This window comes from Caulobacter sp. Root1455 (genome assembly GCF_001426905.1).
Taxonomy (GTDB): Bacteria; Pseudomonadota; Alphaproteobacteria; order Caulobacterales; family Caulobacteraceae; genus Caulobacter.
This window is the reverse complement of sequence record NZ_LMFQ01000023.1, coordinates 54,405-166,542: the sequence shown is the minus strand read 5'-3', so window position 1 is coordinate 166,542 and position 112,138 is coordinate 54,405. Positions and strand designations below refer to the sequence as shown.

General features: G+C 68.6%; 104 protein-coding genes, 1 tRNA gene and 1 pseudogene (2 of these 106 only partly in view). 47 read left to right on the top strand and 59 right to left on the bottom strand.

The features are described 5' to 3' along the window. On the top strand, positions 1–498 hold the 3' portion of the coding sequence (locus ASD21_RS16555; protein ID WP_056443633.1) for a Gfo/Idh/MocA family protein. It extends 600 nt beyond the left edge of the window; the window shows 498 of its 1,098 coding nt (coding positions 601–1,098); its start codon lies off the left edge, out of view; its stop codon occupies positions 496–498. 90 nt (positions 499–588) lie between these two features. Here ASD21_RS16555 and ASD21_RS24045 read toward each other — a convergent pair whose 3' ends face one another. From ASD21_RS24045 to ftsY, 4 genes are all read right to left on the bottom strand, one after another. Next, positions 589–699, bottom strand: a complete 111-nt coding sequence (locus ASD21_RS24045) for a hypothetical protein (protein ID WP_018061233.1) — start codon at positions 697–699, stop codon at positions 589–591. Between the two features lie 202 nt (positions 700–901). Then, complete coding sequence (locus ASD21_RS16550) at positions 902–1,489, bottom strand: MarR family winged helix-turn-helix transcriptional regulator (protein WP_056443631.1); 588 nt, start codon at positions 1,487–1,489, stop codon at positions 902–904. A 92-nt stretch (positions 1,490–1,581) separates the two neighbouring features. Beyond that, positions 1,582–2,208, bottom strand: a complete 627-nt coding sequence (locus ASD21_RS16545) for a septation protein IspZ (RefSeq protein ID WP_056443628.1) — start codon at positions 2,206–2,208, stop codon at positions 1,582–1,584. Positions 2,209–2,210: 2 nt separating this feature from the next. Further along, on the bottom strand, positions 2,211–3,155 hold the full coding sequence (gene ftsY / locus ASD21_RS16540) for a signal recognition particle-docking protein FtsY (RefSeq protein WP_056443627.1): 945 nt from the start codon (positions 3,153–3,155) through the stop codon (positions 2,211–2,213). A 116-nt stretch (positions 3,156–3,271) separates the two neighbouring features. Between ftsY and ASD21_RS16535 the strand changes: the two genes are divergently transcribed. After that, complete coding sequence (locus ASD21_RS16535; RefSeq protein ID WP_056443626.1) at positions 3,272–3,910, top strand: trimeric intracellular cation channel family protein; 639 nt, start codon at positions 3,272–3,274, stop codon at positions 3,908–3,910. On the opposite strand, the gene ASD21_RS16530 is transcribed toward ASD21_RS16535, so the two are convergent. The 5 genes from ASD21_RS16530 to dapF are packed head-to-tail and all read right to left on the bottom strand — an operon-like array spanning position 3,898 to position 8,477. After that, positions 3,898–4,353, bottom strand: a complete 456-nt coding sequence (locus tag ASD21_RS16530) for a GFA family protein (protein ID WP_056443623.1) — start codon at positions 4,351–4,353, stop codon at positions 3,898–3,900. The genes ASD21_RS16535 and ASD21_RS16530 overlap by 13 nt on opposite strands. A gap of 8 nt (positions 4,354–4,361) precedes the next feature. Next, positions 4,362–5,441 carry an endonuclease/exonuclease/phosphatase family protein gene (locus ASD21_RS16525; RefSeq protein ID WP_056443621.1) on the bottom strand — a complete coding sequence of 360 codons (1,080 nt, stop codon included), beginning with the start codon at positions 5,439–5,441 and terminating at the stop codon, positions 4,362–4,364. Beyond that, positions 5,438–6,784, bottom strand: coding sequence for a tRNA (N(6)-L-threonylcarbamoyladenosine(37)-C(2))-methylthiotransferase MtaB (gene mtaB / locus ASD21_RS16520; RefSeq protein WP_056443619.1), 1,347 nt, complete (start codon positions 6,782–6,784; stop codon positions 5,438–5,440). The genes ASD21_RS16525 and mtaB overlap by 4 nt, the downstream gene beginning before the upstream one ends. After that, entirely contained in the window at positions 6,781–7,710 is a 930-nt protein-coding gene (locus tag ASD21_RS16515) for an SDR family NAD(P)-dependent oxidoreductase (protein ID WP_156398408.1), read from the bottom strand. Before ASD21_RS16515 ends, mtaB begins: the two co-directional genes overlap by 4 nt. Continuing rightward, complete coding sequence (gene dapF / locus ASD21_RS16510) at positions 7,623–8,477, bottom strand: diaminopimelate epimerase (RefSeq protein ID WP_056443615.1); 855 nt, start codon at positions 8,475–8,477, stop codon at positions 7,623–7,625. Before dapF ends, ASD21_RS16515 begins: the two co-directional genes overlap by 88 nt. Positions 8,478–9,322: 845 nt before the next feature. On the opposite strand from dapF, the gene ASD21_RS16505 reads away from it, so the two are divergent. The 4 genes from ASD21_RS16505 to ASD21_RS16490 all read left to right on the top strand — a co-directional run bounded on the left by ASD21_RS16505 (position 9,323) and on the right by ASD21_RS16490 (position 13,940). Beyond that, positions 9,323–9,580 carry a hypothetical protein gene (locus tag ASD21_RS16505; protein WP_056443613.1) on the top strand — a complete coding sequence of 86 codons (258 nt, stop codon included), beginning with the start codon at positions 9,323–9,325 and terminating at the stop codon, positions 9,578–9,580. Between the two features lie 115 nt (positions 9,581–9,695). After that, positions 9,696–10,493, top strand: a complete 798-nt coding sequence (locus tag ASD21_RS16500) for a potassium channel family protein (RefSeq protein ID WP_056443609.1) — start codon at positions 9,696–9,698, stop codon at positions 10,491–10,493. A 96-nt stretch (positions 10,494–10,589) separates the two neighbouring features. Beyond that, a complete protein-coding gene (locus ASD21_RS16495) occupies positions 10,590–12,743 on the top strand; it encodes a prolyl oligopeptidase family serine peptidase (protein ID WP_056443606.1) in 2,154 nt (717 codons plus the stop codon). Between the two features lie 114 nt (positions 12,744–12,857). Beyond that, entirely contained in the window at positions 12,858–13,940 is a 1,083-nt protein-coding gene (locus ASD21_RS16490) for a GNAT family N-acetyltransferase (protein WP_056443603.1), read from the top strand. A 16-nt stretch (positions 13,941–13,956) separates the two neighbouring features. On the opposite strand, the gene ASD21_RS24845 is transcribed toward ASD21_RS16490, so the two are convergent. The 4 genes from ASD21_RS24845 to ASD21_RS16470 form a co-directional block, all read right to left on the bottom strand. After that, a complete protein-coding gene (locus tag ASD21_RS24845; protein WP_235524904.1) occupies positions 13,957–14,097 on the bottom strand; it encodes a hypothetical protein in 141 nt (46 codons plus the stop codon). Positions 14,098–14,253: 156 nt separating this feature from the next. Continuing rightward, positions 14,254–14,592 carry a DUF2218 domain-containing protein gene (locus tag ASD21_RS16480; RefSeq protein WP_056443596.1) on the bottom strand — a complete coding sequence of 113 codons (339 nt, stop codon included), beginning with the start codon at positions 14,590–14,592 and terminating at the stop codon, positions 14,254–14,256. Between the two features lie 4 nt (positions 14,593–14,596). After that, positions 14,597–15,169 carry a PadR family transcriptional regulator gene (locus tag ASD21_RS16475; RefSeq protein ID WP_056443594.1) on the bottom strand — a complete coding sequence of 191 codons (573 nt, stop codon included), beginning with the start codon at positions 15,167–15,169 and terminating at the stop codon, positions 14,597–14,599. A 143-nt stretch (positions 15,170–15,312) separates the two neighbouring features. Beyond that, complete coding sequence (locus tag ASD21_RS16470) at positions 15,313–17,448, bottom strand: M3 family metallopeptidase (protein ID WP_056443591.1); 2,136 nt, start codon at positions 17,446–17,448, stop codon at positions 15,313–15,315. A gap of 229 nt (positions 17,449–17,677) precedes the next feature. Between ASD21_RS16470 and ASD21_RS16465 the strand changes: the two genes are divergently transcribed. Both ASD21_RS16465 and ASD21_RS16460 read left to right on the top strand, forming a co-directional pair. After that, the gene (locus ASD21_RS16465; RefSeq protein WP_056443588.1) at positions 17,678–18,529 is read left to right on the top strand and encodes a glutamate racemase; all 852 of its coding nucleotides are present in this window, start codon (positions 17,678–17,680) and stop codon (positions 18,527–18,529) included. Between the two features lie 214 nt (positions 18,530–18,743). After that, positions 18,744–19,271 carry an SRPBCC family protein gene (locus tag ASD21_RS16460; protein ID WP_056443584.1) on the top strand — a complete coding sequence of 176 codons (528 nt, stop codon included), beginning with the start codon at positions 18,744–18,746 and terminating at the stop codon, positions 19,269–19,271. 196 nt (positions 19,272–19,467) lie between these two features. Here the strand turns inward: ASD21_RS16460 and ASD21_RS16455 are convergent, their stop codons facing one another. Next, entirely contained in the window at positions 19,468–21,138 is a 1,671-nt protein-coding gene (locus ASD21_RS16455; protein WP_056443581.1) for a hypothetical protein, read from the bottom strand. 294 nt (positions 21,139–21,432) lie between these two features. On the opposite strand from ASD21_RS16455, the gene ASD21_RS16450 reads away from it, so the two are divergent. Continuing rightward, a complete protein-coding gene (locus tag ASD21_RS16450; protein ID WP_200941448.1) occupies positions 21,433–22,314 on the top strand; it encodes a bestrophin-like domain in 882 nt (293 codons plus the stop codon). 3 nt (positions 22,315–22,317) lie between these two features. On the opposite strand, the gene ASD21_RS16445 is transcribed toward ASD21_RS16450, so the two are convergent. From ASD21_RS16445 to ahpC, 3 genes are all read right to left on the bottom strand, one after another. Then, a complete protein-coding gene (locus ASD21_RS16445; RefSeq protein ID WP_056443578.1) occupies positions 22,318–23,700 on the bottom strand; it encodes a hypothetical protein in 1,383 nt (460 codons plus the stop codon). Positions 23,701–23,967: 267 nt separating this feature from the next. Then, on the bottom strand, positions 23,968–25,569 hold the full coding sequence (gene ahpF / locus ASD21_RS16440) for an alkyl hydroperoxide reductase subunit F (RefSeq protein WP_056443577.1): 1,602 nt from the start codon (positions 25,567–25,569) through the stop codon (positions 23,968–23,970). Positions 25,570–25,683: 114 nt separating this feature from the next. Continuing rightward, positions 25,684–26,247, bottom strand: coding sequence for an alkyl hydroperoxide reductase subunit C (ahpC, locus tag ASD21_RS16435; protein ID WP_056444167.1), 564 nt, complete (start codon positions 26,245–26,247; stop codon positions 25,684–25,686). Between the two features lie 182 nt (positions 26,248–26,429). Between ahpC and ASD21_RS16430 the strand changes: the two genes are divergently transcribed. The 9 genes from ASD21_RS16430 (at position 26,430) to ASD21_RS16390 (ending at position 35,296) form a co-directional block, all read left to right on the top strand. Further along, positions 26,430–27,377 carry a hydrogen peroxide-inducible genes activator gene (locus ASD21_RS16430; protein WP_056443574.1) on the top strand — a complete coding sequence of 316 codons (948 nt, stop codon included), beginning with the start codon at positions 26,430–26,432 and terminating at the stop codon, positions 27,375–27,377. Positions 27,378–27,398: 21 nt separating this feature from the next. Beyond that, positions 27,399–28,385 carry a TraB/GumN family protein gene (locus tag ASD21_RS16425; protein ID WP_056443570.1) on the top strand — a complete coding sequence of 329 codons (987 nt, stop codon included), beginning with the start codon at positions 27,399–27,401 and terminating at the stop codon, positions 28,383–28,385. Between the two features lie 208 nt (positions 28,386–28,593). After that, positions 28,594–29,061, top strand: coding sequence for a hypothetical protein (locus ASD21_RS16420; RefSeq protein WP_056443567.1), 468 nt, complete (start codon positions 28,594–28,596; stop codon positions 29,059–29,061). Positions 29,062–29,098: 37 nt separating this feature from the next. Continuing rightward, a complete protein-coding gene (locus tag ASD21_RS16415) occupies positions 29,099–31,246 on the top strand; it encodes a M10 family metallopeptidase C-terminal domain-containing protein (RefSeq protein ID WP_056443564.1) in 2,148 nt (715 codons plus the stop codon). 75 nt (positions 31,247–31,321) lie between these two features. Then, positions 31,322–31,714, top strand: coding sequence for a VOC family protein (locus ASD21_RS16410; protein ID WP_056443561.1), 393 nt, complete (start codon positions 31,322–31,324; stop codon positions 31,712–31,714). A gap of 246 nt (positions 31,715–31,960) precedes the next feature. After that, complete coding sequence (ffh, locus tag ASD21_RS16405) at positions 31,961–33,496, top strand: signal recognition particle protein (RefSeq protein ID WP_056443558.1); 1,536 nt, start codon at positions 31,961–31,963, stop codon at positions 33,494–33,496. A gap of 24 nt (positions 33,497–33,520) precedes the next feature. Next, a complete protein-coding gene (gene rpsP, locus ASD21_RS16400; protein WP_056443555.1) occupies positions 33,521–34,084 on the top strand; it encodes a 30S ribosomal protein S16 in 564 nt (187 codons plus the stop codon). A gap of 65 nt (positions 34,085–34,149) precedes the next feature. Continuing rightward, a complete protein-coding gene (gene rimM / locus ASD21_RS16395; protein WP_056443554.1) occupies positions 34,150–34,719 on the top strand; it encodes a ribosome maturation factor RimM in 570 nt (189 codons plus the stop codon). Positions 34,720–34,729: 10 nt separating this feature from the next. Beyond that, positions 34,730–35,296 carry an NUDIX hydrolase gene (locus tag ASD21_RS16390; RefSeq protein ID WP_056443553.1) on the top strand — a complete coding sequence of 189 codons (567 nt, stop codon included), beginning with the start codon at positions 34,730–34,732 and terminating at the stop codon, positions 35,294–35,296. A gap of 17 nt (positions 35,297–35,313) precedes the next feature. On the opposite strand, the gene ASD21_RS16385 is transcribed toward ASD21_RS16390, so the two are convergent. Beyond that, the gene (locus tag ASD21_RS16385) at positions 35,314–36,168 is read right to left on the bottom strand and encodes an acyl-CoA thioesterase (RefSeq protein ID WP_056443552.1); all 855 of its coding nucleotides are present in this window, start codon (positions 36,166–36,168) and stop codon (positions 35,314–35,316) included. A 78-nt stretch (positions 36,169–36,246) separates the two neighbouring features. On the opposite strand from ASD21_RS16385, the gene ASD21_RS16380 reads away from it, so the two are divergent. Continuing rightward, positions 36,247–37,164: a histone deacetylase family protein gene (locus ASD21_RS16380; RefSeq protein ID WP_056443549.1), complete on the top strand. Its 918-nt coding sequence runs from the start codon at positions 36,247–36,249 to the stop codon at positions 37,162–37,164. Between the two features lie 345 nt (positions 37,165–37,509). Here the strand turns inward: ASD21_RS16380 and ASD21_RS16375 are convergent, their stop codons facing one another. Then, on the bottom strand, positions 37,510–37,929 hold the full coding sequence (locus ASD21_RS16375; RefSeq protein WP_056443546.1) for a PaaI family thioesterase: 420 nt from the start codon (positions 37,927–37,929) through the stop codon (positions 37,510–37,512). Continuing rightward, positions 37,926–38,423 (bottom strand): PaaI family thioesterase, encoded by a 498-nt coding sequence (locus ASD21_RS16370; RefSeq protein ID WP_082554828.1) that lies wholly within the window; start codon positions 38,421–38,423, stop codon positions 37,926–37,928. The genes ASD21_RS16375 and ASD21_RS16370 overlap by 4 nt, the downstream gene beginning before the upstream one ends. A gap of 53 nt (positions 38,424–38,476) precedes the next feature. Between ASD21_RS16370 and ASD21_RS16365 the strand changes: the two genes are divergently transcribed. Further along, positions 38,477–39,484 carry a ligase-associated DNA damage response exonuclease gene (locus ASD21_RS16365; protein ID WP_156390522.1) on the top strand — a complete coding sequence of 336 codons (1,008 nt, stop codon included), beginning with the start codon at positions 38,477–38,479 and terminating at the stop codon, positions 39,482–39,484. A gap of 22 nt (positions 39,485–39,506) precedes the next feature. Here the strand turns inward: ASD21_RS16365 and ASD21_RS16360 are convergent, their stop codons facing one another. Genes ASD21_RS16360 through ASD21_RS16350 form a run of 3 tightly spaced genes read right to left on the bottom strand, consistent with a single transcriptional unit; the run spans position 39,507 to position 40,842 of the window. Further along, complete coding sequence (locus ASD21_RS16360; RefSeq protein ID WP_056443537.1) at positions 39,507–40,079, bottom strand: hypothetical protein; 573 nt, start codon at positions 40,077–40,079, stop codon at positions 39,507–39,509. Further along, positions 40,076–40,381, bottom strand: a complete 306-nt coding sequence (locus ASD21_RS16355; RefSeq protein ID WP_082554812.1) for a PadR family transcriptional regulator — start codon at positions 40,379–40,381, stop codon at positions 40,076–40,078. The genes ASD21_RS16360 and ASD21_RS16355 overlap by 4 nt, the downstream gene beginning before the upstream one ends. A 50-nt stretch (positions 40,382–40,431) precedes the next feature. Then, the gene (locus tag ASD21_RS16350; RefSeq protein ID WP_056444161.1) at positions 40,432–40,842 is read right to left on the bottom strand and encodes a PaaI family thioesterase; all 411 of its coding nucleotides are present in this window, start codon (positions 40,840–40,842) and stop codon (positions 40,432–40,434) included. Between the two features lie 132 nt (positions 40,843–40,974). On the opposite strand from ASD21_RS16350, the gene ASD21_RS16345 reads away from it, so the two are divergent. Together ASD21_RS16345 and ASD21_RS16340 are read left to right on the top strand one after the other, a co-directional pair. Continuing rightward, positions 40,975–41,697, top strand: a complete 723-nt coding sequence (locus ASD21_RS16345; protein ID WP_056443534.1) for a hypothetical protein — start codon at positions 40,975–40,977, stop codon at positions 41,695–41,697. Between the two features lie 39 nt (positions 41,698–41,736). Next, entirely contained in the window at positions 41,737–43,347 is a 1,611-nt protein-coding gene (locus tag ASD21_RS16340) for a cisplatin damage response ATP-dependent DNA ligase (protein ID WP_056443531.1), read from the top strand. A 125-nt stretch (positions 43,348–43,472) separates the two neighbouring features. On the opposite strand, the gene ASD21_RS16335 is transcribed toward ASD21_RS16340, so the two are convergent. The 4 genes from ASD21_RS16335 to ASD21_RS16320 form a co-directional block, all read right to left on the bottom strand. Then, positions 43,473–44,699 (bottom strand): multidrug effflux MFS transporter, encoded by a 1,227-nt coding sequence (locus tag ASD21_RS16335; protein ID WP_056444158.1) that lies wholly within the window; start codon positions 44,697–44,699, stop codon positions 43,473–43,475. Positions 44,700–44,856: 157 nt separating this feature from the next. Beyond that, a complete protein-coding gene (locus ASD21_RS16330) occupies positions 44,857–45,735 on the bottom strand; it encodes a hypothetical protein (protein ID WP_056443527.1) in 879 nt (292 codons plus the stop codon). Continuing rightward, entirely contained in the window at positions 45,735–46,484 is a 750-nt protein-coding gene (locus tag ASD21_RS16325) for a hypothetical protein (RefSeq protein WP_056443524.1), read from the bottom strand. Before ASD21_RS16325 ends, ASD21_RS16330 begins: the two co-directional genes overlap by 1 nt. A gap of 62 nt (positions 46,485–46,546) precedes the next feature. Continuing rightward, entirely contained in the window at positions 46,547–47,707 is a 1,161-nt protein-coding gene (locus ASD21_RS16320) for a DegT/DnrJ/EryC1/StrS family aminotransferase (protein ID WP_056443521.1), read from the bottom strand. 146 nt (positions 47,708–47,853) lie between these two features. Between ASD21_RS16320 and ASD21_RS16315 the strand changes: the two genes are divergently transcribed. Continuing rightward, positions 47,854–48,837 (top strand): mechanosensitive ion channel family protein, encoded by a 984-nt coding sequence (locus ASD21_RS16315; RefSeq protein ID WP_056443511.1) that lies wholly within the window; start codon positions 47,854–47,856, stop codon positions 48,835–48,837. Here the strand turns inward: ASD21_RS16315 and ASD21_RS16310 are convergent. The 5 genes from ASD21_RS16310 to ASD21_RS16290 all read right to left on the bottom strand — a co-directional run bounded on the left by ASD21_RS16310 (position 48,767) and on the right by ASD21_RS16290 (position 53,284). After that, positions 48,767–49,945 (bottom strand): trans-sulfuration enzyme family protein, encoded by a 1,179-nt coding sequence (locus tag ASD21_RS16310; protein ID WP_056443508.1) that lies wholly within the window; start codon positions 49,943–49,945, stop codon positions 48,767–48,769. The two genes, ASD21_RS16315 and ASD21_RS16310, sit on opposite strands and share 71 nt — an antisense overlap. Positions 49,946–50,072: 127 nt before the next feature. Next, positions 50,073–51,473: a pyridoxal-phosphate dependent enzyme gene (locus ASD21_RS16305; RefSeq protein WP_056443504.1), complete on the bottom strand. Its 1,401-nt coding sequence runs from the start codon at positions 51,471–51,473 to the stop codon at positions 50,073–50,075. A 90-nt stretch (positions 51,474–51,563) separates the two neighbouring features. After that, positions 51,564–51,797 carry a hypothetical protein gene (locus ASD21_RS16300; RefSeq protein ID WP_056443501.1) on the bottom strand — a complete coding sequence of 78 codons (234 nt, stop codon included), beginning with the start codon at positions 51,795–51,797 and terminating at the stop codon, positions 51,564–51,566. A gap of 131 nt (positions 51,798–51,928) precedes the next feature. Next, positions 51,929–52,582 (bottom strand): fructose-6-phosphate aldolase, encoded by a 654-nt coding sequence (gene fsa / locus ASD21_RS16295; protein ID WP_056443498.1) that lies wholly within the window; start codon positions 52,580–52,582, stop codon positions 51,929–51,931. Positions 52,583–52,747: 165 nt separating this feature from the next. Then, positions 52,748–53,284, bottom strand: coding sequence for a D-glycero-alpha-D-manno-heptose-1,7-bisphosphate 7-phosphatase (locus tag ASD21_RS16290; protein WP_056443496.1), 537 nt, complete (start codon positions 53,282–53,284; stop codon positions 52,748–52,750). A gap of 153 nt (positions 53,285–53,437) precedes the next feature. On the opposite strand from ASD21_RS16290, the gene ASD21_RS16285 reads away from it, so the two are divergent. Further along, positions 53,438–54,595 (top strand): AGE family epimerase/isomerase, encoded by a 1,158-nt coding sequence (locus ASD21_RS16285; protein WP_056443493.1) that lies wholly within the window; start codon positions 53,438–53,440, stop codon positions 54,593–54,595. On the opposite strand, the gene ASD21_RS16280 is transcribed toward ASD21_RS16285, so the two are convergent. Then, on the bottom strand, positions 54,579–55,895 hold the full coding sequence (locus ASD21_RS16280) for a mannose-1-phosphate guanylyltransferase/mannose-6-phosphate isomerase (protein WP_056443490.1): 1,317 nt from the start codon (positions 55,893–55,895) through the stop codon (positions 54,579–54,581). The genes ASD21_RS16285 and ASD21_RS16280 overlap by 17 nt on opposite strands. 94 nt (positions 55,896–55,989) lie before the next feature. Beyond that, positions 55,990–58,026, bottom strand: coding sequence for an NAD(+) synthase (locus tag ASD21_RS16275; protein ID WP_056443487.1), 2,037 nt, complete (start codon positions 58,024–58,026; stop codon positions 55,990–55,992). A 134-nt stretch (positions 58,027–58,160) separates the two neighbouring features. Here ASD21_RS16275 and ASD21_RS16270 point away from each other — a divergent pair, with 134 nt between their 5' ends. Further along, positions 58,161–59,210, top strand: coding sequence for a transglutaminase-like domain-containing protein (locus tag ASD21_RS16270; protein WP_056443484.1), 1,050 nt, complete (start codon positions 58,161–58,163; stop codon positions 59,208–59,210). Between the two features lie 22 nt (positions 59,211–59,232). Here the strand turns inward: ASD21_RS16270 and ASD21_RS16265 are convergent, their stop codons facing one another. Genes ASD21_RS16265 through ASD21_RS16255 form a run of 3 tightly spaced genes read right to left on the bottom strand, consistent with a single transcriptional unit; the run spans position 59,233 to position 61,925 of the window. Further along, complete coding sequence (locus tag ASD21_RS16265) at positions 59,233–59,982, bottom strand: hypothetical protein (RefSeq protein ID WP_056443481.1); 750 nt, start codon at positions 59,980–59,982, stop codon at positions 59,233–59,235. After that, positions 59,979–60,899 (bottom strand): hypothetical protein, encoded by a 921-nt coding sequence (locus ASD21_RS16260; RefSeq protein WP_056443477.1) that lies wholly within the window; start codon positions 60,897–60,899, stop codon positions 59,979–59,981. Before ASD21_RS16260 ends, ASD21_RS16265 begins: the two co-directional genes overlap by 4 nt. Before the next feature lie 24 nt (positions 60,900–60,923). Beyond that, entirely contained in the window at positions 60,924–61,925 is a 1,002-nt protein-coding gene (locus ASD21_RS16255) for a glycosyltransferase (protein ID WP_056443474.1), read from the bottom strand. A gap of 344 nt (positions 61,926–62,269) precedes the next feature. On the opposite strand from ASD21_RS16255, the gene ASD21_RS16250 reads away from it, so the two are divergent. The 3 genes from ASD21_RS16250 to ASD21_RS16240 are packed head-to-tail and all read left to right on the top strand — an operon-like array spanning position 62,270 to position 66,087. Further along, on the top strand, positions 62,270–63,667 hold the full coding sequence (locus tag ASD21_RS16250) for a glycosyltransferase (RefSeq protein ID WP_162250246.1): 1,398 nt from the start codon (positions 62,270–62,272) through the stop codon (positions 63,665–63,667). After that, the gene (locus tag ASD21_RS16245; RefSeq protein WP_056443469.1) at positions 63,664–64,419 is read left to right on the top strand and encodes a class I SAM-dependent methyltransferase; all 756 of its coding nucleotides are present in this window, start codon (positions 63,664–63,666) and stop codon (positions 64,417–64,419) included. The genes ASD21_RS16250 and ASD21_RS16245 overlap by 4 nt, the downstream gene beginning before the upstream one ends. A 33-nt stretch (positions 64,420–64,452) precedes the next feature. Continuing rightward, positions 64,453–66,087 carry a hypothetical protein gene (locus ASD21_RS16240; RefSeq protein WP_156398407.1) on the top strand — a complete coding sequence of 545 codons (1,635 nt, stop codon included), beginning with the start codon at positions 64,453–64,455 and terminating at the stop codon, positions 66,085–66,087. On the opposite strand, the gene ASD21_RS16235 is transcribed toward ASD21_RS16240, so the two are convergent. From ASD21_RS16235 to ASD21_RS25145, 6 genes are all read right to left on the bottom strand, one after another. Beyond that, on the bottom strand, positions 66,080–66,961 hold the full coding sequence (locus ASD21_RS16235; RefSeq protein ID WP_156398406.1) for a DUF6270 domain-containing protein: 882 nt from the start codon (positions 66,959–66,961) through the stop codon (positions 66,080–66,082). The genes ASD21_RS16240 and ASD21_RS16235 overlap by 8 nt on opposite strands. A 102-nt stretch (positions 66,962–67,063) precedes the next feature. Further along, positions 67,064–67,381 carry a hypothetical protein gene (locus tag ASD21_RS16230; RefSeq protein WP_056443460.1) on the bottom strand — a complete coding sequence of 106 codons (318 nt, stop codon included), beginning with the start codon at positions 67,379–67,381 and terminating at the stop codon, positions 67,064–67,066. Between the two features lie 56 nt (positions 67,382–67,437). Next, entirely contained in the window at positions 67,438–68,367 is a 930-nt protein-coding gene (locus ASD21_RS16225; protein ID WP_056443458.1) for a Gfo/Idh/MocA family protein, read from the bottom strand. A gap of 25 nt (positions 68,368–68,392) precedes the next feature. After that, positions 68,393–69,148, bottom strand: a complete 756-nt coding sequence (locus tag ASD21_RS16220) for an ABC transporter ATP-binding protein (RefSeq protein ID WP_056443455.1) — start codon at positions 69,146–69,148, stop codon at positions 68,393–68,395. 3 nt (positions 69,149–69,151) lie between these two features. Beyond that, positions 69,152–69,943, bottom strand: a complete 792-nt coding sequence (locus ASD21_RS16215) for an ABC transporter permease (RefSeq protein ID WP_162250245.1) — start codon at positions 69,941–69,943, stop codon at positions 69,152–69,154. A 67-nt stretch (positions 69,944–70,010) separates the two neighbouring features. Continuing rightward, positions 70,011–70,607 carry an acyltransferase gene (locus ASD21_RS25145; RefSeq protein ID WP_056443448.1) on the bottom strand — a complete coding sequence of 199 codons (597 nt, stop codon included), beginning with the start codon at positions 70,605–70,607 and terminating at the stop codon, positions 70,011–70,013. 120 nt (positions 70,608–70,727) lie between these two features. Here ASD21_RS25145 and wecB point away from each other — a divergent pair, with 120 nt between their 5' ends. After that, on the top strand, positions 70,728–71,789 hold the full coding sequence (gene wecB, locus ASD21_RS16205; RefSeq protein ID WP_056443445.1) for a non-hydrolyzing UDP-N-acetylglucosamine 2-epimerase: 1,062 nt from the start codon (positions 70,728–70,730) through the stop codon (positions 71,787–71,789). A 39-nt stretch (positions 71,790–71,828) separates the two neighbouring features. On the opposite strand, the gene asnB (ASD21_RS16200) is transcribed toward wecB, so the two are convergent. Further along, entirely contained in the window at positions 71,829–73,748 is a 1,920-nt protein-coding gene (gene asnB / locus ASD21_RS16200; protein WP_082554808.1) for an asparagine synthase (glutamine-hydrolyzing), read from the bottom strand. 181 nt (positions 73,749–73,929) lie between these two features. Between asnB (ASD21_RS16200) and ASD21_RS16195 the strand changes: the two genes are divergently transcribed. From ASD21_RS16195 to ASD21_RS16185, 3 genes are read left to right on the top strand one after another with little or no spacing between them, the layout of a single operon-like run. Continuing rightward, positions 73,930–74,895, top strand: a complete 966-nt coding sequence (locus ASD21_RS16195; protein ID WP_162250244.1) for a Gfo/Idh/MocA family protein — start codon at positions 73,930–73,932, stop codon at positions 74,893–74,895. A gap of 44 nt (positions 74,896–74,939) precedes the next feature. Continuing rightward, positions 74,940–76,124 carry a DegT/DnrJ/EryC1/StrS family aminotransferase gene (locus ASD21_RS16190; RefSeq protein WP_056443440.1) on the top strand — a complete coding sequence of 395 codons (1,185 nt, stop codon included), beginning with the start codon at positions 74,940–74,942 and terminating at the stop codon, positions 76,122–76,124. Continuing rightward, positions 76,121–77,500: a nucleotide sugar dehydrogenase gene (locus ASD21_RS16185; protein WP_082554806.1), complete on the top strand. Its 1,380-nt coding sequence runs from the start codon at positions 76,121–76,123 to the stop codon at positions 77,498–77,500. The genes ASD21_RS16190 and ASD21_RS16185 overlap by 4 nt, the downstream gene beginning before the upstream one ends. 9 nt (positions 77,501–77,509) lie before the next feature. Here ASD21_RS16185 and ASD21_RS16180 read toward each other — a convergent pair whose 3' ends face one another. Further along, positions 77,510–78,748 carry a glycosyltransferase gene (locus ASD21_RS16180; protein WP_156398405.1) on the bottom strand — a complete coding sequence of 413 codons (1,239 nt, stop codon included), beginning with the start codon at positions 78,746–78,748 and terminating at the stop codon, positions 77,510–77,512. Positions 78,749–78,831: 83 nt separating this feature from the next. Here ASD21_RS16180 and asnB (ASD21_RS16175) point away from each other — a divergent pair, with 83 nt between their 5' ends. After that, positions 78,832–80,709 carry an asparagine synthase (glutamine-hydrolyzing) gene (asnB, locus tag ASD21_RS16175; protein WP_056443435.1) on the top strand — a complete coding sequence of 626 codons (1,878 nt, stop codon included), beginning with the start codon at positions 78,832–78,834 and terminating at the stop codon, positions 80,707–80,709. On the opposite strand, the gene ASD21_RS16170 is transcribed toward asnB (ASD21_RS16175), so the two are convergent. Together ASD21_RS16170 and ASD21_RS16165 are read right to left on the bottom strand one after the other, a co-directional pair. Next, positions 80,699–81,850, bottom strand: coding sequence for a glycosyltransferase (locus ASD21_RS16170; RefSeq protein WP_056443432.1), 1,152 nt, complete (start codon positions 81,848–81,850; stop codon positions 80,699–80,701). The two genes, asnB (ASD21_RS16175) and ASD21_RS16170, sit on opposite strands and share 11 nt — an antisense overlap. 22 nt (positions 81,851–81,872) lie before the next feature. Further along, the gene (locus ASD21_RS16165) at positions 81,873–82,436 is read right to left on the bottom strand and encodes an acyltransferase (protein WP_056443429.1); all 564 of its coding nucleotides are present in this window, start codon (positions 82,434–82,436) and stop codon (positions 81,873–81,875) included. 197 nt (positions 82,437–82,633) lie between these two features. On the opposite strand from ASD21_RS16165, the gene tkt reads away from it, so the two are divergent. Continuing rightward, on the top strand, positions 82,634–84,595 hold the full coding sequence (tkt, locus tag ASD21_RS16160; RefSeq protein WP_056444152.1) for a transketolase: 1,962 nt from the start codon (positions 82,634–82,636) through the stop codon (positions 84,593–84,595). Continuing rightward, on the top strand, positions 84,592–85,800 hold the full coding sequence (locus ASD21_RS16155) for a threonine ammonia-lyase (protein ID WP_056443418.1): 1,209 nt from the start codon (positions 84,592–84,594) through the stop codon (positions 85,798–85,800). The genes tkt and ASD21_RS16155 overlap by 4 nt, the downstream gene beginning before the upstream one ends. A 174-nt stretch (positions 85,801–85,974) precedes the next feature. On the opposite strand, the gene ASD21_RS16150 is transcribed toward ASD21_RS16155, so the two are convergent. Next, positions 85,975–86,841: a UTP--glucose-1-phosphate uridylyltransferase gene (locus ASD21_RS16150; RefSeq protein WP_056443415.1), complete on the bottom strand. Its 867-nt coding sequence runs from the start codon at positions 86,839–86,841 to the stop codon at positions 85,975–85,977. Positions 86,842–87,036: 195 nt separating this feature from the next. Here ASD21_RS16150 and ASD21_RS16145 point away from each other — a divergent pair, with 195 nt between their 5' ends. Then, the gene (locus ASD21_RS16145) at positions 87,037–87,570 is read left to right on the top strand and encodes an FKBP-type peptidyl-prolyl cis-trans isomerase (RefSeq protein WP_056443412.1); all 534 of its coding nucleotides are present in this window, start codon (positions 87,037–87,039) and stop codon (positions 87,568–87,570) included. Between the two features lie 172 nt (positions 87,571–87,742). Here the strand turns inward: ASD21_RS16145 and ASD21_RS16140 are convergent, their stop codons facing one another. Continuing rightward, positions 87,743–88,375, bottom strand: coding sequence for a glutathione S-transferase N-terminal domain-containing protein (locus tag ASD21_RS16140; protein WP_056443409.1), 633 nt, complete (start codon positions 88,373–88,375; stop codon positions 87,743–87,745). A 100-nt stretch (positions 88,376–88,475) separates the two neighbouring features. Here ASD21_RS16140 and argE point away from each other — a divergent pair, with 100 nt between their 5' ends. Then, positions 88,476–89,669 (top strand): acetylornithine deacetylase, encoded by a 1,194-nt coding sequence (gene argE, locus ASD21_RS16135; protein ID WP_056443406.1) that lies wholly within the window; start codon positions 88,476–88,478, stop codon positions 89,667–89,669. On the opposite strand, the gene ASD21_RS16130 is transcribed toward argE, so the two are convergent. Continuing rightward, positions 89,632–90,669, bottom strand: coding sequence for a glycosyltransferase family 2 protein (locus ASD21_RS16130; RefSeq protein ID WP_056443403.1), 1,038 nt, complete (start codon positions 90,667–90,669; stop codon positions 89,632–89,634). The genes argE and ASD21_RS16130 overlap by 38 nt on opposite strands. A gap of 32 nt (positions 90,670–90,701) precedes the next feature. On the opposite strand from ASD21_RS16130, the gene rfbC reads away from it, so the two are divergent. From rfbC to rfbA, 5 genes are all read left to right on the top strand, one after another. Next, a complete protein-coding gene (gene rfbC, locus ASD21_RS16125; RefSeq protein ID WP_056443399.1) occupies positions 90,702–91,274 on the top strand; it encodes a dTDP-4-dehydrorhamnose 3,5-epimerase in 573 nt (190 codons plus the stop codon). Continuing rightward, positions 91,271–92,140, top strand: coding sequence for an alpha/beta fold hydrolase (locus tag ASD21_RS16120; RefSeq protein WP_056443396.1), 870 nt, complete (start codon positions 91,271–91,273; stop codon positions 92,138–92,140). Before rfbC ends, ASD21_RS16120 begins: the two co-directional genes overlap by 4 nt. A gap of 71 nt (positions 92,141–92,211) precedes the next feature. Continuing rightward, a complete protein-coding gene (gene rfbB, locus ASD21_RS16115) occupies positions 92,212–93,273 on the top strand; it encodes a dTDP-glucose 4,6-dehydratase (RefSeq protein ID WP_056443392.1) in 1,062 nt (353 codons plus the stop codon). Between the two features lie 5 nt (positions 93,274–93,278). After that, positions 93,279–94,169: a dTDP-4-dehydrorhamnose reductase gene (rfbD, locus tag ASD21_RS24040; RefSeq protein WP_056443390.1), complete on the top strand. Its 891-nt coding sequence runs from the start codon at positions 93,279–93,281 to the stop codon at positions 94,167–94,169. 6 nt (positions 94,170–94,175) lie between these two features. Beyond that, complete coding sequence (rfbA, locus tag ASD21_RS24035; protein ID WP_056443387.1) at positions 94,176–95,042, top strand: glucose-1-phosphate thymidylyltransferase RfbA; 867 nt, start codon at positions 94,176–94,178, stop codon at positions 95,040–95,042. Here rfbA and queG read toward each other — a convergent pair. The 6 genes and pseudogenes from queG to ASD21_RS16080 form a co-directional block, all read right to left on the bottom strand. Continuing rightward, complete coding sequence (gene queG, locus ASD21_RS16100) at positions 95,039–96,172, bottom strand: tRNA epoxyqueuosine(34) reductase QueG (RefSeq protein ID WP_056443384.1); 1,134 nt, start codon at positions 96,170–96,172, stop codon at positions 95,039–95,041. The two genes, rfbA and queG, sit on opposite strands and share 4 nt — an antisense overlap. After that, positions 96,136–96,261: pseudogene (locus tag ASD21_RS25140) on the bottom strand (hypothetical protein); the annotation flags it as partial. The pseudogene ASD21_RS25140 and the gene queG, both read right to left, overlap by 37 nt. A 55-nt stretch (positions 96,262–96,316) precedes the next feature. Continuing rightward, complete coding sequence (gene fzlA, locus ASD21_RS16095; RefSeq protein WP_056444149.1) at positions 96,317–97,003, bottom strand: FtsZ-binding protein FzlA; 687 nt, start codon at positions 97,001–97,003, stop codon at positions 96,317–96,319. Between the two features lie 138 nt (positions 97,004–97,141). Beyond that, positions 97,142–98,599, bottom strand: coding sequence for a D-glycero-beta-D-manno-heptose-7-phosphate kinase (rfaE1, locus tag ASD21_RS16090; RefSeq protein WP_056443381.1), 1,458 nt, complete (start codon positions 98,597–98,599; stop codon positions 97,142–97,144). Positions 98,600–98,679: 80 nt separating this feature from the next. Further along, positions 98,680–99,618, bottom strand: a complete 939-nt coding sequence (locus ASD21_RS16085) for a cation diffusion facilitator family transporter (protein ID WP_056443377.1) — start codon at positions 99,616–99,618, stop codon at positions 98,680–98,682. Positions 99,619–99,809: 191 nt separating this feature from the next. Then, positions 99,810–100,946, bottom strand: coding sequence for a citrate synthase/methylcitrate synthase (locus tag ASD21_RS16080; RefSeq protein WP_056443374.1), 1,137 nt, complete (start codon positions 100,944–100,946; stop codon positions 99,810–99,812). 78 nt (positions 100,947–101,024) lie between these two features. Here ASD21_RS16080 and ASD21_RS16075 point away from each other — a divergent pair, with 78 nt between their 5' ends. Then, positions 101,025–102,173 carry a citrate synthase gene (locus ASD21_RS16075; RefSeq protein WP_056443371.1) on the top strand — a complete coding sequence of 383 codons (1,149 nt, stop codon included), beginning with the start codon at positions 101,025–101,027 and terminating at the stop codon, positions 102,171–102,173. Positions 102,174–102,202: 29 nt separating this feature from the next. On the opposite strand, the gene gltB is transcribed toward ASD21_RS16075, so the two are convergent. Together gltB and ASD21_RS16065 are read right to left on the bottom strand one after the other, a co-directional pair. Beyond that, positions 102,203–106,732 carry a glutamate synthase large subunit gene (gene gltB / locus ASD21_RS16070; protein ID WP_056443369.1) on the bottom strand — a complete coding sequence of 1,510 codons (4,530 nt, stop codon included), beginning with the start codon at positions 106,730–106,732 and terminating at the stop codon, positions 102,203–102,205. Between the two features lie 128 nt (positions 106,733–106,860). After that, the gene (locus tag ASD21_RS16065) at positions 106,861–108,309 is read right to left on the bottom strand and encodes an NAD(P)-dependent oxidoreductase (RefSeq protein WP_056443366.1); all 1,449 of its coding nucleotides are present in this window, start codon (positions 108,307–108,309) and stop codon (positions 106,861–106,863) included. Between the two features lie 247 nt (positions 108,310–108,556). Between ASD21_RS16065 and ASD21_RS16060 the strand changes: the two genes are divergently transcribed. Next, positions 108,557–109,366: an undecaprenyl-diphosphate phosphatase gene (locus tag ASD21_RS16060; RefSeq protein ID WP_056444147.1), complete on the top strand. Its 810-nt coding sequence runs from the start codon at positions 108,557–108,559 to the stop codon at positions 109,364–109,366. A 150-nt stretch (positions 109,367–109,516) separates the two neighbouring features. Here the strand turns inward: ASD21_RS16060 and ASD21_RS16055 are convergent, their stop codons facing one another. Continuing rightward, positions 109,517–110,473, bottom strand: a complete 957-nt coding sequence (locus ASD21_RS16055) for a complex I NDUFA9 subunit family protein (RefSeq protein ID WP_056443363.1) — start codon at positions 110,471–110,473, stop codon at positions 109,517–109,519. 144 nt (positions 110,474–110,617) lie between these two features. Here ASD21_RS16055 and ASD21_RS16050 point away from each other — a divergent pair. From ASD21_RS16050 to lptC, 3 genes are all read left to right on the top strand, one after another. Next, a tRNA-Leu gene (locus ASD21_RS16050) sits at positions 110,618–110,704 on the top strand. A gap of 269 nt (positions 110,705–110,973) precedes the next feature. Beyond that, a complete protein-coding gene (locus tag ASD21_RS16045) occupies positions 110,974–111,591 on the top strand; it encodes a ribonuclease D (RefSeq protein WP_056443361.1) in 618 nt (205 codons plus the stop codon). A gap of 10 nt (positions 111,592–111,601) precedes the next feature. Beyond that, positions 111,602–112,138: the 5' portion of an LPS export ABC transporter periplasmic protein LptC gene (gene lptC, locus ASD21_RS16040; RefSeq protein WP_056443359.1), read on the top strand. It continues 132 nt past the right edge of the window; 537 of the gene's 669 nt are visible here — the first part of the coding sequence; its start codon is at positions 111,602–111,604; its stop codon lies off the right edge, out of view.

Here is a 112,138-nt window from a genome sequence, read left to right as displayed (position 1 = left end):
GCGATGGCGGGCGGCGGGTCGCTGATGGACATGGGCGTCTACAGCCTGCAAGCGGCGCGGTACATGACCGGCGAGGAGCCGGTCTCGGTTATGGCGCGCGAGTCCACGGACCGCGGCGATCCCCGGTTCGCCGAGGTGGAGGACATGATCGAGTGGCTGCTGAAGTTTCCGTCCGGCGCGATCGCCAGCTGCCTGTCGACCTATAGCGCCAACCAGAACCATGTCCTGCTGATGGGCGACAAGGGACGGATCGAGCTTGAGCCCGCCACCCGCTACGACGGCAACCGCCTGTGGACCGGCAAGGACGGCCGCGCGGAGGAAATCTCGCCGCCGCCCGGTCCGGCCAAGACCCAGTTCGCCGGCCAGCTGGATCACCTGGCCGATTGCATTCAAGCCGACCGCTCGCCGATCGTTTCGGGAGAAGAGGGCTTGCGCGACATGCGGATCATCGAGGCGATCTACGGGTCGGCGCGCGAGGGAAGAACGGTCAAGCTATAGCGGGCGGCCGCACGGCCGACTCTGGGCCATCGTCATGCCCAAGGGCCGGCCGTACCACCGCGGATGCGGAATTGCGCCGGAAGCCGGCGTCTACTTCTTCCCGGGCGTGACGATGAACGGCGAGACCGAGGCCGGGGCCGTCTTCTTGTCCGCCTTGGGTTTGCGGACTTCCTTGTTGGACTTCTTCTGACCCTTGGCCATGGCGGCTCCTGCCTGGACGCTCGCGCGCCGGGGAGATCCAGCGGGCCGAGCCGCCCTTTCGGCGTGGGTCAAGTCTAGAGCTTCAGCGCGTCGAGACCTACGGATTTCGGGCGGCGCGGCCCACACCTCTCACACTCGTCTCCCCGGTCTGAACAACAGGGCCCGGGATGACGGGTGAAAATGGGATGGAGGAAGTCGCCCCCTAGGCCGCCTTCTTGGCCGCCTTTTCCTTCTTGGGCTTCTTGTCCTTCTTGCCGTGGGCCGGCTTCTCGGCCTTGGGGGCCTTGAGCTTCTTGGCCTTGGCCTCGGGCTCGGCGTGGACGTCGGTGACGGCCATGTCGGCCAACAGCTCCAGGAAGCCCTCGCGCTTGCTGGGCTTGAGCAGGGCCAGGATGCGGGCGTCGGCCATGGCCACCTTGGGCCGGCTCTCCGCCAGCACGGCGGCGCCGGCGGGGGTCAGGTTGACGGTGTTGGCGCGGGCGTCCTGGTCGGAGCGGTGGCGCTCCAGGTGGCCCTTGGTGATCATCCGGGCGACCATGTCGGCCAGAGTGGAGCGGTCGATGCCGGTGGCGCGGACCAGGCCCGTCTGGGTGACGCCCTCGTTCTCGGCCACCGCCGCCAGGACCGCGAACTGGCGCTGGGTGATCCCGCCCGATCCGCTTTCCTCGGCGTAGATGTCCAGGGCAAGCTGCAGGACCCGGTGCAGGAGATGACTGGGCGAACGGGCCAACGCCCCGCCGTGATCAGCCCCGTGGACGGCCTTGCCGTCCTTGTCCTTGGTCTTGGCCATGGTCCGTCGTCCCTCGTTTCCGCCGACGGACCTTTATGTACCACGGTTACGCGTCGTTTTGACGACAGATGGTCCGTGGGCTGTCGGTTGGCCTAGAATCCCGCGTCCGGCGGCTCGGGGGTCTTGGCCTCGTCGCCCTTGGCGATGTGCTTCATCATGAAGGGCACCTGGCTCAGCGAGAACAGCAGGGCCAGGGGCAGCAGGCCGATGCGGAACTTCACCCACATGTCGGTGGTCTGGGTCAGGCGGACCAGTTCGTTGGCGACGGCGGCGAAGGCGAAATAGCCGCCGTAGCGCAGGGTCAGGGTCCGCCAGGCCGCGTCGGGCAGATGCACGGCCTCGCCCATCAGGGCCTTGAGCGGCGCGCGGCCGGTGAGCACCCCGCCGATCATGAAGACCGCCAGGGCGGCGTTGACCACCGTGACCTTGACCTTCACGAACACGTCGCTGTGGAACACCAGGCCCAGGGTCCCGAAGATCAGGGCCATGACGCCGGAAAACAGCGGCAACAGCGCCACCCGGCGCTCGACCACATAGCCCAGCACCAGGGCCAGGGCCGAGGCGGCGACCAGCACCCAGGTGGCGGTCTGGAAATTCTTGGTGGCGAAGAACGCGACCCCGAAGGCGACCGGCGCGCCGTAGTCGATGGCGGTGCGCACCCAGGCGGCGTTCTTCTTGATCGCTTCGGAGGGGGCGGCTTCGGGAGGCGTGTCGGTCATGGTCAGTCTTCCAGGCCCACCAGAGAACGCGAGAAGGCCCGCGCGTCGAACGGCTGCAGATCATCGACGCCCTCGCCGACGCCGATCAGCTTGATCGGGCTGTCGGAGGCGCGGGCCACCGGCACCAGCACCCCGCCGCGCGCGGTGCCGTCCAGCTTGGTCATCACAATCCCGGACACCCCGACCTGGTTGCCGAAGATCTTTTCCTGGGCCAGGGCGTTGCGGCCGACCGTGGCGTCCAGCACCAGCAGGGTCTCGTGCGGGGCGTCGGGATCGACCTTCTTGAGCACGCGGATGATCTTCAGCAGCTCGTCCATCAGCCCCTGCTTGTTCTGCAGGCGGCCGGCGGTGTCGATCAGCACCACGTCGTGGCCTTCCAGCTTGGCGCGCTCGACGGCCTCGTAGGCCAGGGCGGCGGCGTCGGCGCCGGGCGGGCGGCTCATGAAGTCGGCCCCGGCCCGGTCGGCCCAGATCTTCAGCTGCTCGACGGCGGCGGCGCGGAAGGTGTCGCCGGCGGCGATCAGCACCTTGGCCTTGTGGTTGAGCGTCAGGTCCGAGGCGATCTTGCCCAGGGTGGTGGTCTTGCCCGAACCGTTGACGCCGATGAACAGCACCACATAGGGCTTGGGTCCCGACAGCGGGTCGAACACGCCCTCGCGGTCGGACAGCTCGGCGGCGACCAGCTCGGCCAGGGCCTCCTTGACCTCGGTCTCGGTCGACGACTTGCCGAACCGCGCCTTGCCGAAGGCGTCGGTGATGCGCGCGGCGATCTGGGGACCCAGATCCGCCTCGATCAGCATCTCCTCCAGCTGGTCCAGCTGCTCCTGGTCCAGCGGCTTCTTGGTGAAGGCGCCGGTGACCTGCTCGGTCATCGCCTGGGACGACCGGGCCAGGCCCGACGTCAGGCGCTGGAACCAGCCTTTTTTCTGCTCGGGCTTTTCGCTCATGGCGTTCCTTTAGAGCGTGGCAGCTGAAAGTGTGAGCGGTTTCAGCGCTCGCCACGCTCCAATTTTATAGAGATGGAGCCTGAGACAGGCTCTATCGGACGTGGCATGAAACGCCAATGGACGCGCTTTCGACCACCCTATTCTGGCTGGATTACGCCGCCGTCGCCGTGTTCGGCGCGACCGGCGCGCTGGCCGCCGCCCACCGCAAGCACGACATCATCACCTTCGGCTTCTTCGCGGCCATCACCGGGGTGGGCGGCGGGACGCTGCGCGACCTGCTGATCGACGCGCCGGTGTTCTGGATCCAGCGCCCCGGCTACGTCATGGTCTGTCTGCTGGCGGCCGTCGCCGTCTGGCTGCTGGGCAAGCGCGGCTGGCGGTTCCGGGCCCTGCTGTGGCTGGACGCCCTGGGCATGGCCGCCTACGCCGTGGTCGGCACGGCCAAGGCCCTGAACCTGGGCGTCCATCCGTTCACGGCGGTGATGATGGGCGTGCTGACCACCGCGTTCGGCGGGGTGATCCGCGACGTCCTGGCCGGTGAGCCGAACCTGCTGCTGCGCCGCGAGATCTACATCACCGCGGCCCTATTGGGCGCGGGGGTGTTCGCCGGACTGACCACTCTGTTCCATGTCGGCTTCTGGCCGGCCGGGATCGCCGGCTTCACGGCCGCCTTCGGCCTGCGGGCCTGCGCGCTGAAGTTCGGCTGGAGCCTGCCGGGATTCGCGGGCGGCGAGGAAGCGGATCAGGTGTCGTGATCGGGATGCTGGCGACTGACCACCGCGTCTGACGGCCCGATCGGCGGGCGCACGGGCATGTCGGCCAGGTGGTCCATCCAGGCGGGACGGCCCTCGACGGCCAGCTGCACCACCGGCTCGACCCGCGACGGGTCGTCGAAGGCGAACACCGCCAGGTCGATCTGGTCGGCGCTCCATTCGAAGGAGAGGGGCGTGCCGCAGGCGGCGCAGAAGCCCCGCCGGACGGCGTCCGAGCTCTGGAAACGCGACGGCGCGCCGCGCGTCCAGGTCAGGTCGGCGACGTTGACGGTGACCAGTGCTCCGAACGGCCCGGCGAAGGCCTTCTGGCACATGCGGCAATGGCAGATCGAGGCGCGGCCGACCTCGCCCTCGACCCGGAAACGCACCGCGCCGCATTGGCAGCCGCCGGTCAGGGCGCCAGTCGAATTGGGCGTCTCGGACATCGGAGACCTCAGTGCTTGGGGGGCGGAAACGACAAGATCGGAACCGGCGTCAGGCGGAAGGTCACTTCGTAGGCGTCGTGGTCGGACAGCACCGGACCGCCGGTGGCCGAGCCGTCGAACCGGGCCTCGACCTGGATCGGCCGGATCGCCACCTGGTCGCCCTGTTTGAAACCGATCAGGTCCTGGGTGTCCAGCCACGGCGCGTCGCCGTCGGCCGAGATCCTGGCGTCGCAGCTGTCGGGCGTCTGGAAGCAGACCTGGCTGACCACCTCGAACGGATAGCGCTGCATCACGTAGTCGTAGCGGTCGGGCGCGTGCATGACGTTGAAGTCGCCGCCGACGATCAGCGGCGCGCCGGGCGTGCGGTCGGTGCCCATGAACCGGCCCAGCTCGGCGGCCTGCAGGTGGTGGGCGATGCGGTTGCGATTGCGCGGCACGCCCGAGGCGCCCTTGGAATTGAGGTGGGTGTCGGCGATCTCGACCGGGACGGGCAGGCCGGGAACCTCGAGGCTGACCAGCATCACCCCCTTGTTGGCCAGGCAGTCCAGGCCCGCGCAATAGTGGTAGGCGTGCGACTTGACCCAGTTGATCGGGTGGTTGCTCAGCACCCACAGGCCGCTGGAGCCCCACTTGCCCCAGCCCTCGCCCTTGCGGCGGTATTTCACCCGCTTGTAGCGCGGCTTGTCCTCGCGGGTCAGCTGGCTGCCGTCGCGCTGCTTCTTGCGCGGCCCCTTGGCGACATAGGGATAGCCGCTGAGCTCGATCAGGTCGTCGACCTCGCCGCTGAAACCTTCCTGCAACAGGACGACATCGGGCTCGAGGCCCTTTTCGCGCAGGCCGGCCAGCTGGCGGCCGATGGCCCTGAGCTTGGAGCCGCGACCCGCCCGCACCGGCCAGGGCAGGCCCTCGACATTGTAGGTCATCACGCTGAGCTCGACCGGCCGCATCGGGCCGATCGGATGGAAGGCGGCGGGCGGGGTGTCCTCGGTCTGGGGCTCCCGCGGGGGCGGCGCGTCTTGCGCGAGGGCCGCTTCCCCGGTCAGCAGGATGGCGGCGAAAACGGCCGTCAGGACGCGACGATCGATCATTCCTGGACGGCGAGCTCCGCGATCACCCGCGCGCCGTCGTGACCCACCACCCGGAAGGCGGCGATCTCGCCCTGCGGGGCGACGCCCCCCAAGGCGGGATCGAAGGCGATTTCGGTGAAGTCCTCGGCCCGGGCCACGCCCTCGCGTTCGATCAGGCCCGACAGGACGCGGCCGACCTGGCGCTGGAGGTGTCGCTCGAGCCCAGCCTGGCCCGCCTCCCGCAAGCGGCGGGCTCGGTCCTTGATCACAGGGCCTTTCACCGGCGGCATCCGCGCGGCCGGCGTGCCGGGGCGGGCGCTGTAGGGGAAGACGTGCAGGAACGCCAGACCCGCCTCCTCGACCAGCTTCAAGGTGTTGGCGAAGGCTTCCTCGGTCTCGGTGGGGAAGCCGGCGATCAGATCGGCGCCGAAGGCGGTGTCGGGACGCACGCGGCGGACCTCGGACACCAGCTTCAGGGCGTCGGCCCGGCTGTGGCGGCGCTTCATGCGCTTGAGGATCAGGTCGTCGCCGGCCTGCAGGCTCAGATGCAGGTAGGGCATCAGCCGCGGCTCGGTCTCGAGCAGCTTGAACAGGTCCGGATCGATCTCGGCGGCGTCGATCGACGACAGGCGCAGGCGCGGCAGGTCGGGGACCAGCTTCAGGATCCGGGCGACCAGTTGGCCCAGGGTCGGCTGGCCGGGCAGGTCCGTGCCCCACGACGTCACGTCGACGCCGGTCAGCACCACCTCGCGATAGCCCTCGGCCGACAGGCGGCGGACCTGTTCGACGACCTCGCCGGCCGGAGCCGAGCGCGAATTGCCCCGCCCATAGGGGATGATGCAGAAGGTGCAGCGGTGATCGCAGCCGTTCTGGACCTCGACATAGGCCCGGGCGCGGTCCTTGAGGCCGGCGATCAGGTGACCGGCGGTCTCCTTGATCGACATGATGTCGTTGACCCGCACGCGGGTGGAGGTGTCGAGCAGGGCGCCCGGGGCGGCCTTCTCGGCGTTGCCCAGCACCAGGTCGACTTCCGGCATGGCGGCGAAGGCGGCGGGGTCGATCTGGGCGGCGCAGCCGGTGACGATCAGCCGGGCGTCCGGCCGCTCGCGGCGGGCCTTGCGGATCGCCTGGCGGGCCTGGCGCACGGCCTCGTTGGTCACCGCGCAGGTGTTGAACACCACCGCGTCGGCCAGGCCGTCGGCCGACGCGCGAGCCCGGATGGCCTCGGACTCATAGGCGTTCAGCCGGCAGCCGAAGGTGACCACGTCGACGCCGTCCGGACCGGACACGGTCGTCGCCGGTCCGCCCTCTTCGCCGACCGCGGGCGCGGGCTTCGGCGGCCGGGAGATCAGGGTGTAGGTCACGGCGCTTCGACGAACGCCGCGAAGGCGTCCTTCCAGTCAGGGTGCCAGCGCGACAGGGCCGGACGGTTCTCGATGAGGTCGCCCATGGCCCAGGCCATGCGCTTTTCGTCCAGCGAACGCGGCACGTCGTTGTCGGGGCACAGGATGTAGAAATCGCCGCGCGCGATGCTGTCCAGCATGAACTGGACGGTCTGCTGCGGCGTCCAGGCGGCGGCCGGCTTGTCGCGGCCGCGCCGGGTCATGCCGGTATGGACGAAGCCCGGGATCAGCAGGCGGGCGTCGACCTGGCAGTCGACCGTCTCGCGCAGGGTGTGGGCGAGCCCTTCCGTCAAGGCCTTCACCGCCGACTTCGACACGTTGTAGGCGGTGTTGCCCGGCGGCTGGGTGATCCCTTGCTTGGAGCCGGTGTTGATGATCAGGCCGGGACGGCCGCTGGCGGCCATCTCCTCGCCCATCACCTGGACGCCGTTGATCACGCCCCAAAGATTGACGTCGAGCACGCGCTTCCACGGGTCCTCGCCCGAAAAGACGTCGCCCCCGCCGCCGACCCCGGCGTTGTTCATCAGCACGTCGATCGCGCCGAACCTGTCGACGGCGGCGTCGCGCAGGGCCTGGACGGCGGCGCGGTCGGCGACGTCGGTCTCCACGGCCAGGGCCTTGTCGCCGATGGCGTCGGCCGCCTTCTTCAGGGCCCGGCCCATAATGTCGGCCAGGACCACGTTCATGCCGAGGTCCGCGAAGGCTTGCGCGGCGGCCAGGCCGATGCCGTCGGCCGCGCCGGTGATCACGGCCGTCTTGCCGGGCCCGATCGCCGGATGAATGGGGGCGGGGTGGATCGTCATGCGACCGCGAGCTCCGGCAACTTGCCGACGAACTCCATGGTCACCGGGCCGGTCATGATCACGTGGCTGTCGCTGGCCCGCCATTCGATGGTCAGGACGCCGCTCTCGAACTCGACCTTGGCGACGCGGTTGGTCAGGCCGCGACGCACGGCGGCGACCTGGGCCGCGCAGGCGCCGGTGCCGCAGGCGGCGGTCAGGCCCGCGCCGCGTTCCCAGACCTTCAGCTTGATATGGTCGCGCGCCGCGATGTGGGCGAAGCCGACATTGACGCCTTCGGGGAACAGCGGGTGATGCTCGACCAGGCTGCCCGTGCCGCGCGCGAAGTCGTCGCTGACCGGGGCGTCGACAAAGAACACCACGTGCGGATTGCCCATCGAGACGCAGCCGGGGGTGTGGACCAGCGGCGCGTCGATCGGGCCGACCTGCAGCTCGACGCCGACGGTGTCCATCTCTTCCGCCAGCGGAATCTGGTCCCAGGCCAGACCGGGCCGGCCCATGTCGACGGTCACCAGCTTGTCGCCGGCCATCTGGCCCGTCAGGCGGCCGGCCACGGTGTCGAAGGCCACGGCGGTCTTGCCCGACGACTGCATCAGCAGCCAGGCCACGCAGCGCGTGCCGTTGCCGCAGGCCCCGGTCTCCTCGCCGTCCGAATTCCAGAACCGCACATAGGCGCTGGCGCCCTCGGCGCGCGGCGGGTCGATGGCGATCACCTGGTCGCAGCCGATTCCGCCCTCGCCCCGTTTCGCGATCGCCCGGATCTCGTCCGGGGTCGGATTGAAGGGCTGGGTCAGGGTCTCGATCACGACGAAGTCGTTGCCGAGGCCGTTCATCTTGAGAAAGGTGCGGCTCATGGTGCGGGCTATATAGTGGAAAACCGCGCCGGAGTCAGAGGTCGGCCACAGCGGCGGCGTTTTGGTCGCGGCTTTTCGGGCGCCGCCCCTGGGGACATGCACTCACGGCGGAGCGCCGGCCAGGTTCGCGGGGCGTTTGAGATGAGTGCGTGTCCCCCAAGTCAGCCGTGGGCTTGCCGGAGGGGCTGGGGGCAACCGTGGGGACACGCACTCGCCCTGGCCGTCTGGACAAGATTTCACAGGCCTTGCCGTGAGAGCATGTCCCCGGCGGGGATCCAGCTGCCTCCATCCCCGCGAATTCGGCAAAGAAGTTCAACAACTTCAACGCTCTGAAAAAAAGCAGCGTCACCGACGCGCCAGTGTTCAAACCCCCCGCACAATAAACCCGTCTCCATCGCGGAGGAGGGCGCTTGGTACCGACCCGAAGCGGCGATGGAGGTGGAACCGAGCGGGGCCGCCTGGGCCTGGCGATCGGATCGCGGCGGACGGCGGGGCTCAGAAGGCTCCAAGGTCCGGCGGGGACGATGGCCGGACAGGCGGGTCGACGGGGCCGGGAGGTTCAAACCGGCCTGTTCCAGGATCTGTCGGAGTCGCTGACGGCCCCTTCCGGGCGACTTTGATCCTGCCCGTCCGAGGGGGAACGTCGACCGGGATGAAACAGGCCCTCAGTCGCCGTCCCTTGAGAAGAACGGTTCCGCGGAGCGGTCTGTCCACGCCGAAACGCAAACACAACACTCACGGTCTCCGGGCCTGGCCCGGCCGCTCCGCGCCTCCTCACCCACTCGTCGCGAAAGCCCGAGGTCGGACAGTCGTGTCCGCCGCCAACCCTCCATGAGGAGACTGTCATGCCCAAGTCCAAGCCGCCCCGTCGTCGCAAGATCCGTCGAGGCAACGAGCTTCGCGTGTTGATGCTCGAGGGCGTCCGGGCCGCGTTGGCGCTGAACGACGCCACGTTGGCCAAGATCGACGAGGTTCTCAGCCGAACGCCGTCAGGTCCCCAGAGGACCCAGTTGCTGGCGCTTCGGGCGGAGATGAAGTCGCATCGGCCCGGCCTGCTGGAAAGCCGCGCCGACGCCATGACGCCGTGGTTCTTTGAATCTTAGGTCATCGACGCGCGCGGGCCCGGCTCGAATATCGAAAGGAGACAAAGATCAACCCGCATGGGTCTCGATCCTGTATCCTGTCGTTCTATGGGCGAACCCAATGCGTCGCCGTGGGATGGTCCGTTTGACAGCCGAAAACACCGACGGCCTGCGCCTCCGAGCCCGTCTCCGCGCCCTCTACCATGGCGCCTCGCCCACCGCGGTGCGGTTCCGCTATGGCGTCATCGTCATCGATCTGGCGATCATCGCCTTCTTCGTCGCCGCGCCGCTGATGCGCCGTCACGGCCTGACCTTCTACGCGATCGACTATCTCGTGGCGGCCTTCCTCGCGCTGGACCTGGCGGCCCGGGCCATCGCCCACGGCGAGATCAAGACCTGGCTCAAGAAGCCCATCACCTGGGTCGACCTGTTCGTGCTGGCCACCCTGCTGTTCCCGGCCTGGCTGTTCAATTTCGGCTTCCTGCGGGTGGTGCGGCTGTGGACCCTGATCCACAGCGAGTTCTTCTGGCGCACGATCGGCCGGCGCTACGACGACACCCGGGTCGAGCAGATCACCCGCGCGGCCTCCACCCTGGTGACCTTCGTCTTCGTGGTCACCGGCTTCGTCTATTCCAGCTTCGCCGGGCGGCACGAAGGCATCGGCGGCTATGTCGACGCCCTCTATTTCACCGTCACCAGCCTGACCACCACCGGCTACGGCGACGTCACCCTGCCCGGCGCCTGGGGCAAGCTGCTGTCGATCGCGGTGATGCTGGGCGGAGTGTCGCTGTTCATCGGCCTGATCCAGTCGATCCTGCGGCCGCACAAGGTGACCTTCCCCTGTCCGTGCTGCGGCCTGCGCCGGCACGATCCCGACGCCGTGCACTGCAAGGCCTGCGGTCAGGTGCTGAACATCCCCAACGACGGCGACTGAGTCCTCTGGCGCGGGACATCTTTTGCGATACGGTCCGGGTCGAAGGCGCCGCTTTCCGAAGCCGCCGCCCTGTCACGACAGCCGCCGGATCCCCAGATGCGCAGACTGCTCCTCGCCCTCCTCGCCTCCACGAGCCTCATGACCACAGCCGCACAAGCCGCCGATCCCGTCCCCGCCGACACTGAAGCCCGCACGCCGCTGGCCGACCTGGGCAAGGACGATCCCTACAAGTGGATGGAGGAGATCGAGGGCGAGCGGCCGCTGGCCTGGGCCAAGGCGCAGAACACCCGCAGCCTGGCCGTGCTGCAGGGCGACAGCCGCTATGCCGGCCTGGAAAGCCAGGCCCTGGCCATCCTCAACGCCAAGGACCGCGTGCCGGGCGTGTCGTTCGCCGGCGACGGTTCGTTGCGCAACTTCTGGCAGGACGCCGAGCACGTGCGCGGCGTCTGGCGCCAGACGACGCTGGAGAGCTACCGCACCGCCGAACCCCAGTGGGAGACGATCCTCGACATCGACGCCCTGTCCAAGGCCGAGAACGCCAACTGGGTGTTCAAGGGCGCCGGCTGTCTGGCGCCTGACGACACCCGCTGCCTGGTCTCGCTGTCGAACGGCGGCAAGGACGCCATGGTCGTCCGCGAGTTCGACACCACCACCCGGACCTTCGTCGATCCCGCCAAAGGGGGCGGCTTCGTGCTGCCGGAGGGCAAGCAGAGCGTCGGCTGGCTCGACCGCGACACCCTGCTGGTCGCCCGCGAATGGGAGCCGGGCCAGGTGACCAAGTCGGGCTACGCCTATGTGGTCAAGGCCTGGAAGCGCGGAACGCCCCTGGCCTCGGCCAAGGAGGTGTTCCGGGGCACGCCGGACGACGTCTCGGCCTCGGCCTACACGCTGCTCGACGCCGACGGCAAGGTGGTGGCCACCCTGGTCAACCGCGCGGTCAGCTTCTTCGAGGCCGAGACCTATCTGCTGACCGACAAGGGCGCGGCGAAGCTGCCCCTGCCGCTGAAGAGCTCGGTGCAGGGCTATGTCGCCGGCCAGATGATCATGACCCTGGAGCAGGACTGGCCCGAACGCGGCTTCAAGACCGGCGACCTGATCAGCTTCGACCTGGCCGCCTTCAAGGCCGATCCGGCCAAGGCCGCCGCGACCCTGGTTCTGCGCCCGACCGCCAAGCAGTCGGTGGAAACGGTCACCACCACCCGCGACAGGCTGGTGGTCGGCCTGCTGGACAATGTCACCGGCGGGGCCCTGGTCTACAGGCACGGACCCGGGGGCTGGACCAGCCAGAAGCTGGCCCTGCCGACCAACTCGACGATCGGCCTGGGCTCGGCCTCGCAGAGGGACGACCGACTGTTCCTCAGCGTCACCGGCTATCTGACGCCCTCGACCTACTGGCTGGCCGACGCGGCCTCGCTGCAGCTGGAGCAGGTCAAGGCCTCGCCCGCCCGCTTCGACGCCTCCGCCCACGTGGTCGAGCAGTTCGAGGCGACCAGCACCGATGGGACCAGGATCCCCTATTTCGTGGTGCGGCCCAGGGGCGTGAAGTACGACGGGACGGCCCCGACCCTGCTCTACGCCTATGGCGGCTTCCAGGCCTCGATGACCCCGGCCTATTCGGGGGTCATGGGCAAGCTGTGGCTGGAGCGCGGCGGGACCTATGTGGTGGCCAACATCCGCGGCGGCGGCGAGTTCGGCCCGGCCTGGCACAACGCCGGCCTCAGGGAGAACCGCCAGAAGGTCTATGACGACTTCTTCGCCGTCTCCCAGGACCTGATCACCCGCAAGATCACCTCGCCGCGCCGCCTGGGGATCATGGGCGGCAGCAACGGCGGCCTGCTGATGGGCGTGGCCCTGACCCAAAGGCCCGAGCTCTACAACGCCGTCGTCGTGCAGGTGCCGCTGTTCGACATGATCCGCTACACCCAGATCGGGGCCGGCGCCTCGTGGGTGGGCGAATACGGCGACCCGGCCATCCCGTCCGAACGGGCGGTGATCGCCAAATACGACCCCTATTCCAACCTCAAGGCGGGCCAGAACTATCCCGAGGTGTTCATCGAGACCTCGACCAAGGACGACCGCGTCCATCCGGCCCACGCCCGCAAGGCGGCGGCGCGGCTGGAGGAACTGGGCTATCCGGTGCTGTATTACGAGAACATCGACGGCGGCCACGCGGCCAGCGCCAACCTGGCCGAGACCGCCCGCCGCCAGGCGCTGGAATACATCTATCTGTCGAAGAAGCTGATGGACTGACCGGGGGCCCGGAGAACCCTGTCTTCCGGGCCGTAAACCCTAGTTCAATCTCTGCCCGTCATGATGGCGTCGATTGTCCGGCCGCTCTTCCGGCCGAGCCGGATCGAGGTTGCCTTGAAGATCGACGTCTTCCCCGCCCTGGAGCTGCCCGCGGAGGTCCACGCGGCCTGGTCGGCCGTCCAGGCCGGCGAGACGCGCCTCGACAGCCCGTTCCTGTCGCCGCTGTGGGCCCAGGCGGTCGCCCGCGCCCAGGGGCCGGCCGGCGGCGTGCGAATCGCGGTCCAGCGCGACCCGGCCGGCGACCCGGCGGCGTTCCTGGCCGTGCGCAAGCGCGGCTCGACCGCCATGCCGGTTGGCGCGCCGATGAGCGACTACCAGGCCCTGGTGACCCGCGACGGCTTCCAGGCCGACCCGCGCGCCATGCTCCAGGCCCTGGGCGTTTCGCGCTACGATTTCTGCCACATGCTGGCCGAGGATCCGGCCTTCCAGGGCCACGCCCGCGGCCGGGACGTGTCCTGGGTGGTCGAGGTCGCCGACGGCTACGCCGCCTATGAGGCCGAGCGCAAGGCGGCCGGGATCGGCGCGCTGAAGGACATCGACAAGAAGCGCCGCAAGGTCGAGCGCGAGGTCGGGCCCGCCCGCTTCACGGCCCTGTCGGCGTCCCGCGCCGACTACGAACAGCTGATCGCCTGGAAACGCGCCCAGCTGGCCGCCACCGGCCAGACCGACCTGTTCAAGACCGCCTGGGTCATGCGGCTGATGGACGAGCTGCTGGAGACCCGCGACCCGGCGTTCGGCGGCGGGCTCTACACCCTGCACCTGGGCGACGACCTGGCGGCCGTGCATTTCCACCTGCGGGGCGGCGCCACGATCCATGGCTGGCTGATCGCCCACGACCCGAGGTTCGAGCGCTACTCGCCGGGCCTGCTGCTGTTCCAGGACATCCTCAGGAGCCTGGACGCCGGACCCTACAGGCGCCTCGATCTTGGGGCCGGCGACTATCGCTTCAAGCGCGAGCTGTCGAACCGGCAGCAGGGCGTGATGTTCGGGTTCCTGGGCGCGCCGTCGGTCTCGACCCTGGCCCGCACCGCGGTCTACGGCCTGCGCGAGGTCGCCGAGGCCCTGCCGCTGGGGCCGGTCTCGGCCCTGCCGGGCAAGGCGATGCGGCGGATCGACGTCCTGCGCGGGCTGCGCTGAGTCAGACGGTTCGACCTTAAGAGGCGCGCGCGATCAACGCGATCACGCAGCTCCAGAGCATGAGATTGACGGCGGAAATAAACAGAAGCCAGCCCAGACGACCCTGACGGCCGTCGTGCCGCCCGCGATACGCATCCCCGCGAACCACATGACCCATGGTTTCCTCCAAAGCTCTCTGGTGGAGCTTGAATCGGATGAAACTCCCGTTCCCGAGTAGGCGCAAGCAAGTTTGATCGACTGTCCCACGACAATCCCGAAAATGTGACGATACTCCAGCTGGGCCGTGACGGGCATGACCCGGAGCCGGTCGGCTCTAGGGCGAAACGCCGTTGATCCGCAGGGCCGGCGGATCGATGCGGCCGGCCTCCCAGGCGCGCGTCCAGGCCAGGCATTTGACCGGTTCCCGGAAGGCGAAGCGCAGCAGGTGATCGGCGACGACGTCCTCCAGTCGGGCCAGGCCCTCCAGGTCGGCGGCCTCGATCGTGACGTCGAGACCCTCCAGATCGGCCATCATGCTGCAGGTCCCGAGCGGCAGTGGGATCAGGGCCGAGATGTCGTCGTACGACACCTCGAACCTGTGGCCCCAGTGCTTGGCCAGCTGAGTCATGTAGCGCGCGGCCTTGTCGGTGGTCAGGCGGGCATGGCTCTGCATGAGGCTAGACCCCTTCGATGGCGGCGGCCGCGTCGTCCATGACCTTGGCGATCGCCGAGACCTGTTCGGGCGTGAGCGAGCCGGAGGTCAGCTTCAGGCGCAGGGCGGTCTTGAGGTTCTCGCGGGCCCGCATGATCTGAGGCGAGAAGGCCGCGCTCTGGGCGGCGGCTTCGGCCATGCGGGTGAACAGGCCGTGGACCGGCTGGCTGTTGCTTTCCAGGAAGGCCCGGCCCTCGTCGGTGATCGTGTAGAGCTTCTTGCCGCCGCCGGCGTCGGCCGCGGTGACGTAGCCCAGCTCTTCCAGCAGGGTCAGGGTCGGATAGATCACGCCCGGACTGGGGGTGTAGGCGCCGCCGGCGGCGGTCTCGACGGCCTTGATCAGCTCGTAGCCGTGGCTGGGCTTGTCGGCGATCAGCTTCAGCACGACCAGACGCAGATCGCCGTGATCGAAGAACCGGCCCATGCGGCCGCCGCGGCGATGATGGCCCTCGTGGCCGTGGAAGCCGAACGGGTGGCGGCCGAAGGGCGCGCCGTGATGACCGCCGTGGCGGCCGTGGTGGGGATGACGTCCAAACATGTAGGTTTTAGATCCTGTTTCGTTATATCGAAAATACAGATATATCGGATTGGCGGAACGTCAAGAGTGTTTTTCGATATATCTAAAACCGACCTAAAAGAAAGGCGCGCGCCGCATCGACGCGCGCCTTCTTCGAACCCGCCCTAGGCGCCCGGCGGAACCGGGAAGCCGCGGTTGCGCATCAGCGCCCCTATCTTCACGTCGCGGCCGCGGAAGCGGCGGAAGGCCTCGCCCGCGTCGATCGTATTGCCCACGCTCATGATGTCGTCGTGCAGGCGCTTGGCCACGGCCTTGTCATAGAAGCCGCCGGGCGCCTCCTCGAAGGCCTCCGCGGCGTCGGCGGTCAGGGTGTCGGCCCAGATGTAGTCGTAGTAGCCGGCCGAATAGCCGTCGCCCGAGAAGATGTGCCCGAACTGGGTGGGCCGATGGCGCATGACGATCTCGGACGGCAGGCCGATCTCGGCCATGGCCGATTTCTCGAAGGCCGCCGGGTCGATGGCCTGGCCCTTGGCGGCCAGGTGGATCTTCATGTCGTAGATCGCCGAGGCCAGGTATTCGACCGTCGAGAAGCCCTGGTTGAAGGTCTTGGCCTTCTCGATCTTGGCCACCAGCTCGTCGGGGATCGGCTTGCCGGTCTGGTAGTGGACGGCGAACTGGCTCAGCACCGGCTTGGTCGGCAGCCAGTGCTCGTTCAGCTGGCTGGGGAACTCGACGAAGTCACGGGCCACATTGGTGCCGGCCAGGCCGGGATAGTTCACGTCCGAGTTCAGGCCGTGGAGGGCGTGGCCGAACTCGTGGAACATAGTGACGGCGTCGTCCCACGAGATCAGCACCGGCTCGCCGGGCTTGCCCTTCACGAAGTTGCAGTTGTTGGAGACGATCGGGGTGACCACGCCCTTGAACTTCTCCTGGGTGCGGTACTCGCTCATCCAGGCGCCCGACTGCTTGCCGGCCCGGGCATAGGGATCGAAGTACCACAGGCCCACGCGCTGCCCGCCCCTGGTCACCTCCCAGACGCGCACGTCCGGATGGCAGACCGGCACGTCGGCGATCTGGGTGAAGGTGAAGCCGTAGAGCTGGCCCGCCGCCCAGTGGATGGCCTCGCGCAGCTTCTCCAGCTGCAGGTAGGGTTTGACCACGTTCTGGTCGAGGTCGTAGCGCGCCTTGCGCACCTTCTCGGCGTAGTGGCGGTAGTCCCAGGGGGCGATCTTGAAGGTCGCGCCTTCCGCGTCGGCCACCTTCTGCATGTCGGCCACTTCCTCGTGGACCCGGGCCACGGCCGGCTTCCAGACCTGCATCATCAGGTCCATGGCCGCGTCCGGGGTCTTGGACATCTGGTCGGCCGTGATCCAGTGGGCGTAGGTTTCGAAGCCCAGCAGCTGGGCCTTCTCGGCCCGCAGCTTGAGGATCTCGGTGATCACCGCCTTGTTGTCGCGGGCGTCGTTGTTGTCGCCGCGCGACACCCACATCCGCCAGCCCTTCTCGCGCAGGTCGCGGCGGTCGGAATAGACCAGGAACGGCTCCATCGACGAGCGGGTGTTGGTGATCAGCCACTTGCCCTTCAGGCCCTTTTCCTCGGCGGCGGCGGCCGCCCCGGCCTTCACCGAGTCCGGCAGGCCCGTCAGGTCGGCCTCGGCCAGCTCCAGGGTGTAGCTCTCCTCGTCGGCCAGCTCGTTCTGGCTGAACCTGGTGTAGAGGCTGGCCAGGGCCTGGTTGATCTGGCCCAGACGAGCCTTCTTGGCGGCGTCCAGCGCCGCGCCCTGACGGGCGAAATAGTTGTAGACCACCCAGGCCAGGCGCTTCTGCTCGGGCGTCAGGTTCGAGGTTTCGCGGGCGTCGTAGACGGCCTTGATGCGAGCGAACAGCTGCTCGTTCTGGACGATCTCGTCGCCGAACGCCGCCAGCTTCGGCGTGGTCTCGGCCTCGACCTTCTGCATGGCCGCGTCGTTCATCGTCGAGGTGAACACCCCGAACAACGCGCCCACCCGGTTCATGGCGCGACCGGAATCCTGGTAGGCCGCCATCACGCCCTCGAAGGTCGGAGCCGAGCGCTTGGCGGTCAGGGCGAACAGTTCCCGGCGCTGCTCGGCCATGGCCGTCTCGAACGCCGAGGCGAACAGCTCGGGCTTGACCTTGTCCAGCGGCGGCAGGCCGCCGTGCGGACCCGTCCAGGAGGCCAGAAGGGGATTGGGTGAAGCGGCGGCGGGGGTGGCGGCTTTGGCGATCATGGGCATCAGGGCGGTCGCGCTGGCGGCGGCGAGGAAGGAACGACGCTTCACGGGCGGGTCTCCGGAAAAAGGGAGCTGAACCCTAGAGCGCCGCGCGGCTGGTCGTTAAGCGCTTTCGCGCGGAATTCGTGCCGCCAGCCATGAATTCGACGACAGAAACGCTCGCACGGCGCATTCGGCCGGGGCCGGTTCGTGCGCGACAGGCGCCTGCACGGGATCTGCGTCAGAATCTCAAGCCGGCCGCGTGGACGACCGGGCGGCGGCGGGGTAAGCCAAACGCATGTCCATCGGCGTCTTCGACTCCGGCGTGGGCGGCCTCACGGTCCACCGCGCCCTCGTGAACCGTCTGCCCCAGGCGGACTTCATCTATCTCGCCGACCAGGCCAACGCCCCCTATGGCGGCCGGCCGGGCGAGGAGATCGTCGACCTGACCCGGGCCGGCTGCGAGCGCCTGTTCGACGCCGGCGCCAGCCTGGTGGTCCTGGCCTGCAACACCGCCTCGGCCATCGCGCTGCGTCGCCTGCAGCAGACCTGGCTGCCGGGTTATCGCAGGCAGCTGGGCCGGCCGATCAACGTGCTGGGCATCATCGTGCCGACCATCGAGGCGGCCACCGGCCTGCCCTGGGAGCACGAGGCCGAGCGGCGCGGCGACAAGGTCGAGCAGCTCGATGTCCTCGGCGTCTTCTCGACGCAGGGCACGACCAATTCGCGCGTCTACGAGATCGAGATCGACAAGCGCAAGCAGGACATCGCGGTGTTCTCGCAGGCCTGCCCGGACCTGGTGCCGATGATCGAGGCCGACGCCGGGGCCGTGGACCTGGCCAAGGCCGTCGAGGGTTATGTCCAGGCGCTGAAGACCCGCATCGGCCGCTATCCCGACCGGGCGGTGCTGGGCTGCACCCACTACGAGATCATCGCCGACATCTTCCGCGCCGCCCTGCCGGCCGGCACGCCGGTCATCCACCAGCCGGCCTCGACCGCCGACGCCCTGGAGCTTTATCTGCAGCGCCATCCGGAGCTCGACCCCGGGACCGGCGGCTCGCGCCAGTTCCTGACCACCGGCGCGCCGGGCCCCCAGAACGGCCTGGTGGAGAGCTTCTGGGGCGGCCCGCTGCGGTTCGAGGCGGCTTAGGGCGGCTAGCTTCAAGCGGCTTGGAGGCGACTACTTGCCCCCTACGGGTCGCTTCGCGACCGTCTTCCCCCACAGGGGGAAGAGGACGCTCTGCGTCGGAGCCTCCGCCCCCTATGGGGGCGGACAGACCGCGTAGCGGTCAGGTGGGGGCAAGCGTGGACTTGACGCGAGCGTGGCCTGCATCACCCTTCTCCCTACCGGAGGGCCTCACCCCATGAAACACCTGCTGATCGCCGTCGCGCTCGCCCTCACCGCCACCACGGCCCATGCCGAGGTCGTCGACGCCCAGCCGGGCGGCTTCGAGGTCAAGCGCACGGCGGTGCTGAACGCCCCGGCCGACAGGGTCTACGCCGCCCTCGCCCAGCCCTCGCAATGGTGGAGCAAGGACCACACCTGGTCGGGCTCCTCGGCCGGCCTGTCCCTGGCCCCGATGGCCGGCGGCTGTTTCTGCGAGAAGCTGCCGAACGGCGGCTCGGTGATGCACATGACCGTGGTCTACGCCCAGCCCGGTCGGGGCCTGCGGCTGTTCGGCGCCCTGGGGCCGCTGCAGATGTCCGGCGCCGCCGGCCACCTGGGTTGGACCCTGTCGGAGACGGACGGCAAGACCACCCTGACCCAGACCTACGACGTCGGCGGCTACATGAAGGGCGGGCTCGACAAGATCGCCCCGGCTGTTGATCAGGTCCTGAGCGAGCAGTTCGACCGCCTGACGGCCTATGTCGAAACGGGCAAGGCGCCGTAGGGGCGATCGATCTTCAAGCCAAGTGCATGGTCCTCGTCCTTCGACAAAGCTCAGGATGAGGACCATTGTGCGGGCCGTGCGATAGAAAACCTCATCCTGAGCTTGTCGAAGGACGAGGTTTTCGCTTTCGAAGCCGAACCTCGATCAGCCCTAGCGAACGCCGTAATCCCGGGCGCAAGGCCCGGGATGCTTGGAACTACTTCTCCCAGCTGGCCTTCTGGCTCATCAGCCAGGAGAAGTCCGCCGTCAGCTGGCCTGACTGGTTCCCCTTGCCGGTCTTGGGATCGTACGACGTCCAGACCCCAGCCGACGAATGGCAGCCCATGCAGCTTTCCGTCTGGAAGGTCAGGGTGTTGATCCCCGGCGTCACCGGCTTGCCTTGGTTGTTGAGCACCGAGTTCCAGACCGGCGGCTGGGCGGAGCCCGAGGCGGGACAGTCCTGGCCGTTGGGCAGCTCCTCGCCGTTGCACGCCACCTGGTTGCCCTTCTGGAAGTAGGTTTCCATGGTGACGTTGGTCAGGAACACCGGGGTGGGATTGCCGCCCGGCTTGTTGACGATCGCGTTGGGCAGCCCGCCGTTCCACGGGGCGGGCGGCGCCGTCGGATCGGTCGGCCATTGGGTGTCGATCAGCTGATAGTACTGCCAGACCGAGCCCTGGGCCTTCAGGGCCGCCTGGGCCTGACGGTTCAGGGCGACCTTGTCGCCCGGGATGGGGATGCCGCGCCAGGCCTGGGTCGGGATGCGCGGATAGACGCCCTTGACCTTCTGCGGCAGTTGGTCGACCGCGCAGATCGGGCAGTTGGGATCGACGAACGACGGGTTCAGCTTGGGATGGGCGACCGCGTCGACATCCAGGTTGTCGACCTGCTCGAAGGTGGACCAGATCCACTGCGGCGAGGTCGTGCTCTTATGGCCGATGTGCATGCCGACCAGGCCGACCGTCACCTTGCGCTCCAGCTGCTTGCCGTCCGGTCCCTGATCGATGACCACGGCCGGGCTGGTGTAGAAGCGGCTGAAGTCGTCCTTGCCGGACTTGAGGATCCGCCAAGCGAACTTCAGTTCGAACGAACCGCTCCAGTCCTTGCCCGGCGCGCCCACCGGCATGGCCACCTTGCCGCCGGCCTTGGCGAACGCGACCTGGCCATTGATGTTGTAGAGGCTGTTGTCGCAGAGATAGCCGACCTCGTTGGGGTCGATCATGATCTCGTAATAAACGAACTCGCCGTTCTGATCGATCATCGGGCCCGAGAAGGCCTGCTGGATGTCGTCCAGGTCGCCGAGATTGGCCGCGTTCAGTTCGCCCACCGCCGACAGCACGCCCAGGAACCGGGTCGCGCGCGGGTCGGCGTTGGCGGTGGCCTGGGCCGAGAACGGCGCCAGCCCCTTGCTGACCGGCTTGGCCAGGTCGCCTCGGAACAGCGTCAAGGTCCGGGCCTTGGGCGACACGCGGCAGGCGGCCGGCCGCTCTCCGTCGGTCTGGAAGATCGCGCTGGAATTATGCCACAGCGTCCAGTGCGGCTGGCCGAACCGGGTGTCGGTCAGCTTGGGCGCGGCCTGGCCCTGGCTGTTGGTCGGCCAGTTCAGCGCCAGGAACATCTGCCAGGAATAGAGGTCGAACTCGCGCTGGACCTCGGAAAACTTCTGGGCCTTCTCCAGCTGGGTCTTCAGCGTGATGTCGACGTCGCCCGGCAGCTGGGGCGTCAGCTTGGGGGCGAAATTGGGGAAGGCGGCCAGATAGGCCGGCTTGGCCGGCGGCGCGGCGTTGATCGCCTTGGCCGCGAACAGCCCGCCGCCGCCCGCCAGACACACCAGGGTCGCGGCCAGCGTCCGCCAGCCGATCTTCCGCGCTGTTTTCGAGATTTTCATCACGCCCTCCGCCGAGTTTCGACCAGGGTCCGCGCAAGGCTGCGCCATGCGCCGTGGGCCCGAGCTTCGCCACAGGCTGATCACTCGTAGGGAGAGTCGTCAATATATAAACGCTATAGTAGATGAGCCCGGTCCTGCACGGGGATCGAAAATCCGGACGAAGAACCAGCCGCACCCGGGATTCGCCCCATGGCGGATCGCGGTCGCGCGTCGAAAGATCGCCCCGAGATTTCGATCCGGCGAGAGGTCCAGGATGGATAGCGGACGACAGGCCGACCCCAAGGCGTTCGCGCGATGACCGGCGGCTTCGCCACCTGGCTGGAGACCACGCCCGCCTGGCTGATCGGCCTGATCCTGCTGGCGGCCATGTTCGCGGCCTCGCTGCTCGGCGAATGGCTGAGCCGGCGCACGGGCAAGACCAAGGGCGAAGGCGGGGACGACGGCGGGAAGGAAGGCTACATCGTCTCGGCCACCCTGGGGCTGCTGGCCCTGCTGATGGGCTTCACCTTTTCGCTGGCCGTCGACCGTTTCGAGTCGCGGCGGATGCTGGTGCTCGAAGAAGCCAACGCCATCGGCACCACCTATCTGCGCACCCAGATGCTGGAGCCGGTCGATCGGGCCCGGATCAGCCGGATGCTCGTCGACTACACCGACAATCGGATCACCCTGGCCAAGGCGCCGCCCGACCAGGTCCCGACGCTGCTGGCCAGGAACGACCAGATGCTGACCGACCTGTGGACCGCGACCCTGGCCGCCTGGCCCTCGATCAAGGGCCTGGATTTCTCCAGCTCGTACCTGGACACCATGAACACCATGATCGACCTGGACTCCGCGCGGAAGGCCGCCCGGCTGGCCCGGGTGCCCAGCACGGTGTTCTTCGTGTTGTTCGTCTATGTGGTCACCTCGGCCGGCGTGCTGGGCTATGCCGGCGCGAACAAGGAAGGGCGCGGCGCGACCGCTTTCCTGTTCCTGCTGCTGACGATCTCGCTGCTGCTGACGCTGGACATCGACCGGCCCAGGACCGGCCGGGTCACGGAAAGCCAGGCGCCCATGGAGCGGCTGAGGGCCACCATGGCGACCCAGCCGCCGGAAGTGTTCGACAGGATGTCGGCCCCGAAGGCCGCGCCGACCCCCGCCGCTCCGCCCAAGGGCGCAACGACGGGGCCGGGTCGATAGGCCTTAGCCGGCGGCCTGGACGTCGTCGCTGGTGGCGCCCAGCAGGGCCATCTGCAGGCGCGAGCGGTCGCGGCGGGCCGATTCCAGGGCGCCTTCGGCCAGGGCGGCCTCCGAGCGGATCCGTTCGATCTCGGTCTGCATCTCGGTGACCTTTTCGTCGTGAGCGCGGCGGGTCTCGTCTTCCGAGGCCTGCAGGGCCTCGAAGCGGGTGCGCAGCTGGGCGGCGCGTTCCTCGGCGCGCTTGAGCGCCTTCTCGTGGGCCACGACCGTCTTGGCCAGCTGGTCGGCGCGCTCGATCGCCGCGGCGCGGGCGGTGTCGACGCCGGCATGTCGGCCGCGCAGGTCCTCGACCTCGTCCTCGAGGTTGCGGACCCGTTCCAGGGCGCGCTCCAGGGCGACGTTGAGATCGCCGGCCCGGCGCTCGACGGCCTGCTGCTGGGCGCTGCTTTCGTTGAGGCGGGCCGAGATCTGGGCGTTCATCTCTTCCAGCTTGTCGGCGCGGCCGGTGGCGGTCTCCAGGCGGGTCTGCAGGGCCAGCACCTCGGCGCGGCCGGACTCGACCTGGGCTTCGAGGCCGCGGATCGTGCGGGCGCTGTCGGCCTGGACGGTGGTCAGGGCGTTGTCGGCGGCCAGGACGCGGGCGCGCTCGGTGGCGATCTGGGCTTCCAGCTCGGTCTCGACGCGCGACAGGCGGGCGATGTCGGCGCCGGCCTGCTCCAGGCGCTTCTTCAGGGTGCCCAGCTCCTCGACCTGCAGGGCCGATTGCTGCTTGGCGGCGGCCAGGGCGGCCTCGGACTCGCCGCGACGGGCGTCGATGTCCTGGGTCTGGAAGCGCAGGGTCTCGACGTCCTGGGTCAGGTGCTCGGCGCGGGCGGTGGCGTCGCGCAGCGCGGCCTCCAGGCCGCCGACCTTGAGCTCGGACTGCTGCAGGCCGTTGCGCAGGCGGTCGATCTCCAGGGCGCCGTCCTCGAGGGCGACGTCCAGGGACTGGCGCCGGGCGTCGGATTCGGTCAGGGCGGCGTCGGCGGTCGCCAGCTTGGCGGACAGCTCGCGTTCCTCGGCCTGGGCGGCGGCCAGCTGGCGCGAAGCCTGTTCGAAATTGGCGCGCAGGGAGATCAGCTCGGCGTGCTCGGCGCGACGGGCCTCGAACTCCTCGGCGACCGGGCCGCGGATTTCGGAGAGCAGGGGCTCGATGGCCCGCAGGTGCTCGACCACGCGGCTGATGCTGTCCAGCCCGCCGTGGATGGTCTCATAGCGGACGCCGATGGCCTGGGTGGCCTCGACCAGGCGGTCGCTGTCCGCTTCGAGACGATCGTTCTCGGCGGCCAGCATCACGGGTTTGACGCCGCCTTTGGTGTTGCGATCGCCCTTCGACAGCAGCCTCATCTTGCCCACCCTTTACGATTCCCGGGACGACGCCCATCGCGCCGATTCGGTCGTGCCGACCCGCAGAATCATTTTGCCCATTCGTTAACAAGATAGCCCGGCCCCGAGATTGCTGTCGAGGTCAAGATCGCGCATTCGGCGAGAGGCGCATTGACGCATCGCCAGAAACACGAAAGCCGCCGCGACGGCCCGGAAAGGGCGGCCCCGGCGGCTCCATGGCGATTCGTTCCGCCCCCGGGCCCGCCCGGAGGCTTCAAGCCTGGAACGTCAGGCGGCCTCCTGCTCGGCGGGAACGTCCGGCTCCAGGCGGATCATGTAGTCGAAGGCCGACAGAGCCGCCTTCGAACCCTCGCCCATGGCGATGATGATCTGCTTGTAGGGCGTGGTCGTGGCGTCGCCGGCGGCGAACACGCCGGGCAGCGAGGTCTCGCCGCGATGGTCGACCTCGATCTCGCCGCGCGGGGAGAGCGCCACGCCCGCATCCTTCAGCCATTCGGTGTTGGGCACCAGGCCGATCTGCACGAACACGCCTTCCAGGTCGACCTGGTGGACCTGGTCGTGGTTGCGGTCCTTGTAGGTCAGGCCGGTGACCTTGTTTCCGTCGCCCAGGACCTGGGTGGTCAGGGCCGAGGTGACGATGCGGACGTTCGGCAGGCTGGCCAGCTTGCGCTGCAGCACCGCGTCGGCGCGAAGCTGGCTGTCGAACTCGATCAGGGTCACGTGGGCCACGAGGCCGGCCAGGTCGATGGCCGCCTCGACGCCGCTGTTGCCGCCGCCGATCACCGCCACGCGCTTGCCCTTGAACAGCGGGCCGTCGCAGTGCGGGCAATAGGCCACGCCCTTGTTCTTGTACTCGGCCTCGCCGGGCACGTTGATGTTCCGCCAGCGGGCGCCGGTGGCCAGGATCACGCTGCGTGACTTCAGGCTGGCGCCGTTCTCGAGCTTGACCTCGATCAGGCCGCCCGGAGTCTGGGCGGGGACCAGGCCCACGGCCTTCTGCAGGTTCATGATGTCGACGTCGTAGTCCTTGACGTGCTGCTCGAGATTGGCGGCCAGGCGCGGACCCTCGGTGTGCGACACCGAGATGAAGTTCTCGATGGCCATGGTGTCCAGCACCTGGCCGCCGAAGCGCTCGGCCGCCACGCCGGTGCGGATGCCCTTGCGGGCGGCGTAGATCGCCGCGGCGGCGCCGGCGGGGCCCCCACCGACAACAAGAACGTCGAAGGCGTCCTTGGCCTTGATCTTCTCGGCCTCGCGGGCCGCGACGCCGGTGTCCAGCTTGGCCAGGATCTGCTCCAGGCCCATGCGGCCCTGGCCGAACGGCTGGCCGTTCAGCAGGACGGTCGGCACGGCCATGACCTGGCGTTCCTCGACTTCCTGCTGAAACAGCGCGCCGTCGATGGCGACGTGGGTGATGTTGGGGTTCAGGGCCGCCATGGTGTTGAGCGCCTGGACCACGTCCGGGCAGTTCTGGCAGCTCTGCGAGAAATAGGTCTCGAAGCGGAACTCGCCCTCCAGGGCGCGGACCTGGTCCAGGACCTCGGCGTCGAACTTCGGCGGGTGGCCGCCGACGTGCAGCAGGGCCAGCACCAGCGAGGTGAACTCGTGGCCCAGGGGCAGGCCGGCGAAGCGGACGCCAACCTTGTCCTGGGGGGCGTCCTTACTGGCGCGTTCGATGGCGAAGGACGGGGTGCGGGCATCGGCGCGACGCGACAGGCTGACCTTGTCCGAGGCGGCGACGATGTCTTCCAGCAGGTCCAGCATCTCGCGGGACTTGGGGCCGTCGTCGAGGGCGGCGACCAGCTCGATCGGCTGACGCAGATGGCCCAGATAGGCCTTCAGTTGATCCTTCAGACCGGCGTCCAGCATGACGTGCTCCTGGTTTGCCGCCCAGGGGGAGGAGGCGGCGACGTGAATTCGAAGAAGGGGTGCGTCGCCGCCCGTCCGCGGGCTGGCGGAGGGGCGGCGACGCGGGCCGGAACCTTAGATCTTGCCGACCAGGTCCAGCGACGGCTTCAGGGTGGCTTCGCCCTCTTCCCACTTGGCGGGGCAGACTTCGCCCGGGTGGGCGGCGACGTACTGGGCGGCCTTGACCTTGCGCAGCAGCTCCAGGGCGTCGCGGCCGATGCCGCCGGCGGTGATCTCGACGATCTGGATCTTGCCTTCCGGGTCGATCACGAAGGTGCCGCGATCGGCCAGGCCGGCTTCCTCGATCATCACGCCGAAGTTGCGGGTGATCGTGCCGGTCGGGTCGCCGACCATGGTGTATTCGATCTTGCGCACGGCGTCGGAGGTGTCGTGCCAGGCCTTGTGGGCGAAGTGGGTGTCGGTCGACACCGAGTAGATCTCGACGCCCAGCTTGCGGAACTCGCCGTAGTTGTCGGCCAGGTCTTCCAGTTCGGTCGGGCAGACGAACGTGAAGTCGGCCGGGTAGAAGAACACGACGGACCAATTGCCCTTCAGATCGGCTTCGCTGATCGTGATGAACTTGCCGCCCTTGAGGGCCTGGGCGGTGAAGGGTTTGATCTCGGTGTTGATCAAGGACATGAAGTTCTCCTGCAGGAATTGCAAAGGCCTTGTAGGCAACGAAAACCGATAGGGCCAATCGATTGTTTCATGCTTGTCGATAGGGTGTCTCTATGCGCGGCGATGGGTCGTTTTCGCAGGTGCAGCAAAGATATCGTCGATTGTCTTTTGATTTCCGATAGATCGCGCCTATTTACAGGTCGATGCTCCCCACCCTGCGCCAGCTGCAATATCTGAAGCTCCTGTCCGAGCACGGCTCGTTCAGCCGCGCGGCCGAGGCCTGCCACGTCACCCAGCCGACCCTGTCTGCCGGAATCCAGGAGCTGGAGAAGATCCTGGGCGCGCCGGTCGTCGATCGGGCCCGCTCGGGCGTGATCCTGACGGCCGCCGGCCAGGAGGCCGTGCGCCGGGCCGAGGCGATCCTGGCCCAGGCCGAGGACCTGGTGCAGGCCGCGCGCGGGGCGGGCCAGCCGCTGGCGGGCCGGTTCCGCCTGGGCGTGATCCCGACCGTCGCGCCCTATCTGCTGCCCCGCGCCCTGCCGGCCCTGCGCGCGCAGTTCCCCAAGCTGAAGCTCTATCTGCGCGAGGACCTGACCCATAGGCTGATCGCCGCCCTGAAGTCCGGCGCCCTGGACGCGGCCCTGATCGCCCTGCCCTACGACATGACCGGCCTGGACTGGGCCCATGTCGAGGACGACGAGCTGTTGGCCGCCGCCCCGGCCAACCACCGCATGGCGGCCTTCGAACGGGTCGATCCCGAAAGCCTGCGCGGCGACGACATGATCCTGCTCGAGGACGGCCACTGCCTGCGCGACCACGCCCTGGCCGCCTGCGGGCTGGAGCCGCCGCGCGGCGGTCCCGGCGAGGAGGAGAGCTTCGCGGCCACCTCCCTGCCCACCCTGGTGCAGATGATCGGGTCGGGGCTGGGCGTGTCGTTCCTGCCGTCGATGGCGGTCGCGGCGGGCCTGGCCGAGAACGCGCCGGTCACCATCCGGCCGCTGAACACCGACCATTCCAGCCGCGAGATCGTCGTGGCCTGGCGGGCGGGCTCCAGCCGGAGCGCCGAGGGGCGGCTGTTGGCCCAGACCCTGCGCGACCTGCCGCCCGCCGCGCTTTCGCCACGGCATTCCGATACCCATCTGCCTCACTGAACTCACGAGACGGGGACGCCCATGGTTCGAGTCCTATCGGCGCTGATCGGCGGAACGGTCCTGACGTTCGCCGCGGGCCTGGCCTGGGCCCAGACCCCGCCGCCCCAGTCCGTCGAGCTGTTCCCGCAGGATCCCGGCAGCGCCGTGGTCGAGGAGCTGCTGGTGGTCGCCCGGCCGCCCGGTCCGGCCCTGTGGCTGGTCGAGAAGGGCGGCGCCAAGCTTTATGTCGTCGGATCCGCCCCGCCGCTGCCGCATCAGCTGAAGTGGGACAGCCCGCGCCTGAACCGGGCCATGGACCAGGCCAGCCTGGTGCTGGTTCCGCCCGAGGCCTCGGTCGGGCCTCTGCAGATCACCAAGTTCTTCCTGACCGGCGGCGGCGGCGTGCGCCAACCGTTCGGCAAGAAGCTGGAGAACCGCCTGCCCCCCGACCTGCTGGCCCGGTTCGTCAGCGCCCGCGAGCGGGCGCAGCGCACCGCCGTGCCTTACAAGGACTGGAAGCCGGCCGTGGCGGGCTTCATCCTGCTGTCGGACTTCCGTCAGGCGGCCGGGCTGTCCGAGGCCAAGCCGGTCAGCACCATCGAACGCATGGCCAAGGCCAAGGGCGTCAAGGTCAAGGCGATGAGCCAGTACCGCCTAGGCCCCATTCTCGCCAGCGCCGGCAAGCTGTCGGACGAGGCCAATCTGGCCTGCCTGAACGACGCCCTGACTGAACTGGAATTCGAAGGCTCCCACCCGACCAGCATCGGGACCGACTGGGCCAACGGCGATCTGGCCAGCGTGCGGGCCCGCTATTCGGCCTCGGCGGCCCAGCGCTGCGTGATGCGCGCCCCCGGCGGCGCCGGCCTGCTGGCCCAGCAGATCGGCCAGTCGGCCGACGCCCTGAACGAGGCCCTGACCCGCCCTGGCGTGACCGTCGCCGTCGTCGACCTGGCCTTCCTGCTGCCCGCCAACGGCGTGCTCGACCGTCTCAAAACCTCGGGCGCGACCATCACCTCGCCGGCCAACTGAGCTCGCGTTCGGTCGACTTTGCGACACACATAGGTTTTGTAAGCTTCACAATACACGTTACACTTGCATACCGCTGATTTCCTCGCGAAGGTGCTCGGGTCGAAGACGCCCGATACCGACCAGCAACGGGAAATCCATGTCGCTAATCCGACAATTCATGGCATGGGCCTGCGCCCTTTCCCCGATCGGGGCCATGACTTGCGGGGCGATGCTTTATGGCGCTCCAGCGACGGCCTCGACCCCGGTCCTGGCCTGGGAGGGCGCCAGGCGTCTGGGCGTCCAGTGCCTGGTCGATCCCGATCGGCTGCCTGACCGCCGCCGGCTCCAGGCCGCGCTCTGTAACCGCGTCGTGGCCCTGGCCGCCGACAAGGCGCCGATCCCGGTCGTCCTGCTGGCGCCGGGCGACCCCGGTCTGATCGCCGCCGACACCGCCGTCCTGCTGTTCCACGCCAATGTCCAGTCGGGCGGCAAAGCCACGGGCGGTCCTTTGCTGGTCTTCAGCCTGCGCGCCTTCCGCGCCACGGCCGCGCCGTCCGAGCTGTTCGGCGCCGCGCCGCGCGCGACCGCCCTGCCCCCAGGCCTGCCTTCGGGCGGCGGCCCCACCGCGCAATTCGACGCGGCCCTGAACGCCGCGCTCGCCGAAACCCTGCCGTGGCGATCACGGCCGGCCCCCTGACCTCACACGGAACAACCTCAAGAAACGGGAAGAACCGATGCGCCTTCACGACGAAAACCTGGACCAGGACCTCCATCGCGAAACCAGCTTCCCGGTGTTCCAGGGACCGACGAACGCGGTCGCCCCCGCGCTGGACGTCTCGGTCGAGCCGGTCGACGCCTCGGTCGACGGCCAGGGCGGCGAGATCCGCGGCAAGCCGGTGTTCACGATCGAACAGGTGGTCGAGCAGCTCAATCGCGGCGGCGCGGGCTGGACGCCGGGCAACATCGACCACGCCGTGCCGCGCGACGGCGATGTCTCGGTTCTGAACTTCGGCTTCCACACCGCCGAGAGCATGTTCGCCGAGCCTTATGTCTATGAGGAGGATGGGGAGCTCTACGGCCGCACCGAATATTTCGGCTTCGCGCCGTTCACCGAAGCCCAGAAGGCCGCCGCGCGCGAGGCCATGGCCAGCTGGGACGACCTGATCGCCCCGACCTTGGTCGAGAGCGCCCCCGAGGTGGCCGACATCACCTTCGCCAACTACACCAACCGGCCCGGCACCCAGGCCTACGCCTACCTGCCGTACGACTACACGCCCGACAACGCCGACCTGATCGCCGGCGACATCTGGGTCAGCGCCAACCAGCCCAGCAACTTCCAGCTGGACGAGGGCCTCTACGGCATCCACACCCTGACCCACGAGAGCGGCCACGCCCTGGGGCTGGAACATCCCGGCGACTACAACGCCGCCCCCGGGGTCAGCATCACCTACGCCGCCAACGCCGAATATTATCAGGACAGCCGCGCCTACAGCATCATGTCCTACTTCGCCGGCTCCGAGACCGGCGCGCGGCACTTCGACTTCAACATCTCGACCACGGTCTACGCCTCCACGCCCCTGGTGCACGACATCGCCGCCATCCAGGCGATCTACGGCGCCGACATGACCACCCGCACGGGGGACACGACCTACGGCTTCAACAGCAACGCCGGGCGCGATTCCTACGACTTCACCAAGACCCCGGCCCCGGTCATGGCCATCTGGGACGCCGGCGGGATCGACACCCTGGACGCCTCGGGCTACGCGACCGACCAGATCATCGACCTGACCCCCGGCTCGCTGAGCAGCATCGGCGGGGTGACCTACGACACCGCCCCGTCGTTCGAGCAGGTCAACGCCAACCGGGCGGCGGCCGGCTACGCCCCGGTGCCCTTGGCGACCTACAACTCCAACATGGCCGTGCTGGCCGCCAACCCGGTGGTCGGCCGGCTGATCGACAACGTGGCCATCGCCTATGGCGCGACGGTCGAGAACGGGGTGGGCGGCAGCGGCTCGGACCGCCTGATCGGCAACACCGCGGCCAACACCCTGACCGGCAACGCGGGCAACGACACGCTGGAGGGCCGCGACGGCGCCGACATCCTGATCGGCGGGCTGGGGAACGACATCCTCGACGGCGGAACGGGCGTCGACAAGATGACCGGCGGGACCGGCGACGACCGCTACGTGGTCGACAACTGGCGCGACACGGTGACCGAGCTGGCCGGCGGCGGGACCGACACCGTCTGGAGCTCGATCAGCTACAACCTCTCCACCAACCTGGAGAACCTGAAGCTGACCGGCGACGCCGCGCTCGGCGCGGGCAACGCCTCGGCCAATGTCATCGAGGGCAACGACGCCTTCAACCTGCTGAGCGGCGAGGCCGGGAACGACAGCCTGTTCGGAGCCGGCGGCAATGACATCCTGCTGGGCGGGGCGGGCAACGACCGGCTGAACGGCGGGTCGGGCTTCGACATCCTGGTCGGCGGGGCCGGCGCCGACGTCTTCGTCTACGATAGCGCCTCGTTCGACGACCCCTCTCTCGAAAATGGGGATCTGTCGATCGACTTCATCAGCGATTTCAGCCGCGGCGACCTGTTCGACTTCAGCGCCCTGGACGGCAACGCCGCCCTCGACGGCGACCAGGCCTTCTCGCTGGTGTCGCACTGGACGTCCAGCGGGGTCGGGCAGCTGATGGTCAGCACCTATTCGAACGTGCTGAAGGCCGTCGGAGCCCTGGGCGGCGTGGACCTGGGCGCCTATGGCTGGGGCCTTGGCGGCCGGGTTTCGATCGTCTGGGGCGACATCGACGGCGACGGCGTGTCGGACTTCGGTGTTCTGGTCGCCGACAACTCGGTGTCGACCAGCGGCTGGCTGCTCTGATCCGCCGCCGGCCTTGTCTCCGGCGCGGGCGATGAATACCTCGGGCGGGAACGCTTCCCGTCCGAGGATTTCGTCATGCGCCTGCTCGGCATCGACCACGTGGTGATCCGCGCCCGCGACCCGGTCGCCATGGAGCGGTTCTATGTCGACGTCCTGGGCTGCGCGGTCGAGCGCCGGCAGGACAATGTCGGCCTCGTCCAGCTGCGGGCCGGCGCCCAGCTGATCGACCTGGTCGACGTCGCCGGCCGCCTGGGCCGGACGGGCGGCGCCGCGCCGGGCGCCGAGGCCCACAACATGGACCACCTGTGCCTGCGGGTGGTCGACTTCGACGTCGACGAGGTTCGCGCCCACCTGGAGGCCCACGGCCTGGCGATCGGCGACATCGGCGAGCGCTACGGCTCGACCGGCGAGGCGACCTCGCTCTATCTGTCCGACCCCGAGGGCAACGGACTGGAGCTGCGGGGCTGAGCGTTTTGACTCCCCGCCCCCTTTCGTGCATAAGCGCGCGCTTCCGGCGCTTCATCAGCAGCGCCTCCACCGTCACGACCCCGGCCTGTTAGCGCAGGATCCATCCGGACGAGGACGGCGAGGACCCCCATCGACGTGATCGTCCATGGGGGCTGATCGCGTTTGGACGCTGGCTGTTCTCCGAACAGACAGCAACGAAGAGTTGGAGCGTGGCGTCACGCTCCGGTGTTTTGACGTGGGTTCCGCATGTTCGACGGCCTTACAGAGCGACTTTCAGGGGTGTTCGACCGCCTCGGCGGCCGCGGCGTGCTGTCCGAGAAGGACGTCGACGAGGCGCTGCGCGAGGTCCGCGTCGCCCTGCTGGAAGCCGACGTCGCCCTGCCGGTGGTCAAGGACTTCATCAGCAAGGCCAAGGAAGCCGCTTCGGGCGAAGCCGTCATCCGCTCGGTCAAGCCGGCCGACCAGGTGGTCAAGATCGTCTATGACGGCCTGGTCGACATGCTGGGCGGCGAGGTCCCCACCGGCCTGAACCTGGCCCTGAACCCGCCGTCGGTGATCCTGATGGCCGGCCTGCAGGGCTCGGGCAAGACCACCACCACCGGCAAGCTGGCCCTGCGACTGAGCAAGATCGAGCGCAAGAAGGTGCTGGTCGCCTCGCTCGACACCCGCCGTCCGGCCGCCATGGAACAGCTGGCCATGCTGGCCAAGCAGGTCGAGGTCGAGAGCCTGCCGATCGTCGCCGGCCAGAGCGCCGCCGACATCGCCAAGCGCGCCCTGACCGCCGCCAAGCTGGGCGGCTACGACGTCCTGATCCTCGACACCGCCGGCCGCACCACGCTGGACGAGGCGATGATGAGCGAGGCGGCGGAAATCGCCCGCATCGCCCAGCCGTCCGAGACCCTCCTGGTCGCCGACAGCCTGACCGGCCAGGACGCCGTGCGCACGGCCAAGGCCTTCCACGAGCGCCTGCCGCTGACCGGCCTGATCCTGACCCGCGCCGACGGCGACGGCCGAGGCGGCGCCGCGCTGTCGATGCGCCACGTCACCGGCCTGCCGATCAAGTTCCTCGGCGCCGGCGAGAAGATCGACGCCCTGGACGTGTTCGACGCCCGCCGCGTGGCCGGCCGGATCCTCGGGCAAGGCGACGTCGTCGCCCTGGTCGAGAAGGCCGCGCAGGACCTCGACGTGGCCGAAGCCGAGCGCATGGCCAAGAAGCTGGCCAAGGGCCAGTTCGACCTCAACGACCTGGCCGCCCAGCTGAACCAGATGCAGAAGATGGGCGGCATGCAGGGCATCATGGGCCTGCTGCCGGGCGTCCAGAAGGTCAAGAAGCAGATCGCCGAGAGCGGCGTCGACGACAGCGTCTTCCGCCGCCAGCAGGCGATCATCGGCTCGATGACCAAGCTGGAGCGCAAGAAGCCCGACATCCTGGCCGCCTCGCGCAAGCGCCGCATCGCGGCCGGGGCCGGCGTCGACGTCGCCGAGGTCAACCGCCTGCTCAAGCAGCACCGCCAGATGGCCGACATGTTCAAGGCCATGAGCAAGGACGGCGGCAAGGGCATGGCCCGCATGGCCCAGATGATGGGCGGCGGCGACATGTCCCGGCTCAAAGCGATGGGCGGCGGCAAGATGGCCGCGCCTGATCAGAATTCCGCGGGGGGCCTTGGCGGCCTTCCGGGGCTCCCCGGTCTTCCGGGATCCGGGGGCGGCGGCGACGCCAAGCCCAACCTTCTATCCGGTTTGGGCGGCCTGCCCCCCGGTTTCAACCCGTTCAAGAAATAGAACTTTAGACCAAGGACTAAGACTATGCTGAAGATCCGTCTCGCCCGTGGCGGCGCCAAGAAGCGTCCCTACTACTCGATCGTCGTCGCCGACAGCCACTCGCCCCGCGACGGCCGCTTCATCGAGAAGGTCGGCACCTACAACCCGCTGCTCAAGAAGGACGACGCCGCGCGCGTGACCCTGAAGGTCGAGTCCATCCAGGGCTGGCTCGCCAAGGGCGCCCAGCCGACCGACCGCGTCGCCCGCTTCCTGGCCGCCCAGGGCCTGGTCCAATGGACCCACGGCAACAACCCCGAGAAGGCCAAGCCGGGCAAGAAGGCCCAAGAGCGTGACGCCGAGCGCGTCCAGCGCGACGCCGACCGCGCCGCCGCCGAAGTCCAAGCCAAGGAAGACGCCAAGGCCGCCGCCGAAGCCGCTGCTGAAGCCGCCGCCGCCGCGGCCGCCGAAGCCGCCGCCGCTCCGGCTCCGGAACCGGAAGTCGTTGCTGAAGAAGCCGCCGCTGAAGAGGCCCCAGCCGCCGAAGCCGCCGCCGAAGAGGCTCCGGCCGCTGAAGAAGCCCCGGCTTCGGAAGAAACCACCGAAGGCTAAGGCCTTCGAAAAGCGCCGCCGCCGGGGTCCGCCTGGCGGCGGCGTTTTCTTTGCGCGATACCTTCATGACCCAGTCGCCCCCGCAGAACCTGATCCTGGTCGGCCGCGTCGCCGGCGGCTTCGGCGTGCGTGGCGAGGTGCGGATCGCGACCTACACCGAAGATCCGCTGACCCTGACCCGGTTCAAGGCGCTGACCCGCCAGGACGGCTCGCCCGCCCTGACCCTGACCACCGCCCGGGTGGTCAAGGACGGCGTCGTCGCCCGCTGCGTCGGGATCGAGACCAAGGAAGCCGCCGACGCCCTGCGCGGCCTGCGTCTCTACGTCCCGCGCGCGGCCCTGCCCGAGCCCGAGGAAGACGAATTCTACCTGGCCGACCTGATCGGCCTGACCGTGCGCCACGTGGCGACCAACGACCTGATCGGCAAGATCAAGAGCGTCCAGAACTTCGGCGCCGACGATCTGCTCGAGATCACCCCCGCCCTGGGCGGCCAGACCTGGTACCTGCCCTTCACGCGCGCCGCCGTGCCCGAGGTGAAGATCGCCGAGGGCCTGGTCCTGGCCGATCCGCCGGTGATGGTGGGCGAGCCGGAAGGCCCTGTCGAAGAGCCCGACGAAGGCGAAGATCAGATCTAGGAGCTCGGCCATGGCGTCGGACGGCAAATGGCGGGTGACGGCTTCGCGCTACATCCACAAGGACCGCTGGATCGCCCTGCGCGCCGACGACTGCCTGACCGACGACGGCGTGCCGGTCGCGCCCTATTACGTGCTGGAATATCCGGACTGGGTCGAGGTCGTGGCCCTGGACACCGAGGACAACGTGCTTCTGGTGCGGCAGTACCGGCACGCCATGGGCGGGTTCACGATCGAGCTGCCGGCCGGCGGCATGGATCCAGGCGACACCGATCCCTGCGTCACCGGAGCCCGCGAACTGCTGGAGGAGACCGGCTGCGTCGGCGTCCTCAGCTATGTGGGCGAGGCCCGCCCCAACGCCGGCACCCATACCAACCGCGTCCACACCCTGCTGGCGCGTGACGTGGTCCGGGCGGCCGACCCCAAGGATGACCCGGCCGAGCGCATCGAGCACTTCTGGGTCCCCGCCGCCGAGGCGGTGCGCATGGCCCTGGCCGGCGAGATGGTGGTGGCCATGCACGTGGGCTCGCTGCTGCGCGGCCTGACCCAGGCCGGGGTGGCGACGGTCGCGGTTCGCTGACGAACCGCGACCCGAAGCTACTTCCGAACCCGCATCAGGCATTCCTGGGCCACCGAGGCCACCAGCTTGCCGTCCCGGGTGAACATCTGGCCGCGCACCAGGCCGCGGCCCTGCGAGGCCGACGGGCTGTCCTGCGAGAACAGGGTCCAGTCGTTGAAGTTGAACGGGTGGTGGAACCACATGGCGTGGTCGAGGCTGGCGGCCTGCAGGCCGGGCGTCGTCCAGATCAGGCCGTGCGGGCGCAGGGCGCTTTCCATGAAGGCCATGTCCGAGGCGTAGGCCAGGGCGCACTGCTGCAGGCGGACGTCGTCGCCGATCGGCGCCTTGGCCCGCATCCACACCTGCTTGGTCGACGACTTGGGCGTCGGCTTGGTCGGGTGCTGGGGATCGACCCAGCGCAGGTCCACCGGCCGCGGGAAGTCGGCCAGCTTGATGAAGCGCGGATGCAGTTCGTCGCCCAGCGAGCGCAGATAGTCGCCCTCGGTCGGCAGGCTTTCGGGGTCCGGCGCGTCGGGCATCTGGCTCTGGTGCTCCAGCCCCTCCTCGGGGGTCTGGAACGAGGCGGCCAGGTTGAAGATCTGCTCGCCGTGCTGGATCGCCGCCACCCGGCGGGTGGTGAAGGTGCCGCCGTCGCGGGCCCGCTCGACCTCGTAGAGGACCGGGGCGTTCACGTCGCCGGGGCGGATGAAATAGGCGTGCAGCGAATGGCAGATGCGGTCGGGCACGGTGCGATAGGCCGCGGTCAGGGCCTGGGCGATCACCAGCCCGCCGAAGATTCTGGGGAAGCCGTCATTGGGGCTGACGCCCCGGAACAGGTTCACCTCGATCGTTTCGAGGGCGAGGATTTCGGCGAGGTTCTCGGGCGTGCGCATGGGGGTTGGTTAGGCGCGCAAGCCGGACGGGGCAAGTGCGTGGTTGCACCAAATCCTCGCCATCCCCATCGTCGAGCGATGGTCCCGTCCTTCCCGCCGATCATCCACCACCCCGCCTTCCGCGCCGAGATTCCGCCGGGCCACCGCTTCCCCATGGACAAGTTCGCGCGGCTGGCGGCGGTGCTGCAGGCCGAGGGCGTAGCGGGTCCGGCCGGCTTCGTGCGGCCCGAGCCGATCGATCTGGAGAGCCTGCTGTTGGTCCATGACGCGGCCTATGTGCGCGGGGTGATCGACCTGACTTTGCCGGCCGACGTGGCCCGGCGGGTCGGCCTGCCCAATACGGAGTCGGTGGCGATCCGGGCCCGGGCGGCGGTCGGTGGCACCCTGGCGGCGGCGCGTCTGGCGTTGGAACACGGGATCGCCTGCAACACCGCCGGCGGCAGCCACCACGCCCAGGCCGACACGGGCGCGGGCTTCTGCGTGTTCAACGACGTGGCGGTGGCGGCGCGGCGGCTGTTGGCGGAGGGCAAGGTCGGCCAGGTGCTGGTCGTCGACCTCGACGTCCACCAGGGCGACGGCACCGCGAGGATCTTCGAGAACGATCCCAGCGTCTTCACCTTCTCGATGCACGCCGAGAAGAACTTCCCGGCCCGCAAGGCGGCCAGCGACCTGGACGTCGACCTGCCGGACGGCACGGGCGACGAGGCTTATCTGGGAAGGTTGGGAGAGATCCTGCCGGACCTGCTGGCGCGCGTGGCGCCGGACCTGGTGTTCTTCAACGCCGGGGTCGATCCGCACGCGGACGACAAGCTGGGGCGTCTGAGTCTGAGCGACGAGGGGCTCGCGCGGCGCGAGGCGTTCGTCCTGGGCTCATGTCTGGAAAGGGGGGTCCCCGTGGCCGGGGTGATCGGCGGCGGATACGACGCCGACATCGATCGGTTGGCGCATCGTCACGCCCTTCTCCACCGGGCGGCCCGCGAGGCCCTGAAGGCCTGAGGGGTCGCGCTCCGGTGGAGCTACGCGGCGATCACTTAGAAGCTCGAGACGAGCGAGCCGGCGATCACGACGAGGGGCAGCATGGCCAGAACGATGCTGGCGAAACCGGAAAAAGCGCTGTTCGAGAAGGTCATTGTCTTGGTTCCCTGAGTGTCCGGCGCGACGACCGCGTCCGGTGATCAGGGGTATAGGCCCGCGGGATGGTGAACACCCGTTACCTTTGCTTCATGAAGCGTTTTTAAGAAACGTTGACGCCGGTAATCGGCATTACAGAGGTGTAATGTTGTCGATTCATACCGTTGCAATGGAAACTTTTACCTTTGAGACCATTGTTCGTCGTCCGGATCAGTCCTCCGCGGAGGTCAACAGGAAATGGCCGCGCAAGGCGGCGATGGGGGCGGCGCGCTGTTCCTGCCAGGCCTCGACATGGACATTGGCGATCCGCCGGCCGACCTTCTTGATCTGGGCGCGGGCGAAGGTGGTCAGCGGCCGGCCCGTGCGCAGATATTCGATCGAGACGTCGATGGTCCGGGGCTGGCGCTTGAGCGGCTCGGCCACCGACAACTGGGCCAGGGCCGTCATCTCCATGAAGGCGCCCAGCACCCCGCCGTGGATGGCCGGCAGCATCGGATTGCCGACGATGTGATCGGAGAACGGCAGGATGGCGGTCATCTCGTCGCCGGCCAGCTCGGCGCGCATGCCGATGAACTTGGCGTAGGGGATCGAGCCCAGCACGGCGATCAGGCGGGTGTCGGCGTCGCTCATGCGGCGTCTCCCTTTTCGCCTGACTTGGACCTAGGCGGCTTGAAGTTGGCGCCGGGCTTCTTGCCGGCGCTGGAGTCGAGCATGAAGGCGGCCTGGGCGGCGGCGACGGGGTCGTCGGGGTCGTCCTCGTAGGCCACGGCGCGCACGAAGGCCACCGAGCGGGTGACCTTGTAGCAATGGGCGCGGGCCAGCACGTCGCGGCCCGGCTGGGCCGGCCGCATGTAGTCGATGCGCAGGTCGAGGGTGGCGATCGAGGTCCATTCGCTGAGCGCGGCGTGCACCGCCTGGCCGCTGGCGTGGTCCAGCAAGGTGGTCACGACTCCGCCGGCGATCACCCCGGTCTCGGGGTCGCCGACGATCTCGGGCCGGTACGGGACCTTGAGGATGGCGACGGCGTCACCGATCTCCAGCGTCTGGAAGCCCAGGGCCCGGGCCTGAGGACTGCCCTCGTTCATGGTGTTGGCGATCAGCCGATGCTGTTCGCCGGCGCTCAAATCGGTGCTCATGGGATAGGTTTATAGCCGCGCGCGTTGCCATATCCATCGTGATGAAGCCTCAGGACCTGATCTGCCCGAAGCCCGACGGGCTGTATTGCCCGCCCGGGGACTTCTACATCGACCCCGTCCGCCCGGTGGACCGGGCGGTGATCACCCATGGCCACGCCGACCACGCCCGGGCCGGTCATGGCGTCGTGGCCGCCACCCCCGAGACCCTGGCGATCATGGCCGAGCGCTACGGCGAGGATTTCGCCGGCCGCCGCCAGCCGCTGACCTATGGCCAGAGCTTCACCCACAACGGCGTCGAGGTCTCCCTGGTCCCGGCCGGCCACGTGCTGGGCTCGGCCCAGGCCGTGGTGCGCTGGAAGGGCATGACCATCGTCGTCTCCGGCGACTACAAGCGCCGGCGCGACCCCACCTGCCCGGCCTTCGAGCCCGTGCCCTGCGACGTGTTCGTGACCGAGGCGACCTTCGGCCTGCCGGTGTTCCGCCATCCCGACGACAAGGGCGAGATCGCCGCCCTGCTGAAATCGGTCGAGCAGTTTCCCGAGCGCTCGCACATCGTCGGGGCCTACGCCCTGGGCAAGGCCCAGCGGGTGATCAGCCTGCTGCGCGAGGCCGGCTGGGACAGGACCATCCACGTGCACGGGGCCATGGAGCGGCTGAACCGGCTCTACGAGCGCCACGGCGTCGCGCTGGGCCCGCTGGCTCCGGCCACGACGGGAACCAAGAAGGACTTCGAGGGCGCGATCATCGTCGCCCCGCCCTCGGCCCTGGCCGACCGCTGGTCGCGGCGCTTCCCCGACCCGGTCGACTGCTTCGCCAGCGGCTGGATGCGGGTGCGGGCCCGGGCCCGCCAGCGCGGGGTCGAACTGCCGCTGATCATCTCCGACCACGCCGACTGGGACGAGCTGACCGCCACCCTCGACGAGCTGCGCCCCGGCGAGGTGTGGATCACCCACGGACGGGAGGAGGCGCTGGAACGCTGGTGCGAGCTGGAAGGCATTCCAGCGCGGGCGCTGCGGCTGGTGGGCTATGACGAGGAGGAGGGGGAGTAGGGGCGCGCCTCCTGGGCGGACATCAGCGCCAAGACCTGGCCTTCGCGGCGTTCGCCCAACCCGCGACCAAAAGCGCCGCGAGCAACGCCGGCCAGCCATTTTCGGCGACGAACAGCGCCATGGCCGGGGCGAGGCCCACCGCCTTCTCCAGCGTGCCGGCGGACGCCATGACGTCGATGATGAACCTGGGCAAACCGCCGAAGCCGGATGACGTGACGATCAGGACGGCGCTCAGCAACACGCGTCGCGGGAAGACTAGGCCTACGCCCAGTGTAGCCCCGACGATCGCCACCTGCTGAGCCACCGTGACCCAAGCCAGGTCGAGCGGCGGCGGCGTCAGCCACCACCAGACGAGGTAGCCGATCGTGCTGGCGGCGCTGGCGAGGACGGCGGCGGCCGCATAGGGCAGCTCCGCCCAAAGTCGCCACCCCGTCGCCGCGGCCAGGCACCCGCCGGCCCAGCTCAGGGCGGCGCCAGGCGAGCCGATCTCGCCAAGCTCGCCAACCATGGCGGCCAGCCATTCAGACCGCTCTCGCGGAGCGATCCAGCCCGCCGTCCGCATCAAGGCTCGAGCGACAAGAAGGGGAACGCTCATCCGGGAACCACCTTCAGGTCTTTGAGTGTCGAAAGCGACCTCGCGTCGCGGAGCGCGGTCTTGCCCCGCGCGGTGATGCGATAGGCGTGTCGTGGCGGGCGGCCGGCCTTCTCCGGCTCCAGCCACCGGCTCTCGAGCAGCCCTCGATCCGCCAGACGCACCAGGATCGGGTAGAGGCTTCCGGACTTGAGTCCGCTGGCCCGGGACAGCTCGAGCCCATAGAGCCAGTGCTCCGGATTGTCGGCCAGCAGGCCGAGGACCGCCGTCGTCTGCGGCGAAAGCTGTCGATTGCGCGTGACCATGTCATAATTCTACCTATGTAGACTTATCCGTCAAGCGGTCAAAAGCGCGCTCACACCACCTTGAACGTCGCCCGGGCCCGCGCCACCGGCTTGTCGTCGGCGCGCACGGTGGCCTCGGCGTAGCACAGGCTCTTGCCAGGCTTGATGAAGTCGGTGTCGAAGGCCAGCCATTGGCCGATCTGGGCGGCGGCGATGTAGTCCAGTCCCAGCGAGACGGTGATCAGACCTTTGCTAGGGATCTTCAGCCGGGTCAGCATCACCCCGCACGACAGGCCCATGGCGTTGTCGGCCAGGGCGGCGATCAGGCCGCCGTGCGGGCCGCCGCGCGAATTGGTGTGCGGCTCGCGCACCTCCACGGCCAGCACCCAGCGGTCGTCGCGGATGTCGGCGAAGATCGGCTCCCACGGCGTGGTCAGCGGACTCTTGCGGGGATGCGGGACGAAGGGCTCGGGCGGGGTCATGGTCGCCTCCTGGTCCGGGCTCTGGACCGTGCAATTCAAACAGATGTTCGAATTGACTTCAAGCCTCGCCCCCGTTCTGGGCGCCGTGCTAGCGTCGCCCCGTCCCGATGGGGACCGGATCGGGGGACCCGCATGGCCGTTCGCAACAGCGCGCTGAGGCTGGACGCCGACAAGGTGGTCCAGACGCTCGACCACCTGAAGGCTCGGGTGGCGGAACGCTTTCCGGCGTCGGGCCTGTCGGAGGTCTGCGGCCAGCTGACGGCGGTGGCCCGGGTCACGGCCCAGCGGGCCCGGCGGCTGTCGCGGCCCTATCTGGGCCTGCGGACCCTGGTGGCGGTGATCGCGGTCGCGGCGATCGGGGCCGAGGCGACTCTGATCGGCCGCCTGGACTGGCTGGCGAACCTGCGCGACGCCGGCGCCCTGGCCCTGGCCACCAGCCTGGAGCCGGCCGTCAACCTGCTGCTGCTGTCGGGCGCGGCGATCTGGTTCCTGGTGTCGCTGGAGTCGCGCTGGAAACGCTCGCGAGTCCAGAAGGCCCTGCACGAGCTGCGGTCCTTCGCCCACGTGATCGACATGCACCAGCTGACCAAGGACCCGACGCTGGTCCTGGGCCCGCGCACCGCCTCGTCGCCCGCCCGCGAGATGAACCGCTTTCAGCTGGCCCGCTATCTGGACTACAGCGCCGAAATGCTAGCCCTGACCGCCAAGCTGGCGGCGCTCTACGCCGGCGAAAGCAACGACCCAGTGGTGGTCGCCGCCGTCAACGACATCGAAACCCTGAGCTCCGACCTGGGCCGCAAGATCTGGCAGAAGATCATGATCCTGGGCCAGCTGGACGAGACGCGGGCGACTTGAACCCCGCGACTTGAACCTAAGCCTGGGGCGCGACATTTCATTGCCATGCGCGCCTTCGCCCATCTTCTCGACCGGCTGTCCCTGACCAGCTCGCGCAACGCCAAGCTCACCCTGATCAAGGACTTCCTGCGCGAGACGCCCGATCCCGAGCGCGGCTGGGTGCTGGCGGCCCTGACCGGGGCGCTGTCGTTCAACGCGGCCAAGCCGGCCTTCATCCGCAAGGCGGTGGAGAGCCGGATGGACGCCCAGCTGTTCGCCTGGTCCTACGACTATGTCGGCGACCTGGCCGAGACCGTCGCCCTGGTCTGGCCGGAAAAGCCCGGGGCCAACCGCGAGCCGGACCTGTCGGAGGTGGTCGAAAGCCTGCGCACCGCGTCGCGAACCGAAGTGCAGCGGCTGATCGAGGGCTGGCTGGACGCCCTGGACGCCGACGGGCGCTGGGCGTTGCTGAAGCTGATGACCGGCGGCCTGCGGGTCGGCGTCTCGGCGCGGCTGGCCAAGCAGGCCTGCGCCGACTTCGGCCAGGTGGAGATCGGCCAGGTCGAGGAGGTCTGGCACGCCATGACCCCGCCCTATGGCGACCTGTTCGCCTGGCTGGAAGGTCGCTCGGAACAGCCCTCGCCCGACGCGCCGGGACGGTTCAGGCCCGTGATGCTGGCCCAGGCCATCGACGAGGCGGTCGACTTCGCCAAGCTCGATCCCGCCGACTACGCCGCCGAGTGGAAGTGGGACGGCATCCGCGTCCAGGCCGTCAGCGAGCGTGGCGAAAGGCGCCTCTACACCCGCACCGGCGACGACATTTCGGCGACCTTTCCCGACGTGGTCGAGGCCCTGACCTTCGAGGGAGCGATCGACGGCGAGCTGCTGGTGATGCGGGGCGGCGCGGTGGCCAGCTTCGGCGACCTGCAGCAGCGGCTGAACCGCAAGACGGTCGACGCCAAGCAGCTCGCGACCTATCCGGCCAGCATCCGCGCCTACGACCTGCTGCTGGACGGCGAGACCGACCTGCGCGGCCTGCCGTTCGCTGAGCGGCGCCGGCGGCTGGAAGCCTTCGTGACGGCCGCGGCCAGTCCCCGCATCGACCTGTCGCCGATCCAGCCGTTCGACACCTGGGAAGCGCTGGCCGCCCAGCGCGCCCAGCCGCCGGAAGGCGACCCGGCGATCGCCGAGGGCCTGATGCTCAAGCGCTGGGACAGCGTCTACGAACCCGGCCGGCCCAAGGGTCCGTGGTTCAAGTGGAAGCGCGACCCCCGCCTGATCGACGCGGTGCTGATGTACGCCCAGCGCGGCCACGGCAAGCGGTCCAGCTTCTATTCCGACTACACCTTCGGGGTCTGGCGCGAGGACCAGACCGGGACACGCCACCTGACCCCGGTCGGCAAGGCCTATTTCGGCTTCACGGATGAAGAGCTGAAACGGATCGACAAGTTCGTGCGCGACCACACCGTCGAGCGGTTCGGACCCGTGCGTTCGGTGCGCGCCGACCTGGAGTTCGGCCTGGTGTTCGAGGTGGCGTTCGAGGGGCTGCAACGTTCGACCCGCCACAAGTCCGGCGTGGCCATGCGCTTCCCGCGCATCAACCGCATCCGCTGGGACAAGCCGTCGCGCGAGGCCGACGAACTGGAGACCCTGGAGCGGATGCTGGATTGATCTTCAAATTCCGCTCATGCTGGCGCTTGTTCGAATAAGCCAAGCTTGAAGATCCCGGTTCGCCGGATCTTCAAGTTTCGCTCATCTCGACATGGTCAAGCTCAAGCGAAACTTGACAATAGGTCCTAGTGGCCCGCTCCGACGCCTTCGACGGCCGGCGCGCCGGCGCCGGCGTGGAACATCCGGCCCTTCTCGGTGATCAGCACGGCCAGCAGGCCGGCGATCCCGAAGCCGGCGAATCCGAGGGTCAGGGGCACGGTGGTGCCGTCGAACCGCTGGCCGATCCAGAAGCCGAACAGCGCCCCGCCGATGGTGGTGACGAAACCCTGGACCGACGCCGCCGTGCCGGCCAGGTGGCCCAGCGGCTCCATGGCGATCGCGCCGAAGTTCGACATCACCATGCCGAAGCAGAACATCATCCCCGCCTGCAGCAGCGAGAAGGTCCAGAGGGTCTCGTGGCCGCTCAGCGCCACCAGGGCGTGGACCACCGCGAAGGCGATGTAGCCGAGCAGCGAGACGTGCGAGACCAGCCGCATGCCCAGGCGGCCGACGATGCGGGAGTTGAGCAGGGACGAGACGGCGATGCCGCCGGCGATCGCGGCGAAGATCAGGGGGAAAGCCTGGCCCGCTCCCAGCACGTCGACGAACACCTGCTGGGCCGAGTTGAGAAACCCGAACAGCCCGCCCAGCACCAGGGTGGCGGCCAGGGTGTAGCCGACGGCGACGCGGTTGGTCAGGCACGCCTTGAACGCCGCCAGCACCGGCGTGACCTCCAGGGGCACGCGATCCTCCGGATGCAGGGTCTCGGGCAGCTTGATCCACGACCAGGCGATCACCGCCAGGCCGAAGATCGACAGCACGCCGAACACCCACGGCCAGGGCGCGACCAGCAGGATGGCCTGGCCGACGGAGGGGGCGATGATCGGCACGCCCAGGAAGACGATGAACGACAACGACATCACCCGCGCCATCTGCCGGCCGCTGTAGCAGTCGCGGACGATCGACACCGACAGCACCCGGGTGGCGGCCGCCCCGACGCCGCACAGAGCGCGGGCGGTCAGCAGCATCTCGAACGAGGCGGCGAAGGCGCAGGCCGCGGCGAACACGACATAGAGCGACAGGCCCACCAGCAGCACCGGCTTGCGCCCGAAACGATCGGCCAGCGGGCCGTAGACGATCTGAGCCGCGCCGAAGCCCAGCAGGTAGGCGGTCAGGATCCACTGGCGCTCGTTGTCGGTCGCCACGCCCAGGGCGCGGCCGATCTGCGGCATGGCCGGCAGCATCGAGTCGATGGCCAGGGCGTTGGTGGCCATCATCGCCGCGATCAGGGCGACGAACTGGCCAAAGCCCATGCCGGGGTGGGGGCCGGGACGAGCGCGCGCCTGGGCGGCGATGGGATTAGACGACATGACGCTCTTTCACGGGCCGGGACGCCGAAGCGCCGGCGGGCGCGAGACGCGACAGCCGCGATATAGGACAGGCCTGGCTGTCCGCCAAATGGGCGCGGGCTTACGAGCCCATTTGGAACTGGATGCTCACCGTCTGGTCGTCGCCGACCTTGGAGGCGCCTTCCTGCGATTGACCCACGCTGGCCACCCGCAAAAGGGGCTGCGACCCGGCCTGGCCGGTCGGCGCGTTGCGCAAGGACGCCAGACCGGGCTGAGCGGCGGTCAGGGCCTGGTGGAGGGCGACGGCGCGCTGCAGGGCCAGGGTCGCCGCCTGCTGCCCCTCGGTGCTGAAAATGTCGAGATTTGTCTGGCTGACGACGTTGGCGACGGCCAGCTTGGGGCCCGCCTCGCAATCGGCTTCCGCCGCCACGCCGTAACCGAGACAAGGCAGACGCCGCATCAGGATCTGGGCCACATCGCCGGCGATCCGTTGACCGTCGGGCGAAAGCGCGGCCGTTCCCGCCACGAAGAGCTGATCGGCCCGGAAGTTCAGCGAACCGCCCGACGGATCGCCGGTGATCGGCACGCGGGCGTCGCGCAGGTCGGCGTCCAGCGCCTGCATGAGGAGCTTTTGCGCGTCGATCGCCGAGGCGGTCAGGGCTGAAGGCTTCGGCGGCGAATACGCGAAACAGCGACGCTCTCCCGCCGCGCCCTGCCCGCTTTCCGACAAGGTCGCCTCCGGCACGCACAGCACCTGCGCGCCGTAGTCGATCTCGATGTCGGCGGTCTTGGGCTGAAGGTTCGCGGCGGTCTGCAGCAGCGCGGCCGTTTCCGGATGCTTGGCGGTCGCCAGCTTGGCGGTGCTCGAGCGGAACTCGAACGCGAAATAGCTGAGCATGATGATGAAGATGAAGATCACCCCCACCATCATGTCGGTCATCGAGACGTAGTAGCTCTCGCCCTCCTCGACATCGATCGTCCGACTGCGCTTGCGCCGCATCAGGCGACGCCCACGCGGGCGGTCCTGCCGGCCAGGGCCGCTTCGATGCGGCCCAGCACCGCCAACTGCTCCAGCATCACCTTTTCCGGCGGGGCGAAGCGGACGCAGGCGTCGAGCAAGGCAAAGAAGTGGGCTTCCTGCATTTCGATGGCCTGACGCCGACGGCGCGCGGCCAGGCGAAGGATGATCGAGGCCAGAACGCCGGCGATCGAGGTCCAGAACTTGGTGGCGGCGATGGTCAGCAGATTGATCAGGGCGCCCTGCATCGCTGCGGCGCCGCCGCTCATGGCCGAGGTCGCCTCGGTCAGGGCCGCGACGATGCCCATGAAGGTGATGACCAGGCCGATGGCGACCATGATGTTGGCCCACCATTCCAGAGTGCGGGCTGGGGTGTCGGCCAGGTCGAAGGCGTCGGACGCGTGGATCGAGGCGGCCAGGCGGCCGTCCTCGGTCGGGGTCAGCTGGCTGCGATAATGGGCCCAGCCCAGTTCGAGGACGGGATGAGCCACGCCGCTCAGGCGCTTGTCGACCGCTTCGAAGGCCTCGGCGAAGGCCTTCTGGCGATCACCGCGCAGGTCGTCGAGCAGGTCGGCGCGGCGACGCAGGTCGTCCATCAACGGCGCATATTCGAAATGGCCGGACTGGAAGATCAGTCCGACGGCGAACACCAGCAACGCGCCGGCCATCAGCAAGGCGGCGCCGGGCATGCTGAACACCGCGACGACGAACGAGGTCACTGGATCGTGCATCTGAACCTTCGAATCAACTTCCGGCCACAATACCCCAGGGTGAGGCGTGAATGGGGCGCAGCTTAGCCGTTAAAGGCGCGGATCGCCTCGATGATCCGCTGCTGGTCGGCCTTCGACAGATACGGATGCATCGGCAGGGCCAGCACCGTCTCGGCCTTGGCCTCGGTCACCGGCAGGCCGCCGGCCCCGCGCGGGAAGTCGGCATAGGGGGCCTGCACGTGCATCGGCACGGGGTAGTAGACGGCCGTGGGAATCCCTTGGGTCTTCAGATGGGCGGCGAGGCCGTCGCGGTCGGCGTGCTCGATCACGTACTGGGCCCAGACCGAGACGCCCCCGTCGATGACCTTCGGCGTGGCGAGCACGAAACCCTTCAGGCCCTCGGCGTAGCGGTCGGCCACGACCTGGCGCAGGTCGATCTCCTCCTGGAAGATCGCCAGCTTCTCGATCAGGATCGCCGCCTGGATGGTGTCCAGCCGCGAGTTCATGCCGATGCGGGTGTTCAGGTACTTGGTGTCGTGGTCGAACGTGCGGCCGACCAGGTCGGGGGCCACGGCCTTGCCGTGCACCCGGAAGCTGTCCATCAGGTCCCACAGGTCCTGGTCGTTGGTCAGCACCGCCCCGCCGTCGCCGTAGCAGCCCAGGGGTTTGGCGGGGAAGAAGCTGGTGGTGGCCACGTCGGCCCAGTGCAGCGGGTGCTTGCCGCCTAGGGTGCAGCCGAAGCCCTGGGCGCTGTCGGAGATCAGCTTCAGGCCTTCGCGGTCGCAGATGGCCTTGATGGCCGGATAGTCGGCGGGCTGGCCGAACAGGTCGACGGCGATCACCACCCTGGGGGTCAGCTCTCCCTTGGCCTTCACGCCGGCGATGGCCGCTTCCAGCCTGGCCGGGTCGAGGTTGAAGGTGTCGGCGAGCACGTCGACGAACACCGGCGTCGCCCCGACCCACGGCACGACTTCGGGCGTGGCGGCGAAGGTGAAGGACGGGCAAAACACCGCGTCGCCCGGGCCCACGCCCCAGGCCATCAGCGGCAGGGCGATGGCGTCGGTGCCGTTGGCGCAGGACAGGGCCAGCTTGGCCTGGCCGAACGCCGCCAGCTTGGCCTCGAACTCCCGCACCTGCGGACCCATCACATAGGCCCCGCTGTCGAGAACGGCGGCGATCGCCGCGTCGATCTTGGCGCGGATCCGGCGCTGCTGCGCGGCGAGGTCGATGAAGGATATGCTCATGGGCGGCGCTCTTAGAGGCGGATCGGCTCGGATTCGAGCCAATTGATGTAACCAAGTGTTTCCAAAGGGCGAAGCGATACCGGGACGGGAACGGGCCTTGTGCTGCTTCGTTGACGGCTCGGCGCGGGGGCGCCATCGAGAGATCCATGCAGACCAAGCCCAGCCTGATCCCCGCCGACGCTTCCCTGCCGTCCATCGCCAACATCAAGGTCGATGAGACCATGTTCGGTCATTTCCTCGATTGGCTGGGCAGGCTGGCGGTGAACCTGGTGGCCGCCACCCTGATCCTGGTCGTCACCTTCTGGGTGGCCGGCTGGCTGGCGGGCGTGGCCCGTCGCGCCCTGGGCCGGGTGCATCGCAAGAACCCCGACCCGACCCTGGAGAGCTTCATCGCCTCGCTGGTGCGTTACGCGGTGGTGGCCGTGGGCCTGGTGGCGGTGCTGCAGAAGGTGGGCGTGCAGGCCACCTCGATCATCGCCGTGCTCGGCGCGGCCTCCCTGGCCATCGGCCTGGCCCTGCAGGGCGCGCTGTCGAACGTGGCGGCCGGGGTGATGATCCTGCTGTTCCGTCCCTACAAGGTGGGCGACGTGATCGAGACCTCGACGCGCAACGGCACCGTCAAGGCGCTGGACCTGCTGTTCACCGAGATCGCCACCCCCGACAACGTCAAGGTGATGATCCCCAACAGCAAGGTGTTCGGCGACGTCATCCTCAACTACTCCACCCACCGCACCCGACGGGCCGACGTGGTGTTCAAGGTTCCGTTGAAGACCGACCTGGTGGCCGTGCTGCAGAAGATGCGCGAACGGGCCGAGGGCGATCCGCGGGTGCGCAAGGACCCGGCGGTGATGGTCGAGGTCGTCGATCTCAGCGAAGCCTTCGCCCAGGCCGCGATCCGCGTCTGGACGGCCAAGGAGGACTACGGCCCGGTCAGGACCGACCTGATGCTGGCCGCCCACCTGTGGGCCGAGGACCCGACGCGGATCCTACCGCCGCCCCGCCCGTCCAAGGCCCCGGACCCGTCGCCGGCCATGCCCGGCGACGCCGAGCATCACCTGTTCAGACTGCCAAGGCCGCGGAAAGGTCCGCGATCAGGTCCTCGCAGTCCTCGATCCCCACCGAAAGCCTGATCAGGGTGTCGGAGATGCCCAGGGCGGCGCGCTGATCGGCCGGGATCGAGGCGTGGGTCATGATGGCCGGATGCTCGATCAGGCTCTCGACCCCGCCCAGGCTTTCCGCGAGCGTGAACAGGCGCGTGCGCTCCAACATCCGCCTGGCGGTGTTCACGTCGCCCTTCAGCTCCACCGAGATGATCCCGCCGAACCCGCCCAGCATCTGGCGCTTGGCCAGGTCGTGCTGCGGGTGGCTGGGCAGGCCGGGATAGATCACCCGTTCCACGTCCTTGCGGGTCGACAGCCATTTGGCGATGGCCAGGGCGCTGTCGCAGGCCCGCTGCATGCGCAGAGCCAGGGTCTTGACCCCCCGCAAGGCGAGAAAGCTGTCGAACGGCCCCAGCACCGCCCCGACGGCGTTCTGCAGGAACTTCAGCTTCTCGGCGATCTCGGCGTTGTCGCCGACCACCGCCACGCCCGCCACCACATCGGAGTGGCCGTTCAGGTACTTGGTGGCCGAGTGCATGACGATGTCGAAGCCCAGCTCCAGCGGCCGCTGGACGAACGGGCTGGCGAAGGTGTTGTCGGCCACGGTGATCAGGCCGTGCGTCTTGGCCAGGGCCGCGATGGCCGACAGGTCCGCCAGGCGCAGCATCGGATTGGTCGGCGTCTCCACCCAGATCATCCTGGTCTGGGGCGTGATCGCCGCCTCGATGGCCGCCAGATCCCCCATGTCCACGAAGCTGAAGGCCAGGCCGGCCGAGCGCTTGCGCACCTTGTCGAACAGCCGGAACGAACCGCCGTAGAGGTCGTCGCTGGCGATCACGTGGGCGCCGCTGTCGAGGATCTCCAGGATCGTCGAGGCCGCCGCCAGGCCCGAGGCGAAGGCGAAGCCGGCCGTGCCGCTCTCCAGGTCGGCGACGCAGCGCTCGAAGGCGAACCGGGTCGGGTTGTGGCTGCGGCTGTACTCGAAGCCCTTGTGCTCGCCCGGGCTGGACTGGACGTAGGTGGATGTCGCGTAGATCGGCACCATCACCGCCCCGGTCGTCGGATCAGGGAATTGGCCGCCGTGGATCGTGCGGGTGGCGAAGGCCAGGCGGTTCTTGCCGGGGATGTCGTTGCTCATTTGTCGTTCCTAGACGCCCTGCGTCCCTCGAGGCCCTTCTGCGGAGGGCGCCTCAGGATGAGGATCTTTGCACTGAGTTCCTCATCCCGAGGAGCCCGCTTGCGGGCCTCGCAGGACGCAAAACCGTTCAGGCGCTCATGCGCAGGTGGTTGATCAGGTCGACGCGGGTGATCACCCCGACGAACTCGTCGCCGTCGCAGACCAGGGCCACCTCGTCGCGGTCGAACACCTCGGGCAGGGCGTCGACGCCCTGGGTCGATTGCAGCGTGTTGACCGCCTTGGTCATGGCCGCCCCGACCTTGGTCTTGAACTTGGGGCCGCGATCGTCGTCCACGCCCTCGACGGCGGCCAGGATGTCGCTCTCGTCGAGGATGCCGACCAGCTTGCCGTGGTCGACCACCGGCAGCTGGCTGATGTCGCCGCTGCGCATGCGGTTGTAGGCCGTCAACAGGGTGTCGTCGGGCCCGATGGCCACCACCCCGCCGTCGGCGTAGCGCTTGGCGATCAGGTCGCGCAGATCGCCGTGCAGCTCGCGCTGGTCGAAGCCGTGGGCGGCCAGCCACATGTCGTTGAACATCTTGGTCAGGTACTTGGAGCCCGTGTCGCAGACCAGGGTCACCACCCGCTTGGGCTGGGTCTGTTCGCGGCAGTAGCGCAGGGCGGCCGCCAGCAGCGTGCCCGAGGACGAGCCGGCCAGCACGCCTTCCTTGCGCAGCAGCAGGCGGGCGGTCTCGACGCTCTCGCGGTCGCTGATCGAATAGGCGTGCTTGACCAGGCTCATGTCGGCCACGGCCGGGATGAAGTCCTCGCCGATGCCCTCGACGATCCACGAACCGGCCTCGCCGTAGCTTCCGGTCGCCACATATTCGCAGAGGATCGACCCCACCGGGTCGGCCAGCACCATCTCGGTCTTGGGCGAATGCCTGGCCATGAACCGGCCGACGCCCGTCAGGGTGCCGCCCGAGCCGACGCCGACCACCACCGCGTCGATGTCGCCGCCCATCTGTTCGAAGATCTCCGGCGCGGTCGTGGTCTCGTGGGCCAGCGGATTGGCGGGGTTTTCGAACTGGTTGACGTAGATCGAACCCGGGATCGACTGGGCCAGGGTCTGGGCCATGTCCTGGTAGTACTCCGGATGGCCCTTGCCGACGTCGCTGCGGGTCAGGCGGACGTCCACGCCCATGGCCCGCAGGTGCAGGATCTTCTCGCGGGCCATCTTGTCGGGCACCACCAGGATCAGCTTGTAGCCCTTCAGCGTCGCCACCTGGGCCAGGCCCAGGCCGGTGTTGCCGGCCGTCGCCTCGATGATCGTTCCGCCGGGCTTGAGGCTGCCGTCGGCCTCGGCCGCCTCGATCATCGAGCGGGCCACCCGGTCCTTGATCGAGCCGCCGGGGTTCTGGTTCTCCAGCTTCAGGAACAGTCGGCACGGCCCGGTGTCGAGGTTGCGAACCTCGATCATCGGCGTATGGCCGATCAGATCGAGCGCGGAACCGACGACCGGGGGAAGGGCGGATTTGGGGTCGTTCATGGCGCAACTCGGCGGCAGAGAGAAATGATCTCCCTATCTAGGCCGGTTTCGCGAAAGCGCAAACAGCGTTACGCCAGCTTCGCCGCAAGCCTAGGCGCCGCAAGCCGCCAGCCGATCGCGCCGCCACTCGGTCGCGAACTTGCGGCCCACCACGGCGTCTTCGAACACCACCTTGCGGCGGTCGCCCGAAAGGTCCGGCGCGTTGTGGATCATCACGAACGGAAAGCCGTTGCGGGCCAGGAAGTCCCGGACGAATCCCGAGAAGCGCAGGGCCTCCTCGGCGGAGGCGATGCAGATCTCGACGGCGATGTCGGCGGCGTTCATGGGCGCGCTCCCGAGAGGTTACACGGACCCTAACGCACGAACTCGCAAATGCGAACAACCTTCGCAGATGCAAAATGAAACGACCCCGGATTGCTCCGGGGCCGTTCAAGATCGAGGCGTTTGACGCCGCTCTAGAGGATGGACTGACCCGTTCCCGCCCAATCCTTCAGGAACTGCTCCAGCCCCTTGTCGGTCAGGGGGTGCTTGAACAGGTCGCCGAACACCGCCGGCGGGATGGTCACGACGTCGGCGCCGACGATGGCCGCGTCCTTGACGTGGGCGACGTTGCGCACCGAGGCGGCCAGGATCTCGGTCTCGTAGCCGTAGTTGTCGTAGATCGCGCGGATGTCGCGGATCAGGTCCATGCCGTCGAAGCCGTAGTCGTCCAGGCGGCCGATGAACGGCGAGATGTAGGTCGCGCCGGCCTTGGCGGCCAGCAGGGCCTGGGTCGGCGAGAAGCAGAGGGTGACATTGGTCGAGATGCCCTCGCCGGCGAAGGCGGCGCAGGCGATCAGGCCGTCGCGGGTCAGCGGGATCTTCACGACGACGTTGGGGGCGATGGCGGCCAGCTTCTTGCCTTCGGCGATCATCGCCTCGTGGGTGGTGGCGGCGACCTCGGCGCTGATCGGACCCGGCACCAGGTCGCAGATCTCGGCGATCACCTCGAGCATCGGACGGCCCGCCTTGGCGATCAGGGTGGGGTTGGTGGTCACCCCGTCCACCAGGCCGGTGGAGGCCAGGTCGGCGATGACCTTGGTGTCGGTGCTGTCGAGGAAGATCTGCATGGACCTGCGCTTTATGTTTTCTGGGAGTTTCAGGCTCGTTTATCCGCCCTGGGGTCCCGCGCCAAGCCGGGAAAGCCCCTAGAGCCTGTCCGTTGGACAGGCTCCAGTCCTAACATTGGAGCATGGCAGGCGCCGAAACCGGCATCCACTTTCGGCCGCCGCGCTCTAGCCCCCGGACGGAAACCGCTCGCCGAGGCTTTCACGCAGGAAGGTCAGCAGATCGCCGCCCCGGAACCGCAGGCCTTCAACGCCGGCCCGGCGGGCCGCCTCGACGTCCGAGCCCTTGTCGCCGACCAGCACCGTCTCCTCCGGCGCCAGCGACCAGTCGGCCAAACCACGCAGGATCATGCCGGGATTGGGCTTGCGGTCGGGATGGTCGGCATGGCGGTAGCGGTCCTCGACGGCCTCCTCGTGGTGAGGCGCGACATAGAAGGCGTCGATCCGGCCGCCGAATGGAGCCAGCTCCGCCTGCAAGGCGGCATGAAAGACGTCGACCTGGGCCTCGGTGAAGTAGCCGCGCGCCACCCCCGACTGGTTGGTGACGACCAGCACCTTCACGCCCGCCGCGTTCAACGCCGCGACCGCCTCGCGCGCGCCCTCGATCCAGTCCAGCCGTTCGAGCTCGCAGACATAGCCGTGGTCGAGGTTCAGCACCCCGTCGCGGTCGAAGAAGACGGCTTTCAGCGGCGCTTTTCCGGACATGTCCCCGCCTTACGCCAGGCCTCGCGGCGCGACAAGGCGCGGCGGGGGCGCGGCGGGGCGGGGCCGGACGTCCAGGGGTTGGCGAACCCAGGCGCCGCGGCCTAGAACGGCCTCAGCTCCCGGAACCTTCAAGCGCCATTCCAAGGATCTCAGATGACCGACGACTTCGCCCGCCTTGTCCGCCTGCGCGACGACCTCAAGGCCTGGGCCCTGGAGCACGCCTTTCCGGTCTGGTGGGACATCGGCGCCGACAAGGTCCAGGGCGGGTTCTTCGAGAAGATCGCCCTGGACGGAACGCCGGTCGAAGCCCCGCGCCGGGCGCGGGTCCAGCCGCGGCAGATCTATTCCTACGCCGTGGCCGGACTGCTGGGCTGGGACGGCCCCTGGAAGCAGGCCCTGGAGCACGGGCTGGACTTCTATCTGAGCAGGTACCGCCGCCCCGACGGCTTCATGCGCACACTGGTGGCCAGCGACGGCTCGCCGCTGGACGACAAGGTCGACCTCTACGACCAGGCCTTTGGGCTGTTCGGCCTGGCCATGGCCAGTTCGGTGCTGCCCGAGCGCGCCGACCTGCCGGCCCTGGCGATCAGCCTGCGCGACGCCCTCTACGCTAAGCTCAAGCATCCCGTGGCCGGCTTCGAGGAGACCAATCCCCGCACCCTGCCGTTGCTGTCCAACCCCCACATGCACCTGTTCGAGGCCAGCCTGGCCTGGGTCGAGGCGGGCGGCGACAGCCAATGGCGGGCCATGGCCGACGAGATCGCCGAACTGGCGCTGGCCAAGTTCATCGATCCCAAGAGCGGCGGCCTGCGCGAGTATTATGACGGCGACTGGAACCCCGCGCCGGGCGTGGACGGCCGGATCGTCGAGCCGGGCCATCAGTTCGAATGGGCCTGGCTGCTGCTGCGCTGGGGCAAGCTGGCCGGGCGCGACGACGCGATCGCCGCCGCCCTGCGGATGATCGCCATCGGCGACGGCCCTGGCGTCGATCCGGCCCGCGGCGTGGCGATCTTCGCCCTGCTGGACGACATGAGCGTGCATGACGACGTCGCCCGCCTCTGGGCCCAGACCGAGCGGATCAAGGCCGGGGTGCTGGCCGCCCAGGTCGACGGCGATCCGCGCTGGTGGACCACCGCCGCCGAGGGCGCCGAAGGACTGATCAAGTATTTCGACGTGCCGGTGAAGGGCCTGTGGCGCGACAAGCTGCGGGCGGACGGAACCTTCGTCGACGAAGCCGCGCCCGCCAGCTCTTTCTATCACATCGTCTGCGCGATCCTGGAGCTGGACCGGGCGGTCAGCGCCAGATCGTGACCAGCACCGAGACGGAGGTGGTCGCCTTGACCTTGAGCGGCGAGGGCAGATCCTGGCAGGCGCCGGCCACGAGGCTTTCCGCCCCGCCGGTCAGGGCGCCGTCCAGCACCTGGATCGAACCGGCCGGAAGTTCGGCGACCGCGCCGGCTTCCAAGCGCCAGAGCTGAACCACCGCGCCAGGCGTGACGGTCACCGGCTGACGCTCCACCCCGCCGCTGAAGGCGATGGCGTGGCGATGGGCGATGTCGCGGCCGCTCGCCTTCAGCACGTCGACCAGGGTCTTGACGGCCTGGGCGTCGTCGCGACGGCAAACCAGCAGGGCGTCCGGCTCGGCGACGATCAGCAGATCCTCCACGCCGATCGCGCCCACGAACGGGCCGGACGAGCGGGCGAGGACGTTCTTGGTGTTGATCAGGTGGATGTCGCCGCTGGCGGCGTTGCCCTCGGCGTCGCGGATCGAGGCTTCCCAGATCGCGTCCCAGGCGCCCAGGTCCGACCAGGTGAAGGCGGCTGGCGCCACGGCGGCGCGGGTGGTGCGCTCCATCACCGCGTAGTCGAGCGACTTCTTGGTGGTCGTGCCGAACGCCTCGCGATCGAGGTGCAGCCGCACCCCGTCGCGTTCACCCTTGACCACCGACGCGATCGCCCCGTCGCGGATCTCCGGTTCGAAGACGGCCAGTTCGTCCAGCAGGGTCTGGGCCGTGAAGGCGAAATTGCCGCTGTTCCAGTAGTAGCCGTCCGCGACATAGGCCTTGGCCGTGGCGAGGTTGGGTTTCTCGACGAAGGCCGCCACGCTCATCACGCCGCCCGGCAGGGCGGCGCCCGGCTTGATGTAGCCAAACCCCGTGGCGGGCGAGGTCGGCTCGACGCCGAAGGTCACGATCAGGCCGGTCTTGGACGCCTCGATGGCCACCAGCGCCGCCTCGCGGAACATTTCAGGCTCGGCGATGTGGTGGTCGGCCGCCAGCATCAGCATCACCCCGTCCGGCGACACCGACCGTACATAGGCCGCCGCCGCCGCGATGGCCGGCGCGGAGTCGCGCGCCTCGGGCTCGATGATCACCGTCAGCTTGACGCCCAGCTCCAGCGCCTGGCGCTCGACCAGCTCGGCCATGGCCTTGCCGGTGACCACGACGATCTCGTCGGCGCCGGGCAGATCCATGACTCGCAGGATCGTGTCCTGGAAGCTGGAGCGGTCGCCGATCAGCTTCAGGAACTGCTTGGGACGATCCGCGCGCGACGCGGGCCACAGGCGCGTGCCCGATCCGCCGCACAGGATCACTGGATAGATAGCAGGCAAGAAAATCCCCCCGGGAAAGCAACAACCTGACGCGAACCGATGTCAGGTAACACATCGTCTTCGCCAAAATGGAGACTTTATGGCGACGTGCAGGTCAAACGGGCAAGGCGGCGTGGAGTTCAGCCAACCACGCGTCGGCGGTCGCGTCCGAGGGCATGCGCCAGTCGCCGCGCGGCGACAGGGCGCCGCCGGACGAGATCTTCGGGCCGTTGGGCATGGCCGAGCGCTTGAACTGGTTGGCGAAGAACCGCTTCAGGAACAGTTCCAGCCAGCGCTTGATCTCCGGCAGGTCGTAGGCGCGCTTGGCGGCCTCGGGGATGCCGACCGGCCAGGCGCCGGCGGCCGCGTCGCGCCAGGCGGTCCAGGCCAGGAAGGCGATCTTCGACGGCGCCATGCCGTAGCGTGTCAGGTAGTAGAGGTTGAAGTCCTGCAGGGCGTAGGGGCCCACGAAGCTCTCGGTGGCCTGGACCGCTTCGCCCGGCACCAGCTCCGGCGAGATCTCGGTGGCCAGGATGTCCTCCAGCAGGTCGCCGGTGGCTTCGTCGACGTCGCCCGAGGCCGCCACGAAGCGGATCAGGTGCTGGATCAGGGTCTTGGGCACGCCGGAATTGGGGTTGTAGTGGCTCATCTGGTCGCCGACCCCGTAGGTGCACCAGCCGAGCGCCAGTTCCGACAGGTCGCCGGTGCCCACCACCATGCCCCGGTGGTGGTTGGCCAGGCGGAACAGATAGTCGGTGCGCAAGCCCGCCTGGACGTTCTCGAAGGTCACGTCATAAACCGGCTCGCCCTTGGCGAACGGGTGGCCGAGGTCGGCCAGCATCTGCTTGGCGGCCGGGCGGATGTCGAGCTCCTCGGCGGTGACGCCCATGGCGGTCATCAGCTTCCAGGCGTTCGACTTGGTGCCTTCGGAGGTCGCGAAGCCCGGCAGGGTGTAGGCGCGGATGTCGGAACGCGGCCGGCCCAGCTGGTCCATGGCCCTGGCCGCGACGATCAGGGCGTGGGTTGAATCCAGGCCGCCGGAGACCCCGATCACCAGGCTTTTCGAACCGGTGGCCTCGACGCGGCGCGCCAGGCCCTGGACCTGGATGTTGTAGGCCTCGTAGCAGTTCTCGGCCAGCTTGGCGGGGTCGGACGGGGTGAACGGGAAGCGCTCGATCGGCCGGACCAGGGCCAGGTCGCCGGCCGGCGGCGTGAAGTCGAGGCCGACGATGCGGAAAGGCGTCGCCGGCGGGCTCAGCGCCGTGGCGTCGCCGAAGCTGCCGACCCGCATGCGCTCCTGGCGCAGCCGCGCCACGTCGACGTCGGCCACGGCCATCACCGGTCCGGTCGAGAACCGCGGGCTCTGGGCCAACAGGTTCCCCATCTCGTGGATGTCGACATGACCGTCCCAGGCCAGGTCGGTCGAGCTCTCGCCCGCTCCGGCGGCCGAATAGACATAAGCGGCGACCGCCCGGGCCGACTGGCTCGCGCACAGCAGGCGGCGGGTCTCGGACTTGCCGATGGTGATGTTGCTGGCCGACAGGTTCAGCAGGATCTCGGCCCCGGCCATGGCCTGGGCGGTGCTGGGCGGGGTCGGGGTCCAGACGTCCTCGCAGATCTCGACCCCGACCGTGAAGGCGACCTCGCCCAGATTGCGCAGCAGGATGTCGGTTCCGAACGGCACGGCCTGGCCGGCCAGGTCCAGGGTGCGGCCGACCACGCCCGCGCCCGGCGTGAACCAGCGGCGCTCGTAGAACTCGCGATAGTTGGGCAGGAAGCTTTTCGGGATCACCGCCCGCACCCGGCCGCCCTGGATGGCGACCGCCGTATTGTAGAGCCGGCCGTTGTCGCGCAGCGGCGCGCCGACCACGAACAGCGGCGCCAGGGTCTTGCTCTTCTGGGCCAGGGCGGCGATCGCGGTCTCGACCGCGTCGAGCAGGGCGTCCTGCTGCAGCAGATCGTCGATCGTGTAGCCGGTCAGGCCCAGCTCGGGCAGCACCAGCACCGCGACGCCGGCCTCGTGGGCCTCGCGCACCAGGGCCAGCGCGCTGGCGGCGTTGGCCGCCGGATCGGCCAGCTTGACCTTCGGAACCGCCGTGGCGACCCGGACGAAGCCGTGACGATAGGGCGAGAAGAACGACGGCTTGCTCAAGCGCTGGCCTTCCTCTGTGTCTAGAGACTCTGCCCTATCGATCTTGTCCGGGGAGAGCAAGGAACACCGCGACGCGGGCGGCGGGGCGACGCTACACTCGCGGCATCCGAGTCACACAGTCCGACAAGACCTTCATGCAACAGCCTGCTTCGCCCTCCGAAACGCTCGATGGGATCGCGTTCGACGCTCCGGCGGGAGCCGGCCGGGTCGTCTTCCAGGGGCTCAAGGCCATCACCGGCGTGACGTCGCAGCGCTATCGCGTCCAGTTGCCGCGAGGCGTCGAACGTCGGGTCCAGCTTCGCTTCGACGCCGAGGGCCCCCAAGGCGCGTCGTACGACTGGACCATCGTGTCCGACTGGTCGACAGAGCCGAGGATCGATATCGATCTGGCCGCGGCCGGAACCTACAGCCTTCATCTGGACCTTCGCGCCGGCGAAGAGATCAGCGCCCATTTCGTGGCGCAGGCGACGGCGATCGACATCGGGCGGTTCGGCCAGCTCTGCAATCAGACCGCCGCGCGGGTGCGGCGGCGGCACATCGTCGATCCGGCTTGCAACTGGTCGCCCACCGACATCAAGGCGCTCGGCTCGATCCAGGCCTTGGCCGACGCGATCAAGGATACCTATCCCGCCCGCTCCACGGCGCTGCGCGCCGCCACGGGGCTGGACTCCGAGCGAGTGCTGCTGGCCGTCCACGCCATGAACGTCGTCTCTGGGCTGTACATTTTCGGCCACCAGGATTCGAACCGCTCGGGCTGCGTGCTGAACGAGAGCGAAGGCCCGATCGTCAAGCCTCGTGACTACCTGGCCAGCCGCATCGGATGCTGCCTGGACTTCAGCTGCATCCTGGCCGCGGTTCTCGACGCACTCGGCGTCGAGAACCGCGCCGTCAGCATCAAGCGCGACCATGTCTTCAACGAGATCACCGTCGAGGGCCGGACCTTCACGCTGGATCCGAGCATCAACACGCTCTACACGCGCGCCTATGCCGAGGCGCTGGTCGAGCCGGTCGAGGTCTTCGCCTGGCCCGTTTTGTCGCTGGCCAGCGAGCAGGCGCACCGCGCGCCCCTCGACGCCCTGATCGCCTTCCTCGCGATCGCGATCGATCTCTATGGCCCCAGCGACCTGCTCCACCACGACCCGAAGGCCGTCTTCGCCGAGAACTATCGGATCCTGCGACCCTGACCCCGAAAGGACGGGCCGTCCATCAGGCCCGCGCCTCCGCGAACTTGCGGTCGTAAGCGTCGCGGTTGGCCAGGACGTGGTTCATGTAGCCGATAAAGCGCTCGTACTCCGCGCTCTTCCGCTCGGCTTGGACCTGCCTCAGGCTCCGCAGCTTGTCGTCGGCGGTTTCGCCCTCCGCGATCCACCAGACCGGGTGGGCGTTGAACTGCACATCGCCGCCCTCTGCGAACAGGTCCAGCGGCGTCTTGGCCCGCCAGCGCATCGAGCTGTCCGCGACATAGGTGAACCGTTCCCGCATCGCGGCGGAATAGGCTTCGACTTCGAACAGGCTTTCGATGTCGAAATAGGCGGAGTCAGTCGGCACGTGCTGCGACGCGCTGACGACTGGTTTTCCGGCGATCGCCGAAAGGAGGTCGCGTTCGCGGCGGACCCGGTCCACGGCCGCCTCGGCGTCAGCGATGTAGGACGAGTCCCAGTGCAGGCCAACCTCGTGGCCCATGTCGACGATGGCGTTGATCGCGGCGCGCCCTTGGGCGTCGGTCGCGGCGTAGAAGTCGCAGCCCATCAGGACGAAATAGGTGGACCTGACACCGAGGCCGGCCTCGATCTCCCCCATGCGGCGCGCGTAATCGAGGTCGAAGTCGACGTCGTGCCGCAGCGCGATAGTCTTGCCCGTCCGCGACAGCGACTCGCCGACGGGCGAATAGACGTAGCCGGCGTCGAGCCCGGCGCGGAGAACGGCGGCGTAGCCGTCAGCGGAGAACGAGATCATGGGACGTCCTGCTTCTGGGCGTTGGGCGGGTTTTCATATCGGGCCCGGATCCGCCGCGCGGGCGAGCCGACATAGATGCTGTTGGGCTCGAGGTCGCGAATGGCCACCGCGCCGATGCCAAGCATCGTGTCGTCGCCGATCTTGATCCCCTCGGCGATCGAGACGTTGGGCGACAGCCAGACGCCCGCGCCAAGCTTGACGCTGCCGCTCAGCTCGGCGTGCGCCGTGAGGATGCAGTTCTTGCCCATGACCACGTTGTGCGCCACGTGCACATGGTCATCAAACTTGCAGTAGTCGCCCACGACGGTGGGCTCGATAGTTCCGGCGCAGACCGTGGTCTGGCCGCCCACTTCCACGAAATCGCCCAGCACCACGCCGCCTAGGTGCGGAAGCCTGATGTTGTTGCCGTTCTCGTCGGTGTCGACGCCGAAGCCCTCGTCGCCGACCACGGCGCCGCTTTTGATCAGGCAGCCGCGACCGATCCGGACCCTGGGACCAATCACGGCGTTGGCTCGTACCTCGGTGTCGGCTCCCACGATGCTGAAGGCGCCGACGGCCGCGCCGGGACCGATCGAGGCCGTGGGATCGATCGTCGCGGTGGGGTGAACGTACGCGGTCGGTGAAATCCCCGCTTCGGGCTTGAAGACGAACAGGCTCGTCGCCCGGGCGAAGGCGCCGCGGGGGTTGGGCATGCGGATATGCGGCGGCGCGAACGTGACGTCCGCGGCGGACGGGATTAGGAACAGTGTCTGGGTGTGGCCGGCCACGCGCTCGAACAGGGCGGCCGAGTCGCGGTTGATGAAGCCCAGATGGTCGGGCAGGGGACGATCCAGCGTACAGGGGCCCTTGATCGGCCGATCCTCCCCCACCAGCTCGGCGCCAAGCAAGGTCGCGATATTCGAGGCGTGAACTTTCATGCGCCTTTCCTCCTGGCTTTGCCGCTACTCATAGAGCTCGATCAGTCGACGCGAAACGACGCGGCGTTCATGGCGGGCCTCGACGTAGCGGCGGTTGCGCGCACCGATGTCGGCCCAGCCGTCGGAGCGTTCGATCGTTTGAAGGATGACGTTCCCGATATCCTGCGGCGTCGCGCTGATCACGGGCAGGTCGTCGCCATACAGCGATCGGAGATCGTCGCGTATGTAGCCAATGGTCGGCACACCGAGCGCCATGGCCTCGACCGCGAACACCCCGTAGGCGCCGGCCAGGAGCTGGTCGACCACCAGATCCGCGTTGGCGACCTCCTCCAGCACTTCCTCGTGGGTTCTTTGGGTCATCAGTCGCAGTTCGACGTTCACGCCTCGAGCTTTCAGTTGGGCGCAGGCCTGCTGCAGATAGACCGAGCCCTTCAGATCAACAGCGGACGGCGCGTGGACGATGCGGACGACCTTCGGGTCGCGATCGTGAACCTCGAAGCGAAGCTTCGCCGCGTCCAGCGCTTCGAGATCAACCGGTTGGGGCAGGAAGGTCGCGTTGGGCACGAACTCATGGATGTCGGGGGTATAGACCACCACGCGCCGTCCGAGGCTCTGGGCCACCTCGCGGGCATGGGCGCGATTGCGGTTGCACGCCATCGGCCAGCAAGCCTGGCACGGGTTGATGGCGTATTTCTGCTGGGCGACCTTGGAATCACGGATGTCGCATCCGTGGAAGTGCATGACGACCTTCTTGCCGGCCAGTCTCAGGGCCGGGATGTCCTCCAGGCCGTCACCCCAAAGCGAATAACCGAAATGGAAGTTGAAGACGTCGTAGTCGATCAGCGCGGCGACGGCGTTGTCGGCGGTGAACCCGGTGATGGTCTGGTCAACGTCCCGCTGGTAGACGCCGGCCGGAAAGCAGACCGCCTTTGAACCGTATCCCGCTTCGCGCTCGGTCTTGGCCAGAATCCCGGGGATCCCGGCGATATTGAACGGACCGTGGTAAACCCTAGGCTGTTTCTTCATTGCGAGGCCATTGGCGATTCAGCTCGTTATCTGTGTATGGCGCGTATGTCAGCCTGTCGGCCGCATCTAGCTCGATTGAAGCCAAACGATCAACCGTATTGGAACTCGGGGTTGCGCCCGGTAAGTGATGATGCGACATCGATTGCCACTTTAAAGCTCGCAGGACATCGTTATCCATGCGCATCGTCATGCTGACGGACGATTCCAGCTCGATAGATCGCCGTATTCTTCTCGAGGCCGACTCTCTTATCGCCAAAGGGCACGAGATAATCCTTCTGGCCCGTCACATAGACGGTTTGCCGGACGGCGCGAGGATTAACGAACTCAAGGTCGAATACGTCAAGTTGAACCCTTACAGGCTGGCAAAGCCGGCCTTCCGGGACTTCGCCTTCGGCATGGCCCGGGAGATCAAGCGCTTCGTCAAGAAACGAGCGCCCGCCAGCGCCTGGAAGCCGCTTCGGCGGAGCAAGGCGTTTCTCGGCAAGACCTATCTGTGGGTTTCGATGGTGCGTTCGGCGCCGGAAGCCTATGTCCGCCGCGACGCGACCCGGACCTTCGACTCCTGGACGCCTTTGCACCGGCGGGCCGCGATCGGCGCGAGGCTGATGGCCATCATGGCGATCGGGGCCGCCGCCCAGACCGTCCGCTTCGTCCGCGCCCTGCGCAATACGCCCAAGGTGGGCCAGGTCTCGTTCCTGGCCCAGCCCATGAAGCCCCACGCCTGGGACCAGGCGCTGATCGATCGGGCGATCTACTACGACCCCGATCTCATCCACGCTCACGATCTTCCGCAGTTGTTCGCCGGCGTGACCGCGGCCCGCAAGCTGGGCGTGCCGCTGATCTACGACGCCCACGAGGTCTATCCGGAAATCTCGACCCTCACCCCGGCCGAACAGGAGTTCCTGGTCATTCGGGAACGGACGCTGGTCAAGCACTGCGACGCGCTGATCACGGTCAACCCGTTCTGCGGCGAGTTCATGGAGAAACGCTACGGCTGCAAGCCGTTCAACGTGATCACCAACGCCACCGAACGCACGCCGGCCCTGGAAGCCAACCCCCGGCCACGGCGCTTTCACGAACGTCTCGGTCTGCCCCCCACTGTCCGGATCCTCTGCTATCAGGGCTGGTTCTCGAAGGATGGGCGCGGTCTGGCCGAGTTGGTCGCGGCCATGGCGGATGTCCGCCACGACGTGCACCTGGTCATGATCGGCTATGGCGACCACGACTATTTCAGGGACATCGCCAAACGCACCGGCGGTTCAGCCCGGGTCCACACCCTGGAAGCCGTGCCCTGGACCGAACTGCTCGAATGGAGCGCGTCGGCCGACGTCGGGATCATCCCGTACCAGCCGATAGACTTCAACCATAAGTTCTGCTCGCCCAACAAGCTCTACGAGTTCATCGCCGCCCGGTTGCCGGTCCTGGCCAACGACCTGGTCTATTTGCGCCAAGTCGTCGAGGGCGAGGGCTTCGGGCTCGTGCGCAACCTGACCGACCCCAAGGGGATGGCCGCGGCGATCAACGAGATGTTCGACCCAGCGACCGACATCGTCGGCCAATCGCGCCGCAACCTCATGGCCAAGGGCCCGGGTTGGGAATGGCCGGTGGAGGCGGAGAAACTCCTGCGGATCTACGACGGCGTGATCGCCTCGTCCCGGGACGAAAGATTGCGCGGCCCGCCTGTTCACCCTCGCCTGCCGGCCGCCGGCGAGATTTCGCTCGTCGAGGAAGCGGCCCAATGATCAAACCCGTCGCCGCCTCCGTCGCGGACATGAGCCTCGCGGGCAGCGCGTGGGACCGCGCGTGGGCCGAGGTCTTCGCGAGCTCCCTCGAAGATCCGCTGCGCCCCGCCGCGGAGTGGACGCGCGCGCCCCTGCAAGGGCTTCACAGGGCCTCAAGCGCCGAGGTGTACGCGACGGCCCTGGCGGTTCACGGGCCGACCAAGAGCGCGGCGCCCTGCGGCCTGTTCCTGCCCGGCTCCGCGATCAAGGGCCGCCGCGTTGTCGAACTGGGCTGCGGCTACGGCTGGCTCGGCCGGCAGGTCGCGCCATGGACCTCGCGCTATCTGGGCGTCGACGTCTCGCGCCTTTCGCTGTGCGTCGCGCGGTCGGCCCGCGGTCCCCGCATGCGCTACGCCCATATCTCCGACCAAGCCGTGTTCCGCGACCTGAGGGGCACGTTCGACACCCTGTTCACGCGCAACACCTTCTTCCACTTGAACCGCGCCCACGCTCTTGGGGCGCTGCTTCGCGGTCGGGAGCTCCTGCGCCCCGGCAGCCTGGCCGTCGTGGACTTCTGCACGATACGGCCGGGCTCGATCGCCGGTACCATCCACGACCACGATGCGCCCTTCGATCACGCCGCGCCCACCTGCGGCTATTCCTTCACCGAAACTCAAATCGCGACGCTTGCGCGGGACGCAGCGTTTGATCTGGAGGAAATCAAGCAAGACAGTACGGGCACGCACTGTTATGCGCGCTTGAGATTGCGTTAGCCTGACGCACGCTTCGCTGCGGCAGGCCGGAAGATGGACGCTGATGTGACGCCTTTGCTTACCGTGACCGGCCTGTGCCTCTGCCTCTGCGGCGCGATCCTGGCCTTACAGACCTTCTCGCTGATCGAACGACGGCGGGCGCGAGTTCGCGAAGCGTCCGACCGGCAAGCGGCCTTTCGTGAAAACCAGGACCTGCTCGCCGAGCGCTTCAGGGCCGAAGGCCGGCGCGCGGAAAGCGATCGCGCGGAGATGCTCGAGCGGCTGGATCGGCTGGAGGCGTCTTGGCGCGCCGCGAGCGACGATCTGCGGGCGGGTCTGGAGCCTCTCGTGCGAGCCGACGAGCTGCGGGCGGGTCTGGAGCCTCTCGCGCGAGCCGACGAGCTGCGGGCGGGCCTCGAGGCCGCCGCGGAGCGGGACACGGCGACGCGCGCCGGGCTGGCGGGATTGATCGAAACCCTACGTGGCGACGAAACGGCCTGGCGCGGCGCCCATGACGAGCTGCTGACCCGGTTGGCGGCCCAGGATTTGCGCGGCGGCGAGGACCGGGCGGCCGTCCTGGCGCGAGTAGACGCGCTGGACTCGGCGCGCGCGGCGAATCACGAGAATTTCCTGACTCGGTTGGACGCCCTGCGGGACCGGATCGACGACGATCGGAAGGCCGTGCTGAACCGCCTGGACCAGGATGACGTCGCGCGCCAGGCGAGCCTGGTCGAGAGCCGCGCGGCGCGGCAAGCACTGCAGGGCGGCCTGCGCCGGATCGAGGCGCTTCAAGTCATCCCCGCCGTCCAGCACCTGAAGATCGAGCAGATCGGCGGCCAAGCCGTGAAGGTGATGGACCAGCAGCTCGACTTCGGCGTCGACATCCTGCGGGCGGTCGACCTCTCCCACGCGCATCGGGGATGGAAGCCCTCGAAGGACGGGCGCCCGCCCTATCCCGTGTTCGCGCCCGGCGCGGAAGTGGGCCAGACCATATTCAGCACCCACGCCTTGGCGATCAATTGCGCCGTCCTGGCCGACCTCATCAACATCAATGGCGCGGCCCCGTACAAGGCCACGCTCGACGCCTTGGTCGCGGATATCACCCGAAATTCGGACCCCGCCGCGGTCGGCGGCCGGAAGATCCGACTCGATTACGATCACTCCCTGCTCGGCGCGACGATCCCCGCGGGCTGGGCCAGCGCGTCCGCCCAGGCCGAGGCCGCGCTTGGCGTCCTGCAGCTCGCCCAGGCCAAGGCCATGCCGGAACCGTATCGCGCGCTGGCGCGCGAACTGATCACGCCGCTGATCGCGGGTGACGAGGACCTCGTGCGGCGGGACGCGGGCGGCTATCTCTGGCTGGAGGACATGCCCCCGATCCACGGCAAGCCCCTGCAAAGCCTCCACGGCCATCTGCTCGCGACCCTGGCGGTCTATCGTTATGTCCAGTGCACCGACGACAGGGCGGCCGAGCCAGTGCTCCGCGCCTGCCTGGCCACGGCCGCCCGCTATCTTCCGGAGACGCGCCGGCCTGGCGAAACGCCGATCTTCTCGCTGGCCTATCCGGAAACAGGTACGCCGCAAGGGATGGCCCTCCGCGCCCTGGTCATTGACCTAGGCCTGATTTCCCGCCACCCGATCTTCGACTCGATCGCCAGCGCCTTCGCCAGCGACGTCCCGCCCGCTAGTTGAATTTCGGGATTTCGAGCCCGTGCAGTGTGAAGTGATCCCCCGGCTGCACGTCGATCGTGACGGTCTCGGCGTCCAACGGCCTGTCCAGCAGCGCGCTTAGGCTGGCCGCTGACTCCAGGCTGGCCGCTGAATCGGGCGCGAAGCCGTACACGGGCAGGGCGTCCAGCTGGGCCTGGATATGCTCGTAGTAGGACTGCTGGTAGTGGTACGGCGCGGGTCCCCACTTGTGTTCGGCGTCCCCCAGGGTTTCGGCCCGCGGCGCCGACACGACCCAGCAGTTCAGGCGGCGCTTGAGCCCCGCATAGCAGAGGGCCAGCAGGTCGTTGTTCCGCGCCACCCAGTTGACGTCGTAGTTGACGCTGGTCTCACCGGCCACCGAGCGCGGCGCCCAATAGGCCTCGTGCAGGACCAGGGGCCTGCCGCGACACGCCTTGCGAAGACCCTCGGCGAAGGCGTCGAGCGCGGCTTCCCGCTGGTCCATGTAGGGCCACGCCTCCACCAGCGGTCGCAGGCCGTTGTGCTCCAGGAACGGCGTACCTTCAGCGATCTCCTGCAGCTCCGGCGAATAGGTCATCATCCGCCCGTCCGCCGTCGCCACGCAGGCGCACCGCTCATCGATCAGGTCGACCACCAGGCAGTCGAAATCGGTGTCGCGGAGCGTTTCGAAAACACGCTTGGAGGCGTTCAGGGCCACCGTCTCGCCGCGCCAGCGGGTGGCGGGTTCCTGGGCGACCGAAAAGTCCGGCTGCACCGGGGGCGTGTTCAGGGCGATCATGGACTGCCGTCCGAGGTAGCACTCGACGGACCAGCCCTTCTCGGGAACCAGACCGAATATGTCACGAGTGACGCAGCTGCCCAGTATCGCCACACGCATGAAACGCTCCCTGACCCGCCTCGCGGCCTTCAGTCGACAGCCATGGCGGATTCTTCCGCAAAATCCCAGAGCAGAATAGCCCCTTGGGGCGCGGTCTGGGTGCTAGGCGCTTTTCGACGGTTCGACCGGCATGGCGTGCTCAAGGATCGTTTCCATCGGATCCGCCTCGGCCGATTGCGGTTCCGGTTGCGCTTCCGGCTGGCCCCAAGGCAAGGAATCGGGGCCGACATATTGCTGGCTCTCGACCTCGCCCCCGGCGCCCTCCACCACGACGCCCGCGCCGCCGTCGGACTGCTCGGCTAGGCTGGTCGCGAACGCCATGGCGTCGCCGTAGTCGTTGGTCTGGAGCAGCGTGTCGCCTTGCCGGCTGACCCGCCAGCCGTCTCCGTCCGCGGCGACATTGATGAGTTGCTGGAGCACGAAAAACCTCAAGCTTGTGAGGAACTCAACGCCCGCCGCGCACCCACCGTTCCTTTTCAGGCCGCCTCGCCGCCGATGCAGGACAGGGCGATCTCCAGATTGCGCAAACCGTCCCAGCCCGTGACCGGCGCGGGCGCGCCGTTGCGGATCGCCTCGAGGAACGCCTCATGCTCCAATTGCAGCGGCTCGGCTTGGCGCACGAACAGATGCCGCGTCGTATAGGCGCCATTGGGCATGAATGCGGAGTGCTCAACGACCTGTCGCGTGATCAGATCCGCAACGATGAACTTCGTCGCCGTCGCGATCTTCATCTGGCGAACCCGGAACGGCGTCAGCCAGTTGCAGTCGATCTGGGCGCTGGCGCCGCTTTCCGTTCGCGCGAGGATCAGCGCCACGTCCTGGCGCGAACCGTGCACGCGATCGTGCTGGCACGACACCTCGGCGATGTCCGACCCCGTGATGTAGCGGACGATATCGACGTCGTGCACCGCCAGGTCCATGATAACGCCGACGTCGGCCATGCGCGGCGGGAACGGACCCGCCCGGGTGATCGAGACCGACACCACCCGCTCGCCTTCGCAGGCGGCCTTGGCGGCCAGGACGGCGGGATTGAAGCGCTCGACGTGACCGACCATCAGCAGCCGGCCCGCGACGTCCGCCGCCGCGATCAGGCGCCGGGCTTCTTCGGGAGTGTTGGCGATGGGCTTTTCGACCAGGACGTGGACGCCGTTGGTCAGCAATTGCTCGGTCAGGGGCGCGTGCAGATGGTTCGGCGTCGCCACGACCGCGAAATCCAGGCCCGCATCCAACGCCTCGACGATGTCCGCGAAACCGCCGCAACCGAGCGCGCCGGCGACCTGCGCCCGCTTGTCGGCGTCCGTGTCGACGACCCCTACAAGCTCGACCCCGGCCGCCTGGCGCAGCATGCGAGCATGATAGGCGCCCATGACGCCCGCGCCGAAGACGGCGCCGCGAAGCGTTTTCATCTCTGTTTCCGGTTTAAGGCGCGGGTTACGCCGCCGCGTGGGTGGACGCCATGTAGGCCGCCACGGCCTCCTGATAGGGGCCGTCGAACGCGATGCGGCCATCCTTCATGAAGATGCCTCGCTGGGCGATCGCGTCCGATAGCGACAGCGCGTGCGTGGCGAGAACGACCAGGCCGGCGTTCTTGATGATGTTGGTCATCCGCGCGGTGGCCTTGTCGATGAAAGCCGCATCGCCGGCGCCCAGCACCTCGTCGATCAGCATGACATCGGCGTTGAAGCTGGTCGCGATTGAGAAGGCCAGGCGGATGCGCATGCCGGCCGAATAGGTCCGGATCGGCAGGTCGATGAATTCGCCCAGCTCGGCGAAGTCGACGATCTCGTCGACCAGCGCCTTGGCTTGTTTGGTGCTGGCGCCCATGTAGCGCGCGCGGATGACGATATTGTCGCGGCCGCTGGTGTCTTCCTCCATGCCGCTGCTCATGTCGAGCAGGGTGCGGATGGTGCCGCGACGCTCGATGACGCCCGACGTCGGTTCGTAGATGCCGGCCATCAGCTTCAGCAGAGTGGACTTGCCCGCGCCGTTGCCGCCGATCAAGGCGATGCGGTCGCCGGCGCTGGCCGACATCGTCACCGAATTGAGCGCGCGCACCAGCAGACGGTTGTGGTCGGCGGAGCTGCGGCCCAGCTTGAGCGGCTTGATGATCTGCGACCGGAACTGTCGCGCGGCGACGCCATAGACCGGGAAGTTCAGGGTGACGCTGCGGAGGTTGAGGCTAGCCATGGGTCAGATCCAGAAAGGCAGACGTCGACGGGTGAGGACGAAGGTGCCCACACCGACGAGCAGGCACACCAGGGCGATCACCACCGCGGCGCTCCAGGCATGGGGCATGGTGTGCTCGTTGATCAACGGCGCCCGCAGCACGTCGAGCAGATAGGTGATGGGGTTCAGGGCCACGATCCCGCGGTTGCGGACCAGGGATTCGGGCCGCCAATAGACCGGCGACAACAGGGCGCCGATGCCCATGACCATGGTGATGAGGGGCATCAGATCGCGGAATCGCGGGGTCAGGCACGCCACCGCGAACACCAGGCCCGTCACCGCCGTCACGACGAGGAGGGCGCCGGGGATGATCAGCAGCATCGACCAGTCCGGACGAATCCCGACGAAAATGGCGACCAAGATGAACGCGAACAGGTGGTGGGCGCTGACGATCACGTTGCGGATGACCGTCGACATGATCATCAGGCCGTAGGGCATGGGCGCACCGGTCAGGTGTCCACGCGCCACGATCAGGGTCGTGCAGGCCTCGATCAGCGACTGGGACAGAAACGACCAGATGATGATGCCGGTCAGCACGAAGGGCAGCGCCTTGCGCAACTCGCCGCCAAACAGGCCGGTCATGACGAAGCTCAGCGCGCAGGCCGTTACGAGGATAGAGATACTGACCCAGAACGGGCCGATCAACGATCGCGAATAACGCAGCCGGATGTCCTGCCAGGCCAGGAAGAAGGCCAGCGGGAGACGGGCGATGCTTTCCCGCAGATCCCGAAAACTAGTATTGAGTGCGTTTTTCATCATCCGTCCGAGCGGCAAGCGACCGCGAGCTGAGCCCCCCGGAGGAAGCCGGGAAACCGGGCCAAATTTAGACTGTCGCCACCGAGCCGCTGATCTCGAGTTCGAAGCCACAGGGCGAGGCCAGGAACACGCGGTCGCCATCCTGCGACACCACAGACATCCGGCGCCCGGCGGGAGAAATGTAACCGATGATGCGGGCGGGGTTGCCCACCACGAGCGCGTGGTCGGGCACGTCCTTGGCCACGACCGAGCCGGCGCCGACCAGGGCCCAACGGCCGATCGTCACTCCGGGCGTCAGGATCGCCCCGCCGCCGATGGACGCGCCATAGCGGACGGTCACGCCGGAGACGACCCAGTCGCTGGCTGATTTGAACGAACCATCAGCATTGATCGCACGCGGAAAGCGGTCGTTCAGCAGTACGCAGTGAGGACCAAGCAGGACCCCGTCTTCAACGACCGCCCCCAGATATACGCTGACATTATTTTGAATCTTACAGTCAGATCCAACTTGTACGTCCATGTCGACAAATGCATTTTTGCCAACCCCAGTCCTGTCGCCGATCACGGCGCGCTCTCGGACTTGGGCGTTATTCCAAACCTTTACACCTTCACCCAGTTTCGCCAGCGGATGGACTTCGGCCGTCGGGTGGATCAGAACGGTCATTAATTTATCATCTAGTCCGCGATTTGGTGGCGACGGAATGGCCTAAAAAGCGTCTACGTGTCAAGCGAGCACACACAACCCACACCCGCTCTCGCTCAACGGAATCTGGAGCTTCGCATAATGCAACGCCGTGTTTTCAGTGTAGTCGGCGCACGCCCCCAATTTATCAAAGCCGCTCCAGTGGAACGCGCGTTTCAACAAAGCGCCGTATCGAATTCGTATCTCGTCCATACCGGTCAACACTACGATACGAACATGTCCGACGTATTCTTCGACGAGCTGCGAATTCCCGCGCCGTCGTTCAAACTGAACATCTCGGGCGGCTCTCACGGCCAGATGACAGGCCGCATGTTGGAAGCTCTAGACCAGCTGTTCATCGCCGAGAAGCCAGACGGCGTGCTGGTCTATGGCGACACCAACTCCACGCTCGCGGCGGCCCTGGCCGCCAGCAAGCTTTCCATCCCCGTCTTCCACGTCGAAGCCGGTCTGCGGTCGTTCAACCGCGTGATGCCGGAAGAGATCAACCGGGTCCTCACCGATCATGTCAGCGACCTGCTCTTCTGCCCCACCGAAACGGCGGTGACGAACTTGCGGCGAGAAGGCTTGCTCAAGGGCGTGCACGCCATCGGCGACGTCATGCAGGACGCGACCCAGCAGGCGGCGGCCCGCGCCAACGAGGTCTCCACCATCGTGAAAGACCTGGGGCTCGAGGGCACGCCTTACGTGCTCTGCACCATCCATCGCGCCGAAAACACCAACGACCTGAGCCGGCTGCGGGAGCTGCTGGACTATGTCCGCGCCACAGCGGGAACGCGGCCTATCGTGTTTCCGGTGCACCCGCGGACGCGCAAGATCTGCGAGGAGGCCGGTATCGGCCTTGACGGCTTCATGCCGATCGATCCCGCAGGCTATCTGGACCTGCAGCGCCTGATCAACGGCTGCGAGCTGGTCTGTTGCGATTCCGGCGGGCTGCAAAAAGAAGCCTACTTCCACCGCCGCCCCTGCGTCACGCTGCGCGACGAGACCGAATGGGTCGAGACGATCGACGCAGGCTGGAATCGTCTCTGGCGGACACCCGAATACACCGCGCCGCGCCGCGAGATCGCCGACTACGGCGACGGCCACGCCGCCGACCGCATCGTCAAGCGGATCGACGACTGGTTCGCGAGCGCGGACCGATAGAGCCCGGGACGGAGCCTCCTGGTTCGGCTCGCGCCGAACTCAGGAGGCCATCGCCTCGACCGTCCGGCGGTGTTGGTGGGCCACATCGTGGAACTGCTGGTACCACAGCTCCAGGGACAGCATTCCCCACGCGGTCCGCGAGAACGAACCCATCTGGGTCATGTTCTTCAGCACGACGTCGCGGCGCATCCACGGCCGCGAGCCGGCCCGGGCGCTGTGGAACGTGTCGTGGACGAAGCTCTTCAGCTCACCGCCGAACCACTCCTTGAGCGGCACGGGGAAGCCCATCTTGTCGCGGCGGGTGAGCAGCGATGGAGGCAGGCGGTGGCCGAAGGCCTCGCGCAGGAGGTGCTTGGAGACCCCGCCTTTGAGCTTGATCCCCGGCGACAACGACGAGACAAACTCGACGACGGGACGGTCGAGGAACGGCACGCGGGACTCGATGCCGTGCGCCATGCCCATGCGGTCCTCGACCTGCAGCAGGGCCGGGAGCAGGAACCGCATGTCGAACCGCATCATCTTGTCGAAATAGGCTCGCTCGCCCACCCCGTCCGCGTTGAACTCGGCGGTGAAGCGCTGATGGACGTCGGCCATCGGGAGATCTTCGATCTCCACCTCGCCGGCCATGTCGACAGTGCGGTTGATCAGGCGGAAGTAGCGCTCGTCGAACGCCCCGAACAGGCCCGACGACCAGCTTGACTTGATCATCGGCTGGTATTCCCGCAGCGAGTCCAGCTGCGGGAGGATGGTTTCGAACCTGAGGTCGCGCGTGCCGGGATCGTCCTCGCCCTGGATGGCGGACCGCAGGCACTGCTCCAGATAGGCGACCATGTAGCGGCTGTAGCCGCCGAAGATCTCGTCGCCGCCCTGTCCGCCGAGGACGACTTTCACATGCTGGCCGGCCAGCTTGGAGACCATGTATTGCGGGAACGAACCTGGCCCGGCCACCGGCTGGTCCAGGTGGTAGATCACCTTGGGCATGGACTCGATGAAATCGGCCGCGGTGATGTCGATCTCGTGCAGCCGGCCCGAGGCTAGGCCGGCGGCTTCGCGCGCATAGCCGCTCTCGTCATAGCCCGGGAACTGCGTGAACTTGCCGTGGAAGAAGTCACGGTTTTCGTGGTGGCTGTCGGCGGCCATGATCGCGATCAGGCTGGAATCCACCCCGCCCGACAGATAGGCGCCGACCGGCACGTCGCTGCGCAGGTGCAGCGCCAGGGAGTCCTCGATCAGGGCCGACAGCCGATCGGTCGCCTCAGCCTGGCTGATGTCGATACAATTGTACTCGGGCCTCCAGTAGGCGCGGATCTTCACCTGACCCTTCTCGCAGACCAGCGTATGGCCGGCCGGCAGCTGGCGGATGCCCGCGAACAGGGTGCGGTCGCTGAGCGGGATCTGCAGCGCCACATATTCGGCGAACGCGTGCGGGTCAGTCTCGACGTCGGGTAGGAAGGGCAGCAGGGTCTTGGCTTCGGACGAGAACATCAGCGTCCGCCCGACCTGGGCGTAGTAGAGCGGCTTGATGCCGAACGGGTCGCGCGCGATGACCAGGCGCCGGGTCTCCGGCTGCCAGTGCGCGTAGGCGAACATTCCGCGGAAGCGCTCGACGGCCGCGTCGCCCAGCTGGCTGTGGGCGGCGAGGATGACCTCGGTGTCGGTGCCGCTCTTGAACGTCCAGCGCCCGGCGAACGTCTCGCGCAGCTCGTGGAAGTTATAGACCTCGCCATTGTGGACCAGGACCGAACCGTCCTCGCCCTTCATGGGCTGGGCGCCGCGCTCAGACAGATCGACGATCGCCAAGCGACGATGCGCAAGGCCGACCGAGCCGTCCGGCGAAGTCCAGATGCTGTGACCGTCGGGGCCGCGGTGGGCCTGGATGTCGTTCATCATCTGCAGCCGTCGCGCGAGTTGAGGCACGCGTTCACCATCAAGGTGGATCATGCCCGCTATTCCGCACATACCGATCTCCGACGACGAGCTTGGATTGAGCTGGGTTCTTATATGGGTGAAGGCCGGTTTCCAACCATCAGTTCCCTAGACGCGGAACGTCAAGGCCCAGCTCCTGAAATGTCTTAATCTCGTTGCTTTACGTGCGGTTGTTGAAAAGGTATGCCCGACCCTCCAAACGGGAGGCGTTATTTTGGTCGGACGTATCGCGGTCGTCGGATGTGGTTACTGGGGCAAGAATCTCGTCCGTAATTTCTCGGAATTGGGCGCCCTGGCCGCGGTGATCGATCAGCAACCGGAAGTCGCCCAAGCCCTGGCCTCCACGTACGGCGTCCGCGCGCTCTCCCTGGAAGCGGGCCTGGCGGATTCGTCGATCGAAGGCGTCGCCGTGGCCGCGCCGGCCGAGCTGCATGCCGAGATCTGCATCGCCGCCTCGCGCGCCGGCAAGCACGTCTTCGTCGAAAAGCCGATCGCCCTGACCGTAGAGGACGCCGAGCGGATGAAGGCCGCCGCCGAGGCCGCCGGCAAGGCGCTGATGGTCGGCCACCTGCTGCGCTACCACCCCGCGTTCGAAACCCTGGCCGGCATGATCAAGGACGGCGCCATCGGTCGGGTGCTCTACGCCTACTCGGATCGCCTGAGCCTGGGCAAGTTCCGGGTCGAGGAAGACGTCTGCTGGAGCTTCGCGCCTCACGACCTGTCGATGCTGCTGACGATCATGGACGCCGACCCCGTCGAGATCTCGGCGACGGGCGTCTCGTCCGTCACTCCAGGCGTCGACGATATGAGCCGCATCGAAATGGCTTTCCCGGGCGGCGCCCGCGCTCACGTCTTCACCTCGTGGCTGCACCCGTTCAAACGCCACATGCTGACCGTGGTCGGCGAGACCGGCATGTTGGTCTTCGAGGACTCGGCCGCCGCGGACAAGCTTCGCCTGTATCGCCACGGGATCAAGAGGACGTCGGGCGCGCCGGAGCCCGTCAAGGGCGACGCCGAGGTCATCCCCTACCCCGCCGACGAACCCCTGAAGCGCGAATGCCAGCACTTCCTCGACGTCGTGACGGGTCGTGTGGCCGCACCGGAGACCTCCGCTGACGAGGGCATCCGCGTGCTCAAGGTTCTGGCCGCCGCCACGGCTAGCGCGGCCAACGCGCTCTAAGATCCTCACACTCTCAAAATCGGACTCAAATTGGAGCTTCCTTGATGGCCACCTCTCCCTCCACGCCGCTCGCGTTCATCGACCTTCTTGCTCAACGCCGCCGCCTGGGCGACCGCATTGACAAGGCCGTCATGGGGGCCGTCGACGCCGGCCAGTGGATCATGGGCCCGCAAGTTCGCGAATTCGAAAAGCGCCTCGCCGACTTCGGCCAAGCCAAGCTGGCGCTGTCCTGCGCCAATGGCACCGACGCGCTCGCCCTGCCGCTGATGGCCTGGAACGTGGGTCCGGGCGACGCCGTGTTCTGCCCCAGCTTCACCTTCGCCGCGACCGCCGAGGTCGTTCCGTGGGTGGGCGCGACGCCGGTGTTCGTGGATATCCTGGCCGACACCTACAACATGGATCCCGCAGACCTAGAGGCCGCCATCGAGAAGGTGAAGGCCGAAGGACGCCTGACGCCGAAAGTCGTTATCGCCGTGGACCTGTTCGGCCAGCCCGCCGACTATCCGGCCATCGCGGCCATCGCCAAGAAGCACGGCCTGAAGCTGATCGCCGACTCCGCCCAAGGCTTCGGCTGCACCCTGAACGGCCAGCATCCGATCCACTGGGCCGACTGCACCACGACCAGCTTCTTCCCGGCCAAGCCGCTGGGCTGCTACGGCGACGGCGGTGCGGTGTTGTCCAACGACGCCGGCCTGGTCGAACTGATGGACTCCCTGCGCGTGCACGGCAAGGCGACCCAGAAGGACATCGAGGGTCGCTCGTTCACCCACGATCCCAAGTACCTGAACATGCGGGTCGGCATGAACAGCCGTCTCGACACGATCCAGGCCGCTATCCTGCTCGAAAAGCTCGACGTCTACGCCTGGGAGATCGAGCAGCGTAACGCGATCGCCAATCGCTACGCCGAACAGCTGGCCGGCGTCGTCAAGACCCCGATCGTCATCGCCGGCGGCGTTTCGAGCTGGGCGCAGTACACCATCGAGGTCGAGGACCGCGACGACTTGGCCCAGAAGCTGAAGGCGGTGGGCGTGCCGACCGCGGCCTACTATCCGATCCCGCTGCACCTGCAGCCGGCCTACTCCGAGCACCCGCTCGCCCCGTCGGGCCTGCCGGTCACGGTGGACAAGGCTTCGCGCGTCATCAGCCTGCCGATGCACCCCGACCTGTCGCCGGAAGATCAGGCTTACATCACCCAGAGCGTTCGCAACGCGATCGGCCAAAACGCATGAAAATCGACCTGTTCTCCAAGCACGACACCGACGCGGCGTTCGAGGCCCTCGCGGTGGAGTGGGTGCGCCGCGCCGAGGCGCGCGACGTCACGGTCGGCGTCATGGGGCTGGGCTATGTCGGTCTGCCCCTGGCCCGCGCGTTCGTCGAGAGCGGCGTGCGCGTCATCGGTTATGACATCGACCAGCCGCGCGTCGGACTGCTGAACGCCGGCAAATCCTACTTCGCCCACATCGGCGACGAGGTGGTCTCCCAGATGCGCGCCAGCGGCCGCTTCGAGGCGACCTTCGAAGCGCAACGCCTGGCCGAGGCCGACGCGATCTTGCTCTGCGTCCCCACCCCGCTCGACAGTCACCGCGAGCCCGACCTGTCGTTCGTGCGCGACACGACCGAGGCCGTGGGCAAGGTTCTGCGTCGCGGGCAGCTGGTGGTTCTGGAATCCACCACCTATCCCGGCACCAGCTCGGAAGTGCTGATCCCGATCCTGGAGCGAGCTTCGGGCCTGAAGGTGGGACGTGACTTCGCCGTGGCCTACAGCCCCGAGCGAGAGGATCCCGGCAACCCGCACTTCAACACCAGCACCATCCCCAAGGTGGTGGGCGCCGACACCGACGCGGAGCGCGCCATCGGCGTCGCCCTGTATGGCCTGATCACCACGCCGGTGCCGGTCTCGAGCCTGCGCGCCGCCGAGGCGGTGAAGCTGACCGAGAACATCTATCGGCTCGTCAACATCGCCTTGGTCAACGAACTGAAGGGCGTCTACAACAACATGGGCATCGATGTCTGGGAAGTCATCGACGCCGCCAAGACCAAGCCGTTCGGCTTCCACGCCTTCTATCCGGGTCCGGGCCTGGGCGGTCACTGCATCCCGATCGACCCCTTCTACCTGACCTGGAAGGCGCGGGCGTTTGGCCTGTCGACGCGCTTCATCGAGCTGGCCGGCGACGTGACCAACCAGCTGCCGCGCAACGTAATCGAAGCCGTGGCTGACGGACTCAGCGATCGCCTGTCGAAGGCGATCAACGGCGCGAAGATCCTGGTGATGGGGCTGGCTTACAAGAAGAACATCGACGACATGCGTGAAAGCCCGTCGCTGATCCTCATCGATCTTCTGCAGTCCCGCGGCGCCAAGGTCTCGTACCATGACCCGTATCTGCCGGTGATCCCCGCCACCCGCGAACATCCTGAGCTGGCGGGCTGGGAGTCGACCCCGCTGACGGCGGAGAACCTGGCGCAATTCGACTGCGCGCTGATCTCCACCGACCACGACAACGTCGACTACGAACTGCTGCTCGAACAGTTGCCGCTGATCGTCGACACGCGCAACGCCACCGCGCGTTACGCCAAGACCCACGGCTGCAAGATCGTTCGGGCCTAAGCCTCCGGGCTATCGATCCGCGGCGAGGCGCGCGACCTCCGAGACGAAAGCCTCGGCGTTCGCGCGCCAGCTGTGAAGGCGGGTGAACGCCGCCGCCCCGACGCGCGCCTCGGCCAGATCGGCGTCGGTCAGGCTAGCCACCCGGGCGGCGATATCCGTCGCCCCCGCCCCCGACGGCACGAAGAAGGCCACGCCGTACGGCGACGCGAGTCGCTGGATCTCGGGCAGGTCCGTCGCCAGCATTGGAACGCCGGCCGCCGGATACTCCCAGAGCTTGTTTGGGCTGCAGTGGCGCTGATTGAGGTTCAGGTCCTCGTAGAGCAGCGCGCCCAGGGCCGCGCCCACGGTCCATTGAGGCAATTCGGCGAACGGCGCGGGCGCCACGAAGCGCACCCGATCGGCGTCTGCCCGCGCCCGCAAGCTGGGCTCCAGGCGCCCCGACCCCATCAGCACCAGGGCCCACCCCTCTGGAAGCCAGGCGCCGGCGTCGACCAGCGCTTCGAGCCCGCGCATCGGCGCCAGTCCGCCCTGGAAGAGCAGGATGCGGGTCGAGGCCGGCAAGCCGGCCGCGCGGTGGAGGCGGCCATCATAGGCCGGCGGCGTCTCCAGCTCGCCGGCGTTGTGGACGATGACCGCAGGCGGCAGGCCGGGACGTCGTTCCGCATAGAGCGCCGCGATGCCCGCATTGACCGTGACGAAGCCGTCGATCGCGCCCGCCGCCCGGGTTTCCACCTTTTGAACCCAGGCCTGCCGGCCGGGATCGGTGTGGTCTTCCTCCTCATGGAACTCGTGCGCGTCATAGAGCACGGCCCCGCCGCCCAGAGCCTTGAAGCGGACCACCGCCGGGAGGGTCTCCGGATCGGAGCAGACGACGACGTCAGGGCGCCAGGCGGCCAGGACGTCGGCCAGGGCCCGAACCTGGCCGCGATAGGCCAGCCAGCTGGAGGCGTCACCTATCGCATCGCGCGTCGCCCGGCCCGCCGCCAGACGGGCCCCGAACACTCCCGCGGCCAGCACGATCCCGCCCGTCATCGCCGTCCGCGTCCGCGCGGCCCGCCAGTCGGGTGTCGTGACGTCCGGCGCGGACCGGGCGTGGTCGATCATCGCGAAGCATCCGACTTCAGCGCCAGCGGCCCGCAGGGCGGCGCGCTGCTTGAGAAGGCGGCCGTCGCCGCGATCAAAGAGTTTCGCGACCAAGGCTATACGGCGGCCCGCCAGGATCTGGCGGGGTTCTCGGGCTTGCGGCATGGTTTCGTATACCCTAGGCCTCGCCGCGACGGACAGGCGATTTGTCCACGCTATCGCCCAACCGGGAGTCGGAGTCGAAGACCATGTGCGGCATCTGGGCCTCGATCGGCATTATTCGCGACGGCAGGATGCTGGCGCCGATCCAGCGTCGCGGACCGGACGGCGAAGGCTGGCGAGAAGGCCTCGACGGACAGGTTCCGGTCGTCCTGGGCTTCCGCCGGCTGGCGATCTACGATCTTTCGACGGCGTCCGACCAGCCCATGACGCGACGCGTGTCGGCCGACGATCCCGGCCTCCACATGGTGTTCAACGGCGCGATCTACAATTACCGCGCCTTGCGGACGGAGCTCCAGGCGTTGGGGCATGCCTTCCACACCGAGGGCGACAGCGAGGTCCTGCTGGCCGCCTGGGACCACTGGGGCCCGGGCGCCCTAGCCAGATTCGACGGCATGTTCGCCTTCGCGATCCACGACGCGCGCCGCCGCAAACTGATCGTGGCCCGCGATCGGTTCGGCGAGAAGCCCGTGCTGTGGGCCCGCGTCGGCCTGGGCCAGGACCGGGGCTTCGCCTTCGCGTCCGACGTCCGGCAGCTCCTGCCCTTCCTGCCCGACGGCCGGCGGCTCGACGCCGACGTCGCCGCCGATTTTCTGAACGTCGGCTCGGTTGACACCGGCGACGACACCTTTTTCGCGGATATCAAGCGCGTTCCCGCCGGCTGCTGGGGCGAGTTCGATCTCGACCCCGCCCGCCCGCCGACGCGCGAAGCGTTCACATCGTGGACCCAGCTGACGGCGCCGCCGGCACGGGGAGACGACCTTGCCGAGCAGCTGCGTTCGGCCCTGGACGATGCGGTCGCGCTGCGACTGCAAGCCGATGTTCCGGTCGGCAGCTGCCTGTCTGGCGGCCTGGACTCAACCCTGTTGGTGAGCCTGGCCCAGAACACCCTGGAGGCGCGAGGCTCGCGCGGTATCCACACGATCAGCGCCGTCTATGATGACGACGACGCCCTGTCCGAGCGCCCCTATCTCGAGGCCGCCCTCGCGGGCGACCGCCATCCCGCGCGTCTGATCACGCCGACTGCGGACCAGATGCTGGACCATTTGGACGACGTCATCGAAGCCCAGGGCGAACCGTTCGGCCACAGCTCGATCTGCCTGCAATGGTTCGTGTTCCGCAGCGCGCGGGAAGAAGGCCTAAAGGTCATGCTGGACGGCCAGGGCGCCGATGAGCTGTTCGGCGGCTATGACCATATGATCGGCTACCACCTGGCGGATCGCCTCGCCGCCCTCGACCTCGGCGGCGCGCTGAGGTCCAGCCGGGCCCATGCCGGCGACGGCGGCGTGTTCTCGACCTCCACCCTGGCGAAGTCGGCGCTGATCAGGCTGCTGCCCGAAACCGGCCTGCGCAAGATGGCCCGCCTAAGGGGACGGTATCCGCCCCAGGATTGGCCGGTCCGCGGCCGCGAGCCGGACGCCGCGCCCCACCGCCCGGGCTGCAATCGCTACGACGCCATGACACGGGACATGCTGGCCCGGGCGTCGCTGCCCGCCCTGCTGCGCTTCGAAGACCGCAACGCCATGGCGCACGGCGTCGAAAGCCGCTTGCCCTACCTGGCGCCGCGCGTGGTGGATCTGGCCCTGGGCATGACGGCCGAAACCAAGATGCGCGACGGCTGGACGAAGGACGTCCTGCGCCGCGCGGCGACCGGGCTGATCCCGGACAAGATCGCGCGCCGCCGTCGCAAGCTGGGTTTCGTGACCCCGCAGGACCAGTGGATGGCCGACCGCTGGCGGCCCTGGGCCCTGGAACGCCTGGCCGAGGCGCGCAAGAGCGATATCTTCGACCCCGCGGCCCTGGACGCGATCACGGCCCGGGTCGGCCTGTCCGGAGACGCCAACGCCGCGGCGTTCCGCATCGCGGTTTTCCTTCGTTGGGCCGCGATCTTCGAGATCAGCCTCTGACCACGGCGCGCATCATCGCCAGCAGGCGCCGCGCGGCGTCCTCCGGGGTGTCCGCGACAGGACCGTCGCGCTCGCCAGGCCGCCGCTTGGCCAGGCTCGACAAACGATCGGCGGCGTCGCCCGGATCGTAGCCGCCGATCGCGCGCCAAGGTCCTTCGCCGACCGCGATGATCGGCGCGCCGACCGCGCGGTATTCGTAGACCTTGCCCGGTATGGCCGTCGCGTCGGGCGCGGCGGTGACCAGAAAGCCGTCCGCGGCCGCCTGCATCGCGCGCGTCTCGTCATAGGGGCGCGGTCCGTGCAGGCGCACGGCGTCTCCCGCCCCGGTCGCCCGCAGCGCGGCCCTCTCTTCCGGGGTCAGCCGGCCAACGAAATGGAATACCAGGTCCGAACGTCGGCGCACGGTGGCGGCGATCGCGGCGCACAGCGGCTCGATCCCGCAAGCCGGATCCGAAAGCGACACGCTGCCGGTATAGAGGACGTGGACTCCTCCGGGTCCCAGGTCGACCGGCGGAGGCGGCGGCGCCGCGAACTGGGCCAGCACCTCGATCGGGCGACCAGGCGCCAGACGTCGCGCCTCCCGTGCGACCACCGCGTCCACGCCGATAATCAGGTCCGCCCGGACTAACAACCGCCGCGCGATGACGCCTTCCACCATCCGGCGCCACGGATGGGACAGCTCAGCGCGGAACGGACGGGCCAGCCACTCGTCGCGCAGGTCGGCGACCCAGCGGGCCTGGTGGCGGCGGCGCAGGGCTGGGCCGGCGCAATGGATCGATTCCGGCGGGCTGGTGGTAAGGATCCAGTCGGGGCGGAACCCCTCCAGCGACCCCGCGGCCCGAACCGCTCGCCGCACCCAGCGGATCTCGGCGTCAGGCCACAGCAGCCATGATCGCGCCAGGTCGCGGAGCCGCGCCGACAGGGTCGGGGGCGGCGCGGGGACCGGAGGGGCGTCGGCTTGCTCGAGGGGCGGCGCGTGAAGCAGGGGCGCGACGACGCCCTTCACGCCAGGCGGCAGGCCCGGCGCGACGACGCGGACCTCGGCGCCTAGCGCCTCCAGGGCGAGGGCCAGCAGATAGGGACGTCGCGCGCCGCCCGACACGAGCGGCGGAAAGTGGCGAGCGATCAGGAGGACGTTCAAGCCCTCACCGGGTCGGTCGACCTCAGCCACCGACGCGTTGGAGCTGCCCGTCGACGACCTCGTACTTCTCGCCTGTCCGGGGACAGGTCAGATCGGCGCGCAGCACTTCGCCGGCATGGCTGACCCAACCGATGCGGCGGGCGGGAACCCCGGCCATCAGGGAGAACGGCTTGACGTCCTTGGTCACCACCGCGCCGGCGGCGATGAAGGCGTACTCGCCCAGTTCCGAGCCACAGACGATGGTGGCGTTGGCGCCGATCGTCACGCCCTTGCGAACCCGGGTGGGCGCGAACTCACCCCGCCGGTTCACGCCCGAGCGCGGGGTCACCACGTTGGTGAACACGCAGGACGGCCCGCAGAACACATTGTCCTCCAGCTCGACACCCTCGTAGAGGCTGACATTGTTCTGGACGCGACAGTTGTCGCCGATCGTGACGTTGGGTCCGACCATGACGTTCTGGCCGAAGGAACAGTTTTTGCCGATCCGGGACCCGCTCAGGATATGCGAGAAATGCCAGATCGACGTGCCTTCCCCCAATTCCACGTTGTCGTCGACATACGAGGACGGATGGACGTTGACCGACATATTTCAATCCATGGCAAGCTTCGGGGCTGGTTCGACCTAATCCCTCCCGTCGCCCTTGGCAACATGCCCCCGCGCTTGCGCGTTCCCTTGCGGGTCGAGGCGCAATAGGGCAGAGAGGCGCTCTTTTTCCGATCCGACAAAAGACGGCCATGAGCTCTTCGCAACTCCCCTCCGAGCCGCGTGACGCGGCGCTGGTCATGGCCGATGCGATCCGCGTCCTGGCGATGGACGCGGTCGAGGCCGCCAACTCCGGCCACGCCGGCATGCCCATGGGCATGGCCGACGTCGCGACCGTGCTCTGGACGAAGTTCCTGAAGTTCGACGCGGCCAAGCCCGACTGGGCCGATCGCGATCGCTTCGTGCTCTCGGCCGGCCACGGCTCGATGCTGCTTTACGCCTTGCTGCACCTGGTCGGCGTCAAGGAAGTGACGATCGAGCAGCTGAAGCGGTTCCGCCAGCTGGGCTCGCTGACACCCGGCCACCCCGAATACGGCCACACCCCCGGCGTGGAGACCACGACCGGCCCGCTCGGCCAGGGCCTGGCCACCGCCGTGGGCATGGCCATGGCCGAACGCTCCATGGCCGCTCGGTTCGAAGGCCTGGTCGATCACCGGACCTGGGTGATCGCCGGCGACGGCTGCCTGATGGAAGGCGTAAGCCACGAGGCCATCAGCCTGGCGGCCCGCCTGCGCCTGTCGCGACTGACCGTGCTGTGGGACGACAACGACGTCACGATCGACGGCAAGGTCAGCCTGTCGGAGAGCGGCGACCAGATCGCCCGGTTCAAGGCCGCCGGCTGGGCGACCAAGGCCATCGACGGCCACGACCACGGCCAGATTCGCCGGGCCCTGGCCTGGGCGACCAAGCAGGACCGTCCGACCCTGATCGCCTGCAAGACCCAGATCGGCCGTGGCGCGGGCGCGATGGAAGGCCACTACAAGGCGCACGGCGTGCTCGGCGCCGAGCACACCGCCGCGGCGCGCCAGACGCTTGGCTGGTCCCACGCGCCGTTCGAACTGCCCGAGACGGTGGCCAAGGCTTGGCGGGCGGCGGGCAAGCGCGGCGCGCGGGTGCGCAAGGCCTGGGAGCGCGAGGTCGCCGCCTCCCCGAAGTCGGCGGAGTTCCGGCGCGCCGTGACCGGACAGCTGCCGGCCGACGCCTTCGAGGGCCTGGACGCCCTGATCGCCAAGCGCGTCACCGAAGCGCCCAGCAACGCGACTCGAGTCTTCTCGGGCGAGGCCCTGGCGGCTCTGGTCCCGGCCATTCCGGAGATGATCGGCGGGTCGGCCGACCTGACCGGCTCGGTCAACACCCTGGTGTCGGGCATGGGCACGTTCGACCAGCCCGACTATGCCGGACGCCACGTCAATTACGGCGTCCGCGAGCACGCGATGGCGGCGGCGATGAACGGCATGGCGCTGCACGGCGGCGTCATCCCCTACGCCGGCACCTTCCTGGCCTTCGCCGACTATTCGCGGCCAGCGATCCGCCTGGGCGCCCTGATGGGAGTTCGCGTCGTCCATGTGATGACCCACGACTCCATCGGCGTGGGCGAGGACGGCCCGACGCACCAACCCGTCGAACAGGTCGCCAGCCTCCGGGCGATGCCCAATCTCAACGTCTTCCGGCCGGCCGACGCCGTGGAAGTCGCCGAATGCTGGGCGCTGGCGCTGAAGAACCCCAAGGCCCCGTCCGTGATGGTGCTGTCCCGCCAGAAGACCAACGCGGTTCGGCGGCAGGCTTCAGACGGCAATCTCAGCGCCCGCGGCGCCTACGAGCTGCGCGCGGCGTCCCGCGAAGCCCAGGTCACGCTCTTCGCCACGGGGACCGAGGTCGCCGTCGCCGTCGCGGCGTACGACCAACTGGAGGCCGAAGGCGTCGCCACCCGCGTCGTCTCCATGCCCTGCTGGTCGCTTTTCGAAGCCCAGGACCAGGCCTATCGCTCGACCGTGGTCGGGACCGCTGGCGTCCGCATCGCCGTCGAGGCGGGGGTTCGCCAAGGCTGGGATCGCTATATCGGCGCCGACGGCGGCTTCATCGGCATGACGGGCTACGGCGCCAGCGCGCCGGCCGCCGAACTGTTCGAGACCTTCGGCATCACGGCCAAGCACGTCGTCGAACTGGCCAGGACGAAACTGGCCGAGACGCACCGCACATGAGCCGAACGCTCGACATCGACAGCATCCGCGCCGCCGCCGCCCGCCTCGCGGGCCAGATCGAGCGCACGCCGTGCCGCTATTCCCGGACGCTGTCCAAGATCACCGGCGCGGAAGTCTGGGTGAAGTTCGAGAACCTGCAGTTCACCGCAGCGTACAAGGAGCGCGGCGCGCTCAACAAGCTGATGCTGCTGTCCAATTCCGAGAAGGCCCGGGGGGTCATCGCCGCCAGCGCCGGCAATCACGCCCAGGGCCTGGCCTATCACGGCGCCCGCCTCGGCGTGCCGGTGACCATCGTCATGCCCAAGACGACCCCGTTCATCAAGGTGCAGCACACCCGCGACTTCGGGGCGACCGTGGTCATCGAGGGCGAGACCTATGACGACGCGTCCACCCACGCCCGCAAGCTGCAGGTCGAGCAGGACCTGACCTTCGTCCATCCGTTCGACGACTACGACATCATGGCCGGCCAGGGCACGATCGCCCTGGAGATGCTGGAGGACGCGCCCGACCTCGAGGTCCTGCCGGTGCCGATCGGCGGCGGCGGCCTGATCAGCGGCGTGGCCACGGCGGCCAAGGCCGTCAAGCCCGACATCCGCATCATCGGCTGCGAGCCGGCCATGTACCCGTCCTTCACCGCCAAGATGCGCGGCGTGGCCGCCCATTGCGGCGGCCAGACCATCGCCGAGGGCGTGGCGGTCAAGCAGGTCGGCGAGCTGACCTACGGCGTCGCCCGGCCGCTGATCGACGACGTGCTGCTGCTGGAAGAGCCGCACATCGAGCAGGCCGTGGCCCTCTACTGCAACGTTGAAAAGACGATCGCGGAAGGGGCCGGCGCGGCCTCCCTGGCCGCCCTGCTGGCCTATCCCGAGCGTTTCCGCGGCAAGAAGTGCGGCCTGATCCTGTGCGGCGGCAATATCGACACCCGCCTGCTGGCCTCGGTCCTGACCCGCGAGCTGGTGCGCGCCCAGCGCCTGGTGTCCCTGCGCATCGTCGGCGACGACCGCCCAGGCCTGCTGTCGACCGTGGCCAATGTCATCGGCACGATGGGCGCCAACATCATCGAGGTAAACCACAACCGCCTGGCCCTGGACGTGCCCGCCAAGGGCGCGGAGTTCGATATCACCATCGAGACCCGCGACGCCCAGCACACCCAGGAGGTCATGGACGCCCTGCGCGAGAAGGGCTACCCGCCGCGGACGGTTTAACATCCTTCTCCCCTTGCGGGAGAAGGTGGCGCGAAGCGCCGGACGAGGGATCTCTCAAACAGAAAAGCCGCGACCGGCCCTTCGGCCTGTCGCGGCTTTTTGCGTTCTTCAACTCCTCACCAGACCTCCTTCGGAGGCCACCCTCTCCCGCAAGGGGAGAGGGAGCGGCGCGAACTACAGCAGCCCCTTGATCATTTCCCGCGCCGCGTCGGCCAGGTCGGGGCGCTTCAGGGCCAGGGCGACATTGGCCCGCAGCAGGCCGATCTTGTCGCCGCAGTCATAGGTCTCGCCCTCGTATTCCAGGGCGTGGAAGTCCTGGGTCTTCAGCAGCGAGAGCATCGAGTCGGTCAGCTGGATCTCGCCGCCCGCGCCCTTGCCCTGCTTTTCCAGCAGGTCGAAGATCTCCGGCTGCAGGATGTAGCGGCCCGAAATGAACAGGTTCGAGGGCTCGGTCCCCTTCGGCGGCTTTTCGACCATGCCGGTCATGCGGTTGAGGCGCCCGTCCCGGCCGTCCAGCGCCACGATGCCGTACTGGTGGGCCATGCCCTCGGGGGCCGGCTCGACCACGACGATGTTGCCGCCCTTCTGGTCGTAGGCCTCGATGGCCTGGGCCAGGGCCGGGGTGCCGGCCGACATCACCATGTCCGGCAGCATCACCGCGAACGGCTCGTCGCCGACGATGTCGCGGGCGCACCAGACCGCGTGGCCCAGGCCCAGCGGGGCCATCTGGCGCACGAAGCTCATCTCGCCGGGCCGGGGCAGTTCGCCCAGCAGCTCTTCCAGGATCTCGGTCTTGCCCTTGGCGGCCAGCGCGGCCTCCAGCTCGACCTGGTGGTCGAAATAGTCCTCGATCGCGCCCTTGTTGCGCCCCGTCACGAAGACGAAGTGCTCGATGCCCGCCGCGCGGCCTTCCTCGACGATGTAGGACAGGATCGGCCTGTCCACGACGTTGAGCAGCTCCTTCGGGGTGGTCTTGGTGCCGGGCAGGACCCGGGTGCCGAAGCCCGCGACGGGAAGGACGGCTTTGCGGACGGGTTTCATGAGGGCCTCGTGAAGGGTCGCTGGGAGGATCACTGGGTGGGGACGGTTTCTAGGGCGCGCCGCGATCCCGCGCCACCACTGTTCTGTGACTGTCCGTCTCAAACCGGGGCCAAACTTGGGAGCGCCCAAAATCGGCGCGCGGGCGAACGCGAATTGGTCTAGCACGGACGAATATCCGTCGGAGCCCGTCGTCTCATGGTTCGCCCCCTCAGCTTCGCCCTCGCCCCCAAGCTTCTCCTTGCCGCCGTCCTCGGCGCGGCCCTGGCCCTGTCGGCCTGCGGTCCCAGCAAGAAGCAGCAGGAAAGCCTGGCCGCCGCGCAAGTGTTCATGGCCCAGAACGCCAAGCAGCCCGGCGTCGTCACCCTGGCCGACGGCCTGCAGTACAAGGTCGTGCGCTCGGGTCCGCCGGGCGGCGCCAAGCCCAACCCGACCGACGAGGTCAAGGTCAATTACGAGGGCAAGCTGGTCGACGGCACGGTGTTCGACAGCTCCTACGCGCGCGGCGTGCCCGCCTCGTTCCCGTTGCAGGGCCTGGTGCCGGCCTGGAGGGAAGCCCTGGTCATGATGCGCCCCGGCGACGAATGGACCCTCTATGTCCCGCCGGAACTGGGCTACGGCGCCCAGGACAAGGGCCCGATCCCCGGCAACAGCGTGATGATCTTCCGGATCGAGCTGATCGACGTGCTGCCCTCGGAGATCCAGGCGCCCAAGCAACGCGCGCCGGCCTAGGGCCTGATCGACATTCGGTCTCGAAAACGAAAACCTCGTCCTTCGACAGGCTCAGGATGAGGTTTTCTGCTGCCACGACCTGTAAAACGGTCCTCATCCTGAGCTTGTCGAAGGACGAAGACCACGCACCGGGCTTGAACGTCGATCAGCCCTAGGCCGGCGCGATCCGCCCTCACACCTTCGGCACGGCCATGCCGCGCCGCACGGCGGCCCGCTCGCCCACCCGCTCCAGCCAGGCCCGCGCGGCCGGTAGAGGGGGACGGTCGGGCTGGATCTGCTCCAGGATCTCCAGCGCGGCCTGGGTCCAGGCGAAACTGGCGATGTCGGCGATCGAATACTCCCTGCCGGCCAGGTAGGGGACCTTTTCCAGCCGCCCCTCCATCACCCCCAGCAACCGCCGCACCTCGTCGGCGAAGCGGTCGATGGCCAGCTCGACCGGCTCGGGCGCCCGCAGCGCGAAATAGCCCAGCTGGCCGGCCATCGGCCCCAGGCCGCCGACCTGCCAGAAGGTCCATTCCAGCGCCGCCACCCGGTCCGGACCCGAAGGGGCCAGGAGCTTGCCGGTCTTCTCGGCCAGATAGATCAGGATCGCCCCGCTCTCGAACACCGATTGAGGACCCTCCGGCGCGTCGTGGTCCACGATGGCCGGGATCTTGTTGTTGGGCGAGATGGTCAGGAAGTCGGGCGCGAACTGCTGGTTCTGCCCGATGTCAATCGGATGGACGCGGTACTCCAGCCCCAGTTCCTCCAGGGCGATCGGGATCTTGCGGCCGTTGGGCGTGGTCCAGGTGTAGAGGTCGATCATGGCGCGCGTCTCCGCTCATCTTCGAAGCATAGAACGCGAAGCCGGCCGTTAAGGCTCAGCCCCGGTAGGCGCGCGCCGAGACCCGCGCTAGGGTCGCGCCATGGTCCCGTCCTCCGAAATCTCGTCCTCCGAAGTCCTGGCCGCCCGCGCCGTCGACATCCTCTCCACCCTGGTGGCCTTCGACACCACCTCCCGGCTGTCCAACCTGGCCCTGATCGAGTGGGTCGAGGCCTATCTGGCGGACCTGGGCGTCGGCTCGCGCCGGGTGCCCAACGCCGACGGGACCAAGAGCAACCTGCTGGCCAGCATCGGTCCGGAAATCCCCGGCGGCGTCGTGCTGTCGGGCCACACCGACGTGGTGCCGGTCGACGGCCAGCCCTGGAGCAGCGACCCGTTCGTCCTGACCGCGCGCGACGGGCGGCTCTACGGCCGGGGGACCTGCGACATGAAGGGTTTTCTGGCCCTGGCCCTGGCCGCCGCCCCGGACCTGGCCAAGGCCCGCCTCGACCGCCCGGTCCACCTGGCCTTCTCCTATGACGAAGAGGTGGGCTGCCTGGGCGCGCCCGACATGATCGCAGTGATCGACCAGGAACTGCCCCGCCCCGCCCTGGTGGTGGTCGGCGAGCCCACCGACATGGTCGCCGTGCGCGGCCACAAAGGCATCGCCAGCTTCCGGGTCACGGTCACGGGCCGCGAGGCCCATTCCAGCCTGACCCATCTGGGCGTCTCGGCCAACATGGTCGCCATCAAGCTGATGAGCCATCTGGTCGCGCTGTCCGAGCGGCTGGAGCGCGAGGCCGACCCCGCCTCGCCGTTCACCCCCAAGGGCGCGACCCTGACCGTCGGCCAGGTCAACGGCGGCACGGCGGTCAACATCCTGGCGCGGGAATGCGTGTTCATCTTCGACCTGCGGGTCCCGGCGGGCCAGGACCCCAAGGCGATCCTGGCCGACTTCTTCGCCCTGGCGCGAACGCTGGACGCCGAGGTCAAGGCCAAGGCCCCGGAGGGCGGGGTGCGGGTCGAGACGCGGTCGATGACCCCGGCCTTCGCGCCGGAGGTCGACGGCGCGGCCGAGACCTTCGCCCGCCGCATCGCCGGCGACAACGGCCCGCCGCGCGTGGTGCCCTACGCCGCCGAGGCCGGTCAGTTCCAGGGCGCGGGCTTCTCGACCGTGATCTGCGGTCCCGGCTCGATCGACCAGGCCCACCAGCCCGACGAATATGTCGAGATCAGCCAGATGGAGCGCGGCGCGGCCTTCATGCGCCGCCTGATCGAGGACCTCTCAGCGGCTTGATCACGCTGCGCATGCGCAGCAGGTCCAGGGGATTCCAGGTCATGGCCGCGGCGATCTCGCCGACGGCGGCGGTGCGTCCGGCCTGAAGTTCGCGCCGGGCGGCCAGGGCGGGGCCCAGGTCCTTCAGCGCCGCCACGATCCCTCGCCAGGCGGGCGCCGCCTCGCCGCGCGTCAGGTGCCGGACCAGCAGGACCAGGGTGGCCAGCACGTGCAGCGGCGCGGTCCACCACAGGGCCGACGGCGTGTTCTTCACATAGACCCAGATGCGGTTGCGCGATCCGTGGAAGAGCGAGAAGTCGGACCGCACGCCGGTCGAGGCCGAGCCGACGTGATCGACCACCGCGCGCGGCGCCAGCAGGGTGGGCTCCCCGATTAGCCGCAGGCGATAGCCCAGGTCGACGTCCTCGCAGTAGCAGAAGAACCGCTCGTCGAACCCGCCCATCCGCAGGAACAGCGCGCGGTCGATCAGCATGGCCGCGCCGCAAGCCGAGAAGGTTTCGCCTTCGGGCACGGCGGGCGGGGCGGGGTTGTGATAGCCGCCACGATAGGGAAAGCCCGCCAGGGTCATGACGTCGCCCGTGCCGTCCAGCAAGGCGGGCTCGGCGGCGTCGCGCTGCAGCGAGGCGAAGCAGTTCACCTCGGGGCGCCGCCGCGCCATCGCCACCAGTTGGTCCAGCCAGTCGGGGGCCGGAAAGGCGTCGGGGTTGAGCAGGGCCAGCCAGCGGCCGCGCGCTTCCCGCGCCGCCAGGTTGTTGCCCGCCGCGAAACCGAGATTGGCGCCCGGCAGCAACAGCCGGATCGCCGGATCGGCCGCCGCGGCCGCCTGGGGCGCGCCATCGCTCGAGGCGTTGTCGACCAGCAGGATCTCGAAATCGCCGAAGATCTGCTCCCGCAGGCCCTTCAGGCAGCGCGCCAGGGTCGGGCCGCTCTGATAGGCGACGATGACGACGCTGATCAGAGGCGGCGCCTCGCTCTTGCCATTGCCGGTCGGGCGAGCCATGCGTGGCGAACTCATTCCAAGGGGTCCGATTGATGAAGATCACGCCGGCGGCGATTCCCGAGGTGCTGCTTATCACGCCCACGCGCCATGGCGACGAGCGTGGTTGGTTTTTGGAGACCTTCCGTCAGTCGGCCCTGGACGAGGCCGGCTTTTCGGGCGGCGTCTTCGTGCAGGACAACCACGCGCGCTCGACCCGGCGCGGCGTGGTGCGCGGCCTGCATTTCCAGGCGCCGCCGCACGCCCAGGACAAGCTGGTCCGCTGCGTGCGCGGCGCGATCCTCGACGTCGCGGTCGACATCCGCCGAGGCTCGCCGACCTTCGGCCGCTGGGTCGGCGCCGAGCTCTCGGCCGACAACGGCCGCCAGCTGCTGGCCCCTAAGGGCTTCGCCCACGCCTATTGCACCCTGACCGATGACTGCGAGGTGATCTACAAGGTCACCGACTACTACGCGCCGGAGACCGAGGGGACCTTGCGCTGGAACGACCCGGCCCTGGCCATCGACTGGACCCTGCCGGCCGACGCGATCACGACCAACGCCCGCGACGCCGCCGCGCCGCTGTTGGCCGAACTGAGCACGCCCTTCGCCTACGGCGCGTCCGCGTGAGCGTCGCGGACCTGACCTGGAGCTCGCCGGACGGCCTTGCCCTGCACGCCCGCGACTACGCGCCGACCGCGCCGGTCTCCGGCGCTCCGGTGATCTGCATCCACGGCCTGACCCGCAACGCCCGCGACTTCGAGGACCTGGCCCGGCGCGTCGCCGCTCTCGGCCGCCGGGTCATCGCCGTCGACGTGCGCGGCCGAGGCCGCTCCGCCCGCGATCCGCAACCGCTGAACTACCATCCCGGGACCTACGCGATGGACGTCGTGGCCCTGCTCGAGGCGACGGGGATCGAGCGGGCGACATTCATCGGCACGAGCATGGGCGGGATCATCGCCATGGTGCTGGCCTCGATTCGGCCCGAGGCCATCGCCGGCGTGGTGCTGAACGACGTTGGTCCCGAACTCTCGCCGGTGGGCCTGGCCCGGATCGGCGGCTATGTCGGCGGCGACTCGGCCTTCGCGACCTGGGACGAGGCGGCCGCCTACGCCAAGACGATCAACGGCGCGGCCTTTCCCGACCACGATGACGCCGACTGGGCGGCGTTCGCCCGTCGACTGGTGGACGAGACGCCGGAAGGCGCCCTGGTCCTGGCCTACGACCCCGAGATCGCCGCCCCGTTCAAGGCCGCCGACCCGGAGGCGCCGCCGGCCGACATGACCCCGCTGTTCCGCGCCCTGGCCGCCTGCGGGCCGGTGTTGCTGGTGCGTGGCGAAATCTCCGACCTGATCGATCCGCCGATCGTTGAGCGCATGCGCGCCGCGGCGCCGGCCATGACCTATGCCGAAGTCCCGGGCGTCGGCCACGCGCCGATGCTGACCGAGCCCGAGGCCTGGGACGCGATCGCCGCCTTCCTGGCCGAGGCCGACTGACCGTCCGGCGGCTATCGAAGCCTCGCGGCAGATGATATTCCGCAAGCGTGCGCAGGCTGAAGGATTAGGGCGTGAAGATACTGGTCACCGGCGGCGCGGGCTTCATCGGCTCGGCGGTCTGCCGCCTCCTGCTCGGCGAGACGGGCGACCAGGTCGTCAATGTCGACAAGCTCACCTATGCCGGCAGCCTGACCTCGGTGGCCGAGGTCTCGGCCTCGCCCGACTACGTGTTCGTTCAGGCCGACGTCGCCGATCGCGCCGCGATGCAGGCCGTCTTCGAAACCCATCGCCCCGACGCCGTGCTGCACCTGGCCGCCGAGTCCCACGTCGACCGCTCGATCTCCGGGGCCGGTCCGTTCATCGAGACCAACATCGTCGGCGCCTATGTGATGCTGGACTGCGCCCTGGACTACTGGCGCGGCCTGACCGGCGCGGCCAAGGACGCCTTCCGCTTCGTCCATGTCTCCACCGACGAGGTCTATGGCAGCCTCGGGGCCGAGGGGCTGTTCGAGGAGACCACCGCCTATGCCCCGACCTCGCCCTATTCGGCCTCCAAGGCCGCGGCCGATCACCTGGCCCTGGCCTGGTTCCACACCTACGGCCTGCCGGTGCTGGTCTCCAACTGCTCCAACAACTACGGGCCCTATCACTTCCCCGAGAAGCTGATCCCGCTGATGATCCTGAACGGCCTGGAGCGCCGGCCCCTGCCGGTCTACGGCGACGGGGGCAACATCCGCGACTGGCTGTTCGTCGAGGACCACGCCCGCGCCCTGCGCATGATCCTGGAGACGGGCCGGCCGGGCGAGAAATACAATGTCGGCGGCCGCAACGAGCGCAACAATCTCCAGGTGGTTCAGACGATCTGCGATCTGCTGGACGAGCTGGCCCCCAGCGTCGACGGCTCGCACCGCGACCTGATCACCTTCGTCGCCGATCGGCCCGGCCACGACCGCCGCTACGCCATCGACGCGACCAAGGTCGAGACCGAACTGGGCTGGCGGGCCCGCGAGACCTTCGAGACCGGCATCCGCAAGACCGTCGAATGGTATCTGGCCCGCGCCGACTGGTGGGCGCCGCTGCGAGCGGCCTATGACGGCCGACGGCTGGGCCTGCCGGCCGCCAAGGCCGGTTGAGGCCGATGACCGGACCCATCCTCGTCTTCGGCCGCGACGGCCAGGTGGCCCGCGAACTGGCCGACCTCGCCGAGGCGAGCGGCCGCGCCATGACCTTCGCCGGGCGCGGGACCCTGGACCTGTCCGACCCCAAGGCGGTCGACAGCGCCATCGAGGGCCTGATCGCCGAGATCGGCCCCGGCGCGGTGATCAACGCCGCCGCCTACACCGCCGTCGACCGGGCCGAGGGCGAGCCGGACGCCGCCTTCGCTCTCAACCGCGACGCTCCGGCCGCCATGGCCAGGGCCTGCGCGGCGCGCGGCCTGCCTTTCACGCACTTCTCGACCGACTACGTGTTCGACGGGACCCTGGACCGGCCCTATGTCGAGACCGACCCCACCGGTCCGACCGGCGTCTACGGCGCCAGCAAGCTGGCCGGCGAACAGGCCGTTTCGGCGGCCGGCGGCCCGGCGATCACCTTGCGCACCTCGTGGGTGTACGGCGCCCATGGGGCCAACTTCGTCAGGACCATGCTGCGCCTGGCCGGCGACCGCGACGAGATCGGCGTCGTCGCCGACCAGATCGGCCGCCCGACCTGGGCCCGCGACTGCGCGCGGGCGGCCCTGCTGGCGACCGACGCCCTGGCGCGCGATCCCGGGCTGGCCGGGGTCTATCATCTCAGCGGCGCCGGCGACGCCAGCTGGGCCGACCTGGCCGCGGCGATCTTCGCGGAGTCGGCGCGACGCGGCGGCCCGACCGCCCGCGTGCGAGCGATCACCACGGCCGACTATCCCACCCCCGCCAAACGCCCGGCCAATTCGCGCCTGGACTGCGGCAAGATCGAAACCGCCCTGCCCTGGCGCTGTCGCCCCTGGCGCGAAAGCCTGGCCGCCTGCATGAACGAGATGGAGTTCTAGTCGCCCATGAAAGGCATTGTCCTCGCCGGTGGATCCGGCACGCGCCTCCATCCCCTGACCCTGGCCGTCTGCAAGCAGCTGCTGCCGATCTACGACAAGCCGATGGTCTATTACCCGATCAGCACCCTGATGCTGGCCGGGATCCGCGACATCCTGATCATATCCACGCCCCGCGACGTCCCGCTGTTCAAGGCGCTGCTGGGCGACGGCTCGGCCTGGGGCGTGCGCTTCGACTACGCGGTGCAGGACACCCCGCGCGGCCTGGCCGACGCCTTCATCGTCGGCGACGCCTTCATCGGCGACGACAAGTGCGCCCTGGTGCTGGGCGACAACCTCTATTTCGGCCACGGCTTGAGCGAGGCCCTGGCCCAGGCGGCCGCCTCCGACGCCGGCGCGACGGTCTTCGCCTATCACGTCACCGATCCGCAGCGGTATGGCGTGGTCGATTTCGACGCCGACGGCCAGGCCGTGTCGCTGGAGGAGAAGCCCGCCGCGCCGCGCTCCAACTGGGCGGTGACGGGCCTCTATTTCTACGACCGCCAGGTGGTCGAGATGGCCCGCGCCCTCAAGCCCTCGGCCCGGGGCGAGCTGGAAATCACCGACATCAACCAGCTCTATCTCGAAAAGGGCCAGCTGTCGGTCGCCAAGCTGGGCCGCGGCTATGCCTGGCTCGACACCGGCACCCACGACAGCCTGGTCGAGGCCACCGAATTCATCCGCGCCATCGAAAAGCGCCAGGGTCAGAAGGTCGGCTGCCCCGAAGAGGCCGCCTTCAGCCAGGGCTGGATCTCGGCCGAGCAGGTCGCCGCGCTAGGAGCGGCGATGGGCAAGACCGAATATGGCCAGTACCTGGTGCGGCTGGCGGGAGGCTAGGCGGCGCCCGCCCACTCGGCTCGCACCTCTGGATCATCCTCGACCCTCGTCGCTTCCAACCGCGCGAACGCCGCCGGGTCCAACAGCCGCCCCGCCGCCCAGACCGCCGCCCCCCGCACCACGGGCGACGGATCGGCCAGCAGCGGCTCGACCACCGCCATCAGCCCCGCGTCGCCGCTGTTGCCGATCGCGTAGAGCACGTTGCGCACGAACCGGTCGCGGCCGATGCGCTTGACCGGGCTCTTGCTGAACAGGGCGCGGAACGCCGGGTCGTCCAGCCTGGCCAGCTCCGCCAGGGACGGTCCCTTCAGGGTCTCGCGGGCGTGGAAGGCCATCTCGCTGGAGAGGCTGGCGAACTTGTTCCACGGGCAGGCGGCCAGGCAGTCGTCGCAGCCGTAGATGCGGTTGCCCAGGGCCTGACGGAACTCGACCGGGATCGGGCCCGACAGCTCGATGGTCAGGTACGAGATGCAGCGCCGCGCATCCAGCTGGTAGGGACCGGGAAAGGCGTTGGTCGGGCAGATGTCCAGACAGGCCTGGCACGAGCCGCAATGGTCGCGCTCGGGCGGATCGGCCGGCAGGTCCAGGGTGGTCAGCACCGAGCCCAGGAACAGCCACGAGCCGAACTGACGCGAGACCAGGTTGGTGTGCTTGCCCTGCCAGCCCAGGCCGGCGCGCTGGGCCAGCGGCTTTTCCATCAGCGGCGCGGTGTCGACGAACACCTTCACCTCGCCGCCGAACCGGCCGTGCATCCAGCGGGCCAGGGCTTTCAGCCGCTTCTTGATCACCTCGTGATAGTCGTCGCCCTGGGCGTAGACGCTGATCGCCGCCCGCGAGCCGTCCTCGAGGGCCAGCAGCGGATCGTGCTCGGGGCCGTAGTTGACGCCCAGCACCACCGCCGTCCTGGCGTCGGTCCACATGGCGGTGGGGTGGGAACGCCGGTCGAGCGTCTCCTCCATCCAGCCCATGTCGCCGTGGAAACCCTCGGCCACGAATTCCCGCAGCCAGCCGCCGTTGGGCCAGGCGTCCGAGGCGCTGGCGAAGCCGCACGCGTCGAAACCCAGCCGCAGGGCCTCGGCTCGGATCTCGTCCCTCAGCGCTTCATTGGGGTGGCAAGGATCTGAGAACACTCGGCTGACCGGTCTGTGGGCCGCCCTCGTCCTTCGACAAGCTCGGGATGAGGGCTACTTTTGCGGCGTCGGCGGTCGTATTCCTCATCCTGAGCCTGTCGAAGGACGAGGACTACGCTCCACCGGTCTTACGCGCCGGAACGCCTAGAAGTCGAGATCGTCATAGTGCGCGACCGGCGCCAGGCCCGGCCAGCGATCGGCCAGGATGGGTCGGAAGGCGGGCCTGGACTTCAGCTTCATGTACCAGGTCTTGGTCGTCGGGAAGTCCTTCCAGGGCACGTCGCCGAAATAGTCGATCACCGACAGGTGGGCGGCGGCGGCGAAATCGGCCAGGCTCATGCGCCGGCCGGCCAGCCAGTCGCGGGTGTTCAGCAGGCCTTCGATGTAGTCCATGTGCTGGCGCAGGGCGTCACGGCCCCGACGCAGCGACGACAGGTCCGGCGCGCCCAGCCGCAGCAGGCGCTTTTCCATCTTCTCGTGCAGCAGGAAGCCGTTGACCTCGTTGTCGAACTTGCGGTCGAACCACTGCAGCAGGCGGCGCGCCTCGGCCCGCTCGCCCGGCTCGCGGCCCAGCAGGGCCGGTTCCGGATCCTGTTCCTCGATGTGCTCGAGGATGGCGCGGGTCTCGGCGATCACCGTGGTGCGCTGGTGCTTGGTCTCGACCAGCACCGGCGGCACGCCCGACGGGTTGAGCTTGAGGAATTCCTCCGGGCCCTCCCAATAGCGCACCTGGACCTCGACGAACGGCAGGCGCTTCTCGGCCAAGGCGAGGCGCACCTGGCGCGAGGCCGGATCCAGGGGGAAGTGGTGAAGGGTTCGTTCGACGCTCATGCCCACGCGCATTCAGGCTGCATCGTTCGATCGATGCGCCGTTTTGTTTAACAAGAACTTGCTGAACACCGGTCTTCCGTCGACTTCGCGACTAAATTCGGGCCGTTTGACCTGAAGGGCCGGCGTTAACTCTTACGCTCAAGCTTTGGCGTTCATCCGGCCGATCAGGTTGGTCGTGCTCTGGCCGGCCTTCAATTCGGCCAGCACCACCTTGCCGCCGTAGCCCAGCACGACGTCGGAGCCGACCACGGTCTCGACCGTGTAGTCGGCGCCCTTGACCAGCACGTCGGGGCGGAAGGCCCTGATCAGGTTCAGCGGGGTCTGCTCGTCGAACAGCACCACCAGGTCCACCGACGACAGCGAGGCCAGCACGGTGGCGCGGCCGGTCTCCTTCTGCACGGGCCGGGTCGGACCCTTCAGGCGCTGGACCGAGGCGTCGGTGTTGAGGCCGACGATCAGCCTGTCGCACGCGGCCTTGGCCTGGGCCAGCAGCGAGACGTGGCCGGGGTGCAGCAGGTCGAAGCAGCCGTTGGTGAAGCCCACCTTCAGGCCCCGCGCCCGCCAGCTGGCGACGACGGCCAGGGCGCCGTCGAGGTCGGCGATCTTGTCGGCGATCGGGTCGGCGTGCTCGCCGTGGGCCAGGCCGACCAGCTCGTCGGCGGTGACCACGTCGGTGCCCAGCTTGGCCACCACCAGCCCGGCGGCGAGGTTGGCCAGGCGAGCCGCGTCCAGCGGACTGGCGCCGCGAGCGAGCGAAAGCGCCAGGGTCGCGGCCACGGTGTCGCCGGCCCCGGAGACGTCGAACACCTCCAGGGCCGTGGCCGGCAGGTGGACGGGGGCCTCGCCGCGCACGGCCAGGGTCATGCCCGCCCCGCCCCGGGTGATCAGGGCGGCGGCCAGGTTGGGGGCCGTGGACAGGATGGCGTCGGCGGCCTCGGCGGCGGCCTCGTCGCCGGCCCCGGCCACGCCGGTGGCCTCGGCGGCCTCCCGGCGGTTCGGCTTGATCAGGGTCGCGCCGTCATAGCGCGTGAAGTCGCGGCTCTTGGGATCGACGATCACCGGCTTGCCGGCGGCGTTGGCCGCGGCGATGGCGGCCTTCAGCACCACCGGGGTCAGCACGCCCTTGGCGTAGTCGGACAGCACCACCACGTCGACCTCGCGCAGGTGGGCGCTGAACGCCGCCAGCAGGGCCTGGCCGTCGGCCTCGCCCTTGTCCTCGCGATCGGCGCGCAGCATCTGGTGCGAGCCGGAGATGTAGCGGGTCTTCTCGGTGGTGCGGCGCTGGGCGTCGACGATCAGGGCCGAATCCAGGCTGGGCTCGCGGTCGATCAGGCCGGTCAGCACCCGGCCGGCGTCGTCGTCGCCGACCACGCCCACCAGCACCGCCCGCCCGCCCAGGGCCGCGACGTTGCGGGCCACGTTGCCCGCTCCGCCCAGCATCACCGTCTCGCGCTCGACGGCGATCACCGGCACCGGCGCCTCGGGCGAGATGCGGTCCACCGCGCCATAGACGAAGCGGTCCAGCATCACGTCGCCCAGCACCAGCACGGTGGCGCCCGAAAAGGCTCGCGGCAGCTTGGCCAGGGTGTCGTCCATCAGGTCGGTCGCTCTAACGTCACAGGGAGTAGCGCCATTTGGCCCCGTGGAGCGCGGTCGGCAAGCCCGGCGATGCGCGTTCAGTGCGGCGGCGCCTCGCCGAACGCCCCGCCATGCGGCTCGGCCACGCCGCGCGGATCGGGATGCAGCAGGATGTCGGCGGCCGGAAACCGCTCCAGAACCCGGTTTTCGGCCGACACCATCACCGCGTGGGCGACGCTCAGGGGCAGGGCCGGATCCAGGTCCATGTGCGCCTGGACGTGCATGTAGGGTCCCGAGGCGCGCGTGCGCACCTGGTGGACGCCCAGCACGCGGGGGTCGGCGGTCATCAGGGCGATGATCGTCTGGCGGTCCTCCAGCGGCAATTCGTGGTCCATCAGCTGGTGGGCCGCCTCGCGGAACACGCCGATCGCGCCCCACAGCAGCCACAGCGCCACGATCAGGCCGGCGGCGGCGTCCACCCAGGCCAGGTGCAGCAAGCTGGCCGCGCCGACGCCCACCAGCGACACGGCGTTCGAGGCCAGGTCGGCGGCGTAGTGGGCGCGGTCGCCCGACACCGCCACCGAGCGAGTCTTCTTGGTCACCTCGGTCTGGGCGCGGATCAGCATCAGGGTCAGGAGGATCGAGGCGACCATGACCCCGACGCCCAGCATGCCGTGCTCCGGCGGCTGGGTCCTGAACAGGGCGCGGATGGCCTCCTGGCCGATCAGCGCCGCCGAGGCGAACACCAGGCCGCCCTGGGTCAGGCTGGCGAAGGCCTCGGCCTTGCCGTGTCCGAAGCGGTGCTCGGCGTCGGGCGGTTCGGCCGCGTAGCGCACCGCGTAGAAGGTGATTAGCGAGGCCACCAGATCCAGGCTGCTGTCGGCCAACGAGGCCAGCATGGCCACCGAGTGGCCAGCCAGCCAGGCCGCGCCCTTGATCAGGATCAGCACCGCCGCCACGGCCACCGACAGGGTCGTGACCCGGCGGGTGAGGACCAGGGACTCGGCGGCGGTCAGGGCGGGCGTGGAGACGGACATGCCCGCTGTTTAGCAAGGCTAAGCGCGCAGCCACAGCGCGAACGACTCGCGCTTTCCTCCCCGCATCGCGGGGGAGGTGGCGCGATGCGAATACGCATCGTGACGGAGGGGGCGTTCCCGCCGCACGACGCCCCCTCCGTCTCGTCGCTTCGCGCCGAGCCACCTCCCCCGTTGCACGGGTGAGGAGAGGTTCAAGCCGCCGCCTTCGTCCTCGGCCCCACATAGACCGACTGCGGGCGCACCAGCTTGCCGGTCGCCAGCTGCTCGCGCGCGTGGGCGATCCAGCCGGCCGTGCGGCCCATGGCGAACACGCAGGTGAAGCTGGCCGGCGGCAGGCCCAGGGCTTCCAGCAGCAGGGCGGTGTAGAACTCGACATTGGTCTCCAGCGCGCGGTCGGGCTTGCGCTCGCGCAGAATCCGCAGCGCGGCCTGCTCGACCGCCTCGGCGAAGGCCAGGCGGCCGGGCACGGCGTTCGAGGCCAAGCTCGCATTTTGGGCCAGCTGGCGGATCGCGGCCTTCAGGGCGTCGGCGCGCGGGTCGCGGACCCGGTAGATGCGATGGCCGAAGCCCATCAGCCGGTCGCCGCGCGCCAGGGCGTTCAGCAGCCAGGCCTCGGCGTTGTCGGGCGTTCCGATGGCGTCCAGCATCTCGATCACCGGACCGGGCGCGCCGCCGTGCAGCGGGCCCTTCAGGGCCGAGATCCCGGCCAGCACCGCCGAGGTCAGGCCGGCGCGGGTGGAGGCCACCACCCGGGCGGCGAAGGTCGAGGCGTTCAGGCCATGGTCGCAGACCGTGACCAGATAGGCGTCCAGCGCCCTCGCCTCCCCGTCCGTGGCCGGGACGCCGCGGGTCATCGCCAGCATGTCGGCGGCGTGCGACAGGGCCGGGTCCGGGGCGACCGGCGACTGGCCGCCGGCGACCCGCAGCACGGCGGGGGTGAAGACGGCCGGGGCGGCGATCAGCAGCAGGGCGGTGTCCAGCCCGTCGCCGTCCGGCAGGCGGGCGATCAGGGCGCGGACGGCCTCGACGGGATCGCGCTTGGCCAAGCCCTCGTCCAGGGCCGCGACCTCGGCGAAGGCGCGGACCCGGGCCGCCCCCAGGGCGGGGGCCAGGTCCGAAGGCATGGCGTCGAAGAAGCCGTCGAGCAGCAGGTGGGCGACGTCCTCGAACCCAGCGCGGTGCGCCAGGTCCTCGACGGCGTAGCCCCGGATGGTCAGGCGGCCGGCCTGGCCGTCGACGTCGGACAGCACGGTGTGGGCGGCGACGACGCCTTCCAGGCCTTCAGCGGCATGGGCGGCGGCTTGGGGGGTGGAAAGACCCTTGGACATGGAAATAGGTCTCCTTTCGCCGCCCAATCCACGCCCGCGAGACTTGATCGTCAATCTTGATCAATGTAATCAATATAAATGGCCGAATGGATCGACGCGGAACAGGCGATGGCGACGCTGGGGGTGCGGGCCCAGACGCTGTACGCCTATGTCAGCCGGGGCCGGGTCGGCGCGGCCGCCCATCCGGACGATCCGCGCCGCAGCCTCTACCGCGCCTCCGACGTCGCCGCCCTGGCCGCCAAGAAGGCCCGGGGCCGGCGCGCCGCGGACGTCGCGGCCGAGGCCATCGCCTGGGGCGAGCCCGTGCTGCCCTCGGCGATCACCACGGTGGAGGGCGGGCGGCTGTTCTATCGCGGCCAGGACGCCGTGGACCTGGCCCGCATGCACAGCCTGGAGCAGGTGGCCCGCCTGCTGCGCGGCGGCCACGGCGCGCCGCTGACCGGGTCCGAACCGAAGAAACCCAAGAAGGGCGAGACGCCGCGCGCCCGGCTGTTCTCGACCCTGGCCGCCCGGGCCGGGATCGATCCGCCGGCCCGGGGCCGCGCGCCTCTAGCCTTGGCCATGGAGGCCGCTGGCCTCTTGGAGGCCGCCGCCGACGCGGTGGCCGGCGCGGTCGGCGAAGGCGCGATCCACCGACGGCTCGCCGACGCCTGGGGCCTGGACGCGTCGGGCGCGGACCTGGTGCGCCGGACCCTGGTGCTGCTGGCCGACCACGAGCTGAACGCCTCGACCTTCGCGGTACGGGTCGCCGCCTCGACCGGCGCCTCGCTGGCGGCGGCCTCCCTGGCCGGGCTGGCGGCGCTGTCGGGACCCCTGCACGGCGGCATGGCGGCGCGGGTCGAGATGTTCGTCGACGAGGCCGAGCGGCGCGGACCGGCCAAGGCCGTGGCCGAGCGCCTGGCCCAGGGCTCGGCCATGCCGGGCTTCGGCCACCCGCTCTATCCGGACGGCGATCCGCGCGCGGCGGCGTTGCTGGGCGCGTTCAAGGTTCCGCCCATGCTCGCCGAGCTGCGGGCCGAGACCGAGGCCGCCACCGGCCTGGCCCCCAACATCGATTTCGCCCTGGTCGCCATGGCCCGCGCCCTGTCCCTGCCCGCCGACGCGCCGTTCAGCCTGTTCGCGGTGGGGCGGATGGCGGGCTGGCACGCCCATGCGATCGAGCAGCTGCAGACGGGGAAGCTGATAAGGCCCCGGGCGCGGTACATCGGGCCAAAGCCGGCAGCCTAAGTCCCTCCCCCACAGGGGGAGGGCCTGATTTAAGCCCGCTCGTGGACCGCCTCTTCCGCCGCCAGGGGCTGCGGCAGACGCGAGATCATTTCCTTCGGGCAGACCTGCCAGAACAGGTCCCGCACCCGGTCCCAGTCGCGCAGCAGGCTCTCGGCGAAGGCCGAGTCGGTCTCGCGGGCGTGTTCGGCCACCAGCGAGCGCAGCACGCCTTCCCAATAGGGCGAGGCCAGGCGCTGGACCAGGATGCTGTCGGGATTGACCAGGTTCTCGAACCGGCCGTGCTGGTCCAGGACGAAGGCCATGCCGCCGGTCATGCCGGCCCCGAAGTTGCCGCCCGTCGGGCCCAGGATCACCACCTGGCCGCCGGTCATGTATTCGCAGCCGTTGGCGCCGCAGCCCTCGACCACCGTGGTGGCGCCGGAGTTGCGGACCCCGAAGCGCTCGCCGGCCTGGCCGGCCGCGAACAGCCGGCCCGAGGTGGCCCCGAACAGCACGGTGTTGCCGATCAGGGTGTTGGTCTCGGGGGCCGCCAGGCCGCGGGCCGGCTTGATGACGATCGTCGCGCCCGACAGGCCCTTGCCGACATAGTCGTTGGCCTCGCCGGTCAGCTCGATGCGCAGGCCCTGGACCGCGAAGGCGCCCAGGCTCTGGCCGGCGGAGCCCTTGAGCTGGACGGTCAGGTGACCGGCGGGCAGGCCCTTCATGCCGAACTTGCGCACGATGTGGCTGGAGGTGCGCGAACCGATCGACCGGGCGGTGCTGCGGACCGTGTAGGTCAGCTGCATCTTCTCGCCGCGCTCCAGCAAGGGCGCGGCGTCGCGGACGATCTGGGCGTCCAGCGTGTCGGGCACCGGGTTGCGGCCGCCTTCGACGGTGCAGTAGGGCTTGTTCTGGCCGGGATCGGCGCGGACCAGCAGCGGGTTGAGGTCCAGGTCGTCCAGGTGCTCGCCACCGCGCGACACCTGGGCCAGCAGGTCGGTGCGGCCGACGATTTCCTGGAGCGACTTGAAGCCCAGGCCCGCCAGGATCTCGCGGACTTCCTCGGCCACGAAGCTGAACAGGTTGATGACCTTTTCCGGCGTGCCGGTGAACTTGGCGCGCAGGGCCTCGTCCTGGGTGCAGACCCCGACCGGGCAGGTGTTGGAGTGGCACTGGCGCACCATGATGCAGCCCATGGCCACCAGCGAGGCGGTGCCGATGCCGAACTCCTCGGCGCCCAGCATGGCGGCGATCACCACGTCGCGGCCGGTGCGGATGCCGCCGTCCGTGCGCAGCACCACCGAGTGGCGCAGGTTGTTCAGGGTCAGCACCTGGTTGGCTTCCGACAGCCCCATCTCCCACGGACCGCCGGCGTACTTGACCGAGGTCTGCGAGGAAGCGCCGGTGCCGCCGACATTGCCGGACACCAGGATGACGTCCGCTTTCGCCTTGGCCACCCCGGCCGCGATCGCGCCGATGCCGGTGGCGGCCACCAGCTTCACCGTGACCCGGGCGATCGGATTGATCTGCTTGAGGTCATAGATGAGCTGGGCCAGGTCCTCGATCGAATAGATGTCGTGGTGCGGCGGCGGGCTGATCAGCATCACGCCGGGCGTGGCGTGGCGCAGACGTGCAATCATCTCCGTGACTTTAAAGCCAGGAAGTTGCCCGCCCTCGCCGGGCTTGGCGCCCTGGGCGACCTTGATCTCGATCTCGCGGCACTGGTTCAGATATTCGGCGGTGACGCCGAACCGGCCCGAGGCCACCTGCTTGATGGCGCTGTTGGGGTTATCGCCGTTCGGCAGGGGCTTGTAGCGCGCCGAGTCCTCGCCGCCCTCGCCCGACACCGACTTGGCGCCGATCCGGTTCATGGCGATGTTCAGCACGCCGTGCGCCTCGGGGCCCAGGGCGCCCAGGCTCATGCCGGGGGTGACGAAGCGCTTGCGGATCTCGTTGACGCTCTCGACGTCGTCGGTCGAGATCGGGTTGCGGTCCGAGCGCCAGTCCAGCAGGTCGCGCAGCTGGATCGGCTTTTGGGTGCGCAGGCCGTTGGACCAGCGGCGATAGAGCTCGAAGTCGCCGGTGTCGCAGGCGCTCTGCAGCGTGTGGATCAGCCGCGCCTCGAAGGCATGGGCCTCGCCGGAACGGCGCACCTTGTACAGCCCGCCGACCGGCAGGGTCACGGCCGGTTCGCCCCAGGCCTTGCGGTGCAGCTCGACCGCCTTGCTCTCCAGGCCCGCCAGGCCGATGCCCGAGATGCGCGAGGGCATGCCGGGGAAGAACTCGGCGGCCAGGGCGCGCGACAGGCCGACGGCTTCGAAATTGTAGCCGCCGCGGTACGAGGAGATGACGCTGATGCCCATCTTGGAGATGATCTTCAGCAGACCGCCCTCGATGGCCGTCTTGAAGTTGATGCAGACGTCGCGCAGCGACTTGTCGCCGATCAGGCCGCGCTCCAGGCGGTCCTGGAAGCTTTCCTGGGCCAGATAGGCGTTGACCGCGGTGGCGCCGACGCCGACCAGCACCGCGAAATAGTGGGTGTCCAGGCACTCGGCCGAGCGGACGATGATCGAGACGTACGAACGCAGGCCCTTGGCGACCAGATGGGCGTGGACGCCGCCGGTGGCCAGGATCATCGGCAGGGCGACGCGGTCCTCGCCCGAGCCCTCGTCGGTCAGAACGATGGCCCCGCAGCCGCGCAGCACCGCGTCCTCGGCGTCGGCCCGGATGCGGTCGAGATTGGCGCGCAGGGCGTCGCCGGGACGGGCTTCCGGGGCCGGCAGCGGCATGGTGCAGTCGATGACCACCACGCTCTTCTCGCCCAGCAGGCCGTGGATGCGCTCGTACATGCCGGTGGTCAGGACCGGGCTTTCCAGCACGTAGACGTCGGCCTGGGCCGCGTCCTGCGCCAGGATGTTGCCCAGGTTCTTGAACCGGGTCTTCAGGCTCATCACGCCGGTCTCCCGCAGGGGATCGATCGGCGGGTTGGTCACCTGGCTGAAGTTCTGGCGGAAGAAGTGGCTGAGCGGCCGGTACTTTTCCGACAGCACGGCCAGGGGCGCGTCGTCGCCCATCGAGCCGACCGCTTCCTTGCCCTCCTCGACCATCGGGGCCAGGACCATTTCCAGGTCCTCGAGGCTGAAGCCGGCGGCGGCCTGGCGGCGGGTCAGCTCCTCGCGGCCGTACTTGCGCGGCTCGGGGCCGGGGCCGATCTCTTTTTCGAGATCGACCATGTTGCCCAGCCAGTCGGTATAGGGGTGCCGGCCGGCCAGTTCGTCGATGATGTCGTCTTCGCCGTAGAGCTTGCCGCCCGCCAGGTCGATGGCGATCATCCGCCCCGGCGAGATCGCCAGCTTGCGGGTGATGCGGCTTTCCTCGACGCCGCACATGCCCGCTTCCGAGCCCATGATCACCAGGCCGTCGTCGGTATAGGCCACGCGCAGCGGGCGCAGGCCCGAGCGGTCCTTGCCGGCCACGACCCAGCGGCCGTCGGTGGCGCACAGGGCGGCCGGGCCGTCCCACGGCTCCATCACCGCGTTGCAGTAGCTGTAGAGGGCCTTGTGGGCCGGCTTCATGTGCGGGCTGTTGGCTTCCGGCACCAGCAGGGTCTTGGCCATCGGCGCGTCGCGGCCGGCCCGGACCAGCACCTCGAAGGTGTTGTCCAGGTTGGCGCTGTCCGAACCGCCCGGCTGGATCACCGGTTTGACGTCGTCCCCGAACTCGCCGAAGGCGTCGGCCGCCATCTTGATCTCGTGGGACTTCATCCAGTTGATGTTGCCCTTGATGGTGTTGATCTCACCATTGTGGGCCAGCATCCGGAACGGCTGGGCCAGGCGCCATTCGGGGAAGGTGTTGGTCGAATAGCGCTGGTGGAAGATCGCCACCGCGGCGCTGAACCGCTCGTCCTTCAGGTCCGGATAGAACTCATCGATGTGCTCGGCCAGGAACATGCCCTTGTAGATCAAGGACTTGGCCGAGAACGAGCAGATGTAGAAGCCCGACAGGTTCTGGGAATGGACGCGCTTTTCGATGCGCTTGCGGCACAGGAACAGGGCGCGCTCCAGGGCCTCGCCTTCCAGGCCGGCCGGGGCGGCCAGCATGATCTGCTCGATCTCGGGACGGGTGGCGTTGGCCTTCTCGCCGATCACCGCGGTGTTCACCGGCACCTGGCGCCAGCCATAGATGTAGAAGCCGAAGCGCAGGGCCTCGGCTTCGACGATCGTGCGGCAGGCCTCCTGGGCGCCCAGATCGGTGCGCGGCAGGAAGATCTGGCCGACGGCGATCGGGCCCTGGCGCAGGGCGTGGCCGGTGCGGCGCACCTGGTCGATGAAGAAGTCCTGCGGCACGCTGACCAACACGCCGGCCCCGTCGCCGGTCTTGCCGTCGGCGTCGACCGCGCCCCGGTGCCACAGGGCCTTGAGGGCCTTGATCGCCAGTTCGACGACTTCGCGGCGCGGCTGGCCGTCGATGGCGCAGACCAGGCCCACGCCGCACGCGTCGCGCTCGGTGGTGGGATCATAGGCGTGGCCGTCGATCAGGGCCTGGCGGTTCTTCAAGTACAGGTCGATGTCTTGGGCCATAGCGGCCTCCGAAGAGTTTCTTGGTCCGCCCTCGTCCTTCGACAAGCTCAGGATGAGGGCTACTGAAGCGTCACTGGCGGTCTGGTTTCCTCATCCCGGGCTTGTCGAAGGACGAGGGAACCAGCCGCCTACTCCGCCGCGATCAGCGCCGCGGCGCCGGTCTTGGTCATCAGGTAGCGGTGCATGGCGTCGGCGGCGTCGCGGCCGTCCTTGATCGCCCACACCACCAGCGAGGCGCCGCGCACGATGTCGCCGGCCGCGAACACGCCGTCCAGATTGGTCATCTGGTGGCGGACGTCGGCCTTGACCGTGCCCCAGCGCGTGGTCTTCAGGTCGGGGGCCGACCAGGCCTCCGGCAGGTTCTCGGGCTCGAAGCCCAGGGCCTTGACCACCAGCTGGGCCGGACGGTCGAAGTCGCCGCCCTCGATCTCTTCCGGGGTCTGGCGGCCCGAGGCGTCCGGGGCGCCCAGGCGCATGCGGATGGCGCGCACGCCGGTGACGCCCGTGGCCTCGCCCATCACCGCGCGCGGGGCGGCCAGCCATTCGAAGATCACGCCCTCTTCCTCGGCGTTGGCCACTTCGCGCAAGGAGCCCGGCATATTGGCCTTGTCGCGGCGATAGAGGCAGGTGACCGAGGTCGCGCCCTGGCGGATGGCGGTGCGCACGCAGTCCATGGCGGTGTCGCCGCCGCCGACCACGACCACGTCCTTGCCGTCGGCGTTCAGCACGCCGCTCTCGAACGCGGGGACGCTGTCGCCCAGGCCCGTGCGGTTGGAGGCGATCAGATAGTCCAGGGCCGGCACCACGCCCTGGCTGCCGGCGCCCGGGGCCACCAGGTCGCGCGCGGCGTAGACGCCCACGGCGATCAGCACGGCGTCATGCCGGTCGCGCAGGTCCTGCAGGGTGGCGTCCTTGCCGACCTCGAAGCCCAGCTTGAACACCACGCCGCCGTCGGCCAGGCGCCGGGTGCGGCGCTCGACCACGTCCTTTTCCAGCTTGAAGCCGGGGATGCCGTAGATCAGCAGTCCGCCGGCCCGGTCGTGGCGGTCGTAGACGGTGACGGCGTAGCCTTCCTCGCGCAGCTTCTCGGCGGCGGCCAGGCCGGCCGGGCCGGCGCCGATGATCCCGACCGACTGACCGCGATCGGCCTTGGCCGTCAGCGGCTTCACCCAGCCCATCTCCCAGGCCTTGTCGGTCAGGTAGCGTTCGACCGAACCGATCGTCACGGTGCCGTGACCCGACTGCTCTATGACGCAGTTGCCTTCGCACAGTCGGTCCTGAGGGCAGATTCTGCCGCAGACCTCCGGCATGGAGTTGGTCGCCTGCGACAGCTGGTAGGCCTCTTCCAGACGGCCTTCGGCGGTCATCCGCAGCCAGTCGGGGATGTTGTTGTGCAGGGGGCAGTGGGTCTGGCAGAACGGCACGCCGCATTGCGAGCAACGCGAGGCCTGCTCGGTGGCCTTGGCGTCGATGAAGTCGGCGTAGATCTCGTGGAAGTCGCCATTGCGCTCGCTGGCCGCCCGCTTTTCGGGCGTCGTGCGGGCGACGGTCGTGAATTTCAGCATGCGCTCGGCCATGCGACTTCCCTCGTCCCCGCTTCCGGGGAAAAATTTGCGTGCGCGGGCCTCATACGGACTCTTCGCGGCAAGAAGAATGCGTCAGTCAAAATTGTGGACAAATATATCCGTGATGGGCCCCGGGTTATTGCGAGCCACTCTCAGCTGTGACCCAAAATAGTCAACTTTATGGATAAACCGATTGTTTACCGTGTCGGGCGCACGCCCGGCCCAGGGTTTTGAGGCCGTGCGCCTGTAAGGAATGACGATGCCGGATTGGCTGATCGCGATCGTGCTGGGCCTGGTCGAGGGCCTGACCGAATTCATCCCCGTCTCCTCGACGGGACACTTGCTGCTGACCAAGATCGCCCTGGGCCTGACCGATCCGACCTGGGACACCTTCATCGTCCTGATCCAGCTGGGCGCGGTCCTGGCCGTGGTGGCGGTCTACTTTCAGCGCCTGTGGCAGGTGGTGGTCGGCCTGCCGACCAAGCCGGAGGCCCGGCGCTTCGCGCTCAGCGTGATCATCGGCTGCATCCCCGCCTTCGCCGCCGGCCTCCTCCTGCACGGCGTGATCAAGCACTTCTTCGAGAACCCCTACCTGCCGCAAGTGATCTGCGTGTCGCTGATCATCGGCGGCTTCCTGCTGCTGATCGTCGACAAGAAGGCCCCCGCCCCGCGCGAGATGGACGGCATGGCGTTGAGCCTGAAGACCGCGTTCTTCATCGGCCTGTTCCAGTGCCTGTCGCTGCTGCCGGGCGTGTCACGCTCGGGCTCGACCATCGTCGGCTCGATGCTGATCGGCGTCGAGCGCAAGGCCGCGGCCGAGTTCAGCTTCTTCATGGCCATCCCGATCATGGTCGGCGCCTTCGCCCTGGACCTGCTCAAGAGCTACAAGGACATCGACACCAGCCACGCCAGCACGATCGCCGTCGGCTTCGTGGTGTCGTTCCTGTCGGGCCTGCTGGTGGTCAAGACGATGATCGCCTTCATCGGCAAGCGCGGCTTCGCCCCGTTCGCCTGGTGGCGGATCGTGGTCGGTGTGATCGGCCTGGGGCTGATCTACATCCCGCGCTGACGGGCGCGGGCCCTCCCCCTGCGGGGGAGGCGGCCGAAGGCCGGTGGGGGAGTCTCGGGATCGTCGATCCGGACAGCGGTCGAGGTCCGATCACTCCCCCCTCCGTCAGCTGCGCCGACACCTCCCCCACGGGGGGAGGACCTTGAATTCCTAGAACGCCCCCGCCGGGACCTCGGCGTACTGGCCGCCCTTGCGGTAGCGGTAGAGGTAGGACGGGACCACCGACTCGACGGTGGTCGGCACGACGCCGGCCTCGGCCAGGCCCGGCAGGCCGTGATCGGCGACATTGTCGGTCTTCAGCGACTCGACCTGGTCCGAGGTCAGCGGCGGCGCGATCGGCGACAGGTCGCCGATCTTGCCGATCAGGCCGGCCGCGAAGAACGGGATCGGAGCCAGGACGCGGTTGCGGCCGGTCTCGCGCAGGATGAACTCCAGGATCTCCTTGAAGCTGTAGACGGCCGGGCCGCCCAGCTCGTAGGTCAGGCCCTCGGCGGCCGGATGGGCGACGGCTTTCGCCACCACCTGGGCCACGTCGCCGACATAGACCGGCTGGAATTTCGTCTCGCCGCCGCCGATCAGCGGCAGGGCGGGGAACAGGGCGGCCATCTGGCCGAACTTGTTGAAGAACTTGTCCTCGGCGCCGAACACGATCGACGGACGGATCACCACCGCGCCGGGGAAGGCCGCGCGGACGGCCGCTTCGCCCTCGGCCTTGGTGCGCTGGTACTTCGAGGGCGAATTGGCGTCGGCGCCGATGGCCGAGATCTGCACCAGGCGCTTGACGCCGGCGGCCTTGGCCTGCTCGGCGACCGTCTTGGCGCCCATGACGTGCAGGGTCTGGAACTTCTGCCGGCCGCTTTCCCACAGGACGCCGACCAGATTGACCACCGCCTCGGCGCCGTCCACGGCGCGGGCCACCGACGGGGCGTTGCGGACATTGGCCTGCACGACTTCGATCTGGCCGACATCGCCCAGCATGCGCATGCGATAGGCCAGGTTCGGATTGCGCACCGCCACCCGCACGCGATGACCCGCCTTGGCGAGCGCGCGTACGACCTGGCCGCCGACGAAGCCGGAGCCGCCGAACACCGTGACCAGACCTTGCATAATCAACCTCGTCCTAAACTCGTGAGGCGGGGGATAGACGACCCCGCGACCAATCGCAACGAAATGCGCAACTAAGCGATTGACGCGGTCAAAACCTTTGCATAAACGTCCCGGCCTCGCGGCGCTCCACGGATCGCCCCGCAGGCCCAGGTGGCGGAATTGGTAGACGCGCTGGCTTCAGGTGCCAGTGACTGAAAGGTCGTGGAGGTTCGAGTCCTCTCCTGGGCACCACCCCCTACCAACCTTCGAAAGAAGGTCGGGGTGGTGCCGAATGAAATCCAACATCCCTAGATGGTGTTTCGTCCCCTCGGGGGCGCGATCCAGCCGCGCGCAACCCTGTCGTGCGCCACGGTCTTGTGCGCGGGATGGGCTGGCGGTCGCGCTGGCCAGGCGTTAGATATCCTGTTCATCCGGCCGACAGGGTCGGCGCCCCACTATTCAGGCGTATCGGGAATTCGCAGCGTCCGCGCGACGAGACCGAGGCGCGGAGACGAAGAGACTTGGCCAACTTTCTGCATGAAGGCGACCTTCCGGACGGCGCTTTCGCCGGCGCGACCGCGGTCGCCATCGATTCCGAGACCATGGGCCTTCGGCTGGGCCGCGATCCGCTCTGCGTCGTCCAGCTGTCGTCGGGCGACGGCGACGCCCACGTGGTGCGCCTGGACCGCTCGACCTACGACGCTCCCAACCTCAAGCGCCTGCTGACCGATCCGGCGGTGGTGAAGCTTTTCCACTTCGGCCGCTTCGATATCGCCATGTTCCTGTTGCACTTAGGGGTCATGACGGCTCCCGTGTACTGCACCAAGATCGCCAGCAAGCTGGCCCGCACCTATACGGACCGCCACGGCCTCAAGGACGTGACGCGCGAACTGGTCGGGATCGAGCTGTCCAAGGTCCAGCAGAGCTCGGACTGGGGCGCGGCGGCGCTGTCGCCCGAGCAGGTCGCCTACGCCGCGTCCGACGTGCTGCATCTCCACGCCCTGCGCGAGCGCCTGGACGCCATGCTGGTCCGCGAGGGCCGCATGGCGCTGGCCAAGGCCGCCTTCGACTATCTTCCCCATCGGGCGGCCCTCGACCTGGCCGGCTGGGAAGACGTCGACATCTTCGCGCACAGCTGAGGCCGGAGGCATGACCACCCTCGAGGCCGACCAGGCGGGATACAGACGGGACCTGCGCCGTTGGCGCCGCCGTTCGCGCCGCGTCAAGCTGGCGCGCGTGGTGCTGCCGGCCGCGATGGCCGCCCTGCTGGCGACGGTCGGCGGCCAGGTGGCCTGGCGATCCTTCACCGCCGGCGACCGTCGGCCGGCCGAGAGCAAGGCCCAGATCCGCATGGTCTCGCCGCGCTTCTACGGCCAGTCCAGCGACGGGCGGCCGTTCATCATCACCGCCCGCTCGGCGGTGCGCGACGAAAACGACCTCAAGCGGGTGTTCCTGGACGCCCCGACCCTGACCCTGGGCGTGGGCAGCCCCGCCCCCACCCGCTCGACCGCCGATCGCGGCGTCTATCGCGAAGACACCCTGAAGCTCCAGCTGTACGGCAATGTCCGCATGGACGACGGCGCCGGCTACCGCTTTGCTTCGGACGAGGCGCTGGTCGACACCCGCAACGGCAACACCACCGGCGAAACCTCGCTTCAAGGCGAAGGTCCAACTGGACAGGTGCAA

Coding starts and splice junctions, on each gene's coding strand:
- ASD21_RS24045 (WP_018061233.1), bottom strand. CDS start 699: ATGGCCAAGGGTCAGAAGAAGTCCAACAAGGAAGTCCGCAAACCCAAG.
- ASD21_RS16550 (WP_056443631.1), bottom strand. CDS start 1,489: ATGGCCAAGACCAAGGACAAGGACGGCAAGGCCGTCCACGGGGCTGAT.
- ASD21_RS16545 (WP_056443628.1), bottom strand. CDS start 2,208: ATGACCGACACGCCTCCCGAAGCCGCCCCCTCCGAAGCGATCAAGAAG.
- ftsY (WP_056443627.1), bottom strand. CDS start 3,155: ATGAGCGAAAAGCCCGAGCAGAAAAAAGGCTGGTTCCAGCGCCTGACG.
- ASD21_RS16535 (WP_056443626.1), top strand. CDS start 3,272: ATGGACGCGCTTTCGACCACCCTATTCTGGCTGGATTACGCCGCCGTC.
- ASD21_RS16530 (WP_056443623.1), bottom strand. CDS start 4,353: ATGTCCGAGACGCCCAATTCGACTGGCGCCCTGACCGGCGGCTGCCAA.
- ASD21_RS16525 (WP_056443621.1), bottom strand. CDS start 5,441: ATGATCGATCGTCGCGTCCTGACGGCCGTTTTCGCCGCCATCCTGCTG.
- ASD21_RS16515 (WP_156398408.1), bottom strand. CDS start 7,710: ATGGCGGGCCAGCGACAGCCACGTGATCATGACCGGCCCGGTGACCAT.
- dapF (WP_056443615.1), bottom strand. CDS start 8,477: ATGAGCCGCACCTTTCTCAAGATGAACGGCCTCGGCAACGACTTCGTC.
- ASD21_RS16505 (WP_056443613.1), top strand. CDS start 9,323: ATGCCCAAGTCCAAGCCGCCCCGTCGTCGCAAGATCCGTCGAGGCAAC.
- ASD21_RS16500 (WP_056443609.1), top strand. CDS start 9,696: ATGGTCCGTTTGACAGCCGAAAACACCGACGGCCTGCGCCTCCGAGCC.
- ASD21_RS16495 (WP_056443606.1), top strand. CDS start 10,590: ATGCGCAGACTGCTCCTCGCCCTCCTCGCCTCCACGAGCCTCATGACC.
- ASD21_RS24845 (WP_235524904.1), bottom strand. CDS start 14,097: ATGGGTCATGTGGTTCGCGGGGATGCGTATCGCGGGCGGCACGACGGC.
- ASD21_RS16480 (WP_056443596.1), bottom strand. CDS start 14,592: ATGCAGAGCCATGCCCGCCTGACCACCGACAAGGCCGCGCGCTACATG.
- ASD21_RS16475 (WP_056443594.1), bottom strand. CDS start 15,169: ATGTTTGGACGTCATCCCCACCACGGCCGCCACGGCGGTCATCACGGC.
- ASD21_RS16465 (WP_056443588.1), top strand. CDS start 17,678: ATGTCCATCGGCGTCTTCGACTCCGGCGTGGGCGGCCTCACGGTCCAC.
- ASD21_RS16460 (WP_056443584.1), top strand. CDS start 18,744: ATGAAACACCTGCTGATCGCCGTCGCGCTCGCCCTCACCGCCACCACG.
- ASD21_RS16455 (WP_056443581.1), bottom strand. CDS start 21,138: ATGAAAATCTCGAAAACAGCGCGGAAGATCGGCTGGCGGACGCTGGCC.
- ASD21_RS16450 (WP_200941448.1), top strand. CDS start 21,433: ATGACCGGCGGCTTCGCCACCTGGCTGGAGACCACGCCCGCCTGGCTG.
- ASD21_RS16445 (WP_056443578.1), bottom strand. CDS start 23,700: ATGAGGCTGCTGTCGAAGGGCGATCGCAACACCAAAGGCGGCGTCAAA.
- ahpF (WP_056443577.1), bottom strand. CDS start 25,569: ATGCTGGACGCCGGTCTGAAGGATCAACTGAAGGCCTATCTGGGCCAT.
- ahpC (WP_056444167.1), bottom strand. CDS start 26,247: ATGTCCTTGATCAACACCGAGATCAAACCCTTCACCGCCCAGGCCCTC.
- ASD21_RS16430 (WP_056443574.1), top strand. CDS start 26,430: ATGCTCCCCACCCTGCGCCAGCTGCAATATCTGAAGCTCCTGTCCGAG.
- ASD21_RS16425 (WP_056443570.1), top strand. CDS start 27,399: ATGGTTCGAGTCCTATCGGCGCTGATCGGCGGAACGGTCCTGACGTTC.
- ASD21_RS16420 (WP_056443567.1), top strand. CDS start 28,594: ATGCTTTATGGCGCTCCAGCGACGGCCTCGACCCCGGTCCTGGCCTGG.
- ASD21_RS16415 (WP_056443564.1), top strand. CDS start 29,099: ATGCGCCTTCACGACGAAAACCTGGACCAGGACCTCCATCGCGAAACC.
- ASD21_RS16410 (WP_056443561.1), top strand. CDS start 31,322: ATGCGCCTGCTCGGCATCGACCACGTGGTGATCCGCGCCCGCGACCCG.
- ffh (WP_056443558.1), top strand. CDS start 31,961: ATGTTCGACGGCCTTACAGAGCGACTTTCAGGGGTGTTCGACCGCCTC.
- rpsP (WP_056443555.1), top strand. CDS start 33,521: ATGCTGAAGATCCGTCTCGCCCGTGGCGGCGCCAAGAAGCGTCCCTAC.
- rimM (WP_056443554.1), top strand. CDS start 34,150: ATGACCCAGTCGCCCCCGCAGAACCTGATCCTGGTCGGCCGCGTCGCC.
- ASD21_RS16390 (WP_056443553.1), top strand. CDS start 34,730: ATGGCGTCGGACGGCAAATGGCGGGTGACGGCTTCGCGCTACATCCAC.
- ASD21_RS16385 (WP_056443552.1), bottom strand. CDS start 36,168: ATGCGCACGCCCGAGAACCTCGCCGAAATCCTCGCCCTCGAAACGATC.
- ASD21_RS16380 (WP_056443549.1), top strand. CDS start 36,247: ATGGTCCCGTCCTTCCCGCCGATCATCCACCACCCCGCCTTCCGCGCC.
- ASD21_RS16375 (WP_056443546.1), bottom strand. CDS start 37,929: ATGAGCGACGCCGACACCCGCCTGATCGCCGTGCTGGGCTCGATCCCC.
- ASD21_RS16365 (WP_156390522.1), top strand. CDS start 38,477: ATGAAGCCTCAGGACCTGATCTGCCCGAAGCCCGACGGGCTGTATTGC.
- ASD21_RS16360 (WP_056443537.1), bottom strand. CDS start 40,079: ATGAGCGTTCCCCTTCTTGTCGCTCGAGCCTTGATGCGGACGGCGGGC.
- ASD21_RS16355 (WP_082554812.1), bottom strand. CDS start 40,381: ATGGTCACGCGCAATCGACAGCTTTCGCCGCAGACGACGGCGGTCCTC.
- ASD21_RS16350 (WP_056444161.1), bottom strand. CDS start 40,842: ATGACCCCGCCCGAGCCCTTCGTCCCGCATCCCCGCAAGAGTCCGCTG.
- ASD21_RS16345 (WP_056443534.1), top strand. CDS start 40,975: ATGGCCGTTCGCAACAGCGCGCTGAGGCTGGACGCCGACAAGGTGGTC.
- ASD21_RS16335 (WP_056444158.1), bottom strand. CDS start 44,699: ATGGGCTTTGGCCAGTTCGTCGCCCTGATCGCGGCGATGATGGCCACC.
- ASD21_RS16330 (WP_056443527.1), bottom strand. CDS start 45,735: ATGCGGCGCAAGCGCAGTCGGACGATCGATGTCGAGGAGGGCGAGAGC.
- ASD21_RS16325 (WP_056443524.1), bottom strand. CDS start 46,484: ATGCACGATCCAGTGACCTCGTTCGTCGTCGCGGTGTTCAGCATGCCC.
- ASD21_RS16320 (WP_056443521.1), bottom strand. CDS start 47,707: ATGAGCATATCCTTCATCGACCTCGCCGCGCAGCAGCGCCGGATCCGC.
- ASD21_RS16315 (WP_056443511.1), top strand. CDS start 47,854: ATGCAGACCAAGCCCAGCCTGATCCCCGCCGACGCTTCCCTGCCGTCC.
- ASD21_RS16310 (WP_056443508.1), bottom strand. CDS start 49,945: ATGAGCAACGACATCCCCGGCAAGAACCGCCTGGCCTTCGCCACCCGC.
- ASD21_RS16305 (WP_056443504.1), bottom strand. CDS start 51,473: ATGAACGACCCCAAATCCGCCCTTCCCCCGGTCGTCGGTTCCGCGCTC.
- ASD21_RS16300 (WP_056443501.1), bottom strand. CDS start 51,797: ATGAACGCCGCCGACATCGCCGTCGAGATCTGCATCGCCTCCGCCGAG.
- fsa (WP_056443498.1), bottom strand. CDS start 52,582: ATGCAGATCTTCCTCGACAGCACCGACACCAAGGTCATCGCCGACCTG.
- ASD21_RS16290 (WP_056443496.1), bottom strand. CDS start 53,284: ATGTCCGGAAAAGCGCCGCTGAAAGCCGTCTTCTTCGACCGCGACGGG.
- ASD21_RS16285 (WP_056443493.1), top strand. CDS start 53,438: ATGACCGACGACTTCGCCCGCCTTGTCCGCCTGCGCGACGACCTCAAG.
- ASD21_RS16270 (WP_056443484.1), top strand. CDS start 58,161: ATGCAACAGCCTGCTTCGCCCTCCGAAACGCTCGATGGGATCGCGTTC.
- ASD21_RS16265 (WP_056443481.1), bottom strand. CDS start 59,982: ATGATCTCGTTCTCCGCTGACGGCTACGCCGCCGTTCTCCGCGCCGGG.
- ASD21_RS16260 (WP_056443477.1), bottom strand. CDS start 60,899: ATGAAAGTTCACGCCTCGAATATCGCGACCTTGCTTGGCGCCGAGCTG.
- ASD21_RS16255 (WP_056443474.1), bottom strand. CDS start 61,925: ATGAAGAAACAGCCTAGGGTTTACCACGGTCCGTTCAATATCGCCGGG.
- ASD21_RS16245 (WP_056443469.1), top strand. CDS start 63,664: ATGATCAAACCCGTCGCCGCCTCCGTCGCGGACATGAGCCTCGCGGGC.
- ASD21_RS16240 (WP_156398407.1), top strand. CDS start 64,453: ATGGACGCTGATGTGACGCCTTTGCTTACCGTGACCGGCCTGTGCCTC.
- ASD21_RS16235 (WP_156398406.1), bottom strand. CDS start 66,961: ATGCGTGTGGCGATACTGGGCAGCTGCGTCACTCGTGACATATTCGGT.
- ASD21_RS16225 (WP_056443458.1), bottom strand. CDS start 68,367: ATGAAAACGCTTCGCGGCGCCGTCTTCGGCGCGGGCGTCATGGGCGCC.
- ASD21_RS16220 (WP_056443455.1), bottom strand. CDS start 69,148: ATGGCTAGCCTCAACCTCCGCAGCGTCACCCTGAACTTCCCGGTCTAT.
- ASD21_RS16215 (WP_162250245.1), bottom strand. CDS start 69,943: ATGAAAAACGCACTCAATACTAGTTTTCGGGATCTGCGGGAAAGCATC.
- ASD21_RS25145 (WP_056443448.1), bottom strand. CDS start 70,607: ATGACCGTTCTGATCCACCCGACGGCCGAAGTCCATCCGCTGGCGAAA.
- wecB (WP_056443445.1), top strand. CDS start 70,728: ATGCAACGCCGTGTTTTCAGTGTAGTCGGCGCACGCCCCCAATTTATC.
- asnB (WP_082554808.1), bottom strand. CDS start 73,748: ATGTGCGGAATAGCGGGCATGATCCACCTTGATGGTGAACGCGTGCCT.
- ASD21_RS16190 (WP_056443440.1), top strand. CDS start 74,940: ATGGCCACCTCTCCCTCCACGCCGCTCGCGTTCATCGACCTTCTTGCT.
- ASD21_RS16185 (WP_082554806.1), top strand. CDS start 76,121: ATGAAAATCGACCTGTTCTCCAAGCACGACACCGACGCGGCGTTCGAG.
- ASD21_RS16180 (WP_156398405.1), bottom strand. CDS start 78,748: ATGCCGCAAGCCCGAGAACCCCGCCAGATCCTGGCGGGCCGCCGTATA.
- asnB (WP_056443435.1), top strand. CDS start 78,832: ATGTGCGGCATCTGGGCCTCGATCGGCATTATTCGCGACGGCAGGATG.
- ASD21_RS16165 (WP_056443429.1), bottom strand. CDS start 82,436: ATGTCGGTCAACGTCCATCCGTCCTCGTATGTCGACGACAACGTGGAA.
- tkt (WP_056444152.1), top strand. CDS start 82,634: ATGGCCGATGCGATCCGCGTCCTGGCGATGGACGCGGTCGAGGCCGCC.
- ASD21_RS16155 (WP_056443418.1), top strand. CDS start 84,592: ATGAGCCGAACGCTCGACATCGACAGCATCCGCGCCGCCGCCGCCCGC.
- ASD21_RS16150 (WP_056443415.1), bottom strand. CDS start 86,841: ATGAAACCCGTCCGCAAAGCCGTCCTTCCCGTCGCGGGCTTCGGCACC.
- ASD21_RS16145 (WP_056443412.1), top strand. CDS start 87,037: ATGGTTCGCCCCCTCAGCTTCGCCCTCGCCCCCAAGCTTCTCCTTGCC.
- ASD21_RS16140 (WP_056443409.1), bottom strand. CDS start 88,375: ATGATCGACCTCTACACCTGGACCACGCCCAACGGCCGCAAGATCCCG.
- argE (WP_056443406.1), top strand. CDS start 88,476: ATGGTCCCGTCCTCCGAAATCTCGTCCTCCGAAGTCCTGGCCGCCCGC.
- ASD21_RS16130 (WP_056443403.1), bottom strand. CDS start 90,669: ATGGCTCGCCCGACCGGCAATGGCAAGAGCGAGGCGCCGCCTCTGATC.
- rfbC (WP_056443399.1), top strand. CDS start 90,702: ATGAAGATCACGCCGGCGGCGATTCCCGAGGTGCTGCTTATCACGCCC.
- rfbD (WP_056443390.1), top strand. CDS start 93,279: ATGACCGGACCCATCCTCGTCTTCGGCCGCGACGGCCAGGTGGCCCGC.
- rfbA (WP_056443387.1), top strand. CDS start 94,176: ATGAAAGGCATTGTCCTCGCCGGTGGATCCGGCACGCGCCTCCATCCC.
- fzlA (WP_056444149.1), bottom strand. CDS start 97,003: ATGAGCGTCGAACGAACCCTTCACCACTTCCCCCTGGATCCGGCCTCG.
- rfaE1 (WP_056443381.1), bottom strand. CDS start 98,599: ATGGACGACACCCTGGCCAAGCTGCCGCGAGCCTTTTCGGGCGCCACC.
- ASD21_RS16085 (WP_056443377.1), bottom strand. CDS start 99,618: ATGTCCGTCTCCACGCCCGCCCTGACCGCCGCCGAGTCCCTGGTCCTC.
- ASD21_RS16080 (WP_056443374.1), bottom strand. CDS start 100,946: ATGTCCAAGGGTCTTTCCACCCCCCAAGCCGCCGCCCATGCCGCTGAA.
- ASD21_RS16075 (WP_056443371.1), top strand. CDS start 101,025: ATGGCCGAATGGATCGACGCGGAACAGGCGATGGCGACGCTGGGGGTG.
- gltB (WP_056443369.1), bottom strand. CDS start 106,732: ATGGCCCAAGACATCGACCTGTACTTGAAGAACCGCCAGGCCCTGATC.
- ASD21_RS16065 (WP_056443366.1), bottom strand. CDS start 108,309: ATGGCCGAGCGCATGCTGAAATTCACGACCGTCGCCCGCACGACGCCC.
- ASD21_RS16060 (WP_056444147.1), top strand. CDS start 108,557: ATGCCGGATTGGCTGATCGCGATCGTGCTGGGCCTGGTCGAGGGCCTG.
- ASD21_RS16055 (WP_056443363.1), bottom strand. CDS start 110,473: ATGCAAGGTCTGGTCACGGTGTTCGGCGGCTCCGGCTTCGTCGGCGGC.